The organism is Sphaerisporangium cinnabarinum (assembly GCF_055567015.1).
In genome coordinates this window covers 115344-230098 of sequence record NZ_JBVHRG010000005.1, presented here as the reverse complement: position 1 = coordinate 230098, position 114755 = coordinate 115344, and the positions used below count along the sequence as shown (strand labels likewise).

98 protein-coding genes, 1 tRNA gene and 1 pseudogene (2 of these 100 cut by a window edge) are annotated in these 114755 nt (G+C 74.4%); 64 read left to right on the top strand and 36 right to left on the bottom strand.

Annotated elements, in window-relative coordinates; all coding sequences use genetic code 11:
- The 3 genes from ACZ4MO_RS09740 to ACZ4MO_RS09730 all read right to left on the bottom strand — a co-directional run.
- On the bottom strand, positions 1-616 hold the start of the coding sequence (locus tag ACZ4MO_RS09740; protein WP_255437255.1) for an LCP family protein. 659 nt of this gene lie to the left of the window's left edge; the window shows 616 of its 1275 coding nt (coding positions 1-616); the start codon lies at positions 614-616; its stop codon lies off the left edge, out of view.
- 75 nt (positions 617-691) lie between these two features.
- Complete coding sequence (locus ACZ4MO_RS09735) at positions 692-1120, bottom strand: DUF2304 family protein (RefSeq protein ID WP_175009107.1); 429 nt, start codon at positions 1118-1120, stop codon at positions 692-694.
- A 12-nt stretch (positions 1121-1132) separates the two neighbouring features.
- A complete protein-coding gene (locus tag ACZ4MO_RS09730; RefSeq protein WP_175009108.1) occupies positions 1133-1849 on the bottom strand; it encodes a glycosyltransferase in 717 nt (238 codons plus the stop codon).
- 143 nt (positions 1850-1992) lie between these two features.
- Here ACZ4MO_RS09730 and ACZ4MO_RS09725 point away from each other — a divergent pair, with 143 nt between their 5' ends.
- The 4 genes from ACZ4MO_RS09725 (at position 1993) to ACZ4MO_RS09710 (ending at position 7568) form a co-directional block, all read left to right on the top strand.
- Positions 1993-2589 (top strand): acyltransferase, encoded by a 597-nt coding sequence (locus ACZ4MO_RS09725; RefSeq protein WP_155098530.1) that lies wholly within the window; start codon positions 1993-1995, stop codon positions 2587-2589.
- Positions 2586-3686: an aminotransferase class I/II-fold pyridoxal phosphate-dependent enzyme gene (locus ACZ4MO_RS09720; RefSeq protein WP_175009109.1), complete on the top strand. Its 1101-nt coding sequence runs from the start codon at positions 2586-2588 to the stop codon at positions 3684-3686. The genes ACZ4MO_RS09725 and ACZ4MO_RS09720 overlap by 4 nt, the downstream gene beginning before the upstream one ends.
- Positions 3686-4672, top strand: a complete 987-nt coding sequence (locus ACZ4MO_RS09715) for a Gfo/Idh/MocA family oxidoreductase (RefSeq protein ID WP_175009110.1) — start codon at positions 3686-3688, stop codon at positions 4670-4672. The genes ACZ4MO_RS09720 and ACZ4MO_RS09715 overlap by 1 nt, the downstream gene beginning before the upstream one ends.
- Positions 4673-4937: 265 nt before the next feature.
- On the top strand, positions 4938-7568 hold the full coding sequence (locus ACZ4MO_RS09710; protein ID WP_175009111.1) for an FG-GAP-like repeat-containing protein: 2631 nt from the start codon (positions 4938-4940) through the stop codon (positions 7566-7568).
- 55 nt (positions 7569-7623) lie between these two features.
- Here the strand turns inward: ACZ4MO_RS09710 and ACZ4MO_RS09705 are convergent, their stop codons facing one another.
- From ACZ4MO_RS09705 to ACZ4MO_RS09695, 3 genes are all read right to left on the bottom strand, one after another.
- Entirely contained in the window at positions 7624-9618 is a 1995-nt protein-coding gene (locus ACZ4MO_RS09705) for a SpoIID/LytB domain-containing protein (protein ID WP_175009112.1), read from the bottom strand.
- 72 nt (positions 9619-9690) lie between these two features.
- Complete coding sequence (locus ACZ4MO_RS09700) at positions 9691-10869, bottom strand: glycosyltransferase (RefSeq protein WP_175009113.1); 1179 nt, start codon at positions 10867-10869, stop codon at positions 9691-9693.
- Between the two features lie 7 nt (positions 10870-10876).
- Positions 10877-12058: an acyltransferase family protein gene (locus tag ACZ4MO_RS09695; RefSeq protein ID WP_255437258.1), complete on the bottom strand. Its 1182-nt coding sequence runs from the start codon at positions 12056-12058 to the stop codon at positions 10877-10879.
- Between the two features lie 136 nt (positions 12059-12194).
- Between ACZ4MO_RS09695 and ACZ4MO_RS09690 the strand changes: the two genes are divergently transcribed.
- The 13 genes from ACZ4MO_RS09690 (at position 12195) to ACZ4MO_RS09630 (ending at position 28839) form a co-directional block, all read left to right on the top strand.
- On the top strand, positions 12195-13406 hold the full coding sequence (locus tag ACZ4MO_RS09690; protein WP_175009114.1) for a glycosyltransferase family protein: 1212 nt from the start codon (positions 12195-12197) through the stop codon (positions 13404-13406).
- Positions 13407-13471: 65 nt separating this feature from the next.
- The gene (locus tag ACZ4MO_RS09685) at positions 13472-15253 is read left to right on the top strand and encodes an ATP-binding cassette domain-containing protein (RefSeq protein WP_175009115.1); all 1782 of its coding nucleotides are present in this window, start codon (positions 13472-13474) and stop codon (positions 15251-15253) included.
- Positions 15254-15256: 3 nt separating this feature from the next.
- The gene (locus ACZ4MO_RS09680) at positions 15257-16507 is read left to right on the top strand and encodes a glycosyltransferase family protein (RefSeq protein ID WP_175009116.1); all 1251 of its coding nucleotides are present in this window, start codon (positions 15257-15259) and stop codon (positions 16505-16507) included.
- Complete coding sequence (locus tag ACZ4MO_RS09675; protein ID WP_175009117.1) at positions 16504-17655, top strand: glycosyltransferase family protein; 1152 nt, start codon at positions 16504-16506, stop codon at positions 17653-17655. Before ACZ4MO_RS09680 ends, ACZ4MO_RS09675 begins: the two co-directional genes overlap by 4 nt.
- Before the next feature lie 30 nt (positions 17656-17685).
- Positions 17686-18771, top strand: coding sequence for a glycosyltransferase (locus tag ACZ4MO_RS09670; RefSeq protein ID WP_175009118.1), 1086 nt, complete (start codon positions 17686-17688; stop codon positions 18769-18771).
- Positions 18772-18838: 67 nt separating this feature from the next.
- Positions 18839-20137, top strand: a complete 1299-nt coding sequence (locus tag ACZ4MO_RS09665) for a nucleotide sugar dehydrogenase (RefSeq protein WP_175009119.1) — start codon at positions 18839-18841, stop codon at positions 20135-20137.
- Entirely contained in the window at positions 20134-21099 is a 966-nt protein-coding gene (locus tag ACZ4MO_RS09660) for a glycosyltransferase (protein WP_175009120.1), read from the top strand. The genes ACZ4MO_RS09665 and ACZ4MO_RS09660 overlap by 4 nt, the downstream gene beginning before the upstream one ends.
- The gene (locus ACZ4MO_RS09655; protein ID WP_175009121.1) at positions 21096-21983 is read left to right on the top strand and encodes a glycosyltransferase; all 888 of its coding nucleotides are present in this window, start codon (positions 21096-21098) and stop codon (positions 21981-21983) included. The genes ACZ4MO_RS09660 and ACZ4MO_RS09655 overlap by 4 nt, the downstream gene beginning before the upstream one ends.
- Positions 21984-21998: 15 nt before the next feature.
- Positions 21999-23972: a DUF6541 family protein gene (locus tag ACZ4MO_RS09650; protein WP_175009122.1), complete on the top strand. Its 1974-nt coding sequence runs from the start codon at positions 21999-22001 to the stop codon at positions 23970-23972.
- A 112-nt stretch (positions 23973-24084) separates the two neighbouring features.
- Entirely contained in the window at positions 24085-25272 is a 1188-nt protein-coding gene (gene glf / locus ACZ4MO_RS09645; protein ID WP_034650576.1) for a UDP-galactopyranose mutase, read from the top strand.
- Positions 25269-27266 carry a glycosyltransferase gene (locus ACZ4MO_RS09640; protein WP_255437260.1) on the top strand — a complete coding sequence of 666 codons (1998 nt, stop codon included), beginning with the start codon at positions 25269-25271 and terminating at the stop codon, positions 27264-27266. Before glf ends, ACZ4MO_RS09640 begins: the two co-directional genes overlap by 4 nt.
- Entirely contained in the window at positions 27263-28117 is an 855-nt protein-coding gene (locus ACZ4MO_RS09635; RefSeq protein ID WP_175009123.1) for an ABC transporter permease, read from the top strand. Before ACZ4MO_RS09640 ends, ACZ4MO_RS09635 begins: the two co-directional genes overlap by 4 nt.
- On the top strand, positions 28117-28839 hold the full coding sequence (locus ACZ4MO_RS09630; protein WP_175009124.1) for an ATP-binding cassette domain-containing protein: 723 nt from the start codon (positions 28117-28119) through the stop codon (positions 28837-28839). The genes ACZ4MO_RS09635 and ACZ4MO_RS09630 overlap by 1 nt, the downstream gene beginning before the upstream one ends.
- A 35-nt stretch (positions 28840-28874) precedes the next feature.
- On the opposite strand, the gene ACZ4MO_RS09625 is transcribed toward ACZ4MO_RS09630, so the two are convergent.
- A complete protein-coding gene (locus ACZ4MO_RS09625; protein ID WP_175009125.1) occupies positions 28875-29663 on the bottom strand; it encodes a TIGR03089 family protein in 789 nt (262 codons plus the stop codon).
- Between the two features lie 292 nt (positions 29664-29955).
- On the opposite strand from ACZ4MO_RS09625, the gene ACZ4MO_RS09620 reads away from it, so the two are divergent.
- The 3 genes from ACZ4MO_RS09620 (at position 29956) to ACZ4MO_RS09610 (ending at position 35427) form a co-directional block, all read left to right on the top strand.
- Positions 29956-30171 carry a WhiB family transcriptional regulator gene (locus ACZ4MO_RS09620; RefSeq protein ID WP_168210196.1) on the top strand — a complete coding sequence of 72 codons (216 nt, stop codon included), beginning with the start codon at positions 29956-29958 and terminating at the stop codon, positions 30169-30171.
- Positions 30172-30304: 133 nt separating this feature from the next.
- Positions 30305-33670, top strand: a complete 3366-nt coding sequence (locus ACZ4MO_RS09615) for a glycosyltransferase (protein WP_175009126.1) — start codon at positions 30305-30307, stop codon at positions 33668-33670.
- A 5-nt stretch (positions 33671-33675) separates the two neighbouring features.
- The gene (locus tag ACZ4MO_RS09610; RefSeq protein ID WP_175009127.1) at positions 33676-35427 is read left to right on the top strand and encodes a DUF5719 family protein; all 1752 of its coding nucleotides are present in this window, start codon (positions 33676-33678) and stop codon (positions 35425-35427) included.
- Positions 35428-35434: 7 nt separating this feature from the next.
- Here the strand turns inward: ACZ4MO_RS09610 and ACZ4MO_RS09605 are convergent, their stop codons facing one another.
- Positions 35435-36013: a metallopeptidase family protein gene (locus ACZ4MO_RS09605; RefSeq protein WP_342779587.1), complete on the bottom strand. Its 579-nt coding sequence runs from the start codon at positions 36011-36013 to the stop codon at positions 35435-35437.
- Positions 36014-36159: 146 nt separating this feature from the next.
- Here ACZ4MO_RS09605 and ACZ4MO_RS09600 point away from each other — a divergent pair, with 146 nt between their 5' ends.
- Entirely contained in the window at positions 36160-36513 is a 354-nt protein-coding gene (locus ACZ4MO_RS09600; RefSeq protein WP_009863301.1) for a DUF3499 domain-containing protein, read from the top strand.
- 1 nt (position 36514) lies between these two features.
- On the opposite strand, the gene ACZ4MO_RS09595 is transcribed toward ACZ4MO_RS09600, so the two are convergent.
- Positions 36515-37132: a dTDP-4-dehydrorhamnose 3,5-epimerase family protein gene (locus ACZ4MO_RS09595; RefSeq protein WP_085387525.1), complete on the bottom strand. Its 618-nt coding sequence runs from the start codon at positions 37130-37132 to the stop codon at positions 36515-36517.
- Between the two features lie 29 nt (positions 37133-37161).
- Here ACZ4MO_RS09595 and rfbD point away from each other — a divergent pair, with 29 nt between their 5' ends.
- On the top strand, positions 37162-38070 hold the full coding sequence (gene rfbD, locus ACZ4MO_RS09590) for a dTDP-4-dehydrorhamnose reductase (RefSeq protein ID WP_499278773.1): 909 nt from the start codon (positions 37162-37164) through the stop codon (positions 38068-38070).
- Here rfbD and rfbA read toward each other — a convergent pair.
- Positions 38043-38906 (bottom strand): glucose-1-phosphate thymidylyltransferase RfbA, encoded by an 864-nt coding sequence (gene rfbA, locus ACZ4MO_RS09585; RefSeq protein WP_175009128.1) that lies wholly within the window; start codon positions 38904-38906, stop codon positions 38043-38045. The genes rfbD and rfbA overlap by 28 nt on opposite strands.
- A gap of 121 nt (positions 38907-39027) precedes the next feature.
- Here rfbA and rfbB point away from each other — a divergent pair, with 121 nt between their 5' ends.
- The 4 genes from rfbB to ACZ4MO_RS09565 all read left to right on the top strand — a co-directional run bounded on the left by rfbB (position 39028) and on the right by ACZ4MO_RS09565 (position 43066).
- Positions 39028-40023 carry a dTDP-glucose 4,6-dehydratase gene (gene rfbB, locus ACZ4MO_RS09580; protein WP_175009129.1) on the top strand — a complete coding sequence of 332 codons (996 nt, stop codon included), beginning with the start codon at positions 39028-39030 and terminating at the stop codon, positions 40021-40023.
- Positions 40024-40089: 66 nt separating this feature from the next.
- On the top strand, positions 40090-41532 hold the full coding sequence (locus tag ACZ4MO_RS09575) for a phosphomannomutase/phosphoglucomutase (protein ID WP_175009130.1): 1443 nt from the start codon (positions 40090-40092) through the stop codon (positions 41530-41532).
- Between the two features lie 61 nt (positions 41533-41593).
- A complete protein-coding gene (locus ACZ4MO_RS09570) occupies positions 41594-42772 on the top strand; it encodes a cell wall-binding repeat-containing protein (RefSeq protein WP_175009131.1) in 1179 nt (392 codons plus the stop codon).
- A 105-nt stretch (positions 42773-42877) separates the two neighbouring features.
- The gene (locus ACZ4MO_RS09565; RefSeq protein WP_175009132.1) at positions 42878-43066 is read left to right on the top strand and encodes a hypothetical protein; all 189 of its coding nucleotides are present in this window, start codon (positions 42878-42880) and stop codon (positions 43064-43066) included.
- Positions 43067-43234: 168 nt separating this feature from the next.
- On the opposite strand, the gene ACZ4MO_RS09560 is transcribed toward ACZ4MO_RS09565, so the two are convergent.
- The 3 genes and pseudogenes from ACZ4MO_RS09560 to ACZ4MO_RS09550 all read right to left on the bottom strand — a co-directional run bounded on the left by ACZ4MO_RS09560 (position 43235) and on the right by ACZ4MO_RS09550 (position 46523).
- Complete coding sequence (locus ACZ4MO_RS09560) at positions 43235-44170, bottom strand: glycine betaine ABC transporter substrate-binding protein (protein WP_175009133.1); 936 nt, start codon at positions 44168-44170, stop codon at positions 43235-43237.
- A 125-nt stretch (positions 44171-44295) separates the two neighbouring features.
- Positions 44296-45036, bottom strand: a pseudogene (locus tag ACZ4MO_RS09555) (ABC transporter permease); the annotation flags it as partial.
- 125 nt (positions 45037-45161) lie between these two features.
- Positions 45162-46523: a betaine/proline/choline family ABC transporter ATP-binding protein gene (locus ACZ4MO_RS09550; protein WP_175009134.1), complete on the bottom strand. Its 1362-nt coding sequence runs from the start codon at positions 46521-46523 to the stop codon at positions 45162-45164.
- 584 nt (positions 46524-47107) lie between these two features.
- On the opposite strand from ACZ4MO_RS09550, the gene ahcY reads away from it, so the two are divergent.
- The 5 genes from ahcY to ACZ4MO_RS09525 all read left to right on the top strand — a co-directional run bounded on the left by ahcY (position 47108) and on the right by ACZ4MO_RS09525 (position 53176).
- Entirely contained in the window at positions 47108-48661 is a 1554-nt protein-coding gene (gene ahcY, locus ACZ4MO_RS09545) for an adenosylhomocysteinase (protein WP_021483170.1), read from the top strand.
- A 40-nt stretch (positions 48662-48701) separates the two neighbouring features.
- Entirely contained in the window at positions 48702-49310 is a 609-nt protein-coding gene (locus ACZ4MO_RS09540) for a hypothetical protein (protein WP_175009135.1), read from the top strand.
- Positions 49311-49392: 82 nt separating this feature from the next.
- Positions 49393-50892 carry a sensor domain-containing protein gene (locus ACZ4MO_RS09535; RefSeq protein ID WP_175009136.1) on the top strand — a complete coding sequence of 500 codons (1500 nt, stop codon included), beginning with the start codon at positions 49393-49395 and terminating at the stop codon, positions 50890-50892.
- A 115-nt stretch (positions 50893-51007) separates the two neighbouring features.
- Complete coding sequence (locus ACZ4MO_RS09530) at positions 51008-51667, top strand: response regulator transcription factor (RefSeq protein WP_034651737.1); 660 nt, start codon at positions 51008-51010, stop codon at positions 51665-51667.
- Positions 51668-51823: 156 nt separating this feature from the next.
- Entirely contained in the window at positions 51824-53176 is a 1353-nt protein-coding gene (locus ACZ4MO_RS09525; protein ID WP_255437263.1) for an acyltransferase family protein, read from the top strand.
- On the opposite strand, the gene ACZ4MO_RS09520 is transcribed toward ACZ4MO_RS09525, so the two are convergent.
- Entirely contained in the window at positions 53149-53967 is an 819-nt protein-coding gene (locus tag ACZ4MO_RS09520; protein ID WP_074807620.1) for an RDD family protein, read from the bottom strand. The two genes, ACZ4MO_RS09525 and ACZ4MO_RS09520, sit on opposite strands and share 28 nt — an antisense overlap.
- A gap of 86 nt (positions 53968-54053) precedes the next feature.
- Between ACZ4MO_RS09520 and ACZ4MO_RS09515 the strand changes: the two genes are divergently transcribed.
- Positions 54054-55043 (top strand): stage II sporulation protein M, encoded by a 990-nt coding sequence (locus ACZ4MO_RS09515; RefSeq protein WP_085387529.1) that lies wholly within the window; start codon positions 54054-54056, stop codon positions 55041-55043.
- Positions 55044-55059: 16 nt separating this feature from the next.
- Here ACZ4MO_RS09515 and ACZ4MO_RS09510 read toward each other — a convergent pair whose 3' ends face one another.
- The 7 genes from ACZ4MO_RS09510 to ACZ4MO_RS09480 form a co-directional block, all read right to left on the bottom strand.
- Positions 55060-56370 carry a DNA glycosylase AlkZ-like family protein gene (locus tag ACZ4MO_RS09510; protein ID WP_175009137.1) on the bottom strand — a complete coding sequence of 437 codons (1311 nt, stop codon included), beginning with the start codon at positions 56368-56370 and terminating at the stop codon, positions 55060-55062.
- A 7-nt stretch (positions 56371-56377) separates the two neighbouring features.
- Positions 56378-56500: a hypothetical protein gene (locus tag ACZ4MO_RS09505; RefSeq protein WP_255179365.1), complete on the bottom strand. Its 123-nt coding sequence runs from the start codon at positions 56498-56500 to the stop codon at positions 56378-56380.
- A 143-nt stretch (positions 56501-56643) separates the two neighbouring features.
- Positions 56644-57936: a DUF58 domain-containing protein gene (locus ACZ4MO_RS09500; RefSeq protein WP_175009138.1), complete on the bottom strand. Its 1293-nt coding sequence runs from the start codon at positions 57934-57936 to the stop codon at positions 56644-56646.
- A gap of 10 nt (positions 57937-57946) precedes the next feature.
- Positions 57947-58921 carry an AAA family ATPase gene (locus ACZ4MO_RS09495; protein WP_209829619.1) on the bottom strand — a complete coding sequence of 325 codons (975 nt, stop codon included), beginning with the start codon at positions 58919-58921 and terminating at the stop codon, positions 57947-57949.
- A gap of 203 nt (positions 58922-59124) precedes the next feature.
- Complete coding sequence (locus ACZ4MO_RS09490; protein ID WP_255437264.1) at positions 59125-60390, bottom strand: DUF4350 domain-containing protein; 1266 nt, start codon at positions 60388-60390, stop codon at positions 59125-59127.
- The gene (locus ACZ4MO_RS09485; protein WP_175009139.1) at positions 60387-61049 is read right to left on the bottom strand and encodes a DUF4129 domain-containing protein; all 663 of its coding nucleotides are present in this window, start codon (positions 61047-61049) and stop codon (positions 60387-60389) included. Before ACZ4MO_RS09485 ends, ACZ4MO_RS09490 begins: the two co-directional genes overlap by 4 nt.
- The gene (locus tag ACZ4MO_RS09480; protein WP_175009140.1) at positions 61046-62485 is read right to left on the bottom strand and encodes a DUF7847 domain-containing protein; all 1440 of its coding nucleotides are present in this window, start codon (positions 62483-62485) and stop codon (positions 61046-61048) included. The genes ACZ4MO_RS09485 and ACZ4MO_RS09480 overlap by 4 nt, the downstream gene beginning before the upstream one ends.
- Positions 62486-62688: 203 nt before the next feature.
- Between ACZ4MO_RS09480 and mtrA the strand changes: the two genes are divergently transcribed.
- The 7 genes from mtrA (at position 62689) to secA (ending at position 73818) form a co-directional block, all read left to right on the top strand.
- Positions 62689-63372 carry an MtrAB system response regulator MtrA gene (gene mtrA / locus ACZ4MO_RS09475; protein WP_034655451.1) on the top strand — a complete coding sequence of 228 codons (684 nt, stop codon included), beginning with the start codon at positions 62689-62691 and terminating at the stop codon, positions 63370-63372.
- A gap of 83 nt (positions 63373-63455) precedes the next feature.
- Positions 63456-65210: an MtrAB system histidine kinase MtrB gene (mtrB, locus tag ACZ4MO_RS09470; RefSeq protein WP_499278766.1), complete on the top strand. Its 1755-nt coding sequence runs from the start codon at positions 63456-63458 to the stop codon at positions 65208-65210.
- Complete coding sequence (locus ACZ4MO_RS09465; RefSeq protein WP_175009141.1) at positions 65207-66967, top strand: LpqB family beta-propeller domain-containing protein; 1761 nt, start codon at positions 65207-65209, stop codon at positions 66965-66967. Before mtrB ends, ACZ4MO_RS09465 begins: the two co-directional genes overlap by 4 nt.
- A gap of 146 nt (positions 66968-67113) precedes the next feature.
- Positions 67114-68031 carry a ComF family protein gene (locus ACZ4MO_RS09460; RefSeq protein WP_175009142.1) on the top strand — a complete coding sequence of 306 codons (918 nt, stop codon included), beginning with the start codon at positions 67114-67116 and terminating at the stop codon, positions 68029-68031.
- A gap of 270 nt (positions 68032-68301) precedes the next feature.
- Positions 68302-68955: a ribosome hibernation-promoting factor, HPF/YfiA family gene (gene hpf, locus ACZ4MO_RS09455; protein WP_175009143.1), complete on the top strand. Its 654-nt coding sequence runs from the start codon at positions 68302-68304 to the stop codon at positions 68953-68955.
- Between the two features lie 263 nt (positions 68956-69218).
- Positions 69219-70463, top strand: coding sequence for a DNA glycosylase AlkZ-like family protein (locus ACZ4MO_RS09450; RefSeq protein WP_175009144.1), 1245 nt, complete (start codon positions 69219-69221; stop codon positions 70461-70463).
- Between the two features lie 289 nt (positions 70464-70752).
- Positions 70753-73818 carry a preprotein translocase subunit SecA gene (gene secA, locus ACZ4MO_RS09445; RefSeq protein ID WP_175009145.1) on the top strand — a complete coding sequence of 1022 codons (3066 nt, stop codon included), beginning with the start codon at positions 70753-70755 and terminating at the stop codon, positions 73816-73818.
- 143 nt (positions 73819-73961) lie between these two features.
- On the opposite strand, the gene ACZ4MO_RS09440 is transcribed toward secA, so the two are convergent.
- Positions 73962-74552 (bottom strand): Rv3235 family protein, encoded by a 591-nt coding sequence (locus tag ACZ4MO_RS09440; protein ID WP_222592395.1) that lies wholly within the window; start codon positions 74550-74552, stop codon positions 73962-73964.
- A gap of 28 nt (positions 74553-74580) precedes the next feature.
- Complete coding sequence (locus ACZ4MO_RS09435; protein ID WP_175009146.1) at positions 74581-75720, bottom strand: LysM peptidoglycan-binding domain-containing protein; 1140 nt, start codon at positions 75718-75720, stop codon at positions 74581-74583.
- Positions 75721-75887: 167 nt separating this feature from the next.
- Between ACZ4MO_RS09435 and ACZ4MO_RS09430 the strand changes: the two genes are divergently transcribed.
- Positions 75888-76427, top strand: a complete 540-nt coding sequence (locus tag ACZ4MO_RS09430; protein WP_175009147.1) for a hypothetical protein — start codon at positions 75888-75890, stop codon at positions 76425-76427.
- Between the two features lie 92 nt (positions 76428-76519).
- Here ACZ4MO_RS09430 and ACZ4MO_RS09425 read toward each other — a convergent pair whose 3' ends face one another.
- Positions 76520-76735, bottom strand: a complete 216-nt coding sequence (locus ACZ4MO_RS09425; protein WP_175009148.1) for a helix-turn-helix domain-containing protein — start codon at positions 76733-76735, stop codon at positions 76520-76522.
- Positions 76736-76860: 125 nt separating this feature from the next.
- Here ACZ4MO_RS09425 and ACZ4MO_RS09420 point away from each other — a divergent pair, with 125 nt between their 5' ends.
- The 3 genes from ACZ4MO_RS09420 to ACZ4MO_RS09410 are packed head-to-tail and all read left to right on the top strand — an operon-like array spanning position 76861 to position 79461.
- A complete protein-coding gene (locus ACZ4MO_RS09420; protein WP_499278763.1) occupies positions 76861-77553 on the top strand; it encodes a hypothetical protein in 693 nt (230 codons plus the stop codon).
- Positions 77550-78926 (top strand): CpaE/TadZ family protein, encoded by a 1377-nt coding sequence (locus ACZ4MO_RS09415; RefSeq protein WP_175009150.1) that lies wholly within the window; start codon positions 77550-77552, stop codon positions 78924-78926. Before ACZ4MO_RS09420 ends, ACZ4MO_RS09415 begins: the two co-directional genes overlap by 4 nt.
- 4 nt (positions 78927-78930) lie before the next feature.
- Positions 78931-79461, top strand: a complete 531-nt coding sequence (locus tag ACZ4MO_RS09410; RefSeq protein WP_175009151.1) for a DUF6912 family protein — start codon at positions 78931-78933, stop codon at positions 79459-79461.
- 63 nt (positions 79462-79524) lie between these two features.
- On the opposite strand, the gene hisN is transcribed toward ACZ4MO_RS09410, so the two are convergent.
- The 4 genes from hisN to ACZ4MO_RS09390 all read right to left on the bottom strand — a co-directional run bounded on the left by hisN (position 79525) and on the right by ACZ4MO_RS09390 (position 83549).
- Positions 79525-80319, bottom strand: coding sequence for a histidinol-phosphatase (hisN, locus tag ACZ4MO_RS09405; protein WP_175009152.1), 795 nt, complete (start codon positions 80317-80319; stop codon positions 79525-79527).
- A 58-nt stretch (positions 80320-80377) separates the two neighbouring features.
- A complete protein-coding gene (rsgA, locus tag ACZ4MO_RS09400; protein WP_175009153.1) occupies positions 80378-81445 on the bottom strand; it encodes a ribosome small subunit-dependent GTPase A in 1068 nt (355 codons plus the stop codon).
- On the bottom strand, positions 81445-82839 hold the full coding sequence (gene aroA, locus ACZ4MO_RS09395) for a 3-phosphoshikimate 1-carboxyvinyltransferase (protein ID WP_175009154.1): 1395 nt from the start codon (positions 82837-82839) through the stop codon (positions 81445-81447). Before aroA ends, rsgA begins: the two co-directional genes overlap by 1 nt.
- Before the next feature lie 83 nt (positions 82840-82922).
- Entirely contained in the window at positions 82923-83549 is a 627-nt protein-coding gene (locus ACZ4MO_RS09390) for a DoxX family membrane protein (protein WP_175009155.1), read from the bottom strand.
- 313 nt (positions 83550-83862) lie between these two features.
- Here ACZ4MO_RS09390 and ACZ4MO_RS09385 point away from each other — a divergent pair, with 313 nt between their 5' ends.
- Together ACZ4MO_RS09385 and rsrA are read left to right on the top strand one after the other, a co-directional pair.
- Entirely contained in the window at positions 83863-84594 is a 732-nt protein-coding gene (locus tag ACZ4MO_RS09385) for a sigma-70 family RNA polymerase sigma factor (RefSeq protein WP_354051616.1), read from the top strand.
- Entirely contained in the window at positions 84591-84926 is a 336-nt protein-coding gene (rsrA, locus tag ACZ4MO_RS09380) for a mycothiol system anti-sigma-R factor (RefSeq protein ID WP_021483111.1), read from the top strand. Before ACZ4MO_RS09385 ends, rsrA begins: the two co-directional genes overlap by 4 nt.
- Positions 84927-85047: 121 nt before the next feature.
- Here rsrA and ACZ4MO_RS09375 read toward each other — a convergent pair whose 3' ends face one another.
- Entirely contained in the window at positions 85048-85122 is a 75-nt protein-coding gene (locus ACZ4MO_RS09375; RefSeq protein WP_099052597.1) for a 50S ribosomal protein bL37, read from the bottom strand.
- Between the two features lie 234 nt (positions 85123-85356).
- Here ACZ4MO_RS09375 and ACZ4MO_RS09370 point away from each other — a divergent pair, with 234 nt between their 5' ends.
- The 3 genes from ACZ4MO_RS09370 (at position 85357) to ACZ4MO_RS09360 (ending at position 87753) form a co-directional block, all read left to right on the top strand.
- On the top strand, positions 85357-86286 hold the full coding sequence (locus ACZ4MO_RS09370) for a DUF4097 family beta strand repeat-containing protein (RefSeq protein WP_175009157.1): 930 nt from the start codon (positions 85357-85359) through the stop codon (positions 86284-86286).
- On the top strand, positions 86286-86885 hold the full coding sequence (locus ACZ4MO_RS09365; protein WP_108051657.1) for a PadR family transcriptional regulator: 600 nt from the start codon (positions 86286-86288) through the stop codon (positions 86883-86885). The genes ACZ4MO_RS09370 and ACZ4MO_RS09365 overlap by 1 nt, the downstream gene beginning before the upstream one ends.
- Positions 86886-86949: 64 nt before the next feature.
- Entirely contained in the window at positions 86950-87753 is an 804-nt protein-coding gene (locus tag ACZ4MO_RS09360; RefSeq protein ID WP_074807571.1) for a DUF4097 family beta strand repeat-containing protein, read from the top strand.
- Between the two features lie 94 nt (positions 87754-87847).
- Here ACZ4MO_RS09360 and ACZ4MO_RS09355 read toward each other — a convergent pair whose 3' ends face one another.
- The gene (locus ACZ4MO_RS09355) at positions 87848-88462 is read right to left on the bottom strand and encodes a GDSL-type esterase/lipase family protein (protein ID WP_021483233.1); all 615 of its coding nucleotides are present in this window, start codon (positions 88460-88462) and stop codon (positions 87848-87850) included.
- A 97-nt stretch (positions 88463-88559) separates the two neighbouring features.
- Positions 88560-89474 (bottom strand): aldose epimerase family protein, encoded by a 915-nt coding sequence (locus ACZ4MO_RS09350; RefSeq protein WP_175009158.1) that lies wholly within the window; start codon positions 89472-89474, stop codon positions 88560-88562.
- A 108-nt stretch (positions 89475-89582) separates the two neighbouring features.
- Here ACZ4MO_RS09350 and ACZ4MO_RS09345 point away from each other — a divergent pair, with 108 nt between their 5' ends.
- Entirely contained in the window at positions 89583-90578 is a 996-nt protein-coding gene (locus ACZ4MO_RS09345) for an aldo/keto reductase (RefSeq protein ID WP_175009159.1), read from the top strand.
- A gap of 187 nt (positions 90579-90765) precedes the next feature.
- On the opposite strand, the gene ACZ4MO_RS09340 is transcribed toward ACZ4MO_RS09345, so the two are convergent.
- The 3 genes from ACZ4MO_RS09340 to ACZ4MO_RS09330 form a co-directional block, all read right to left on the bottom strand.
- Positions 90766-94578, bottom strand: a complete 3813-nt coding sequence (locus tag ACZ4MO_RS09340) for a multifunctional oxoglutarate decarboxylase/oxoglutarate dehydrogenase thiamine pyrophosphate-binding subunit/dihydrolipoyllysine-residue succinyltransferase subunit (RefSeq protein ID WP_255437267.1) — start codon at positions 94576-94578, stop codon at positions 90766-90768.
- Positions 94579-94973: 395 nt separating this feature from the next.
- Positions 94974-96179, bottom strand: a complete 1206-nt coding sequence (locus ACZ4MO_RS09335; RefSeq protein WP_175009161.1) for an ATP-binding protein — start codon at positions 96177-96179, stop codon at positions 94974-94976.
- Positions 96176-96982 carry a response regulator transcription factor gene (locus ACZ4MO_RS09330; RefSeq protein WP_255437268.1) on the bottom strand — a complete coding sequence of 269 codons (807 nt, stop codon included), beginning with the start codon at positions 96980-96982 and terminating at the stop codon, positions 96176-96178. The genes ACZ4MO_RS09335 and ACZ4MO_RS09330 overlap by 4 nt, the downstream gene beginning before the upstream one ends.
- A 186-nt stretch (positions 96983-97168) precedes the next feature.
- Here ACZ4MO_RS09330 and ACZ4MO_RS09325 point away from each other — a divergent pair, with 186 nt between their 5' ends.
- From ACZ4MO_RS09325 to ACZ4MO_RS09310, 4 genes are all read left to right on the top strand, one after another.
- Positions 97169-98545, top strand: a complete 1377-nt coding sequence (locus ACZ4MO_RS09325; protein WP_114553572.1) for a hemolysin family protein — start codon at positions 97169-97171, stop codon at positions 98543-98545.
- A complete protein-coding gene (locus ACZ4MO_RS09320; RefSeq protein WP_034655108.1) occupies positions 98542-99585 on the top strand; it encodes a hemolysin family protein in 1044 nt (347 codons plus the stop codon). The genes ACZ4MO_RS09325 and ACZ4MO_RS09320 overlap by 4 nt, the downstream gene beginning before the upstream one ends.
- A 155-nt stretch (positions 99586-99740) precedes the next feature.
- The gene (locus ACZ4MO_RS09315; RefSeq protein ID WP_175009162.1) at positions 99741-100547 is read left to right on the top strand and encodes a D-alanyl-D-alanine carboxypeptidase family protein; all 807 of its coding nucleotides are present in this window, start codon (positions 99741-99743) and stop codon (positions 100545-100547) included.
- Positions 100548-100602: 55 nt separating this feature from the next.
- Positions 100603-101166, top strand: coding sequence for a hypothetical protein (locus ACZ4MO_RS09310; protein WP_499278761.1), 564 nt, complete (start codon positions 100603-100605; stop codon positions 101164-101166).
- Positions 101167-101206: 40 nt separating this feature from the next.
- Here the strand turns inward: ACZ4MO_RS09310 and ACZ4MO_RS09305 are convergent, their stop codons facing one another.
- Together ACZ4MO_RS09305 and ACZ4MO_RS09300 are read right to left on the bottom strand one after the other, a co-directional pair.
- On the bottom strand, positions 101207-101839 hold the full coding sequence (locus tag ACZ4MO_RS09305; RefSeq protein ID WP_034655122.1) for a CYTH domain-containing protein: 633 nt from the start codon (positions 101837-101839) through the stop codon (positions 101207-101209).
- A gap of 110 nt (positions 101840-101949) precedes the next feature.
- A tRNA-Arg gene (locus ACZ4MO_RS09300) sits at positions 101950-102022 on the bottom strand.
- Positions 102023-102215: 193 nt separating this feature from the next.
- On the opposite strand from ACZ4MO_RS09300, the gene argS reads away from it, so the two are divergent.
- The 11 genes from argS to ACZ4MO_RS09245 form a co-directional block, all read left to right on the top strand.
- The gene (gene argS / locus ACZ4MO_RS09295) at positions 102216-103901 is read left to right on the top strand and encodes an arginine--tRNA ligase (protein WP_175009164.1); all 1686 of its coding nucleotides are present in this window, start codon (positions 102216-102218) and stop codon (positions 103899-103901) included.
- Positions 103898-105286 (top strand): diaminopimelate decarboxylase, encoded by a 1389-nt coding sequence (lysA, locus tag ACZ4MO_RS09290; protein WP_175009165.1) that lies wholly within the window; start codon positions 103898-103900, stop codon positions 105284-105286. Before argS ends, lysA begins: the two co-directional genes overlap by 4 nt.
- Before the next feature lie 163 nt (positions 105287-105449).
- Positions 105450-106790 (top strand): homoserine dehydrogenase, encoded by a 1341-nt coding sequence (locus tag ACZ4MO_RS09285; protein ID WP_157446609.1) that lies wholly within the window; start codon positions 105450-105452, stop codon positions 106788-106790.
- 11 nt (positions 106791-106801) lie between these two features.
- The gene (gene thrC / locus ACZ4MO_RS09280; RefSeq protein ID WP_175009213.1) at positions 106802-107905 is read left to right on the top strand and encodes a threonine synthase; all 1104 of its coding nucleotides are present in this window, start codon (positions 106802-106804) and stop codon (positions 107903-107905) included.
- Complete coding sequence (gene thrB / locus ACZ4MO_RS09275; RefSeq protein ID WP_175009166.1) at positions 107905-108834, top strand: homoserine kinase; 930 nt, start codon at positions 107905-107907, stop codon at positions 108832-108834. Before thrC ends, thrB begins: the two co-directional genes overlap by 1 nt.
- Before the next feature lie 249 nt (positions 108835-109083).
- On the top strand, positions 109084-111213 hold the full coding sequence (rho, locus tag ACZ4MO_RS09270; protein WP_175009167.1) for a transcription termination factor Rho: 2130 nt from the start codon (positions 109084-109086) through the stop codon (positions 111211-111213).
- A 164-nt stretch (positions 111214-111377) separates the two neighbouring features.
- On the top strand, positions 111378-111596 hold the full coding sequence (rpmE, locus tag ACZ4MO_RS09265) for a 50S ribosomal protein L31 (protein ID WP_074807541.1): 219 nt from the start codon (positions 111378-111380) through the stop codon (positions 111594-111596).
- Between the two features lie 201 nt (positions 111597-111797).
- Positions 111798-112901 (top strand): peptide chain release factor 1, encoded by a 1104-nt coding sequence (gene prfA / locus ACZ4MO_RS09260; protein ID WP_175009168.1) that lies wholly within the window; start codon positions 111798-111800, stop codon positions 112899-112901.
- 1 nt (position 112902) lies between these two features.
- Positions 112903-113973, top strand: a complete 1071-nt coding sequence (gene prmC, locus ACZ4MO_RS09255; protein WP_175009169.1) for a peptide chain release factor N(5)-glutamine methyltransferase — start codon at positions 112903-112905, stop codon at positions 113971-113973.
- Positions 113970-114737 (top strand): L-threonylcarbamoyladenylate synthase, encoded by a 768-nt coding sequence (locus ACZ4MO_RS09250; RefSeq protein WP_175009170.1) that lies wholly within the window; start codon positions 113970-113972, stop codon positions 114735-114737. Before prmC ends, ACZ4MO_RS09250 begins: the two co-directional genes overlap by 4 nt.
- Positions 114734-114755: the 5' portion of an MraY family glycosyltransferase gene (locus ACZ4MO_RS09245; protein WP_175009171.1), read on the top strand. Its footprint extends 1235 nt past the window's final position; only the first 22 of its 1257 coding nucleotides appear in the window; it begins with the start codon at positions 114734-114736; its stop codon lies off the right edge, out of view. Before ACZ4MO_RS09250 ends, ACZ4MO_RS09245 begins: the two co-directional genes overlap by 4 nt.

Here is a 114755-nt window from a genome sequence, read left to right as displayed (position 1 = left end):
GGAAGCCGGCGAAGTCGACGACGACGAAACCGTCGACGAAGACGTCGGTCAGGCTCTCGACGGTCGTGATGGTGCACGCGGCCGCCGAGTCGACGTCACCGCCGACGGTCGCGCCGTTGGCGAAGGCGGCGTTGAAGCGGGTGTTCGCCGGCGCGGTCGTCTTGCCGCTCGTGGTGTTGCACGCCGGGACGTCGACGCGCGAGTCGCGCGGGATCGAGATCATCTCCATGCGTGAGCGGTCCGACGACACGTGCACGAGGATCGTCGTGTCCGAGCGCATGCCCTCGACGCCCTCGACCTCGTGGCCGTTGTCGCCGCCCCGCTCGTCGGAGCCCATCACGAGGATGTTGAGCGGCTTGCCGGCGTTGGGGTCCGTCGGGTCGGGTCGCTCGGGGCGGTCCGTGAGGAGCCCGTCGATGTTCGACGACGAGATGTTGCCCTGGATGTTCGACAGCGCCGACGCCCCGCCGACTGCTCCGAACGCGAGGACCGCCGTGGCGACGAGACCGACCGAGCGCGCGACCCGGTGGTTGCGCAGCCGGCGTGCGTGCGCCGGACCGCGCGACGGCCGAGCGGCCGCGGCGCTGCGGTTCTGGGCGCGAGAGCGGTTGGTCACGGGGATCGAGCATAGGCGGACGCCGCGAGGCGCTGGCGCGCGCACGGGGCCCGCGGCGTGGAGGAGTTGTGGAACCTACCGCTCGGACCGGGGAGGCGTGGGCACCACCGTGTCGTCGGTCGTGGCGGTCCGCGCGGACTCGTCGTGCTCGAGCTGGCCCACCGAGTCGTCGACGCGTTCGAGCGTGGCCTCGGCCAGGCCGAGCTCGCGCGTGAGCACCGTGATCTTCCGCTCGAGCTGGTTCGTCCGTCGGTGGCTCGTCGCGATGAAGCTGACGAAGGCGATCACCAGCGCGTACAGCAGGAGGTCGGTGCCTCGCCCGACGTCGAGCAGGTTGGCGACGTACGTGAGCCATTCCGGGAAGAGGATCGCCAGCACCGCGGAGAGCACGAACCCGACGAGGAGCAGGCGACGGATCGCCTGGTGGCGGGCGTTCGCCGTCGAGCGGGTCAGGAGAACGGACGCCACGACGACCGCGACGACGAGGATGATCTGGATGAGCATGGCCGATCCCTGCTACTTGAAGACGAGGTCGACGAGGATGTTGACGGAGTTCCAGAGCGACTGGCCCTTGCCCTTGGAGTAGTCCGTGTACAGCACGTGGACTGGGTGCTCTCGCCACGGCAGCCGCGTCCGGCCGAGCTGGAAGACGATCTCGCTCGCGTGCGCCATACGATCCTGGCGCAGGTCGACCTGCCGGGCCGCGTCCACGCGGATGACCCGGAGGCCGTTGTGCGCGTCGGTCAGGCGCAGCCCGGTGCTCCGGTTCGTGAACCACACGGCCGTCCGGAGGACGAGCCGCTTGAGGAGGCCCGGCCTCGTGCGGTCGTCGAGGAATCGCGAGCCGAACACGACCGCCACGTCCTCGGCGCGCGCCAGCTCCACCATCGCGAGCGCGTCGTCGACCTGGTGCTGCCCGTCCGCGTCGAACGTCACGAGGTAGCGGGCGCCCTCCTGGGCGCGTGCGTACTCGATGCCCGTCTGGAGCGCGGCGCCCTGGCCGAGATTCACCGCGTGGCGCACCACGACGGCACCTGCCTCGCGAGCGCGTGCCGCCGACTGGTCGGTGCTGCCGTCGTCCACGCAGACGACGTTCGGGAACGTCTTCCGCGCGTGGGCGACGACGTCGCCCACCACCGCGTCCTCGTTGTAGAGCGGGATGACGAGCCACACGTCGTCGGTGACGGTGCGAGTGGGCGCGCGACCGTCCGTCGCCGCGTCCGAAAAGTCCATGCCCTCATTCTTGCAGCATCCGGAGCGAGGTCGGGACGAAGGTCAGTCGTCCCGTGCCGACCGCGTCGGTAGGCTGGCCGGTGCGGCGCCGCGGTTAGAGTGAGCCCGCCCACTGCTGTCGAGAGCGAGGAGCTCTTCCCATCATGAGTGTGCGCATCGCACCCAGCGCCGATGTCGCCGAGAATGCCGCGATCGGCGACGGCAGCCAGATCTGGCACCTCGCCCAGGTGCGTGAGGGGGTGTCGATGGGGGAGTCGTGCGTCGTAGGACGGGGCGCCTACATCGGCACCGGCGTGCAGATGGGCCGGAACTGCAAGGTGCAGAACTACGCCCTCGTGTACGAGCCGGCGACGCTCGCGGACGGCGTCTTCATCGGGCCCGCCGTGGTGCTGACCAACGACACGTACCCGCGCGCGGTCAACCCCGACGGGTCGCTGAAGAGCGCGGACGACTGGCACGCCGTCGGCGTGACGATCGGCGAGGGGGCCGCGATCGGAGCTCGCGCCGTGTGCGTCGCCCCCGTGACGATCGGCGCCTGGGCGACCGTGGCCGCCGGCGCCGTCGTCACCAAGGACGTCCCGGACCACGCCATCGTCGTCGGGGTTCCCGCGCGGCGCGTCGGCTGGGTCGGGCGAGCGGGCCGACCGCTGGAGCAGGACGGCGAGCACTGGGTCTGCCCGGTGACAGGGGTTCGCTACGAAGAGCACGACGAGACCATCAGAGAGGTTGCGGCCGAATGAGCCAGACACTGATCCCCGCGGCGAAGCCGATCGTCGGGGACGACGAGCGAGCGGCCGTGGACCGCGTGCTGCGCAGCGGGATGATCGCCCAGGGCCCGGAGGTCGCCGCCTTCGAGCAGGAGTTCGCCGACGTGCTCGTCGGCGGGCGCACGTGCGTCGCCGTCAACTCCGGGACCTCCGGGCTCCACCTGGGCCTCCTCGCCGCGGGCATCGGCCCCGGCGACGAGGTCATCGTCCCGTCGTTCACGTTCGCGGCGACCGCGAACTCGGTCGCGCTGACCGGTGCGACGCCGGTGTTCGCGGACATCGAGCCGGACCACTTCTGCCTGTCGCCCGACGCGGTGCGCGCCGCGATCACCGAGCGCACCAAGGCGATCATGCCGGTGCACCTCTACGGCCACCCCGCGGACATGGCGGCGCTGGGAGCGATCGCCGAGGAGCACGGCCTGCTGCTCTTCGAGGACGCCGCCCAGGCGCACGGTGCGACGCTCGACGGCCGCCCGGTCGGCTCGTTCGGCACGTTCGCGATGTTCAGCCTGTACCCGACGAAGAACATGACGTCGGGCGAGGGCGGCATGGTGTCGTGCGCGACCGACGAGGTCGCCCGCAACGTCCGTCTGCTGCGCAACCAGGGGATGGAGCGTCAGTACGCGAACGAGGTCGTCGGGTTCAACGCCCGCATGACCGACGTCCACGCGGCGATCGGCCGGGTCCAGCTCACGAAGGTCCAGGGCTGGACCGCGGACCGCCAGCGCAACGCGGCGTTCCTCACCGAGAACCTCGAGGGCGTCGTCACGCCGCCCGTCGCCGACGGCGCGGTGCACGTCTACCACCAGTACACGATCCGGGTCGCCGACGACCGGGACGGCGTGGTGACCGCGCTCCGCGAGGAGCACGGCGTGGGCTCGGGCGTCTACTACCCGATCCCGAACCACCGTCTCGAGAGCCTGCGGCACTTCGCGCCGGGCCTCGACCTGCCCGAGACCGAGATCGCGGCGCAGCAGGTGATCTCCCTGCCCGTGCACCCGTCGCTCACCCAGGCCGACCTCGACCGCATCGTCACCGCGGTCAACACCGTCGTGAAGGCAGGTGCGTGATGGCAGACCTTCGCGCAGGTCTCATCGGGCTCGGCGCCATGGGTCGGCACCACGCCCGGGTGCTCCGCGAGATCGACGGCGTCGACCTCGTGGCCGTCGCGGACCCGGGCGGCGACCCCTACGGGGTGTCGGGGGACCTCGACGTCCTTCCCGACGTCGAGGCGCTGATCGCCGCCGGTATCCAGATGGCGGTCGTGGCGGTCCCCACCGTCTTCCACGAGGACGTCGCGCTCGCCCTCGCCGCGGCCGGCGTCCACACGCTCGTCGAGAAGCCCATCGCCGCGACGAGCGAGGCCGGCCGGAAGGTCGCCCAGGCGTTCGCGGAGGCCGGCCTGGTCGGCGCCGTCGGGCACATCGAGCGCTTCAACCCCGCGCTCCAGGAGCTCCGCCGCCGCACGGAGGCGGGCGAGCTCGGCGAGGTGTACCAGATCGCGACCCGTCGCCAGGGGCCCTTCCCCGCGCGCATCGCCGACGTCGGGGTCGTCAAGGACCTCGGTACCCACGACATCGACCTCACGGCCTGGGTCGCCCAGAGCCCGTTCCGGTCGGTCGCGGCCCAGACGACCCACCGCAGCGGTCGCCCGCACGAGGACATGGTGACGGTGACCGGACGGCTCGAGAACGGCGTCGTGACGAACCACGTCGTCAACTGGCTCTCGCCGATGAAGGAGCGGGTCACCATCGTCACCGGCGAGCGCGGCGCGTTCGTCGCGGACACCGGGACCGCCGACCTCACCTTCTACGCCAACGGGGTCATCCCGACGGAGTGGGAGGCCGTCTCGGCCTTCCGGGGCGTCTCCGAGGGAGACGTCACGCGGTACGCCTTCGCCAAGCGCGAGCCGCTCCGCGTCGAGCACGAGGCGTTCCGCGACGCGGTGCTGGGACTGCGCCACGACGTCGTGACCATGGAGGAGGGGCTGCGCACCCTCGAGGTCGCGGAGGCCGTGCTCGATTCGTCCCGTACCGGCACGATGATCACCCTCTGAACCTGCTCGCCCGCACTGCGGACTTTCTCCCGGGAACGTACGGTGACGAGAGAGTGCCCAAGGCACACATCTCGACCACAGGGGAGGAACGATGCAGTCGCATCGGTTCGGCACGTCACTTCGATCCCTCGTGGCGGGCGCCGCGGTACTCGCGCTGCCGTTCACGGCAGCGACCGCGGCGCCCGCCACGTCGGCACCAGCCACGTCGGCACCAGCCACGTCGGCACCAGCCACGGCGGCGCCCCCTCGCGCCTCGCTCGAGGTCGTGGAGGGCGACGAGGGGATCGAGTCCGACGTCGCGGAGCTCGCCGTGGACGAGAGCCCCCAGGCGCTGGACGCGCCCGCGGACGCCGACGCCCCGTTCACGGAGGCAGGTGCTCCCGAGCAGGACGGCACGGTCGTCGCGACCTCCGGCGAGACGACCGGCCTCGCGGTGGTCGGCGTCACCTGGGAGCAAGGCACCGCACCCGACGGCTCGACCGTGGTGCTGCGGACGCGCACGGCGGACTCCTGGTCCGAGTGGGCGGTCCTCGACCAGGAGGAGGTCGTCTCGGACGACCCCACGGAGGACGAGGTCGGGTCCGACGCGACCGTGCTCCGCGACGGAACGGAGCCGGCCTTCGTCGGGGACGTCGACGAGGTCGAGGTCGCTGTGCGCGGCGCGGCCGACAGCCTTCCGCAGGACATCCGCCTCGTCGTGATCGAACCGGGAGAGGCCGACGCGGAGCCGACCGTGGCGACGACGAGCCTCGTCGAGGAGCCGGATGCCGCGCCGCCCGCGATCGTCGACGAGTCCGCGCCCGGCGGCACCTCCTCCGAACCCGACGGCTTCGCGGCGGCCGCCGTGTCCCGTCCGACGATCAACACGCGCGCGCAGTGGGGCGCCGACGAGTCGATCATGACCTGGACGCCGCAGGTCGGCCGCGTCAACGGCGCCGTGGTGCACCACACCGCCGGCTCCAACAACTACACCGCGGCGCAGGTGCCGTCGATCATCCGGGGCATCTACACCTACCACGCGCAGTCCCGCGGCTGGGGCGACATCGGCTACAACTTCCTCGTCGACAAGTTCGGTCGCATCTGGGAAGGACGCGCGGGCGGGGTGGAGCGAGCGATCGTGGGCGCACACGCGTCAGGCGTGAACTCCCACACGTTCGGCCTCTCGCTCATGGGGAACTACGACCAGGTCGCCGTGCCGGCCGCGGCCATGGACTCGATGTCGCGCCTGATCGCGTGGAAGCTCTCCCTCCACGGCGTCCGCGCGAACGGGACCGCGGCCATCGACGGTCGCACCCAGCCTGCGGTCGTCGGGCACCGCGACGTCGGGCAGACGTCCTGTCCGGGGGCGAACCTCTACCCCCGGCTCGGAGAGCTGCGCTCGCGTGCGTCGAGCCTGCAGGGCGGCGGACCCTTCCGGTCGATCACCCGTAGTCTCGTCGGCGACGCGCAGCCGGATCTCGCCGTGCAGAAGAACGGCGTCGTGTCGCTGCTCACCCAGGCCGGCTGGGCGTGGTCGTCACCCACCGCCGTCGGGAACGGCTGGAGCTCGGGGACCGTGATCGGAGCGGGCGACTGGAACCGCGACGGGCGGGGTGACCTCATCCTTCGGGACGCGGCCGGTGGACTGTTCCTCTACGGACGCACGGCCGACGGCTGGCAGCCCCGGAAGCAGATCGGCAAGGGCTGGGGCACGATGACCCTGATCACCGGTGGTTCCGACTGGGACGGCGACGGTGTTCCCGACCTCCTGGCGCGGACTCGCGACGGCGCGCTGTGGCTCTACCCGAACAACGGATCCGGCGGTTTCGGTACACCGCGCAAGATCGGTACGGGATGGGGCTCCATGTCGGCCGTCGTCATGCTGGGCAACGTCCAGGGCGGACGACCGGCGCTCGTCGCGAGGGCGTCCGACGGTCGCCTGACGACCTACTTCGGGGACGGCAAGGGCGGCTTCTCCGGCAGCGTGGCCTCCGGCTCCGGCTGGAACGCCATGACGACGATCCTCGGCGTCGGCGACGCGTCCGGCGACGGGCACGCGGACCTCATCGCCCGGGACGCGCAGGGGCAGATGTGGCGGTACCCGGGGAACGGTCAGGGCGGGTTCGGCGCGCGAACGCAGATCGGGACCGGCTGGCAGTCGTTCACCAGCGTCGTCGCGGCCCGGACCGGGAGCACGGTCGAGGTCTACGCGGTCGCCAAGGACGGGCGCCTCCACCGGTACGCGTACGCGAAGAGCGATGTGCTCGCGCGGAGCGTCCCCACCACGGTCCGCGTCGCGCAGGGCGCCGACGTGATCGTCGCCGGGGACTGGGACGGCGACTCTCGCCCCGACCTGATGGTGCGCAACCCGGGCGGCGAGCTCCTGCTCCACCGGGGGACCGGGAACGGGACGTTCGCGACCAGCGGTGTCCGCGTGGGCAGCGGGTGGAACGCGATGCGGGACGTCGTCGCCGCACCCGGCTTCGTCGGCGACGGGAAGCCCGCGCTGCTCGCGCTCGACCGGACGGGCGGGCGGATCTGGCTGTACCCGGGCGACGGGAAGGGCGGCTTCGGCGCGCGCATCCTCCTCGCGACCGACGCGGGCGCCGCCGACACCATCGTGAGCGCCGGCGCGTGGACCGGGCTCGTCCCGGACGTGATCACCCGGGAGAACGGCCGACTCTTCCTACGCCAGGGCAACGGGGCGGGGACGCTCGGCCCGTCCCGCCAGATCGGGTCCGGCTGGGGTTCGGCTGCCGCCGTCATCGGGACGGGCGACGCGACGCGGGACGGCAACCCCGACCTCGCGTTCGTCGGGAACGACGGCCGGATCACCCTCTACCCGGGCAACGGCCGAGGCGGGTTCGTGCCTGCCTGGAGCTTCGGCGCCGTGCCCTCCGGAGGCGTGGCGTCCTGACACGGCTGCGGCCGGGGCAGCACATGCCACCCCGGCCGCAGCGCGTCGACGCGTGTCACGCCAGACGGGCGACGACCCCCCAGCCGTTGCCGATCGTCGTCCGGCTGGCGAAGCCGGAGCCCGTCCAGCGGTAGAGGTACAGGAGCCCGTCGGCGCCGGTGGCGACGAGGTCAGGGAGTCCGTCGCCGTCCCAGTCCCGCACGACGGTGAGCAGCCGCATGGAGCCCCACCCTGTGCCGATCTGTGCGCGGTCGAACCCGTTCCCCGCACCGCGGTACAGGTAGAGACGTCCGGCACCGTCGCGGGCGAGGAAGTCCGCCCTCCCGTCCGAGTTCCAGTCCCCGCCGCCGACCACGACGGACATCGACTGCCACCCCGCGCCCATGCGCTCGCGTGCCGAGAACCCGCCGTTGCCCTGGCCCCGGTACCGCCACAGGACGCCCGCCGTGTCGATGGCGAGGAGGTCAGCGTTGCCGTCGCCGTCGAGGTCCCCGGGGGCGACGACCGTCCGGGCGCCTCCCCAGCCCGAACCGACGCGGACGCGCGGCGCGAACGCCCCGTCGGCCGTGGTCGGGTAGCGCCACATGACGCCCGCCGCGTCGACCGCGAGAAGGTCGGTGCGGCCGTCGCCGGTGAGGTCGTTGGCCCGGACGACGAGCCGCATCGTGGACCATCCGTTGCCGACCTGGCGAGACTCGGCGAACCCGCCCGTCCCGTTCCCCTCGTACACCCGGAGGGTCCCGTCGGACATCACGGCGGTGAGGTCCGTCCGTCCGTCCGTCGTCGTGTCGGAGTCGAGCGCCGTGCTGCCCGTGATCTTCCACCAGTCGCTCCGCAGGCCGAGCGCGCTGCGGAACCCGGAACCCGTCGTGGACGTCGACCCGCTCGACCCGGAGACCACGACCTCGACGACGCGACCACCCCACTCACCGTCGCCGGTCCGGCGCCGGATCTCGACGGAGCGGGGGGTCCCGACCTGGGGGAACGCCGAGCGCAGCGTGCTCGCCGAGACCTTCACCGACCACGCGTGCGACGGGTTGCCGATCGGGTCCCAGGGATCGCGTCGCGCCACCTGGTAGGGCAGGTTCCCCGCGGCCGTCCAGCCACCGTTGGACGCGCTGAACTGGGTGAAGGCGAGCGCCCCGCCGTAGTGGCGCACCTGGTTCGCCGTCGCCGAGATCGCGGCGTCGGTGGACGCTGCCTCGTGGACGGCGGTCACGGTGCCCGACGCGTTGAGCGTCCTGATCCCGGCGTAGACCTGGCACTGCGTGGTGTCGCAGGTCTGCCACCCCGCGTTCCCCGCGGAGGCCCGCTGGTGGGACGCGTACGTCCGGGCCGCGACGGCCTGTGCCCGCAGCGCGTCGGCGGGCCAGCTCGACGGCGACTCGGCCGGCACCACGGAGCGCAGGTACGACTCGAGCGGCACGGCGTTCACCGTCCGCAGCCGGGGAGAGTCGCCGTCGCTCACACCACGGAGCGACCCTCGGTACTCCTTCTGCCGTCCGTCCGGGAGGATCAGCCGCAGGGTGCCGTCGGGTGAGGCAAGGTCGAGGTACGTCGCGGACGCGCCCTGCGACCACCTCCGCCACGAGCCGTTCACGAGCCCTTCGAGGTACAGTCCGGGCGCCTGGCGGACGATCCGCCACTGTGTGACCTGCTGACCGCTGAATCCGATGGGGCGGGGCCCGTTGACGGTGTCAGAGGCGGTCATTCCGGCCTCCGCGACGACCCGGACCTCGTTGTCGGTGTCGGCACTGATGAGCACGCGGATCGCCTGGTTCGACTGGGTGACCGCCACGGTACCGGGATAGTAGAAGTCGAGGATGGCCGGGTAGCCGACGCCCTGAGCGGCCGCCGCTCGGGCCCCCCACTGCGACAGTCCACGACCGTGGCCGTAGCCGCGTCCCGCGATCGTCACCGTCCCCGACGGTGGGAGGACGACGCGCTCCGAGGTCACCACCGCGGCGGACGCCGCGACGGGACCGACGAGGCCGGAGACGAGCAGCCCCAGGGCGGTGAGGAGTGCGAGGGCGCGAGGACGACGTGGCATGGGGGCAGCATCCCACGCGCTCAGGGACCTGGCAGCGCGGCACGGCGCACCGCCGTCGGTGCGTGGGCTCGCCTAGCGGCGTGCGGCCAGGACGATCTCGGCGACCCGCTCGCCGACGGCGTCGAGCGAAGCGTTGGCCTGCACCCATGCCGCGCGCTCCGCGCGTCTCCCCGCGTCGCCGTCGGAGCCGCGGGCGACCGTCCGGAGTGCGTCGGCCACGGCGTCGGCGTCCCACGGGACCGCGTGCCCGAGCCCGCCCTCGGTCACGACGTCGACGGTCGGTCCCTCGCCCGCGAAGACCACGGGCGTCCCGGTCGCCGCCGCGGCGACCGCCTTCGTCGCGAGGGCGATCGTGTAGCCGCCGCCGGGTCGGACGGAGGCGAGGGCCGCCGTGGCTCCGCGCACGATCGCGGCGACGTCCGTCCCCGGCATCGCGTCCAGACCCACGAACGAGCCAGGCTCGAGGGTGGCGCCTGCGGCGGCGACGCGCTCGACCTCGCTGCCGCGGCCCACCATGACGAGCGTCGCCCCGGGGAGGTCCGGGAGCGCCCGCCGGAAGCCCTCGACGAAGACCTCGGCACCGTGCAGGTCGTTCATGGTCCCGGGATAGACGAAGAGCGGTCCCGACCGCCCGGGTGCGACGTCCCGGACCGGGCCGTCGAGGGTGAAGACCCCGGTGTCGACTCCGTTGCCGACGACGTGGACGCGCGAGGGCGCCGCTCCCAGGCGCTCCACGTGCCGGCGGAGGTCGTCGTTCACCGTCACGACGGCGGCGGCGCGACGCACCGCGAAGGCCTCGAGCGCCCGCGTCAGCGCGACGACCGGGGCCGGGAAACCGGCACCCTCGGCGGCCGCCGACACGAGGTCCGCGGCGTAGTAGACGTAGGGCGTCCGGCGGATCGTGAGCGCCAGGCGCGCGACGGTGCCCGTGGTCGGGGGCGGCTCGACGAGGACCGTGTCGTTCCGTCGGCCGAGGAGGAGCCGCCCGAGCAGGGGTGCGTCGAAAGAGGCGTACGGGAGGTAGCCCCGGACCGTGCCGTCCTTCGCGCGCAGGACCGGCCACCGTCGGACCCGTACCCCGCGCTCGCCCGCGAGACCTGCTGCTGACGTGCGGCTCGTGAGGACGGTCACGTCGGCCCCGCGTCGTGCGAGGGCAGAAGCGGCGGCCCGGAGCCGGAAGGCCGCGGCCGCGGGCTCGGGAGCATAGACCCGGGAAGCGATCGCGACGCGGGTCGGGGTGCGTGGGGGCATCGTTTCCTCAGACGGTGGTGGGCTTGGGCTGCGGCATCGTCGCACCAGGGCTCGGGACGGGCCCGGTCGGTGGCTGCCTGCGTGCACGGCGTGCGTCCCACCATCGCCGCATGCGCCGCTCCACGGGTGCCTCCACGCCGTGGTGCAGCGCGAGCGCGAGCGCCAGCGAGAGCGCGAAGGTCACCGCGTACCACCCGAGGTTCGCCCATGCTTCGCCCCGGTGACCGAGAAGGGCGAGGAGCGCGTAGAGCACCGTAGCGTGCACCAGGTAGAAGGCGTACGAGGCGTTGCCCAGGGCGACCAGGGGCCGGGTGCGGAGCAACGAGGGGCGGCCGGCGAGGTCGCGCACCGCGACGAGAACGATCATGAGGGCGCAGACGACCATGGCCAGCTCGTTCGCCGAACCGTTGACCCAACGTGCGACCGAGGCGGGCGCGGCAGGAGTCCGGCACACGATCAGCAGGCCGACGAGACCGAGCGCGGCGGCGTACCCGAACCATGGGCGCAGCCGAGGACGCCAGCCGCTCCGTACGGCCCAGGCCAGGCACATGCCGAGGAAGAACTCGCTGAGCCGGACCACGGGCCACGGGAGACCGGAGGACCACCATGAGCCCGGTGCCCCCATCGCGGCGGTGCGATACGTGAGCGCGACGACGATGGTGCCTGCGGCAAAGAGGAGCGCGCCACGCGTGCGCACGGCCAGGAGAGGTCGCTGCAGCGCCGGGTGCAGGGCGTAGAAGAAGGCCTCGCAGGTGAGCGTCCACGCGGCCGGATTGCCGGAGAAGAGGACGGACGGGTCCCGCGACCAGCCCTGCAGCAGAGGGATCGAGAGCAGGAGCACGGCGCCGAAGGGTTTGACCCACCACTGCTCGGGGTCGGGCGACACCGAGTAGAAGACGGGTATCGCGAGGGCGAGGGCGACGAGGTGCGCGGGGTAGATGCGTGCCACGCGTCGCCACCAGAACGTCGTCGCGGGCGTGGCGGACGACCATGCCCAGGTCAGCACGAACCCGGAGAGGACGAAGAAGAACGTCACCCCGAAGTTGCCGTAGTCGAACACCGCCTGGACCGGCAGGGGGGCGAAGTTCGCCATGTGGTAGCAGAAGACGCCGAACGCCGCCCACCACCGCAGACCGGTGAGAGAGTCGGCTCGCGGCATGCGCGCGACGGGGCCTGACCACGACGACATGGTCGAGAGGCTATCAATCGGGCACGCCCGGCCCGCGCAGGGCGGAGCGGCCGTTTGTCCTCGGCGCGGTGCGAACACCATGATGGGCTCCGTCCTGGGCGGAGGTCCGACGGACGACGAGACTCCAGGAGGTTCGATGGGCGCGGCGAGACGGCTCCGCGGGATCGTTCCCCCGCGGCTCGACGGGTTCCTGTACGAGGTGCAGCGGCGGCTCCCGCTCGTGGTCGGGGAGCGGCTCGACGAGCGCTACTTCGGGTACAGCGCCGCGGACCGCCCCGCGCCGGTCGCGGTGCCCGCGACCGGTCGACGGGTCTACGTCGCCCCCGCCAACTTCGCCGGCCAGGGGTATGCGTGGTCGCGCGCGCTCGAGCGGCACGTCGACGACCTCACCGCGGTGAGCATGGCGCCCGTGCGCGACGGGGGCTTCGGGTTCCGTGTCGACGACCCGGTGCCCTACCCGGTCTACGCCGCCTCGCGACGGTGGCAGCGCGCGCAGCGGAAGCAGGTGCTGCGCTTCACGCACGTCGTCCTCGAGGCGGGGCGACCGCTCTTCCCTCGTCTCGGGGCGGGGACCGCCGCGGCCGAGGTCGCCGAGCTGCGCGCGCACGGGCTGCGGGTGGCGATGCTGTTCCACGGGAGCGACATCCGGTCCCCGGACCGCCACGCGGCGTCGAGCAGGTGGTCCCCGTTCCACGAGAACGGTTGGGAGGAGGTCCCGCGGCTCCGCGAGATCGCCGCGGTGAACAAGGTCACCGCCACCGACCTGGGCGTGCCCGTGCTCGTCTCGACACCGGACCTCCTGCTCGACGTGCCGTGGGCGCGGTGGTGCCCCGTCGTCGTCGAGCCGGAGCGGTGGGCGAGCGGGACCCCGCTGCTCGAGCGGGAGCGACCGCTCGTCGTGCACGCCCCGAGCCGGGGCGTCGTCAAGGGCACGGCCCTCGTCGAGCCCGCACTGCGTGAGCTGGACGCCGCGGGGGTGATCGAGTACCGGCCTGTCTCGGGCGTGCCGAACGACGCCATGCCCGCGCTCTACGGGGAGGCCGACGTCGTCGTCGACCAGTTCCGGATCGGGAACTACGGCGTCGCGGCGTGCGAGGCGATGGCCGCGGGGCGCGTCGTCGTGTCGCACGTCGACGACCAGGTGCGGTCCGCCGCGCGGGACGCGAGCGGCCTCGACGTTCCCATCGTCGAGGCGACACCGGATACGCTGTCCGACGTGCTGCGGCGGATCGCCGGTGACCGGGAGGCATTCCGTGAGGTCGCCTCGCGCGGGCCGCGGTTCGTCGACACGTTGCACGGGGGGAGGTTCTCGGCGCGCGTGCTCGCCGAGACGCTCGACGTCCTCTGACGAACGGCGCGGTGCCCGCACACGTGCGGGCTCAACCACCCGTCCAGGTGAAAGGTCCGGTCCGCTTGAAGGTCATCTTCGGAACGCTCAGCAGCATCCTGCCCTACCTCCCCGGCGGCGCGCGCCGGTTCCTCAAGTGGTACGTCGCGCTCAGCTGCGCGCTGGGTCTGCTGGACATCGCGGCCCTCGGCGTGATCGCCGTGGCGCTGTCCAGCATGGCGACGGGGTCGTCCACGATCGACCTGCCGCTCGTGGGCTCGGTCGAGCAGTCGAGCTTCGTGTGGGTCATCCTCTTCGCCTGCCTGCTGATCATCACCAAGTCGGGGCTCTCCGTCCTGCTCCAGTGGTTCGCGACCCGCCGCTTCGCCGCGTTCGAGCTCGAGATCGGCGACAGGCTCTTCGAGGCGTACATCCGGGCGCCGTGGACCGAGCGTCTCGGGCGGAACACCGCGCAGCTGGTCCGTCTCGCGGACGTCGGTATCGCGAACGTCACCTCGGGCTTCCTGCTCCCCGTCGCGGGTCTGCCGATGCAGGTGGTCACGCTCGGAGCGGTGCTCCTGGTGCTCGCCGTGTCCCAGCCCGCGACCGCCGGCATCACGTTCGTCTACCTCGGTCTGGTGGCGGCCTTCCTCTACCTGTGGGTCGGGCGCCGTTCGTACCAGGCGGGCCGGGTGAACCGCGACTACTCGTTCCGGGTCGCGACGCTCATGACGGAGATGGTCTCCGCCCTGAAGGAGATCACGCTCCGCGACAAGGCGGGCGAGGTCGCCCAGGTCGTGCACGCGAACCGCATCCACACCACCCGGGCGCGTGCGAACATCTCGTTCCTCGGTGCCGTGCCGAAGTTCGTCATCGACTCCGCGCTGATCGGCGGGTTCGTCCTCGTCGGCGGGTTCGCCTGGCTCACCCAGGGGCAGGCGGAGGCCTTCGCCAGCGTCGCGCTCTTCGGCGTCGCAGGCTTCCGCATGGTGCCCGCGCTCGTCACCTTCCAGTCCACGATGTCGAGCGCGACGGCGAACATCCCGCACGTCCAGGCCGTGATCGGAGACATCCGCGCCGCCCAGGAGTACATCGCGCACGCCGAGCAGATCGGCAAGGCGCCCATCGTCGGCGAGCCGCGCACGCTCGAGCTGCGTGACGTCGCGTTCACCTACCCGAGGACGACGGTCGAGGCCGTGCACGGGATCACCCTGTCCGTCCCGCTGGGCAGCACGGTCGGTGTCGTCGGGCAGTCCGGCGCCGGGAAGTCGACCCTGATCGACATCTTCCTGGGTCTGCTCGTGCCCTCCCGTGGGTCGATCACCGTCGGGGACCAGCGTCTCGAGGACGTCCTGGGCGCCTGGCGCAGCCGCGTGGGGTACGTCCCGCAGGACGTGGCGCTCTTCGACGGGACCGTGGCCCAGAACGTCGCACTCTCGTGGAGCGGCGACATCGACCGCGACCGTGTCGTGGCCGTGCTCCAGCAGGCGCAGCTGTGGGACGTCGTCGCGTCGCGCGACGGAGGGATCGACGCCCGCATCGGTGAGCGGGGCATGGCATTCTCGGGCGGCCAGCGTCAGCGTCTCGGGATCGCCCGTGCGCTCTACTCCGACCCGCTCGTGCTGGTGCTCGACGAGGCGACGAGCGCGCTGGACACCAAGACGGAGGCCAGCGTGGCGGAGGCCATCAGCGGGCTGCGCGGTCGGGTGACCGTCATCAGCGTGGCGCACCGGCTCTCGACCGTCCGCAACAACGACCTGATCTGCTTCATGCGGAACGGCACGATCGTCGACCAGGGCCGGTTCGACGAGCTGGTGGAGCGGGTGCCCGAGTTCGCCGTGCAGGCGACGCTCGCAGGCCTGGTGTAGCTCATGTCGATCTCCACGCGTCTCAACCGGCTCGTCAGCGCGCTCGTCGCGCGTCGCTCGCGTCTGCCCCGCCCCGTCAACGCAGCGCTCGACCGGATCGTGGCGGGCGGCGGAGGCCCGCTGGGCCGCGTCGCCCAAGACGTCCTCGGCCGCCTGTCGGGCGGGGGAGCGCGCGCCGGATCGCGTCCACCGGTGCCGGGCACGCCGGTGCGTCTCTTCGTGGGCCCGACGAACTACGCGGGACAGGGCTACCTGTGGGCCCGCGCGGTCGAGCGCGAGATCCCCGGCGTGGGGGCCGTGAACATGGTGGCCGAGGTCGAGCACGGGTTCCGGTTCCCCGCCGACGACGCGGTACCGGTCGCGACCTACCTCCTGTCCCGGCCCTGGCAGGAGGAGCAGCGGCGGTACGTCGAGCAGTTCACGCACGTCCTCGTCGAGGCGGAGCGCCCGCTCCTGGGCCGGCTGCACGGGGGAGACGCCTTCGTGGAGGCACGGTCCTTGCAGGAGTCGGGGCTGCGCGTCGCGATGATGTGCCACGGCACCGACGTGCGCCTGCCGAGCCGGCACCGGGACACTCACCCCTGGTCGCCCTTCCACGACGACCCTGCCGCTGCCGCCACGCTCGAGGACGTCGCCCGCAAGAACATCGACGGGCTCGCCTCTCTCGGCGCGCCGGTCTTCGTCTCGACGCCCGACCTCCTGGACGACGTCCCCGACGCCACGTGGTGCCCGGTCGTCGTGGACGCGGCCCGGTGGTCTCCGTCGGCGCGCGTGCTCGAGCGGCCGCGACCGCTCGTGGTGCACGTCCCGAGCAGCTCGTCCGTGAAGGGCACGCAGCTGATCGCCCCGGTGCTCGAGAGGCTCGCCGAGCGCGGGACGATCGACTTCCGGTACGTCGAGGGCGTCGCGGCGGCCGACATGCCCGCGCTCTACGGTGAGGCCGACATCGTGCTCGACCAGTTCCGGATCGGCAGCTACGGGGTCGCGGCGTGCGAGGCCATGGCGGCCGGCCGTGTGGTCGTCGGGCACGTGTCGCCCGCGGTGCGGTCCCACGTCCTCCGGGCGACCGGCCTGGAGCTGCCGATCGTCGAGGCGACGCCCGACTCGCTCGAGGAGGTGCTGACGTCCGTGCTCGACGACCGCGAGCGCCACCGACACCGAGCGGCCCGAGGCCCCGAGTTCGTCGCGGCCGTCCACGACGGCCGGACGTCGAGCCATGCACTCCGCCCGTTCCTCCTGGAGGCCCGCACGTGACGGACCGGTCGCGCCCACGACTGCTCATCCTCTCCTTCTCGCCCATCGTCTCCGACGCCCGGCTGCTCAAGCAGGTCCGGAGGTTCCGCGACGACTACGCGGTGACGACCTGCGGGTACGGAGACGCGCCCGAGGGTGTCGACGAGCACGTGCGGATCCCCGACGATGCCCCCTACAACGACGTGAACGCCAAGCTCCTCGCGGTGCGGCAGTTCTCCGTCGCCTACTGGCGCACGAGCGCCGTGCGGGCCGCCCACCGTGCGCTCGCCGGGCGCGAGTTCGACGCGGTGCTCACGAACGACCTGGAGACCGTCCCGCTCGCGCGGCGGCACTGGCCCTCGCGGATCATCCACGCGGACCTCCACGAGTACAGCCCACGGCGGCACGAGCACGTCGCGGACTGGGTGCGGTGGCGGCAGCCGTACTACGAGTGGTTGTGCCGCGCCCACGTCTCCCGGGTGGCCTCGACCTCGACGGTCTCCGGAGGGCTGGCGCGCCAGTACGCGGAGCAGTTCGGCTTCCACCCGGAGGTGGTGACCAACGCCGCGCCCTACGCCGACCTCGCGGCCCGGCCGACGGGCGAGCCGCTGCGGCTGGTCCACAGCGGCGCGGGGATGGCGGACCGCGACCTCATGCTCATGATCGACGCCGTCGACCTCGCGCGCACCGACATCACGCTCGACCTGTTCCTCACGCCGAACAACCCCCGGTACGTCGACGACCTCCGCGCCCGCGCGAGCCAGGTCGAGGGCGTCACGGTGCACGATCCCGTCCCGTACGAGCGGTTGGTGGCGACGCTCAACGAGTACGACGTCGGCGTTTTCATCCTGCCGCCCATCAACTTCAGCTATCGGTGGGCTCTGCCCAACAAGTTCTTCGACTACGTCCAGGCCAGGCTGGGTGTCGTCGTCGGGCCTTCGGAGGAGATGGCAGGTCCCGTCCGGGCCCACGGGATCGGGGCGGTGGCGAAGGCCTTCGACGCGCCAGCGCTGGCCGAGGTGATCGACGGCCTCAGCCCGGAGCAGGTGACCGCCTGGAAGCGGGCCTCAGACGCCGCGGCGCACGAGCTGTCGGCGGAGAACGTCGCGCACGTGTGGGCACGCGCCGTCGACGCGATCGTCGCGGGACGCCCCGGCGGCGGTCGATGACGCCGACCCAGGAACGACCAGGAGGATCTCATGAGCACCGCTGACCCGACACCCGCGGTCGACCTCGTCGTCGCCGTCCACAGCGCGGGGCGGCCGGTGGAGCGCGCTGTCGCGTCGGTGCTCGACGGCACCCGGGCGGCGATCCGCGTCACGGTGGTGTGCCATAACATCGAGCGCGCCGAGATCGCCGAGAAGCTGGGTCCCCTCGCCGCCGATCCCCGGGTGCGGCTCGTCGAGCACGTCGACGGCGTGCGGTCGCCCTCCGGCCCGTTCAACCGGGGCATGGACGAGGCGACGGCGCCGTTCACGTCGATCATGGGCTCCGACGACGTGCTGGAACCGGGCGCGGTCGACTCCTGGCTGAGGAAGCAGCGTGCCGACGACGCCGACGTCGTGGTCACCCGGCTCCGGCATGCGGCCGGTCCGGTCGTGCCGACGCCACCCGTCCGCCCGGGCAGGACGCGCCGCCTGGACGGGACCCGCGACAGGCTCTCGTACCGCAGCGCTCCGCTGGGGCTCGTCCGTCGGGAGGCGTTCCCGAGGCTCCGCCTGACGGAGGGAGCGCCGGTGGGAGGGGACATCGCGTTCGTCCTCGCGCTGTGGTTCTCCGGGCGCCGCATCAGCTACGACAGGACCGGTCCGGCCTACGTGATCGGTGCCGATGCGGTAGATCGCGTGACGTTCCGCCCCAAGCCCGTCGCCGAGGAGTTCACGTACCTGCCGAGCCTCGTCGAGGCGGAGTGGTTCATGAACCTGCCTGCCCGGGCCAGGGCGTCCTACGCGGTCAAGTTCCTCCGGGTCCAGGTCTTCGGTGCTGTGCACAACCGACCCGATCCCGCGTTCTGGACGCCCGAGGAGCGCGACGACCTGCGCGACGTGACGCGGCGTGTGCTCGGGTTCGCCCCCGGTGCGGAGCGTGTGCTCTCCGTGGCCGACCGCCGTCTTCTGGACGCCGTCCTGGACGTGGGCACCCCCGTCGACCGCCTCTTCGCGCTCAGCGAGGCGCGGCGCCGCTACCGCTCGGCCGCCGCTGTGCTGACTCGGGACCCGTCACGTCTCCTGGCTCGCGAGGCGCCGCTGCGTTTCATGACCGCGTCGGTCCTGACACGACGCTGACCGCCATATCATCCTGTACGGCGCACTGCTGTCGCGTGCGCAACGTCCCCTTCCAGATGAGGAACCCATGCGCATCGCCGTCATCGCTCTCGGCAAGATCGGTCTTCCCCTTGCCGTCCAGTTCGCCGACCAGGGGCACGACGTCGTGGGCGTCGACGTGAATCCCGCCGTCGTCGAGAAGGTCAACGCCGGGGTGGAGCCGTTCCCCGGGGAGGCCCACCTCCAGGAGAAGCTCACGGAGCTCGTCCCTGCCGGCCGGCTGCGCGCGACGACCGACTACGGGGACGCGGTGCCGGGTGCGGACGCCGTCGTGCTGGTGGTGCCGCTCTTCGTCGACGAGGAGACGGCGCAGCCGGACTTCGGCTGGATGGACGCCGCGACGCGGTCGCTGGCGGAGCACCTGACCCCCGGGACCCTCGTGTCGTACGAGACGACGCTGCCCGTCGGCACGACGCGCAACCGCTGGAAGCCGCTCCTGGAGGAGGTCTCCGGCCTGCGTGAGGGAGAGGACTTCCACCTGGTCTTCTCGCCGGAGCGGGTGCTGACCGGACGGGTGTTCGCGGACCTGCGTCGCTACCCGAAGCTCGTCGGTGGGCTGTCCGAGGCCGGCGCGCAGCGGGCCCGGGAGTTCTACGAGGCGGTCCTCACGTTCGACGAGCGGGACGACCTCGCCCGTCCGAACGGGGTGTGGGACCTGGGGTCCGCCGAGGCGGCGGAGCTCGCGAAGCTCGCCGAGACCACCTACCGGGACGTCAACATCGGCCTCGCGAACCAGTTCGCCCTGTTCGCCGACGAGCACGCCATCGACGTGTACTCCGTGATCGAGGCGTGCAACTCCCAGCCGTACAGCCACATCCACCGTCCGGGCATCGCGGTCGGCGGCCACTGCATCCCGGTGTACCCGCGCCTCTACCTGTCGGTGGACCCGAAGGCGTCGATCGTCCGCGAGGCCCGCGCCGTGAACGCCGCCATGCCGGACCGCGTGGTGGAGCGCGCGGCCGAGGTCCTCGGTGACCTCACGGGGCTGCGCGCCGTGGTCCTCGGGGCCGCGTACCGCGGCGGGGTCAAGGAGACGGCGTTCTCCGGCGTGTTCGCCACCGTCCGAGCGCTCGAGGATCGTGGCGCGACCGTGGTGGTCCACGACCCGCTGTACTCCGACGACGAGCTGCGGTCGCTGGGCCTCGAGCCGTACGCCTACGGGGACACCGCCGACCTCGCGGTCGTCCAGACCGACCACGCGGAGTACGCGGAGCTGGGGCCGGACCGGCTGCCGGGTGTCCGCCTCGTCGTCGACGGGCGTCGGGTCACCGACGCGGCGCGCTGGTCCGGCACGCCGCGCATCGTGCTCGGGGGCGGGACGGCGTGATCACCTCGGGCGGCGCGCCGGCGCGGGTCGTCGCGGTCGTCGTCGCGTACGCGCGCCGGGACCTGCTCGTGGAGGCGCTCGACGCGCTCGCTGCCCAGACGCGGCCGGTCGACGCGGTGCTCGTCGTGGACAACGCGTCGCCCGACGACTCGGCGGTCGTCGCTGCGGCCCACCGCGTCGCGCCGACCGTGCTCGAGCTGGCGCGCAACACCGGCGGTGCCGGGGGCTTCGCCGTCGGCCTCGCGCACGCGGTCGAGGCGATGGACGCCGACCTGGTCTGGCTCATGGACGACGACACGATCCCGACGCCGGAGGCGCTGCAGGAGCTCCTGGCCGCCCGCGACGGCTACGGCGGGCCCGTGGCACTCCTGGGGAGCCGCGTGGTGTGGACCGACGGCCGTGACCACCCGATGAACACGCCGCGACGGCGCCCCGGTGCGGCCGGGGCGGAGGTGCGGTCCGCGGCCTCGGTCGCCGCGGTCCCGGTGCGGTCCTCCTCGTTCGTCTCGATGCTCGTCGACGCACGAGCGGTCCGGCACCACGGGCTGCCCGTGGCGGACTACTTCATCTGGAACGACGACTTCGAGTACTCCGCCCGGTTGCTGCGGTCGGGGACCGGACTGCACGTGCCGCGGAGCGTCGTCGAGCACCGGACGAAGACCTTCGGGGCGACCGATGCCGACCCGGGGCCCCGGTTCTACTACGAGGTGCGCAACAAGATCTGGATGCTGACCCGCTCGTCGTCGCTCTCGGCGTCGGAGCGGGTGCTGTACGCCGGGGCCAGCGCGCGGCGGTGGCTGCGCACCGCGGCCCGCTCGCAGGACCGGCGCACCCTGCTGACCGCCGGGGCGAAGGGGCTGCGGGACGGGGTGTTCCGCCGCCCTCGGCCGAACACCCGGGTCCTCGCGGGGCTCGGTCCGGTCAGCGCCTCGGTCGAGCGGCTCGAACGGTCCGCAGCGTGACGACGACGTCGTTCTCCGTCCTGCTCCCGTACTACCGCAGCGACGACCCGGAGCACCTGCGGAGGTCGTTCCTCTCGGTGACGGCCGACCAGACGCTCCCGCCGGACGAGGTGGTGCTGGTTCAGGACGGACCGACGGGCCCGGAGCTCGACGAGGCCGTCCGCGCACTCGTGGACGCCTCCGTCGTCCCCGTCGACCACGTCCGGCTCGAGGCGAACGTCGGCCTGGCCCGCGCGCTGGAGGCCGGCCTCGTGCGTTGCCGTCACGAGGTCGTCGCCCGGCAGGACGCCGACGACGTCTCCCGCCCCGAGCGCTTCGCCGCCCAGCTGCCGCTCCTCGAGCGGGGGTTCGACCTCGTCGGCAGCGCCATCGAGGAGCTCGACGACAGCCGGCCCGACGACGGGCTGGTCCGCGTCCCCCCGACGACACAGGCGGAGATCGTGCGACGGGCCCGGTTCGCGTCCCCGTTCAACCACCCGACGGTGGTGTTCCGCCGGAGCGCGGTCCGCGAGGCCGGTGGGTACCAGCACCTCGACCTGCTCGAGGACTACTGGCTCTTCGCGCGCATGATCGCAGGCGGCGCCCGGGTGGCGAACGTCCCCGAACCGCTCGTCCTCTACCGGGTCGACGCCGGGGCCTACCGGCGGCGCGGTGGACGCCGGCTCCTGCGGTCGGAGATCGAGCTGCAGCGACGCATGCGGGCCATCGGGTTCACGACGCTCGCGCAGTTCGTGCGCAACGTCGTCGTCCGTGGCGGATATCGTGTCCTGGGCGAACCGGTTCGGCGTGCCCTGTATCGGGTGTGGGTCCTGGTGGCGGTCCGACGGGAGCCGCTGGTGCCCGCCCGGCACGCGAACCGTCGGACGAAGACCCGTCGTGAGTGAAGAATCGAGGCCTCGGTGAGCTGGTGGTCCGTCCTGGACGAGCTCGGGTGGGCGCTGCTGTTCCTGTTCGGGCCGGGCCTCGCCGTCGGCGCGGCGCTGGGCCTGCGGCGCGTCTGGCTGTTCGCTGCCGCCCCTGCGGTGAGCATCGCCGTGCTCGGCGCCGGCGCGGTGCTCCTGGAGCTCGTCGGGATGCCGTGGGGCCGGCTCGGTGCGCTCGTCGTCACGGTGGTCGTCCTGGTGTGCGTGCTGGGACTGCGCCGCCTGCTCGGCAGGCGTTGGCCGACCGACGCCCCCTCCCCGCCCTCGGCGCTGTGGACCCTCGTGGGTCTCGTCGTGTCCGCACCTCTCGCGGCGCTCCCCGTCAAGCGCGGCATGGTCGACCCGGGGATGCCCGCGCAGACCTGGGACACGCCCTTCCACGTGAACGCGGTGCGATGGATCCTGGAGACGGGTGACGGGTCGACGCTCCACCTCGGCGCGGTGTCGAGCAACCCGCAGATCGCGCGCTTCTACCCGGCCGGGTGGCACGATCTCGTCGCCCTCGTCGTCGGTGACTCGATCCCCGCCGCGGTGAACGTCACGGCCATCGTGGTGGCCGCGGTCGTCTGGCCGCTGGGTCTGGCCTGCCTCGTCGGCGCCGTCGTGCCGACGAGCCGCCTCGCGCCCGTCGTGGCGATGTGCCTCGGCGGCGCGTTCATCGCGTTCCCCGCGCGGATCCAGTCGGTCGGGACGCTCTGGCCCAACGCGCTCGCGTTCGCGCTCGTGCCGGTCGCGCTCGCCCTGACCGTCCGTCTGACGGGGATGCGACGTGCGGCGCTGCCGGGAGCCGACCCCGGCAGCAGGCCCGCGGTGCTCGTCGGGCTCGTGGCCGTGCTCGGCGGGGTGACCGTCTGCCACCCCAACGGGCTGCTGGCCTACGTGGTGCTCGGTGCTCCGCTGTGGGCGGCGACGTGGTGGCGTGCCGCGCGCGGATACCGCGAGTCCTCCCGGGTGGTGCGCTCGGTCGTCGTCGGGATCCCCGTGGCGGTCGTCGCGCTCGCCGTCGTCCTCGCGTTCTCCCCTCTCGTCCGGTCCGTGTCGTCGTACCGGCGTGAGCAGCTCGAGGGGCGTCTCGACGCCGTCCTCAGCGTCGTCACGGACTCCCAGCAGGGCGCCATGCTCTACGGCAACACCGACCGTGCCTGGTGGCTGCTCGGGCTCGTGATCCTCGGAGTCCTCACGACGTTCCTGCTGCGCCGAGGACGGTGGCTCACCGTGAGCCTCGTGATCGTCCTGGGGATGTACACGCTGACCGTGGCGCCGCTGCCCGCGCTGCAGTGGGTCGTCGGCCCGTGGTACTCGGACCCGCTGCGCATCGGGGCGCTCTGCGTGGTGGCGATGGCGCCGTTGACCGCCATCGGGCTGGTAGGAGTGGGTGAGGCGGTCCGTCGGGTTCTCCGAGGTCGCGGGGCAGGCCGGGCCGCGGTCGCGGCCGAGGTGGTGACCGCCGTGGCGCTCGTCGCCGTGATCCTCGGCAGCGGCTGGCTGCGTGCAGACGGGCGGCAGTGGATGTACGACCTCTACTACGCCGACCCCGAGGGTCGTTGGGGCCTGGTCACGCAGGACGAGCTCGCCATGATCGACCGCCTCGACGACGAGCTGCCCGACGACGCGGTCGTGCTCGGGTCGCCCTTCACCGGGGCGCCGTTCGTCTACGGGATCACCGGTCACGACGTCGTCTTCCCGCACATCAGCGGAAGCTGGGGGGCAGACGAGCTGCTGCTCGCGACGGAGCTCGACGCGAGGAGCGAGGTCGACGACGTCTGTGCAGCCCTGGACCGGATCGGCGTGACGCATCTCTACACGGACTCCCGGCCCTACTGGCCGGAGAACGAGAACCAGGTCCGCTACGAGGCTCTGCTCGAGGACCCCGAGGACCTGCCGCTCGGCCTCGAGCTCGTCGACGAGGGCGGTTCGGCGCGGGTGTACGCGATCACGTCCTGCGGGTAGTCCTCGCGCGTGAACGTTCCGTGTTGACCGTTCCCCGCGGCTCGCTGCGGGCATTCCCGGCCGTGCCGGTCACGTAGGCTGTCCCGGCCAGCGTGCTACCTAAGGAGATTGAGTGGACGCCGACCTTGTCGTTGTCGGTTCGGGTTTCTTCGGCCTGACCGTCGCGGAGCGGATCGCCGCAGAATTCGACCGGAAGGTCCTCGTGATCGACCGCCGGTCCCACATCGGTGGCAACGCCTACAGCGAGGCCGAGGAGTCGACCGGGATCGAGGTGCACCGCTACGGCGCGCACCTGTTCCACACGTCGAACGAACGGGTGTGGGAGTACGTCAACCGTTTCACGGCGTTCACGAGCTACGTCCACCGGGTGTACACCACGCACCGTGGCGAGGTCTTCCCGATGCCGATCAACCTCGGCACGATCAACCAGTTCTTCCGTTCGGCCCACGGGCCCGACGCCGCGCGCGCGCTCGTCAAGGAGCTGTCCGCGGAGCTCGGCGGCAAGAAGCCCGAGAACCTCGACGAGCAGGGGGTCTCCCTCATCGGGCGCCCGCTGTACGAGGCGTTCATCCGCGAGTACACGGCGAAGCAGTGGCAGACGGACCCGCGCGAGCTGCCCGCGTCGATCATCTCGCGCCTGCCGGTCCGGTACACGTACGACAACCGGTACTTCAACGACACGCACGAGGGACTGCCGGTCGACGGCTACACGGCGTGGCTCGAGCGCATGGCCGACCACAAGAACATCGAGGTGCGTCTGGGCGTCGACTTCTTCGACGAGTCGCAGCCGGTGAGCAAGGGCAACGTGGTGGGGAACGTCCCCGTCGTCTACACGGGTCCGGTCGACCGGTACTTCGACTACGCCGAGGGCGACCTGTCGTGGCGCACGCTCGACTTCGAGGAGGAGGTCCTCCCGGTCGGCGACTTCCAGGGCACCCCGGTGATGAACTACGCCGACGCGGACGTGCCGTACACGCGCATCCACGAGTTCCGGCACTTCCACCCCGAGAGGGACTACCCCACGGACAAGACCGTGATCATGCGGGAGTTCTCCCGCTTCGCCGACCGCGCCGACGAGCCGTACTACCCGGTCAACACGCCGGCGGACCGTGAGCGGCTCCTCAAGTACCGCGACCTCGCGGCGGGGGAGACGGACGTGATCTTCGGTGGCCGGCTGGGGACCTACAAGTACCTCGACATGCACATGGCCATCGGAGCCGCGCTCTCCGTGGTCGACAACAAGCTCGCGCCGCACTTCGGTGGGGGTACGCGAATCGAGAGCGGAGGGGTCGACGCGTGACGGCGACCGACGAGAAGCAGACGACGACGCAGAGCGAGACGATGCGGACGGTCCAGCGGGTCATCTTCCCCGTGGAGTCCGACTCCGACAGCCTGGCGCTCTACGTCGAGGCGGGGGAGGCGCGGCCGGCGCCGTCCAAGACGGACTTCGACTCCCTCCGCGCGGGAGCAGGTGCGGGTTCGGCGCCCCGGGCCTCCGAGTCCGTCCGCGCCCAGGACATCCGCAGCCGACTGTCGATGAGCGTCCGGGCGGGGCGTCGTGTCTCCTTCGGCAGCTACTTCAACGCGTTCCCCGCCGGGTACTGGCGCCGGTGGACCGTGGTGCGCTCCGTCCGGCTGACCGCCGAGCTCGTGGGCAACGGGAACCTCACCGTCTACCGCTCGAACGCCAAGGGCGCCCAGCACCGGGTGGAGTCGTTCCACGTGGAGGGGCGCCAGACGATCTCCGTGGACCTCCCGCTCGACCGCTTCGGCGACGGCGGGTGGTACTGGTTCGACCTCATCGGCGGCACGGAGCCCCTGTTGCTCGAGAGCGCGGTGTGGGAGGTCGAGGACGACGCGGCGCGGCACGGCCGGACGTCGCTCGGCATCACGACGTTCAACCGCCCGGACTTCTGCCTCGAGACCATCCGCAGCGTGGCCGAGAACGACTCCGTGCGCGCGCTCCTCGACGAGCTGATCATCGTCGACCAGGGGTCGCAGCGCGTCGAGGACGAGGACGGGTTCGCCGACGTGGCGGCCGCCATGGGCGACCAGCTGCGCATCATCAAGCAGGCCAACATCGGCGGGTCGGGCGGCTTCTCGCGCGCGATGTACGAGACCGTCACGGCCGGCCGCAGCGACTACGTGATCCTTCTCGACGACGACATCGTCCTCGAGCCGGAGAGCATCCTGCGGCTCGTGACGTTCGCGGACTTCACGCGGGTGCCGACGCTCGTCGGTGGGCACATGTTCGACATGTACAACCGTTCCGTCCTGCACACCTTCGGCGAGATCGTCGAGCCCTGGCGGATCCAGCCCGGCGTCCCGCACCCGGACATGGAGAACGGCCACGACTTCCGCGAGAGCGGGCTCCGGGCCACCTCGTGGCTGCACCGCCGCGCGGACGTGGACTACAACGGCTGGTGGATGTGCCTCATCCCCACCGAGGTGATCCGGACGATCGGCCTGTCGCTCCCGGTCTTCATCAAGTGGGACGACGCCGAGTACGGCCTGCGTGCGCGGGCGCACGGCTTCCCGACGGTCTCGCTCCCCGGGGCGGCCGTCTGGCACGTCTCGTGGGGGGACAAGGACGACCTCGTCGGGTGGCAGTCGTACTTCCACGAGCGCAACCGGCTCATCACGGCGCTGCTCTACTCCCTGTACGAACGAGGCGGGCGTGTGCTGCGCGAGTCCACGTACATGGACGTCAAGCACCTGATCTCGATGCAGTACTACACCGAGCAGGGGCGCATCCTCGCGATGCGGGACGTCCTCGCCGGGCCGGACGGCCTGCACGGCATGATCGGGACGAAGCTCCCGGAGATCCGTCGGCTCACGCAGGACTTCACGGACGCCCAGCTCAAGCCTGATCTCGACGAGTTCCCGGCGCCCGCGGCGGCGAAGCCCCGGAACAAGGGGCGCGGCGTCCAGATGCCGAGCCGCCTGATGCTGGGGCCGTGGGCGGCGAAGACCGTCGTCCGGCAGATCGCCAAGCCGGTCCCGGAGAACAAGCGGGAGCGTCCCGAGGCCGTCGTCCCGCACCAGGACGCGCGCTGGTGGCGCCTGTCGCAGTACGACTCCGCGATCGTCTCGAACGCCGAGGGCACCGGGGTCTCCTGGCACCGGAGGGACCCGCGGGTCGTGCGCACGATGCTCACCGAGGCCGTGAAGCTCCACGCGGAGCTCTTCGCGCGCTGGGGCGACCTGCGGACCGCCTACCGTGACGCGCTCCCGCGCATCACCTCCGTCGAGGCGTGGGAGAGGACCTTCTCCGACAACCCGCCGTCCTCGTGAACGCACCGGCTCCGCTCGTCGCCCCCGGGCAGGGGCGAGGTCTCCTCGACGTCCTCGACCGACGGTTCCTGCTCCGCCTGATCGTCCGGAAGGAGCTCCGGGTCCGCTACCGCGGGTCGGTGCTGGGGATGGCGTGGTCGTACGTGAAGCCGGCGACCCAGTTCGCCGTGTTCTTCGTGGCGATGGGCCTGTTCCTCCGGCTGGGCGACCAGATCGAGGACTACGCGGTCTACCTCTTCTCGGGCATCGTCGTCATCAACTTCTTCGGCGAGGGTTTCGGCAACGCGACGCGTTCCATCGTCTGGAACGCGCCGCTCGTGCGGAAGATCTACCTGCCGCGCGAGCTGTTCCCCGTCGCGTCGATCTACGTCTCGGCGGTGCACTTCTTCCCGCAGCTCGTCGTCCTGCTGGTCGGTACGGTGATCGCAGGGTGGAGGCCGAACCCGGCGGAGGTCGCGGCGGGGCTGCTGGGCCTGGTGATCATCGCGACGCTCGCGCTGGGTCTGGGGCTCCTGGCCGGTGCGATCAACGTCTTCTACCGGGACGCCGAGAACTTCGTCGACCTCATCGTGATGGTCGCCACGTGGGCGTCGCCGATCCTGTACAGCTGGGAGATGGTCCGGGACACGCTGCCCGGCTGGCTCTTCACCGTCTACCAGCTCAATCCCATCACCGCCGCCGTGGAGCTCTTCCACTACGCCTTCTGGTTCCCTGCCACGTCGCGCACCGCCGCGATGCCTCCGAACCTGTGGATGTGGGGATTCGTCGGCCTCGCCATCTCGGTCGTGGTCGTGTTCCTCGGGCAGTCCGTCTTCCGGCGCCTCGAGGGGCGCTTCGCGCAGGAGCTGTGATGACGTCGTCCATCGAGATCTCTCACGTCCAGAAGCGGTTCACGCTGCGGCACAACCGTTCCCTCAAGGAGCTGGCCGTCGCGATGGTCCGGGGCAAGGACCTGTCCGACACCTTCCTCGCGCTCGACGACGTCTCGCTCACCGTCGAGGAGGGCGAGACGGTCGCGCTGCTGGGGTTCAACGGCTCCGGCAAGTCGACGCTGCTCAAGCTCATCTCGGGCGTGCTGCAGCCCGACGCCGGCACGATCCGTACGCGGGGGCGGGTCGCCGGTCTCATCGAGGTCGGAGCGGGCTTCCACCCCGACCTCACCGGTCGCGAGAACGTCCTGCTGAACGGTGCGATCCTCGGCATGTCCGAGAAGCAGGTGGAGCAGCGGTTCGACGAGATCGTCGCGTTCAGCGAGATCGAGAAGTTCATCGACACCGAGGTGAAGTTCTACTCCTCCGGCATGTTCCTGCGGCTCGCGTTCGCCGTCGCGGTGCACTCCGACCCGGAGGTCTTCCTCATCGACGAGATCCTCGCGGTGGGGGACGAGCCGTTCCAGCGCAAGTGCCTCGACCGTGTCCGTCAGCTGCGCGACGAGGGCCGCACCCTCGTGATCGTCAGCCACGACCTCGACATGGTGGCCGACCTGTGCGACCGCGGCGTCCTCCTCGAGAAGGGTGTGGTCGTCGCGGACGGCGAGTCGCACGCCGTCGTGGAGAAGATGCGCGGCGACTGACGTCTCCGCCCGGTCCGTCGACCCGACCGAGCGGGTCAGCGGGTGACGCGCTCGGTCGACACGAGACGCTGGAGCCGCTGCTCGTCGGCCGACAGCATCCCGGCCGTGGCAGGGGAGACCACGACCGCGGACCCGTCGGCCGCCAGGAGGGCGAGGACCTCGCGCAGCCCGGAGGCGAGCGAGCCGCCCTCCAGCCCGACGAGTGCGCGCGGGCCCGGCCCGCCGTTCCCGGAGACGCCCGCAGGGGGCGGCACGAGGCTCTCGTGGCGGACGACGAGGGGGCCGTCCACGAGCGCGTCGAGCTCCCGGTCCGGCTCCGGCGCCCAGCCGAGCTGGTCCCCGTAGCTCATCACCGCCGAGGCGGCGTCGATCGCCCCCGTGGGCAGGGCGCCGTCGAACCGGCGCGCCAGGGCCGGCAGCGCCACGGCGACGAGCTCCGCGCCGGAACCCGTCCAGGCGTCGGGGCGGTGGGTGACGACGACCTCGGCGTGCGTGGAGCCCGGGTCGGTGGCATTCTCGTCGACCAGGACCACGGTGGCTCCCACGCGCCATGCAGCCAACGCCCAGATCAGCGTGCGCCAATGCACAGGAAGATCGAGAACGACACGCGTTCCGGGACCGGCGTCGAATTCCTCGACGAGCAGGTTCGTCGTCTTGTTGACCCAGTTCTCGAGCACCGCGCCGGAGAGCTCGACCCGTTCGCTGTCGTCCCCGTACCACGTGAGCCGGGGCCGGCCGGGGTCGCGCGTGACGAGTCGGAGCAGGTCAGCGACGTGGGCAGGACGGCCGCCGCGAGGGGCGGGGGTGTGGGGAGCGGGCACCATGGACACCACCCTAGGGTGTTGATATCGACACCCGAGATGTGGTGATTTCACCCTCGGCCTCCGCGGGGCTATCACATTTCGGCTTGACGCCCGCGGATGACACGCGTGTAATTTCTTCAATGCAGTTTCCTGCCTGGTTCTCGCTCGAGGCCCGGCGAACGGCATGAAGGGGCGAGCAATGTGGAACATGCTGGACGGGACGGGCGGGGTCTTCCCCACCGACGCTGAGCGAGAGGTGGAGCGCGTGGCACCGGTGCTGCCGCTCTTCGGTGAGCCGGTCGACGACTCGCTCATGGGGTGGCAGGAGCGCGCGCTGTGCGCTCAGACGGACCCGGAGGCCTTCTTCCCGGAGAAGGGCGGGTCCACGCGCGAGGCGAAGAAGGTCTGCACGGGCTGCGAGGTCCGCGCGGAGTGCCTGGAGTACGCGCTCGAGCACGACGAACGCTTCGGCATCTGGGGCGGTCTGTCGGAGCGGGAGCGCCGCAAGCTCAAGCGCCGCGTCGTCTGACGCCCGGGGCACGTCGCGGAGTGCTCCTCGGCGCCGCCGACGGGTGCCGTCGTGACGGGTGCCCGACACCCGCCACACCGGGGCCGCGCAAATGCCGCGCCTGGAGCCGTGTCCGTCGCATGATCGACGGGACATGACTTCCTCCGACCTCACCACGTCCGCGCGCAGCGCCCGTCCCGGCGACGTCACGCCGGGGGCCGCCGCGCGCGCCGCCGCCGTGCCGGGCGTCGTCGCGGCACCCGGGATCGTCGCCGCCGTCACGGGCGCGCTGCCCGTCGTGACCACGGTCACGGCGGTGGTCGTGACCCGCGGCCGCACCCCGTTCCTCGCCCACACCCTCGCGGCGCTGCGCGCCCAGACGGCGAGCCCCCACGAGGTGGTCGTCGTCGACGCCGCGACCGGCGACGCGAGCAGCGAGCACCAGGGCCTGCAGCTCGGGGACGCGCGCTTCGTCGCCGCCCCGCGCGCCCGCTCGTTCGGTGACGCGGTCGACACGGCGCTCGCGAACGTCGAGCCGGGCACGTGGCTCTGGCTCCTGCACGACGACTCGGCACCCGCGCCCGACGCGCTCGCCGAGCTGCTGCGCGCCGTCGAGCACTCGAGCGCGGTCGCGGTGGCCGGCCCCAAGCAGGAGCGCTGGGTGCCCGGCACCGACGCCCAGCCCGCGGCGCCGTTCGAGCCGGGCACGGTCAGCCGCCTCGTCGAGGTGGGCGTGACCACGACCCCGCTGGGGCGCCGGCTGACCGGCATCGACGAGGACGAGGTCGACCAGGGGCAGCACGACGCGCGCGAGGACGTGCTCGCCGTCGGGCTGGCCGGGGCGCTCGTCCGGCGGACCGTGTGGCAGGAGCTCGGCGGGACCGACCCCGAGCTCGGCCCGTTCGGCGACGGCCTCGACCTGTGCCGACGGGCGCGCCTCGCGGGGCACCGGGTCGTCGTCGTCCCGTCGGCCGTGGTGCGGCACGCGCAGGCCTCCCTGCTCGGGCTGCGCGAGCGCCGGCGCGGGACGACGGCGCTCCCCGCGCCGGACCCCGACGCGTCGTCGGCGGCGCGCCGCCACTCCCAGCTCCACGCGCGGCTCGTCGGCGTCGCGGCACCGTGGCTCCCGTTCGTCGCGCTCGCGATGGTCGTCGGCGCACCGTTCCACGCCGCGTTCCGGCTGCTCGTCAAGCAGCCCGGGCAGGCCCGGGACGAGCTGCTCGCGCCACTGTGGGCGCTCGTGCGGGTCGGTCCGGTCGTCCGGGCGCGTCGCGTGGCACGGCGGACCCGCCGGCTCCCGCGCCGGGCGCTGCGCCCGCTGCGCGGCACGTGGCGCGAGGTGCTCGCCGAGCGGCGCGACCGGCGGCTCGCACGCGCCGAGCAGCGGCGCACCGCGTGGGCGCCCACCGACATCGAGCGGCGCGAGCTCCGCGCTCTCGCGGTGCGGCGTCGGGCGGGGCTCGCGGGGGCCGTCGTCGTGCTGGCGGGCTTCACCGCCGTCGTCTTCGGGCCGTTGGCGGGGGCTCTCCTCGCGGGCGGGCGGCTCGTCGGCGGCTCGCTGCTCCCGGCCACCGGGACGCTCGGCGACGTGTGGCGCGCGGCGACGACGGGCTGGGTCAGCACGGGGCTCGGCGCGCCCGCGCCGGCGGACCCCTTCGTGTCCGCGCTCGTCCCCGCGTCGCTGCTCGCCGGCGGCGCCACGCAGACCGCCGTGAACCTGCTCGTCCCCGCGTGCTTCCTCGCCGCGGGCCTGGGCGCGTGGTTCGCCGCGGGCGCGGTCACGCGCTCCGTGCCGCTCCGCGCCTGGGCGACCCTCGTCTGGGTGGCTGCTCCCGCGCTCCTCACGGCCGTGGGCGCCGGCCGGGTCGGCGCCGTCCTCGTGCACGCCACGCTCCCGTGGCTCGCGCTCGCGGTCGTCCGCGCGCTCGGGCTCCAGCGGCTCGACGTCGTCGCGCCCCCGACGCAGGACGTCGTCCGCCGCGCCGTACGCCGCGAGCCGGGCTCGCTCGCCGCCGCCGCCACCGCGGGCCTGCTGCTCGCGGTCGCCGTCGCGGGGGCGCCCGTGCTCCTGCCCGTCGGCGTGGTCGTGCTCGTCGTCGTGGCGCTCGGGGCCCGGGCGCACCGGCGCTACCTCGCCCTCGTCCCGGTGCCGTCCCTCGTGCTCTTCGCCCCGTTCCTCGTCCACGTGGCCCGCACGGCGGGCGACGGCGGGTGGCGGCTGCTGCTCGCCGACCCGGGGGCGCCGGTCGCGGCGACGCCGGCCGCGCCGTGGCAGCAGCTCCTGGGGCTGCCGACCGCGCCCGAGGCGTGGTTCGGGCTCGACGGGGGCGGAGCCGCCGACCTCCTGGCGCGCTGGGCCCCGTTCGCCGCCGGTGCGGTCGTCGTGGTGCTCGCCGTCCTCGCGGTGCTGCGCGGCCGTCGTCTGGCCGTGGGGGCGTGGTTCGTCGCGGCGCTCGGGCTGGCCGCGGCCGTCCTCGCCGGGTCGACCGTGGTGGCCACCGGGACGACGCCCGACGCCCCGGTCACGGGCTGGCCGGGCGCCGGCCTGTCGCTCGCTCTCCTCGCCCTCCTCGGTGCCGCGCTCGTGGGCGTCCCCCGGTGGCCCGGGGCCGGGGCCCCGGCCTGGCGCTCGGGAACCGTCGTCGCGCTCGCCCTGGTCGTCACGCTGCTCCCGCTGGGGGCGGCGGCGTCGTGGACCGTGGGCGTGCTCGACCGCGACGACGCCCGGGTCGGGGCGGTCGTGGCCACGACGGAGCCGGTGGTGCCGCCGGTCGGCCGCCAGATGCAGTCGTCGCCGCGCCAGGCGCGCGTGCTCACGCTCGAGCTCGGCCCCGGCGACGTCGTGGAGTACGCGGCGCTGCGCTCGGACGGCCCGCAGGCGGTCGACTCGTCGACCGTCGTGCACGCGTGGCAGGCGGCCGACCCCGCGGTGACCGAGGGCGAGCTGCCCCGGCTCGTCGCGGAGCTCGTCTCCGGGACGTCGGCGGACGTCGCGGGCGGCCTCGGACGACTCGGCGTCGGGGCCGTGCTCCTGCCGGCGTCCGCGCCGGAGGACCAGGCGCGGGCCGAGCTCGTCGCCCGGCTCGACATGGTTCCCGGGCTCGAGCGCATGACGGAGGGCCGCTCGGCGCTCCTCTGGCGCGTCGTCCCCGAGGGTGGGGAGCCCTCGTGGGCGCGTGTCGAGTCCGGCGCGGGCGTCGAGCCGCTGGCCGCGGACCGCGAGGCGCTGCGGCCCGTCGTCACGACGGTGCCCGAGGGGCCCGAGGACCGGCAGGTCGTCCTCGCGGAGGACGCGTCGTCCGGGTGGCGCGCGACGCTCGACGGCCGCCCGCTGGAGGCGGCCGACCCGGCGACGACGGGCGGGCTGCAGGCTTTCGCCCTCGGGGCCGACGCCGGGCGGCTCGAGGTGTACCACGCCGCGGACCACCGGTCCGGCTGGATGGCGGCGGCGGGCGTGACCCTGGTCGTGTACGTGCTGCTCGCGGTGCCGGTCCGGCGCCGTCGCGCGGGAACGAGGTAGGAACGGTGTCGACGACGAACGGGACGAGCCCCGACGAGGCTCGGGAGACGGACGCGCGCCCTGGCCGCGCCCGGGCGGTGGTGCGCCGTGTCACGACGACGGGCGCCGGGCTGGTCGGCGTCCTGGCGGTGGGCGCGGTCGTCGTGCTCGGGAGCACGGGCGCGGCGCTCCTGCCCGCGGCCCCGGCCCCGGCGGACGCGGTCGAGGAGGTCACGGTCGAGCCCGCCCAGGAGGTCTCGGTCTGCCCGGGCCCGGCGCGGCTCACCGACCCCGAGACGGTCGGTGACGCGCAGTTCGGTCCCGCCCCGGTCGGTACGTCCAGCAGGCTGCGGGCCGTCGTCGAGGGCGACGGGACCGCTGGGCTCGGCGTGCTCGACGGCGGCGAACCCGAGGAGCAGGAGCTCGCGCCCGGGCCGGGCGCCGAGGTCACCGTGGGCGACGTCGAGGACCCGGAGCACGGCAGCGTCCTGACGGTGCGCCCCGCCCAGGACGCGTCCCCCCGCGTGGCCGCGTCCGTCGGCTCCGTGACGACGGAGGGAGACCTGCGCGGTCTCGCCGCGGCGAGCTGCTCGCGGCCGGGCATCAGCCAGTGGCTCGTCGGCGGGAGCACCGAGATCGGGAGCAGCTCGCAGCTCGTGCTCCAGAACCCCGGTCTCACGCCCGCCGTCGTCCAGGTCCAGGTCTGGGGACAGGGGGGCGAGGTCGTGCTCTCCGGCGGCGGCCAGCAGCTCGTCGGGCCGGGGCAGGAGGTCGTGACCCTGGTCGAGGCCGCGGCCCCCGAGCAGCGTCGCCTGGTCGTCCACGTGGCGGCGTCGGGCGGCCTCGTGTCGGCGTACCTGCAGCACTCGACGCTCGACGGGCTCGTGCCGCTCGGCGTCGACCACGTGGTCCCGGGCGCGGAGCCGACGACGGACCTCGCGCTGGTGGGCGTCGAGAGCGTCGGCGAGGCGGTCGACGACCCGCACGCGCCGCAGCTGCGCCTGCTCGCCCCGGGCGACGAGGCGGGGACCGCGCGCGTCACCGTCTACGGCGAGGACGGCGCTGTGCCGCTGCGCGGGGCCGAGGAGGTCGAGATCACGCCCGGCGTCGTGACGGACCTCTCGCTCGGCGGTCTGCCCGCGGGCGCGTACGCGGTCTCCGTGCACGCCGACGTCCCCGTCGTCGGCGGCGCGTCCGTCGACCGGCGCGGGGAGCCGGACCCCGACCTGCTCCACGAGGAGCGGCAGTACGACCGCGCCTGGCTCGCGGCACGACCGCTGCCGCCCGTGGAGGACACGGACCCCGTCGACGAGAGCACCGGATCCACGGACGCCGCGTCCCGGGCCGGCCAGGTGGCCCTCGTGCCGGGCACGTCCTCCGCGCTCACGCTCGCGGCCGTCCCCGCGGCCCACGCCGACGAGGACGCCGACGAGCCGGCGGGCTCGCTCGAGCTCCTCGTCCGTGTCTACGACGAGAGCGGGACGGAGGCGGGCACCACGACCTTGACCCTCCGTGCGGGCACGACGCAGACGCTCGACCCGGCGACGGTCCGGGCGGAGGGGTCCGAGGCCGTCCCCGCGGCGGTGACGGTCGACGTCGTCGGCGACGGCGACGGCCTGCTCCCCGTCTGGTCGCTGACGGCGAGCGCAGGCTCGCCGAGCGGCGACGACGGCGACGGTGCGCCGAGCCTCTTCTCGGTGCTCCTGCCCGTCACGGACGCCCCGGCTGCGCACGAGGTCGCGGTCCGCGCGTCGGACACGGCCGGGCTCGGACGCTAGGCGACGGTCAGCGGTCGCCCGTGTAGCGCGGGTCGATCTCCTCGGGGGTGCGCGCCAGCAGGTGCGCGACCTGCTCGACGAGCACGTCGCGGACGAGGTCCTCGAGGTCCTCGGCGTCGAACGCGCGCGCCTCGACGGGCCGGCGGTAGACCACGATGCGTGCAGGCTGGCCCGACTCGGCGGGGAAGCACCGGCCGAGCGGCACGCCGCCGTCCTCCCACGGCGCCGGGTCCGACGGCGGCACGTCCTCCACCGCGAACTCCGTCCCGCGCAGCTGCTTCGCCCACGAGCGCTGCACGCGCTCCACGACGTCGAGCACGACGTCGTCGAACTTCTCCGCGCGCGTCCGGTTCGCGGGTGCCGTCGGCGGGAGGAGGGGGCCGCGGATGCCGCGGCCCCGGCGGTCGCGGCGTCGCGGCACCGGGCCGTGGCCGCCCGGCCCCGGGGCGCGCGGCGGGATGACGAGCTCGTCGAACGAGACCGGGGGAGGGGTGACGGCGCTGCGTCGCGACCAGCGGTCACGGGCCCGGCGCCCTGCGCCGGCCGGGTCGGGGCGCGAGCCGGGGGACGGAGAGTTGCCACGCACACCACGACTCTAGTCGGCCGTCGCCCGGCGCACCGGGGCTCGCCGGGCCCTCCCACGAACCCGGCCGGGACCAGCCACGGCCCGGCGCGGGGCGCGGACGGCGTGTGGCGTCTCCAGGACCGCTCGGGAAGGCGTAAGGTCAGGCCGTGAGATCCGTCAGGCAGTGCTCGCGCACGGCGTGCGTCCGTGCCGCCGTCGCGACCCTCACCTACGTCTACGCCGACTCCACGGCGGTCCTGGGCCCGCTCGCGCACCTCGCCGAGCCGCACAGCTACGACCTGTGTGCCGAGCACGCGGAGCGGCTCACCGCACCGCGCGGCTGGGAGGTCGTGCGCCTGTCGCCGCAGTTCGTCGAGACCGGTCCCAGCGACGACGACCTCTCCGCGCTCGCCGACGCCGTCCGCGAGGCGGGCAAGGTCCGCACCGAGCCGGAGCCGCCGGACGTCACCGAGGTCGGACGCCGAGGGCACCTGCGGGTCCTGCGCGCCGAGGCCGACTGACCTACCCCTGCAGCGTCCGGACGAACGCGGCGACCTCGTCCGCGCGGGGGAGGGATCCCGCCGCGAGCGCCTCCCGCAGGGACGGCGCCGCCGCGTCCTTCGCGGAGAACGACGGCACGAGGGCGCGCCCGTCCGGACCGGTGGTCGGCCACTCGATGGCGAGCTCGGGGTCGGTCGGGTCGACGCCGTGCTCCCGCTCGGGGGCGTACCCGCTCGAGCACAGGTAGACGACGGTCGCGCCGTCCTCGAGCGCCATGAACGCGTGCCCCACGCCCTCGGGGAGGAACACGGCGCGGCGCTCGCGGGCGTCCAGCAGGACCGCGTCCCAGCGCCCGAAGGTGGGCGACCCGACGCGGAGGTCGACCACGACGTCGAGCACGGAACCCGTGACGCAGGTCACGTACTTCGCCTGCCCGGGCGGGACGTCGGCGTAGTGGATCCCGCGCACGACGCCGGCCCTCGACACGGAGGCGTTCGCCTGGGCGAGGTCGAGGTCGCGCCCGGTCGCCTCGCGCAGGGCCGCCGCGGTGAACCACTCGAGGAAGACGCCCCGGTCGTCGGCGTGCTGGCGCGGCAGCAGCTCCCACGCGCCGGGGACGGTGAGCTCGCGGACGTTCATGGTGCTCCTCGGTAGGGTGCCGTGCGGAGGTGGTCGTGGTGCGGTGGGCGGTGACAGGGGCCGGCGGGATGCTCGGGGCCGAGGTGGTGGCGCTGCTGCGCGCCGGCGGGGAGCCCGTGCGCGCGCTCGACCGCGCGGCGCTCGACGTCACGGACGGGGACGCCGTCGCGCGCGCGCTCGCCGGCGCGGACGTCGTGGTGAGCTGCGCGGCGTACACGGCCGTCGACGCCGCCGAGACGGACGAGGCGACGGCCTTCGCCGTCAACGCCGTCGGGGCCCAGCACGTCGCGCGCGCGGCGGCTCGCCACGGGGCCCGGCTCGTGCACGTGTCGACGGACTACGTCTTCGACGGCGGGCCCGCGGTCGTCGGGGTCCCGTACGCCGAGGACGCGCCGCTGGCGCCGCGGTCCGCGTACGGCCGGACGAAGGCCGCCGGGGAGTGGGCGGTGCTGACCGAGCACCCGGACGCTCTCGTGGTCCGCACGGCGTGGCTCTACGGCGCCCACGGCGTGTGCTTCCCGCGGACGATCGCGCGGGTGGCGCGCGAGCGCGGAGCGCTCGAGGTCGTCGACGACCAGGTGGGACAGCCGACGTGGGCGCGGGACCTCGCCGACCTCGTCGTGCGGCTGGTGCGGTCCGCGGCGCCGGGCGGCGTCTACCACGGCACCTCGCAGGGGCAGGCCTCCTGGTGGGACCTGGCCCGCGAGGTCGTCGCCGCGGCCGGGCTCGACCCGGCGATCGTCCGCCCCGTCCCCAGCGTCGCGTCCGCGCGCCCTGCGCCGCGGCCCGCGTGGTCCGTGCTCGGTCACGAGGCGCTGCGCCGGGCCGGCGTCGAGCCCGTCGGCGGCTGGCGCGAGCGCTGGGTCGTCGCGGCGGCCGACGTGCTCGCCGGAGCCTCGGCCCCGGGCGCTCACGCGTCGAGCAGCGACAGCAGGTAGCCGCCGTAGCGCGACCGCCCCAGCGCGGCCGCACGCTCGCGCAGACCGTCGTCGTCGAGGAACCCGCGGCGCCACGCGACCTCTTCGGGGGCCCCGATCTTCAGGCCCTGCCGGTTCTCGATCGTGCGGACGAAGTCGCTCGCGTCGAGGAGCGAGTCGACCGTCCCGGTGTCGAGCCAGGCGGTCCCGCGCGGCAGGACCTCGACCTGGAGCCGGCCCTCGCGCAGGTAGTGCAGGTTGACGTCCGTGATCTCGTACTCGCCGCGCGCCGAGGGCCGGAGCGAGCGGGCGACGTCGACGACGTCCGCCGAGTAGAAGTACAGGCCAGGCACCGCGTAGCTGCTGCGCGGGTGCGCAGGCTTCTCCTCGATGCTGAGGGCGCGTCCCGACCCGTCGAACTCGACCACGCCGTACGCCGTCGGGTCCGAGACGCGGTACGCGAAGACGGCGCCGCCGTCGATCTCGGCGAACCGCTGGAGCCGGTCGCCGAGGCCGGGCCCGTAGAAGATGTTGTCGCCGAGGACGAGCGCGGCGGAGTCCCCGTCGAGGAAGTCTGCGCCGAGCACGAACGCCTGGGCGAGCCCGTTCGGCTCCGCCTGCACCGCGTAGGAGATCGAGATGCCGAACTGCGAGCCGTCGCCGAGCAGGCGCGTGAACGCGTCGGCGTCGTGCGGCGTCGTGATGACGAGCACGTCCCGAACCCCGGCCAGCAGCAGCGTGGAGAGCGGGTAGTACACCATCGGCTTGTCGTAGACGGGCAGGAGCTGCTTGCTCACCCCGAGCGTGATCGGGTGCAGGCGCGTGCCCGCGCCCCCTGCCAGGACGATCCCCTTCATCCCGGCAGGCTCTCACGACAGCACCATGCCGCGGCGGGTGAAATGCCGCCGCGGACCCCGGGGCCGGGGTTCTCCGTCGATAGACTCGCCGCGCCAGGAGGACGGATCGAGGAGGTCGGCTGTGCGGGTGCTCGTGACCGGCGGCGCCGGCTTCATCGGGGCGAACTTCGTGCATCGCACGGTCGAGACGCGGCCCGACGCCGCGGTGGTCGTGCTCGACGCCCTCACGTACGCGGGGGACGCACGGTCCCTCGACCCGGTGCGCGATCGTGTCGAGCTCGTCGAGGGCGACGTCGCGGACGCCGACCTGGTGGACCGGCTCGTCGGGGAGGCCGACCTCGTGGTCCACTTCGCCGCGGAGTCGCACAACGACAACTCCCTGCGGGACCCGTCCCCGTTCGTCCGGACCAACGTCCTCGGCACGTTCACCCTGCTGGAGGCCGTGCGCCGTCACGACGTGCGGCTGCACCACGTCTCGACGGACGAGGTGTACGGCGACCTCGACCTCGACGACGTCGCGCGCTTCACGGAGGCGACCCCGTACAACCCGTCGTCGCCCTACTCCTCGACGAAGGCGTCGAGCGACCTGCTGGTGCGGGCGTGGGTGCGCTCGTTCGGCGTGCGCGCGACTATCTCGAACTGCTCCAACAACTACGGGCCGTACCAGCACGTCGAGAAGTTCATCCCCCGCCAGATCACCAACCTGCTCGACGGCGGTCGTCCCAAGGTCTACGGCGCGGGGGCGAACGTGCGGGACTGGATCCACGTCGACGACCACAACGACGCGGTGTGGGCGATCGTCGAGCGGGGCGCCGTGGGCGAGACCTACCTCGTCGGGGCGGACGGCGAGCGGTCGAACCTGCAGGTCGTCCAGGACCTGCTCGAGATCTTCGGCCGCGACCGCGACGACTACGAGCTCGTCGCGGACCGTGCGGGGCACGACCTGCGCTACGCGATCGACGCCACGCGGCTGCGCACCGAGCTGGGGTGGGAGCCGGCCTTCACGTCGTTCGGCGACGGGCTCGCCCGGACGGTGGACTGGTACCGCGACCACGAGGCGTGGTGGCGCCCGGCGAAGGCGCGGACCGAGGAGCGGTACGCGGCGGCAGGGCAGTAGCCCGCGCCGTACCCCTCCGAGCAGCCCGCCGCCGCGCGCGGCGCACCCGCCGATAGGGTGGGTGGCGTGAGCACCGACCTCTCCCACCTCATCAAGGCGTACGACGTCCGTGGCACCGTCCCGGACCAGCTCAACCCGGAGGTGGCGCGGGCCGTCGGCGCGGCGTTCGCGCAGGCCGTGGTGCTGCCGGAGGCCCCGGCCGGCACGCGGGCCAGCGCCGTGCTCGGTCACGACATGCGCGACTCGGGCCCGGAGCTCGTCGACGCGTTCGCCGCGGGGCTCACGGCCGCGGGGGTGGACGTGACGCGCATCGGGCTGTGCTCGACCGACGGCCTCTACCACGCGTCCGGGGTCCTCGGCGTCCCCGGGGCGATGTTCACCGCGAGCCACAACCCCGCCGTCTACAACGGCATCAAGCTGTGCCGCGCGGGCGCGCGCCCGGTCGGCCAGGACACGGGCCTGATCGACGTGCGGACCCTGGCGGAGGGGTACCTGGACGGCGGCCTGCCGACCGCGGCCGAGGAGCCCGGCACCGTCACGGACCGCGACATGCTGGCCGAGTACGCGGCGTTCCTGCGCGGCCTCGTCGACCTGTCGGGCATCCGCCCGCTCAAGGTCGTCGTCGACGCCGGCAACGGGATGGGCGGGCACACCGTCCCGGCCGTGCTGGGCACGGGCGCGGGCCTGCCCGCCCTGCCGCTCGACGTCGTCCCGCTCTACTTCGAGCTCGACGGGACGTTCCCGAACCACGAGGCGAACCCGCTGGACCCCAAGAACCTCGTGGACCTGCAGGCGGCCGTGGTCGAGCACGGGGCCGACCTCGGGCTCGCGTTCGACGGCGACGCCGACCGCTGCTTCGTCGTGGACGAGCGCGGCGAGCCGGTCTCCCCGTCCGCCGTCACGGCGCTGGTCGGCCTGCGCGAGGTCGCGAAGGAGCTCGAGGCCGGGCGCACCCCCACGGTGATCCACAACCTCATCACCTCGCGCGCCGTCCCCGACTTCCTCGGCGCCGCCGGAGCGCGCACGGTCCGCACGCGTGTGGGCCACTCGTTCATCAAGGCGCAGATGGCGGAGCACGACGCAGTGTTCGGGGGCGAGCACAGCGCCCACTACTACTTCCGCGACTTCTTCTTCGCGGACACCGGGATGCTGGCGGCGATGCACGTCCTCGCCGCGCTCGGGTCGCAGCCGCACGCGCTGTCCGACCTCGCGGAGATGTACGAGCCCTACGTCGCGTCGGGGGAGATCAACTCGACCGTGGCGGACGTCCCGGCGGCCCGGGCGCGCGTCGTCGAGGCGTACGTGACGCAGCAGGGGGCCGGCCCCGTCGAGGTCGACGAGCTCGACGGCCTGACGGTCTCGCACTGGGGCTCCCACCCGCAGTGGTGGTTCAACCTGCGGGCGTCCAACACCGAGCCGCTCCTGCGGCTCAACGTCGAGGCCGCGGACGAGGACATCATGGAGAAGGTGCGCGACGACGTCCTGTCGCTCGTGCGCGAAACGCGTTAGGGGAACGTCTGCCCGACCGCTACTCTCAGCGCACCCTGTACAACCGCTGAGAGGACTTCTGATGGCAACAGCCCTGCGAGGAGCGGACTTCGGCCGCCGACCCCGTGCCCGTACGCGCCGCCTCACACGTGCGCTCCTCGCGTCGACGCTGGCGCTCGCGGTCGTCGCGGGCGCGAGCGCCACCGCCGGCGCGGAGACGGCGCCGCCGTCGGAGACGGCCCCGCTCGACGGCCTGGCCGGCGCGACGACGACGTTCCACGCGACGCTCTCGGCCCGCCTGACGCCCGAGCGTCGTGCCCTCCTCGAGGAGCGCACGGCGATGCTGTCCGCCGCCGGGACCGAGAGGATCGCAGGGAAGGACCGGTACGAGACCGCCGTCGGCGTGTCCTCCGTCTTCGACCCCGGCGTGCCCGTCGTCTACGTCGCGAGCGGAGCCGGCTTCGCCGACGCGCTGAGCGCTGCGCCCGCGGCCGCGGTCCAGGGTGGGCCGCTCCTCCTGGTGCAGCCGACCGGGGTCCCGGCCGTCGTCGCGACCGAGCTCCGGCGGCTGGCGCCGCAGCGCATCGTCGTCGTCGGCGGTCCGGGAGCAGTCTCCGACGGGGTCTACCGGCAGCTCGCCGGGTACACGAACGCGATCCGTCGGGACGCCGGGGCAAACCGCTACGCGACGTCCCGGCTGGTGAGCGAGCGCGCATTCGCCGGCCAGGCCGTCGAGGTCGCCTACGTAGCCACGGGGACCGACTTCCCCGACGCGCTCTCGGCCGGCGCGGTCGCCGGGGCCTATGGCGTCCCGGTCGTCCTGGTCAACGGCAGGGCGACGGCTGTCGACGCCCCGACGAAGCAGCTGTTCCAGGCCCTCGGCGTCGGTGCCGTCGGCATCGCCGGCGGTGAGGGCGCGGTGAGCGCAGCAGTCGAGGCCGACCTCCTCGACGAGCCCTACCTCAACGGGAACGTCGTGCGGTTCGCCGGCAAGAACCGCTACGAGACGTCGGTCGCGCTGAACCGCGACGTCTTCGAGTGGGCGAACGGTGCCCTCCTCGCGACGGGCGCCGGATACGCCGACGCTCTCGCCGGTGCCGCTGCGGCCGGGTACATCCCGGTGCCGCTCTGGGTGGTCCCGAGCACGTGCGTGCCCGCTGCGGTGCTGGGCGACGGTGCGGCACTCGGCGTGAGCACGTACGTCCTGCTCGGCGGACGCGGGGTCCTGGGCGACGGCGTCGCCAGCCTGCGGCAGTGCTGACGGTCGGGCACGCGTGAGCTCCGGCCCCGTCGCGGACGGGGGCCGGACCGCTCGGGCCCGTAGACTCCTCACCGTGCTGTACCCGGACGACGGAGGAGAGCGAGCATGAGCCTGCAGATCGACCCCTGGGTGCGCGAGGCGCTGCGGTGCCCGGTGACGGGCGCCCGCCTCGTGGACGGGACGGGCCCGTCCGGGGAGCCGGAGCTGCACTCGACCGACCCGGAGCGACCGCTGGCCTATCCCGTGCGCGACGGCATCCCGGTCCTGCTGGAGGACGACGCGCGCGAGCTCTGAGGGCGCCACGCCCCGCTGCACGACCGAAGGCCGGCCCCCGCGAGGGAGCCGGCCTTCGGCGTCGGGCACCGAGGTGCCCGCACGGCTGCGGCGAACCGGGACCGCAGCCCGTCCGGGGCGGGCCCTGCAGATCCCGTCGGCAGGGCCCGTCGGCACGCGGGCGGGGCGTCAGACGCCCGCGGCCTCCTTGAGGTCGTCGACGAACGTCGGGTTCTCCTCGAGCCACGCCTCGACGGCGGCCTGCTCGTCGGCGTACTCGTCGGAGTTGAACATCATGTTCTCGAGCGAGAACAGCTGCTCGTCGTCGAGGGAGAACGCGCCGAGCATCTTCGTCAGCGTCGGGTAGCGCTCCTCGAAGTCGGACGAGCCCCACATGTGGATCTTCTCCGCCTCGCCGAGCGCGCCCTCGGGGTCCTCGAGGTCGCGGACGGGGAACTCGTCGTAGGCCCAGTGCGGGCGCCACAGCGTGACCGCGATGTTCTCGCCGCTGTCGGTCGCGCCCTTGAGCTCGGCGAGCATCGCGGGGGTGGAGGAGATGGAGTAGTCCATGTCCTCGAGGCCGTAGGTGGGGATGACCTGGTCCTGGGTGATCTCGGTCAGGCCGGCGCCCGCCTCGATGCCCACGAGCTTGTTGCCGTACTCGTCGGACATGTCCGCGAGGTCCTCGAGGGACTGCGCGGGGGAGTCCTCGTTCACCGCGATGGTGAGCTTGGCGTCGTCGTACCAGTAGCCGAGGTCGGTGATCTCGCCGCCGTACTTCTTCTCGTACGACGCGTGCGTGTAGGGCAGCCAGACGTCGAGCGTGAGGTCGAAGTCCCCGCCGACGAGGCCGGTGTAGACGACGCCGACGTCGGCGGTCTGCGTCGACACGTCGTAGCCCTCGTCCTCGAGGATGGTGGTCCACAGGTGGGAGACGGCGATGCCCTCGTCCCAGCCGGACGGGATGCCGATGGAGACCGACGTCTCGTCCTCGCCGGTCGAGGAGGCGCCGTCGCCGGAGCCGCCCGAGCCGGAGTCGGACGCGCAGCCGGTGAGCGCGAGGCCGAGGACGGCGGTCGCGGCGACGGCGGCGGTGCGGGTGGTGCGCTTGCGTGCGGGGGTCATGCGTTCCTTCCGTGGGCCTGGAGGCCCGGTCGGGGTGCCCGACGGCGGGTGCGTGGGCAGGGTCCCGGCGCGCGGCCGGGGATGGTCGGTGACGTGCTCGGTGGCGAGCTCGGTGGTGCGGCCGGTCAGACGCGCGCTGCGGCGAGCGCGCGCGCCACGGGGGCGCGGTCGCCCAGCGCGGAGGTCACGCGGTCGAGGAACATCGCGAGGATGACGACGGCGAGGCCTGCCTCGAACCCGAGGGCCACGTCGACGCGCTGGAGCGCCGCGACGACGTCCTCGCCCAGGCCGCCGGCGCCGACCATGCCGGCGATGACGACCATGGAGAGCGAGAGCATGATGACCTGGTTGACGCCCGCCATGATCGTCGGCAGGGCGAGGGGGAGCTGGATCTGACGCAGGATGCGGCCGGGGGTCGAGCCGAACGCCTGGCCGGCCTCGACCACCTCCTTGTCGACCTGACGGATGCCGAGCTCGGTGAACCGGACGCCGGGCGCCATGGCGAAGACGATCGTCGCGATGATCCCGGGGACGGGCCCGGTGAGGAAGATGACGACGGTCGGGATGAGGTAGACGAACGCCGGCATCGTCTGCATGAAGTCGAGCACGGGGCGCACGACGGCGGAGACGCGGTCGTTGCGCGCGGCCCAGATGCCGAGCGGGATCGCGATCGCGATCGCGAGGACGGCGGACAGCAGGACGAGCGCGAGGGTGTCCATCGCGTTGTCCCACTGGTTCACGCCCGCGATGAGGACGAAGCCGACGAGCGTGCCGACCGCGAGCCGCCAGCCCTTGACGAAGAACGCCAGCGCGGCGAGGGCGATCGCGACGACCCAGAACGGCGGTCCGGACAGCACGGCGTCGAGCCCGTCGTAGACGCCGACGAGGACGTCCTTGATGAACCGGAAGAGCGGGCGGAACGTGGTGGTGACCCAGCCGACGAAGGCGTCGACCCACTCGCCGAGCGGGATGCGGGGGACGAGGGTGTCGTTCACGCGGCACCGCCTTCCGTCGGGGCGGCGGCGAGCGGGGCGGTGTCCTGCACCGGCGCGTCCTGGACGACGGGCGTCTGCCCGAGGTCGATCTCGCCGGTCTTCGGCTGGTCGCCGGGGACCATGGCCTCGAGGAGCGTGACGCGGGGGACGACGCCGACGAGCCTGCCCTGCTCGTCCGTGACCGCGACCGGCAGCGGCGACTCCGCGGCGGGCGCGAAGACGTCGGCGAGCGGGGTGTCGGGGGAGACGGGCGCGACGCCCTGGCGCACGAGCCCGTCGAGGCTGTCCTGGCCCTTCTTCAGGGCCGCGACCGCGTCCTCGTCGCGCACGACGCCCTGCAGGCGGCGCTGGCGGTCGACGACGTACGCGGCCGACACCTGCGCCTCGCGCATGGTGCGGCTCGCCTGGCGGGGACCGCCGGAGAGCGGGACGACGACGGCGGGGCGGACCATGACGGACGACGCCGTGAGGACGCGCGTGCGGTCCACGTCGGCGACGAACTGGGCGACGTAGTCGTTCGCGGGGTCGGACAGGATCTGCTCGGCGGTGCCGATCTGCACGATCCGGCCGTCGCGCATGACGGCGATCCGGTCGCCGAGGTGCATCGCCTCGTTGAGGTCGTGCGTGATGAAGACGATCGTCTTGCCGAGCGTCTGCTGGAGCTCGAGGAGCTGCTCCTGCATCTCGCGCCGGATGAGCGGGTCGAGCGCGGAGAACGCCTCGTCCATGAGCAGGACGTCGGTGTCGGCGGCGAGCGCGCGGGCGAGCCCGACGCGCTGGCGCATGCCGCCGGAGAGCTGCGAGGGCAGGGAGTCCTCCCACCCGCCGAGCCCGACGAGGCCGAGCGCGGTGCGGGCCTTCTCGCGGCGCTCCGCCTTGCCGACGCCCTGGATCTCCAGGGGGTACGCGGCGTTGTCGAGCACCGTGCGGTGGGGCAGGAGCGCGAAGTGCTGGAAGACCATCGACACGTGCTTGCGGCGCAGCGCGCGCATCTGCTTGGCGTCGGCCTGGGCGAGGTCCGTGCCGCCGAGCAGCACGTGCCCGGACGTCGGCTTCCACAGCCCGTTGAGCATGCGGATGAGCGTCGACTTGCCGGAGCCCGAGAGGCCCATGACGACGAAGATCTCGCCCTGCTTCACGTCGAACGACGCGTCGATCACCGCGGCGGTGCCGAGCGGCTTGACGTCGTCGCGGCTCGCGCCCTGCTCGAGGCGGCGGATCGCCTCGACGGGGCGGCGCCCGAAGACCTTGTAGACGTCGCGGACCGAGAGCGCGGTCGCGCGGTCGTCGGTGCCGACGGGCGCGGCGCCGGAGTGCGCGGCCGGGTCGGTCGGCACGGGTGTGCTGAGAGCTGTCATGCGGTGGGTGTCGCCACCTTCCGGTCGTGGACCAGCGTCACGCCCCTCCGGAGCACCCGGGTGCGGGCGCTCGACGAGAGGGCACGGCAGGAGGCCCCGGGTGCGAGGACGTCCTCCCTGGGGTGGCGCGTCCGGCCGGTTGCCCCCGCAGGGGCCGGCGCACACAGGGCCTCACGCTGATCCGATGTCAATCGGTTCGCGCCCACCCTGCCTGATTCGAGGTTCAACTTCTACCCAGGACCCCCACGATGGGGGCGATTCCAGGACGATTCTTGACCGAACATCGTTGGAATGCTGCGGCCGAGGGCAGAACCGGGATTGTTATCCCTTCGTGATCTTGAGATGGTCAAGCGTTCGTGTTACGCGCGCGCCCGGGCGCGCGCGCCGGACGAACGGTGGCGGCGAACGCCCGGACGGCCCGCGCCCCGGCCGGACGGCGTCGGCCTCGGTAGGCTGGTGCCGGGCGGGCCGCGGTCCCGTCCCGCGCGGACGGGAGCCCCCAGCGCAGCAACCGACCAGCCATCGACGCCACCCGCGGAGCCGGCACCACCGGCCCGCAGGCGCCGAGAACGCACAGGAGAACCATGTCCACCACAGCGCAGGCCCCGACCTCCGGCGCCACGCCCGGCTTCGACGAGATCCCCGGGCGGTACAAGGTCCGCGACCTGTCCCTGGCCGAGGCGGGCCGCCACCAGCTCCGCCTCGCCGAGCACGAGATGCCCGGCCTCATGGCGCTGCGCGCCGAGTACGGGGAGTCGCAGCCGCTCGCGGGCGCACGCATCGCCGGCTCCCTGCACATGACCGTGCAGACGGCCGTCCTCATCGAGACGCTCGTCGCGCTCGGCGCCCAGGTGCGCTGGGCGAGCTGCAACATCTTCTCGACGCAGGACGAGGCGGCGGCCGCCGTCGTCGTCGGGCCGCACGGGACGCCCGAGGACCCCCAGGGCGTCCCGGTGTTCGCGTGGAAGGGCGAGAGCCTCGAGGAGTACTGGGACTGCACGGAGCAGATCCTCGTGTGGCCGGGGGACGAGTCGCCCAACCTCATCCTCGACGACGGCGGCGACGCCACGATGCTCGTCCACCTCGGCCTGCAGTACGAGCGCGCCGGCGTCGTCCCCCCGGACACGCTCCCGGGCGAGCCGGACCACACCCACGAGATGAACGTCGTGCGCGGGGTGCTGCGCCGCGCGCTCGAGGCGGACCCGCTGCGCTGGACGACGATCGCGCAGGAGATCCAGGGAGTCACCGAGGAGACGACGACGGGCGTGCACCGCCTGTACCAGCTCGCCGAGTCGGGCGAGCTGCTCTTCCCGGCGATCAACGTCAACGACTCGGTCACCAAGTCGAAGTTCGACAACAAGTACGGCATCCGGCACTCGCTGCCCGACGGCATCAACCGCGCGACCGACGTCCTCATGGGCGGCAAGGTCGCGTTCGTCGCGGGCTACGGCGACGTGGGCAAGGGCGCGGCCGAGGCGTTCCGCGGCCAGGGCGCGCGTGTCATCGTGTCCGAGGTCGACCCGATCTGCGCGCTCCAGGCCGCGATGGACGGCTACCAGGTCGCCCGGATCGAGGACGTGCTCGGCGAGGCCGACTTCTTCATCACGACCACGGGCAACAAGGACGTCATCCGCGCCGAGCACCTCGTCGCGATGAAGGACAAGGCCGTCGTCGGCAACATCGGCCACTTCGACAACGAGATCGACATGGCCGGTCTCGCCGAGGTGCCCGGGGTGTCGCGGACCGAGATCAAGCCCCAGGTCCACGAGTGGACGTTCGCGGAGCCGGGCCCTGACGGGCAGCCCGCGGGCCGCTCGGTCGTCGTGCTGTCCGAGGGCCGCCTGCTCAACCTCGGGAACGCGACGGGCCACCCGTCGTTCGTCATGAGCAACTCGTTCTCGAACCAGGTGATCGGCCAGATCGAGCTCTACCAGGACGCGACGGCCGCCGCGCGCGAAGGGCGCGAGCGCGCCTACGCGCGCCAGGTCTACCGTCTGCCCAAGGTGCTCGACGAGAAGGTCGCGCGCCTGCACCTCGACGCGCTCGGCGTCCGGCTCACCGAGCTCTCGCCGTCCCAGGCGGACTACCTGGGCGTCCCCGTCGAGGGGCCGTACAAGCCGGAGCACTACCGCTACTGAGCCCTTCCCCGAGTCGTCCGGCACGCGCCGAGGAGGTCGCATGGACCCGTCGTCCGACGAGCGCACGCCGGTCGTGCCCTCGCCCCCCGCGGGCGAGGGCACGGCGGGGCCGGTCGACGAGGTGCGCGACGAGCCGCCGCCGGGTCGGGTACGGCCGCTGTGGCACCGGGTGGGCGACCGGTGGGAGCGCGAGCCCCCGCACGACCTGCTGTACGGCGCGATCGTCGCGGGCTTCGTCATGGCGGTCTCGAGCGTGCACGCCCCGACGGGCGACCGCGTCGTGCTCGCGACGTCCCTCGTGGCGGTGGGCTACTGGCTCGCGCACTGCTACGTGGACGCGGTGAGCGGGCGCTTCCACGACACCGGGCACTCGCTGTGGGGCCGCACCGTGGTCGCGCTGCGGTCGAACGTCGGGGTGCTGCTGGGGGCGGTCCCCGGGGTCGTCGTGTACCTCGTGGCGCTCGCGGTCGGGCTCGGCGTCGAGGAGTCCGCCCTGGTGGCGGTGTGGTTCACCGTGCTCCTCCTCGGCGTCGTGGGGTTCCTCGCCGCGTTTCGTGCCGGGGCGCGCGGCGGCCGGCTGGTCGGGGAGACGCTCCTCGCCGCGGCGTTCGGCGGCGTGGTCATCGCGGTCAAGTACCTGCTGCACTGACGGCGCCCACGGGGGTTGTCCCCACCTCGGCGCGGCGGACGCCACCCTGTCGCCGCCACGCGCGCGCGCCCAGACTGGCACCATGACTGCCGTGACCCCTGACCAGCCGAGCGTCGTGCCCGCGGGCGAGCCCTCGCCCGACGCGGTCGTGCCGACGCCGCACCCTGCCGCCGCGCCGTCGTCGCCCGCGGCGGCGGGTACGCCCGGGATCCCGGGCGCGTTCGCGGGCTCGCAGCCCGACCCGCGGTACGTGGACCACCGCGAGCAGGTCGGCTTCGCTCGCGCGCCGTTCGCGGGGCGCACGTGGCGCGAGTACGGCTACCTCTCGCTCGCGCTCCTGCTCGCGCCCTTCGCGTTCTCCTACGGGCTGTTCTCCGTGGTCTTCCTCGTCGCGATGATCGTGCCCGTCCTGGGTCTCGTCGTCGCGGGGTGGGTCGTGGTCGGCGGGCGCGGCTGGGGCTCGATGTACCGGTCGCTCGCGCGGTCCCTCCTCGGGGTCGACGTAGCCGCCCCTGCCCCGTACACGCGCCGCCGCGGCTTCTGGAGCACGCTGTGGAGCGGGATCGGCGACGGTACCGGGTGGCGGGCCGTGCTGTTCCTCGTCGTGACGTTCCCGCTCGCCATCCTGTCCTTCGTCGTGAGCACGGTCTTCCTCGCCGTCGGGCTCGGCGGCATGACGCACTGGATCTGGTCGCGGTGGCTCCCGCTGCAGCAGGCCGCCGACGGGTCGTGGCACCGCGGCGCGCAGTTCGGGGTCGACTGGTACGTCGACACCCCGGCGCGCCAGCTCGGCCTCGTGCTCGTCGGAGCGCTCTTCCTGTGGGTCTGGCCGCACGTCACGCGCGCGTTCGCGCACCTCTTCCGCGTGCTCACCGTCGCGCTGCTCGGTCCCACGCTGTCCAGCCTGCGCGTCGCCGACCTCGAGGAGTCGCGCGGCCGCACGGTCGAGGACGCCGACGCGAAGCTGCGTCGCATCGAGCGCGACCTGCACGACGGCACCCAGGCGCGTCTCGTCGCGGTCGCGATGCAGCTCGGCGAGGCCAAGGAGCAGCTCGCGGCGGGTGGCGACGCGGGCGACGCGCTCGAGCTCGTCGACCTCGCGCACTCGTCGACCAAGGAGGCGCTCGTCGAGCTGCGCGAGCTCGCGCGCGGCATCCACCCGCCCGCGCTCGACAACGGCCTCGCCGTCGCGCTCGAGACCCTCGCGGCGCGCTCGCCCCTGCCGGTGACGGTCGACGTCGACCCGGCCGTCGAGGCGTCCGGCCGGCTCGCCCCCGCGGTCGAGTCCATCGCGTACTTCTGCGTCGCCGAGCTCGTCACCAACGCCGTCAAGCACGCGCGCGCGACCGGGGTGTACGTGCTCGTGGAGCGCCAGGGCAGCGGCCGCGGGGCGCGCCTGCGCCTGCGGGTGCGCGACGACGGCCAGGGCGGCGCGCGCGTCGTGCAGCCGGGCTCGGACGGGCACCGCTCCGGGCTCGCGGGACTCGCCGAGCGCGTGCGCTCCGTGGACGGCTCGTTCGAGCTCACGAGCCCCGTGGGCGGCCCGACGGTCGTCACGGTCCTCCTGCCCGTCCGGGTCTGACGTGCTGCGCACGGACGGGACGGTCCTGCCCGGGCGGCGGGGCGGCGTCGGGCAGGATGTCCTCGGGGCACCACGCCCGCCCGGGCCGCCCGGCCCGTCCGACCGGAAGGACACCATGCGGCTCGTCATCGCCGAGGACTCCGCCATCCTGCGCGACGGTCTCGTCGCGCTCGTCACCCGCCGCGGTCACGAGGTCGCGGCGGCGGTCGCGGACGGCGACGAGCTCGTCGCGCAGGTCGCGCGGCTCGCGGCGCAGGACGCGCTGCCGGACGTCGCCGTCGTCGACATCCGCATGCCCCCGACGTTCACCGACGAGGGGCTGCGCGCGGCGCTCGCGCTGCGCGCGGCGCACCCCGACCTCGGGGTGCTGCTGTTCTCCCAGTACGTCGAGACGCGGTTCGCGAGCGAGCTGCTCACGGGCGGGGCGCGCGGCGTCGGCTACCTCCTCAAGGACCGCGTCGCGGACGTCGGGGAGTTCGTCGACGCGCTCACGCGCATCGCCGCGGGCCAGACCGTCCTCGACCCGGAGGTCGTGAGCCAGCTCATGGGGGCGTCGCGTTCCGACGACGGTCTCGCGCGCCTCACGCCGCGCGAGACCGAGGTGCTCGAGCTCATGGCGCAGGGCCGGTCGAACTCCGCCATCGCGGAGGCCCTGTTCCTCTCCTACGGCGCGGTCGAGAAGAACGTCACCTCGATCTTCGGCAAGCTCGGGCTGCCGCAGGACGCCGGGGACCACCGCCGCGTCCTCGCGGTGCTGCGCTACCTCAAGGTCTGAGCGGCTCGCGGTCTGAGCGGCGGGGGACAACCCCCCGGAACCTCGGTGGACGACCGCGACGCGGTCGGGGGAACGTCCCGTACCGGGACGAACAGGATGTTTCGAGACTGGTGAGCACCGGGAGACCTCCCGGGCCCGCCGACCGAGGAGCATCCCGTGGCCGTCCTGTCGCCACCCCCCGCCCGACCCCGCGCGTCGTCGCCCGTCCGCCCGGCTCCGCCCCGGCTCCGGGACACCGCCCCGCCGGCACCGCGCCGGGACCGGCCCGGTACGGCGGCCGCGGCCGGCGACGGACCCCGCCGCCCGTCGCGCGACGTCTTCGTCGACGCGGTGCGCGCCGTCGCGACCCTCAGCGTCCTCACGGTGCACTGGCTCATGGCGGACGCGACGTGGGACGGCGAGCAGCTCCGGATCGGGAACGCGCTCGCGCACGGCGGAGGGTGGGTCGTGACGTGGGTGCTCCAGGTGCTCGCCCTGCTGTTCTTCGCGGCGGGCGCGTCGGCGGCGTACGGGCTGCGGCGGGCCGACGACCGCACCGGGACCGTGGCCTGGGGCCGGGTCGTGACCCGTCCGAGCGCGGTCGCCGACCTGGCCGACGGCGTCCGCCTCGCCGGCGCCCGGCTACCCCGCCTGCTGCGTCCGGTGGCCGTCTTCGTCGGGGCGTGGGTGGTGGCCGTCGGCGTCCTGCTGGCCGTCGGGCTCCCGGCCGACGCCGTCCGCTCGCTCGCGACGCTCGCGCCGCAGCTCCTGTGGTTCCTCGCGGTCTACCTCGGCCTCGTCGTGCTCACGCCGCTCCTGCGCCGCGCGCTGCACGCCGCCGGCTGGTGGGCCGTCGCCGGGCTCGCCGCCGCCCCGCTCGCGGTCGAGGCGCTGCGCTTCGGCGCAGGCTTCGAGCGGCTCGCGCTCGTGAACGTGGTGCTCGTGTGGGCCGTGCCGTACGCCGTCGGTCTCCTCTACGCCGACGCCCGCTCCGGCCTGCGGGTCGCGCGCCGGGGCCGCCTCGTCCCCGTCGCCGTCGTGCCGCGCCCCGGGGTGCTCGTGGCCGTCGGGCTCGCCGCGGCTGCCCTCGCCGCCCTGCTCGTGGCCGTCGGGCCCTACCCGGTCTCGCTCATCGGCATGCCGGGCGACACGATGTCCAACCTGGGGCCGCCGACCGCGCCCGTCGTGCTGCACGCCGTCGCGCTCGTCGCGCTCGCGCTCGCCGCGCGGGGACCGCTCGTGCGCTGGGCCGACGGCCGGGGACGGTCCGTCGTCCGCGGTCTCGCACGGCGCTCGATGACCGTGTACCTGTGGCACCTCACCGCGATGGTGGTCGTGGTCGGGGTCGTCCTCGTGGTGCTCGGCCAGGAGCTCCCGGCCGTGGGCGGCGCGGACTGGTGGGCGAGCCGACCCGTCTGGTTCGGCGCGTTCGCCCTCGTGCTCGTCGGGATCGCACGCGTCGTCGGGCGGTTCGAGGACGCCCCGAGGAGGCGCCCCACGCGTCAGCGCGTCGGGTCGGGCACCGAGTAGGGGAGCCGGTGGAGCAGCTCGGCCTGCTCGCGCGCGGCGGCCTGCGCGCGCTGGGCCGTCGCGCGGTCCCGGTCGCGGCGCTCGGTGAGCACGGCGAGCAGGAACGTCTCGGGGTGGGTGCCGGGCGGCGGGCCGGGCGCGACGTACCGCTCGACCTGCCCCGCGAGCTCCTGGCCGAGCCGCGCGCGCGACGCCGGGTGCAGGCGGGCGGCGCGCCCGAGGAACTGCCGGGCGGCCAGCGCGAGGCCGTCCGGGAGGCGCCGCATGTCCGCGTGCGCGGCCCACGCGGCGAGGTAGGGCGGCATCGCGAGGGGGGCGAGCGTCGGTCGCCCGCCCCGCACCCGGATCGCGTACGTGCCCGCGGCCATGTCGCCGAGCCGCTTGCCCTTGTCGTTCGTCAGCGACGCGACCAGCGCGACCGAGCCGAACGTCAGCCAGATCTCCCCGACCCCGACGAGCGCCCGCAGGAACGCGTGCCGGAACCGGACCGGGCCGCCGTCGTCGCGCACGACCCGGATGCCGAGCGCGAGCTTGCCGAGCGAGCGCCCGCGCGAGAGCGTCTCGACCGTGGTCGGGATGACGACCATGACGAGGACCGAGAAGGCGATGAGGATCGCGGTGACCATGTCGAGCTCGAGCGACCCCAACGAGGCGCCGAGCACGAAGAGCGTCGCGACGAAGAACACGAGCACGACGAGGAGGTCGAGCGCGAGCGCCAGCCCGCGCGTCGCGAACGACGCCGGTCGCGCGTCCAGGACCACGCCCTCGCCGATCACGATGCCTTCGCGCACGCCCGCTCCCGTCCTCGCCGTCGCGGGTCCTGCCCGCCCGTCGGTCGGCGCACCGGTGGCACGCCCCGTGTGGCAGGGTATCGGTCGTGGACCTCGACGCCTTCACCGACGTGCACGGCGCGGAGTGGGACCGCCTCGACGCGCTCGTCCGCCGCCGCACGCTCGACGGCGCGGAGGCCGACGAGCTCGTCCGGCTCTACCAGTCCGTCGCCACGCACCTGTCGACCGTGCGCTCCGTCGCGCCGGACCCGGTGCTCATCTCGCGCCTGTCCGTGCTCCTCGGGCGCGCCCGCACGCGCATCGCGGGGGCGCACGAGCCCGCGTGGCGGGACGTCGTGCGGTTCCTCACCGTGTCCCTCCCGGCGGCGCTCTACCGGATCCGGTGGTGGTCGGTCGGCGTGACCGCGGCCTTCCTCCTCGTCGCGGTCGTCGCGGGCGTCTGGGTCGCGACGACGCCCGAGGGCCTCGCGTCCATGGGCCCGCCCAGCGTCCAGGAGGACTACGTGAACGACGCGTTCGCGTCCTACTACGACCCGGGCGTCGACTTCGCCGCCGTCGTGTGGACGAACAACGCGCGGATCGCGGCGTTCTGCGTGGGCCTGGGGATCACGGGCGTCTTCCCCGTGTGGGTGCTGTTCCAGAACGCGGTCGGCGTCGGCTCGATCGGCGGCATGATGGCCGCGCACGGCGAGCTCCCGCTCTTCCTCCAGCTCATCGCGCCCCACGGGCTGCTCGAGCTCATGTCGATCTTCGTCGCCGGCGCCGCCGGGCTGCGGATCTTCTGGGCGTGGATCGACCCCGGCCCGCTGCCGCGCTCGCGCGCCCTCGCGCAGGAGGGCCGGGCGCTCGTCACCGTCGCGATCGGCCTCGCGATCGCGCTCGCGGTCTCCGGCGTCATCGAGGGGTTCGTCACCGGGTCGGACCTGCCGTGGTGGCTCAAGATCGCGATCGGGGCCGTCGCGCTCGCGGCGTTCTGGGTCTACACGATCGTGCTCGGCCGCCGCGCGGTCCGGGCCGGGGAGACGGGCGACCTCACGGCCGACCACGCGGGCGACGCGGCCCCCGTCGCGGCCTGACCCACGACGCCGGGCGTCAGTCGTCGAGCACGACGCGCGCCCGCGCGTGCGGCCACCCGCACCGCACCCAGTCCTCGGCGCGCGCGACGACCTCGTCGCGCACCGCAGGGTCGCGCAGGCGGTCGGCGGGGCTCGGCGCGCGGTCGTCGGACGCGCCGGGGCCGCTCGGTGCGTGCAGGGGTCGTACCTCGACGTGCACGACGACGTCCGTCCCGGCGGCCGGGAGCGTGCCGCCCTCCGGGCCCGCCGCTCGGGCACCGCGCGCGGCCGGGGTCGTTGCTCGGGCGCCGCGCGCCGCCGGGGCCGCCGGGCGGGCCGTCCAGGCGCCGGCGACGCGGCCGTCGACGAGCACCGCCGCCGCGACCTGACCGTTGACGCTCACGACGCTCGTGACCGGCAGGTCCCCGAGGACGCGCGTGCGGTCGTCGTGGGACAGGAGCAGGTTGTCGAAGTCGCCCGCGAGGACCACCGGGACGGGCTCGTCGCCCGGCGGGCGCGGCGCGTCGGGCAGGTCGAGGAGCTCGGTGCCGGCCGGGCCGGTGAACGTCACGAGCTCGGGCCGCAGCACGTCGACCGCGGCGCGCAGCCGGGTCAGGCCCGCCCAGCGCTGCGCGTCGGCCACCGACGCCGGCCCGAACGCGGCGAGGTACCGGCGCACGAGCCGCACGCGCGCCGCGAGGGTCGCGTCCGGGTCCGTGCCGTGCGCGACGGCGTCGAGGACGGCGTCGGACCGCCCGAGCCAGGCCCGCGCCGTCGTCCAGGTGGTCGTCGTGCCCGTCCCGCTCGCTCCCCACAGGCCACGGGTCGGCACCTGCACGAGCGGGAGGAGGCAGCGCGCCGCGTACGCGAGGTGCTTCGGGTCGACGTCGGGCCACCGCTGCGCGAGGCGCCGCCCGAGCTCGACCGATGTCAGAGGCTCGGCGAGCAGGTCGTCAGCGACGCGCTCGAGGTCGTCGAGGTCGACGTGCGCGAGGGCCGTCCCGTGCTGGTTGCGCGACCGCAGGTAGGTCGCCAGGGCGGGCCGGGCGAGCGCCGTCAGCTCGAGCGCGTCGTCGGCGGCGACGAGGTGCACCGTGCCGCGCAGCGTCGCCACGCGCACCGCCTGGCGGTCGAGCAGGCGGTCGCCCAGGTCGTCCGGTGTGAAGCCCGTCAGGCGTGACCAGAGCGCCGGGTACGGCGACGACGGGACCTGCGACTGCAGGCCGACGAGGTGACGCACCTCGTCGACGACGGCTGCGTCGCGCGAGGGCGCGAGGTGCTGGCGCGCGAGCAGCGCACGGTTGAGGTCGTCGTGGTTCAGCCGCGGCCCGAACCGCTCGTCGACCATCGCCCCGTCAGGACAGGACGATCGCGAGGGCCGGGACGAGGAACGTCGCGAGCAGCGCCACCACGACGATGATCGCGACGCGACGGTTGCGCCGGACGCGCTGCCGGGGGTCGGTCGGCTGCCAGGCCACGGGAGTCTCCTGAGGTCGGGATGGACGTGCTGAACGACCCTACCTCCCGCCCCTGACGGTCGGGGGAGAGGGCGCCCCTACCTCGCGCGACCGTGGCTTCGTCTCGCGCGACCACCGGCTCCGGCTCGGTGACCCCGCGGGGCTCAGAGGCGGCCGGCCGCCTTGAGCGCGAGGTAGGTGTCGGCGAGCCGGGGTGCGAGGTCGTCGGGGAGGGCGTCGACGACCTCGACGCCGCGCTGGCGCAGGACGGTCGTCACGGCGGCGCGCTCGATCTCGCCGCGCGCGGCGGCCGCGGCGTCGTAGGCCTCCGCCGTCCCGGTGCGGTCCTCGCGCAGCGCGGCGACCTCGGGGTCGCCCGCCGCGGCGAGCACGACCTGGTGCTTGGCCGTGAGCTGCCCGACGACGGGCAGCAGGCCGGACTCGACGGCGGCGGCGTCGAGCGTCGACAGGAGCACGACGAGCGCGCGCTGCGACAGGCGCTCGTGGACGGTGCTGACGAGGCCCGGCCAGTCGGTCTCCAGGAGCGCGGGCTCGAGCGGTGCGAGGGCGTCCGCCATGGCGGGCATGAGGCGCGGCCCCGCAGCCCCGGCGACGCGCGAGCGCACGGTGCGGTCGTACGCGACGAGCTCGACGCGGTCCCCGGCGCGCCCCGCGAGGGCGGCGAGCAGGAGCGCTGCCTCGATGCTCGCGTCGAGGCGCGGCGCGTCGCCGACGCGCGCCGCGGACGTGCGGGACGTGTCGACGACGATCAGCACGCGGCGGTCGCGCTCGGGCCGCCACGTGCGCACGACCATGTCCCGACCCCGCGCCGACGCACGCCAGTCGATCGAGCGGACGTCGTCGCCGATGACGTACTCGCGCAGCGAGTCGAACTCCGTGCCCTCGCCGCGCACCTGCACCGCGGCCCGCCCGTCCATCTCGCGCAGGCGTGCGAGGCGGCTCGGGAGGTGGCGCCGCGACGCGAACTCGGGGAGCACGCGCAGGCGCCCGGGCACGGGGAGCGAGGCCTGGCGCGCCGCGAGCCGCAGCGGGCCGAACGAGCGGATCGTCACGCGGTCCGCGACGCGCTCGCCGCGGCGGGTCGGGACGAGCACGGTCGTCACGCGCGTCGCCTCGCCGGGCGGCAGGTCGACGTCGTGGCGGTTGACCTGCGTCCCCGCGGACGGCGGCCACGCGTCGCGCACGAGCGCACGCAGCCGCCGCGAGGCGAGGTTCGTGAGCGTGAGCCGGGACGCCGTCGCGTCGGTGAGGCGCACGGAGCCCGCGACGCGCCGCTCGATCGCGACGCGCCGCGGCGACGCCGCGAGGGCCGCGTCGAGCGCGCACAGCGCGACGACGAGCAGCGTCCACACGAGCACCGTCCCCGGCACGGGGACGAGCAGCACGGGGACGATCCCGAGCGCCGCCAGCACGACGGCGCGCCACGTCAGGGCCACGAGCGGCGCCTCAGCGGGGGACGGGGACGGACGCGAGCACGGTGTCGAGCACGCTCTCGGCCGTCACGCCCTCCAGCTCGGCCTCGGGCCGCAGCTGCACGCGGTGGCGCAGCGTGGGGTGCGCGAGCGCCTTGACGTCGTCCGGCGTCACGTACGAGCGGCCCGAGAGCCACGCCCACGCGCGCGACGTGGCGAGCAGCGCCGTCGCGCCGCGCGGGGACACGCCGAGGGACAGCGACGGGGAGTGGCGCGTCGCGCGGCACACGTCGACGGCGTAGCCGAGCACCTCGCGCGCGACCTGGACGCGCGCGACCTCCGCGCGCGCACGGTCGAGCACCTCGCGCGCGGCGACGGCGCGCACCCCGGCGCCCGCGAGGTCGCGCGGGTCGAAGCCGGCGGCGTGGCGCGCGAGCACCTCGACCTCCTGCTCGCGCTCGGGCAGGGGCAGCACGACCTTGAGGAGGAAGCGGTCGAGCTGGGCCTCGGGCAGCGGGTACGTGCCCTCGTACTCGACCGGGTTCTGCGTCGCGATGACGAGGAACGGGTCGGGCAGCGGGCGGGGCGTGCCGTCGACCGAGACCTGCCGCTCCTCCATGGCCTCCAGGAGCGACGCCTGGGTCTTGGGAGGCGTGCGGTTGATCTCGTCGGCGAGCAGCAGGTTCGTGAAGACCGGGCCTTCGCGGAACGAGAACTCGGCGGTCCGCGCGTCGTACACGAGCGAGCCCGTGACGTCGCCCGGCATGAGGTCGGGCGTGAACTGCACGCGCTTCGTGTCGAGGTCGAGCGACGCGGCGAGCGTGCGCACGAGCAGCGTCTTGGCGACGCCGGGCACGCCCTCGAGCAGCACGTGGCCCTTGCAGAGCAGCGCGATGAGCAGGCTCGTCACGGCGCCGTCCTGCCCGACGACGGCCTTGCCCACCTCGCTGCGGACGGCGGCGAGCGCCTGGCGCAGCTCGGGCGACGGCGCGGGCGGGGCGTCGTGCACGGGGGAGGGTGCCGGCGCGGGGGTCGGTGCGGGCGCAGCAGGCGCCTGGCCCTGGCCGTACGGCGCCTGCGGGGCGGGCGCCGCCGGTCCGGGCTGGTGCGCGGGCTGGCCGGCGGCCGCGCTCACGCGGTCGGCGACGCCCTGGTCCTGGGCGGGCGGCGCGTAGCGGTCGGGCTGCGGCACGGAGCCGTCGGGGTGGTGCGTCACGAGTGGTAGACCTCGCTCTCGATCCGGTCAAGGTGACGCGCGAGCTCGAGCAGCGCCGCGTCGTCGGCGGGTGGTGGTCCGTACAGGAGCTGGGCGACCTCGTCGCCCGGCCGACCCGTCGCGCGGGCGACGGCGTCGACGACGGTGGGGGCGTCGGCCGAGCGGGGCAGGCCGAGGCGGTGCGCGAGGCGGTCGGCGGCGCTCGCGCGCAGCCCCGCGGCGGCATGGCCGCGCGCGCCCGCGCGTCGGTAGAGACGGCCGCGGCCGCGCGTCGTCTCGGCGGCGCGCACGATGACCGGCAGGTCCTCCGTGACGAGGGGGCCGAGCCGGCGGCCGCGCCACAGCACGACCACGAGCAGCACGACGAGCGCCTGCAGGGCGACGACGCCGAACCACGGCGGCAGGGACAGGGCGGGTGCCTCGTCCCCGTCGTCGGTGAGCGACGTGTCGAACGGGTCGGGCACGAGCCACACGAGGCGGTCGTGCGCGCCGAGCGTCCAGAGCGCGAGGGCGGCGTTGCCGTCCTCGGTGATCGTGTCGTTGCGCAGGACGGCGGAGGTGTCCACCGCGCGCACGGTGCGCCCGTCGGCCTCGTGCACGAGGTAGGCGCCCAGGGACGGGTCGTCGAGGGAGGGGAAGCAGAGGACGGTCGCGTCGTCGAGCGCGACGAAGCCGACGCCGTCGGAGCGCAGCGAGCCCGCGGCCTGGGCGGCCGGGTCCGCGCAGCGCGCCGGGCGTGCCGACGCGCCGGACCCCCAGTCGTACGCGAGCTCCGCGCCGCCGTCGGTCGCCGCGGCGAGCAGGTGATCGGGCGGGGCGACGAGCACGAGGTCCGTGGGGGTCCCGACGAGCGCGTCCACCTGCTCGTCGAGCAGGTAGTCGCCCTGCGCGACGAGGAGCGTGCCGCCCTCGTCGGCGGCGCGCACCGCGTCGGCGACCGTGCGCACGTAGGTGACCTCGACGCCCTGGTCGCCCAGCACCTGCGCGACGGCGCGCGCCCCGGCGGGGCCCGGGTTGTCCGGCGCGAGCGGCGTGGCCGACGTCGCGGGCCGAGCGAGCGCCGTCAGCCCGGCGAGCAGCAGCAGCGCGCCGACGACGGCGACGGGCCAGCGCGCCCGGCGCCAGCGGCCGGCGGCGCGCGAGCGGGCGGTCGTGCCGTCGCCGACGACCGGCACGTAGGCCGTCGTCACGGCCCGCGGGTCGCCCGACGCGCCGGCGGAGGGTGCCGCGCCGGGGGAGACCGGGGTCGTGGGGGCGCTCATGCGCCGTCTCCCGGCACGGCCGCGGCGAGCTCCGCGCGCAGCGCGGGACGCGTCGCGAGCGTCCGCTCGTCGAGCGCGCGCAGGAAGGCGTCCGCCTCGGGGCCGACGGTCGCCGCGCCGTACGCGACGTCGTCGAACAGGTGGGCGCCGCGCTCGAGCCCGTCCGCGACGTCGGGCAGGCGCTCGCCCGCCGTCCGCGCAGCCTCCCACGCGGTGCGTCCGGGACGCGGGTCGAGGACCGCGCGCTCCTCGAGCGAGCGCACGACGCCGCGGAAGCGCTCGAGCACGGCGGTCGCCCAGTCGCCCTGGGCCGCCGCGGCGTCGGCCGCGGCCCGCATCTCGGCCGCGGTGCGCGCGTCGTCGTCGAGCACGACGGCGGAGGCCTTCGCGCGGCGCGACAGGCGCACCGGGCCGGCCACCCAGTAGGCGATCGCCGCGACGACGGCGACCGCCACGACGACGACCACCGCCGTGAGCGGGCCGCCCAGGTCGAGCGTGGGCGCGCCGTCGAACAGCCCCTGGAGCCACTCGAGGAACCGCTGCAGGAGCGACGGGTCCGTGCGGTACTCCGGCCCGGCGAGCTCTCCGACGAGCCAGCGCCGGGCCTCGTCGGCGCCCGGCTGCACGGGCACGTCGGCCGCGAGCGACCGCACGGTCATGCGGGCGGCTGCTCGCTCGCCGCCGCGGCGAGCTCGACGTCCAGGCCCTCGCGGCGCATGCGCACGTCGATGTAGAGGAGCGCGACGATGCAGCCCATGAAGACCGACGTGAGGATCATCGAGAGCGCGACGCCGATCGCCTGCACGACGTGGTAGAGGAAGGTCTGGCCCGCCATGAGCAGGAACGAGGAGGCGAGGCTCGCGGGGTACGCGACGATCCCGGAGACGAAGCTCATCGCGACGAGGGCGAGCAGGTAGATGCCGAAGAGGCGCCAGAAGCTGCCGCGGGTGAGCAGCCACGCCCGCTTGACGGTCTGCCAGAACGGCTGCCCCTCCAGCGCGAGCGCGGGTGGCACGAGCCCGGTCCGCGTCCCGACCCAGACCATGAGCACGGGCCAGGCGAGCAGGGCGACGACGATGAGGAACGCGCCGAGCCCTTCGGAGACCGCGAAGCCCGCGACGACGAGGAGCGTGGCCAGGCCGAGCGCCACGGACGCGGCCAGCCCGGTCAGCAGGGGGAAGGCGATGAGGAACCACGTGCGCCGTCCCACCTGGGACCAGACCTCGCCGACGCCGGCCTTGCGCCCGATCGCGGACTGCCCGACGGAGACGGTGAGGAGTCCCGCGATGACGGGAGCGGCGAAGAACGTCGTCACCTGGATCCCGAAGGAGCTGGCGAGCGTCGTGGCGAAGCTCTCGTCGAAGCCGGGGAACGTGGCCTCGTCGAGCACGACGTCGAAGTACTGGGCGACGTAGCCGGAGAACGCCCAGCCCAGGAAGGTCCCGAGGAGCGTCGCCACCACGACGACGAGCGCGCTCATGCCGAGCACGACCCGGGGGTTGTGGCGGATCGCGCCGAACGCGCCGTCGAAGATCTCGCCGAGCGACAGCGGGCGCAGCGGGATGATGCCGGGCTTCGCGGCGAGCGGTGCGTAGGGTGCGCCCGCGAGGCCGGGAGGCGGGCCGTAGCCCGGCGCGCCGTACTGCTGCTGCCCGTACTGGCCCTGCCCGTACTGGCCCTGCCCGTACTGCTGCTGGCCGTAGCCGGGCTGTTGTCCGTAGCCGGGCTGCTGACCGAATCCCGGCTGCTGCTGGCCGTCACCGGGCTGCTGGCCGTAACCCGGCTGCTGGCCGTAGCCGGGCTGGCCGTAGCCCGGCTGTCCCGGAGCGGCGCCCGGGGCACCCCACGCGCCGGGTGCGGGCGGCTGGTCCGGCGGGGTCTGCTGACCGGGCTCGTGGCCGGGTGCGTACTGGCCGTACCGCGGCTGGGGGGCCGGCGAGCCGGGGGCCCCGTAGCCGGGGGCGCCGTACGACGGCGCGCCCCAGCCGCTCGCGTCGCCGCCCGGACCGGGCGCGGCGGGCGGCGTGGGGCCGGGGGCCGTCGTCGGGTCGGGCGTGGCACCGTCCGGCGTGCCGGAGGTGTCGGGTGTGCTCATGTGCTCGTGGTCCCCCGCGGTCGGCTCGGGCGTCGGTCCAGGCCGCCGGGCGAGGATCGGCAACGGCGGCGAGGCCACCCTAGTACGCGGCCCTGCGCGTCGGCCGCCCGGCCCGCACCGTCGGCGGCGCCCGCCCACGGGTTCACCCTCGCCGCGGGCCCCGGCCGCCCCGAGGTCGGGCCCGTCGATGGCAAGATGTCCGCATGAAGGTTCGTGTGCTCGTGGTGGACGACGACACCGCCCTGGCCGAGATGATCGGCATCGTCCTGCGCTCCGAGGGCTTCGAACCGGTGTTCTGCGCGGACGGCGACCTCGCGCTCGAGACGTTCCGCACCACGCAGCCGGACCTCGTCCTGCTCGACCTCATGCTCCCGGGCAAGGACGGCACGGAGGTGTGCCGCCTCATCCGGGCGGAGTCCGGCGTCCCCATCATCATGCTCACGGCGAAGAGCGACACGGTCGACGTCGTGCTCGGCCTCGAGTCGGGCGCCGACGACTACATCTCGAAGCCGTTCAAGCCCAAGGAGCTCGTCGCCCGCATCCGGGCGCGCCTGCGCCGCACCGAGGAGCCCGCCCCCGAGCACCTGTCCATCGGCGACGTCGAGATCGACGTCACGGGGCACCGCGTGTCGCGCGGCGGCGAGCAGGTGTCGCTGACCCCGCTCGAGTTCGACCTCCTCGTCGCGCTCGCGCGCAAGCCGTGGCAGGTCTTCACGCGCGAGGTGCTCCTCGAGAAGGTGTGGGGCTACCGGCACGCGGCGGACACGCGGCTCGTCAACGTCCACGTGCAGCGCCTGCGCTCCAAGATCGAGCACGACCCGGAGAACCCGGAGATCGTCCTCACCGTGCGCGGCGTCGGGTACAAGGCGGGCGCGACGCGCACGTGAGCACGACGGCCGGCTCCGCCGACGGGCGCGGGCGAGGGCTCTGGCGTCGCGTGCGACGCCGGGCGCGCGCGACCGTCCGCCGCGTGGTCTGGCGCTGGCGCTCGTCGATGCAGCTGCGCGTCGTCACGTCGGCGCTCGTCGTCGGAGTGCTGACCGTCGGGGCGCTCGGCGCCTACCTCACCGACGCCATGCGCGACGGCCTCTACGAGCGGCGTGCCGCCGAGCTCGACCAGGAGAGCGCCCAGTCCACGCAGCAGGCGCGCCGCACGCTCGACGCGTCGCCCGCGTCGACGCCGACCGAGGCCCAGTCCCTCCTCTTCGACCTCTTCTCCATGCTCCAGACCACCGGGTCGTCGCGCGACGTCTTCCTGTGGCAGTCCGGCGGGTCGAGCACCGTCGGCTTCCTCGACCAGTCGACCGACCAGCAGCTCGACGGCCTCGTGTCGCCGGAGATGCGGGCGGCGACCGTCGCGGCGGACGGCGAGCAGTACCTCCAGTCCGTGGCGATCCCGGTCGACCCGGCGCACCCGGAGTCGTCGGCGGTGGTGCCGGGGATCGTCGTGGGCTCGACCGTCGAGGTGCCGGTCGCGGGCACGTACGAGCTCTACTACCTCTACGACCTCGAGGCGGACCAGGAGACGCTGCGCTTCCTCCAGTCGGTCCTGCTCGTCGGGGCGCTCGTGCTGCTCGCTCTCCTCGTCGGGATCACGGCGCTCGTGACGCGCCAGGCGGTGCTCCCGGTGCGCCAGGCCGCGAGCGTCGCGGAACGGCTCGCGGACGGCCGCCTCGACGAGCGGCTCCCGGTCAAGGGCCACGACGAGATGGCGTCCCTCGCGCACTCGTTCAACGAGATGGCCCAGAGCCTCCAGGAGCAGATCGGGCGCATGGAGGAGCTGTCCATGCTCCAGCGCCGGTTCGTCTCCGACGTGTCCCACGAGCTGCGCACGCCGCTCACCACGATCCGCATGGCCTCCGAGGTGCTGCACGCGTCGCGCGAGGACTTCGACCCGGTCTCGCGACGCTCGACCGAGCTCCTGCAGGCCCAGCTCGACCGGTTCGAGGACCTGCTCGCCGACCTCCTCGAGATCAGCCGGTTCGACGCCGGCGCCGCGGTCCTCGACGCCGAGCGGCGCGACCTGCGCGACGTCGTGAACGCCGCCGTCGACCACGCCGCCCCGCTCGCCGAGCGCAAGGGCGTGTGGCTGTCGGTCCACCTCGGGGACGAGCCCGTCACCGCCGACATCGACCCGCGGCGCGTGGAGCGCATCGTGCGCAACCTCGTCGTCAACGCGATCGAGCACGCCGAGGAGCGTCCCGTCGAGATCACGGTCGACGGCGACGGGCACGCCGTCGCGGTCACGGTGCGCGACCACGGGGTCGGGATGACGACCGACGAGGTCCAGCACGTGTTCGACCGCTTCTGGCGCGCCGACCCCGCCCGCGCCCGCACGACCGGCGGCACGGGCCTCGGGCTCGCGATCTCCCTCGAGGACGCGCACCTGCACGGCGGGTGGCTCGAGGCGTGGGGCCGCCCCGGCCGGGGCGCGAGCTTCCGGCTCACGCTCCCGCGGCGCGCCGGGATCCGGCTCCAGTCGTCCCCGCTGCCGCTGGTCTCGGAGGCGGCGACCGGCCGCGGGCTGCCCGCGGAGTGGAGCGTGCGGACGCCGGTCGTCGAGGACGTCGAGGGGACGGCGGGCCCCGCCGACCTGCCGTCGGTCACCGGCGGCATCCCCGTCGTCATCCCGCGCGACCACGCGCCCCAGCACGGCCGGGCCACGGTGCCCGGCTCCCGCGGTGGTCCGGCCGCCGGCCCCGACGACGTCCAGGAGGGGCGATGACCACGACGGGGACCCTGCGGCGTCCGACCGCGGGGCGCGCGAGCCTGCGGCGCCGGGTCGGCCGCGCGCTCGCGGTCGGCCTCGCGACCGTGGGGGTCGCCGCCCTCGGGGCGTGCGCCTCGATCCCCACCTCCGGTCCCGTCGTCGAGGGCGAGGCGACGCCGGAGGACCCGGGCCAGCCGTTCGTCAGCGCCGCGTCTCCCCGCCGCGACGCGTCGCCCGACCAGATCGTCCGCGGCTTCCTGGCCGCCCAGGCCCAGGGCGCGCGCGGCTCGTTCGACGTCGCGTCCGAGTTCCTCACGCGCGACGCGCAGGACGACTGGTCGCCCGTCTCCCAGGTCGCGATCCTCGAGGACGTGCCGCAGCTCGACGTCGACGAGGCGGCGATCGAGGGCGGCACGACGACGGTCCGCGCCACCGCCGACGTCGTGGGCACCGTGGACGCGCGCGGCGTCTACACGGAGCAGGCGCCCGGTCGGACGACCGAGGTCTCCTACGGCCTCGTCCGCGACGCCGACGACCAGTGGCGCATCGACGTGGTCGACGACGGGCTGACGATCACGGCCACGAACTTCGCGCGCACGTTCAAGCAGGCCAACCTCTACTTCCCGACCCTGGACCGGACCTACCTCGTGCCCGACGCCCGCTGGTTCCCGAGCCGGAACTGGCAGGCGCTCGCGGTCCGCGAGACGCTGCGCGGCCCGGCGGACTGGCTCGCGGGTTCCGTCGCGACGGTCGCGCCCGAGGGGACCTCGCTGAGCATCGACTCCGTCCCGCCGGGAGAGGGCAGGGTCGCGGTGCCCCTCAACGACCCGGTGACCGCGGCCTCGCCGGCCGACCGCGCGATGCTCATCGCGCAGCTCCAGGCCTCGCTCGGCGTGCCCGTCGACATCACGGTGGGCGTGGGCGGCTCGGAGCTCTCGGCCGACGACGTCCCGACCATCGGCGTGGCCACCACGCCCGACGAGCCGGTCGTGCTCTCGGGCGACCAGATCATGAGCCTGGAAGGGCGCACGACGCGGGCGGTGACGTCGGCCGCGCCGCTCGCCGGGCTCCAGCCCACCGCGCTCGCGTTCCGCGGCCGGGCCGACGACGCCACGTACGTCGTGCGGGACGGCGCCGGCCGGCTCGTCACGGCGCCGACGGCGGAGGCCGCGCCCGTCACGCTCCTCACCGGGACGAGCCTCGTCGCGCCGTCGATCGACCGGTTCCAGTACGTCTGGAGCGGCCCGCAGGTGCAGGCCGGTTCGCTGCAGGTCGTGGACCTGCGGGAGGCCGGCAGCGACGCGGCCGTCTCCGACGTGGCCGCGCCGTGGCTCGACGGGCGCACCGTGATGTCGCTGCGGGTCGCGCCGGACGGCGCCCGGGTGGCCGTCGTGAGCGACTCGGGGTCGGGGGCGCAGGTCCACGTCGCGGGCATCGTCCGCGACGAGACGGGCCGGCCGACCCAGCTCTCCGAACCGGTCCGGGTCGGGCAGCCGATCGCCGCCGCGACCCAGGCGACGTGGGTCGACCGCGCGCTCCTGGGGGTCCTCGGCCGGGCGTCCGGGGAGTCCGAGGTCGTCGTCCAACGGGTGCCCGTCGGAGGGCCGACGGTCGCCGCCTCGCCCGTGGAGGGCGCCGTCTCGCTCGCGTCGGCCACGGGCGTCGGCACGACGCTCGTCGGGACGAGCGACAGCAGCCTGTACGCCGCGGGCACGTCGAGCCTCTGGACGAAGATCGCGACCGAGGTCCGCCTGCCTACGTACCCCGGCTGAGGCGCCGCGCGCCCGGCGGTGCGGGGCGCGCCGGGCGACCACAGGCTTCCGGACGGCCCGCGTCGGGATTCGACGGGCTCGTGCGTCGTCCACAGAGGGCCGGGTCCCCGGTGCCGGACGGCCGCGTCACCGGGCACGCTGGCCCGGTGCTCCTCGCCGCTCTCGACGACGTCGCCCGCCTCGTCCTGCCCGTCGCGTGCCCCGGCTGCGACGCCCCCGACGTCCGGTGGTGCGAGTCCTGCCTCGCGCCGTTGCGCGCCCCGCTCCGGCGGCGCGAGCGCGGCGCGCCCCGTCTCGACCGGCTCGACGGCATCGCGCCCCTGCCCGTGTGGGCTCCGGCGCCCTACGCCGGGCCGGTGCGCGGCGTCGTGGTCGCCTGGAAGGACCGCGGCCGCGCGGACCTCGACCGGCCGCTCCTCGACGTCGCGCGGCGCGCGGGTACGACGCTCGGCCCGGTGCTCGGGCCGGTGCTCGGAGTGGTCCCGGGGGCGGGCGTGGCAGCGGCGGGCGAGGGCTCCCGGCGCTGCCCGGTGCTGGTCGTCCCCGCGCCCACGACGCGGGCCGCGCGTCGTGCTCGCGGGCGGGACCCCGTCGCTCTGCTCGCGCGTGCGGTCGCCGCCGGCCTCGACGCCTCGGGGACGCGCGCGCGGAGCGTCTCCCTCCTCGTGCACCGCGGGCGCGCCCGCGACCAGGTCGGGCTCGGGTCCCGGGCGCGCGGGGCCCGTCTCGGCACGGTCGCCGTCGCCCCCGGGAGGCTCCTCGGGACCGGTGCCGGAGGGCTCGTCGGACCCCTCCTCGGACCGCCCTCCGGAGCGCGTCGAGGACCGCTCCTCGGGCCGCCCTCCGCAGGGCGTCGAGGACCGCCCGGGGGGCACCCGCCGAGCGGTGCGCCGGCACCGGTCGTGGCGTGCCTCCTCGTGGACGACGTGGTCACGACGGGAGCGACCCTCGCCGCGTGCGAGAGGGCTCTGACCAGCGCGGGCGCCCTCGTGCTGGGCGCCGTCGCGCTCGCCGCGACCCCCTCGCCGGGCGAACGACGCCGGTCCGCCGGGGAGCCTCGGTGAGGTCCGCGCCGCGGGGGCCGAAGGTCCCGTCGTTCAGCTCCCGTTGGTGCTGCCGACACCCCGGACCGGGGGTTAGGCTGAGGGCCAGTCGCCGCGGACGACGGACGTGCAGGACACGTGCGCCGCCGCGCGAGCGTACCGAGCGCGCGGCCCTGCGCCGCAAGGAGGTGGTAGCCCACCGCACCCGGCAGCGGGTGCTCCTACCGAATCCGAACGAGGCGCCCGGACGCACCGGGCCGGGCGTCGCACTAGATCCTCGCGGAGGCTCACATGGAGATCGTCGTCGTCGGCAGGCACACGGAAGTGGCAGACCGCTTCCGCCGGCACGTGGAGGACAAGCTCGCCAAGGTCCAGCAGCTCGCGCCCACGGCGCAGCGCGTGGACGTCGAGGTCACCCACGAGAACAACCCGAGGCTCTCGGGGGTCCGCGAACGCGTCGAGCTCACCGTGCGGGCCAAGGGACCCGTCGTCCGCGCCGAGGCCGCGGCCGACGACCGGTTCGGCGCCCTCGACCTCGCGATGGACAAGCTCGCGGAGCGGCTGCGCCGCGCACGCGACCGTCGCAAGGACCACCGCAACCACACCGTCGTGCCGCCCGTCGACGTGCGTCCCTACGACCCGGCCACGCACGAGGCACCCCCGCCGCCGGCGCCGACCGCGCCGACCGAGCCCGGGGAGGCCGTCGAGACGACGCTCGGCGACTCGCCCGTCGTCATCCGGCAGAAGCTGCACAGGGCTGAGCCCATGACGGTGGACGACGCGCTGTACGAGATGGAGATGGTCGGCCACGACTTCTTCCTCTTCGTCGACATCGAGACGTCGCGCCCGTCCGTCGCCTACCGCCGTCGCGGCTGGACGTACGGCGTCGTCGCGCTCGACACGTCCTGCGACTGCGCCGACGCCACGGTCGAGAAGAGCGCCTGACCGCACCCGACGCGCCCGGACCCTCGAGGGTCCGGGCGCGTCGTGCTGTCCGGACCCGTCGCCCGCTGACCGACCCCGCCGCCCGCCGTGTCCGTCGCCGACCAGGCGATCCCGGTCGGCCGAGCAGGTGGTTCTGGCGCGTCCCGGTCGCCGGACGCGCCAGGACCGCCTGTTCGGCGGGGGCGGGGTGCGCGCAGGGTGGGCGTGTGGGTGGGCGCGGGCAGGATCGGAGGGTGGTCGCCACGCCGTCGAGGTCCGAGTCGATGTCCCTGTCCCAGGCGCGCCGTGTCGCGCTCGCCGCGCAAGGTCTGCACCGGGAGCGCCCGGACGACGGCGCGGGTGCCGGGTCCGCAGGCCGCGCGCCGACGATGCGCCAGGTCCAGGGGGTCATCGACCGCCTCGGGCTCCTGCAGATCGACTCGGTCAACGTGCTCGCGCGGGCGCACCTCATGCCGCTCTACGCGCGGCTCGGCCCGTACGACACGGCCCTGCTCGACCGCGCGGCGGGCCGCGCGCCCCGTCGGCTCGTGGAGACGTGGGCGCACGTCGCGTCCTACGTGCCGCCCAGCACGTGGCCGCTGCTCGAGTGGCGCCGTCGTCGGTACCGCACGGAGGCGTGGGGCACCATCAGCGCGGTCGAGATGAGCCACTCCGAGGCGGTCCAGGACGTGCGGCGCCTCGTCACGGAGCGCGGCCCGATCACGGCGAGCGAGGTGCACGAGATCCTCGAGGCCGAGGGGCGGGCGCACCCGCGCGACCGCTCGCAGTGGGGGTGGAACTGGACGGTCGCGAAGCGCGCGCTCGAGTTCCTCTTCTTCACGGGGGAGATCACGTCCGCGCGGCGCAACGGCGCGTTCGAGCGCTGCTACGACCTCACGGAGCGCGTGCTCCCGCCGGAGGTCGTCGCGGCGCCGTCGGTCGCGGACGCCGACGCCGTCCGGGCGCTGCTCGAGATCGGCGCCCGCGCGCACGGCGTCGGGACCCTGCGCTGCTTCCGCGACTACTTCCGGCTCAAGGGGCCCGCGGTCCGCACGGCGCTCGACGAGCTCGTCGAGGCCGGCACCCTGCGCCCGGTGACCGTGCGCGGCTGGGACGAGCCGACCTACCTGCACGCCGACGCCGCGATCCCGCGGCGCGCGACGGCGACGACGCTGCTCAACCCGTTCGACCCGCTCGTCTTCGAGCGCACCCGCCTCGAGCGGCTGTTCGACGTGCACTACCGGATCGAGATCTACGTGCCCGCGGCGAAACGCGTCCACGGCTACTACGTCCTGCCGTTCCTCGAGGGCGAGGTGCTCACCGCGCGCGTCGACCTCAAGGCCGACCGCCGGGCCGGGGTGCTGCGGGTGCAGTCGGCGCACCGCGAGCAGGCGGCCGGGCCGCAGACGGCGGCGCGCCTCGCCGCCGAGCTGCACGTGCTGGGCCGGTGGCTCGGGGTGCCGGAGGTCGACGTCGCGCCGGCGGGGGACCTGGCGCCCGCGCTGGCGGCCGAGGTCGCGGCGCGCTGACGCCACCCCTGTCGGTGCCTGCGACGTCGCGGCCCTCCGCCGTTGCTGCTGCCGCCGGCGGCGGTGGACGGCGCGCCCGGACGAGGTGCCTGCGCCGTAGGCTGGCGGGCGACGTCGCGGGGGAGAGGTTCGTCGTCGGCGAAACCCGGACGGGACCGGCGCGGCCCCGACTCCCCTACGATGTTGTGTGACGTTGCCGACGTCCGCTGCCGTGCGCGCCCGCGCGGCAGAGCGTCGGCTCTGCTCCCGGACCACCCGGCCCGGGCACCGATCGATACGGGAGTCCTGCGTGCCTTCGATCCTCGACAAGGTCCTTCGCATCGGCGAGGGCCGGATCCTCAAGAAGCTGTCCGGCATCGCCGACCAGGTGAACAAGCTCGAGCCCGGCTTCGAGGATCTCACCGACGAGGAGCTGCGGGAGGAGACCGACCGCTTCAAGGCGCGCCTCGAGGCGGGCGAGACCCTCGACGACCTGCTCCCCGAGGCGTTCGCCGCGGTGCGCGAGGCGTCGCGGCGCACGCTCGGCCAGCGGCACTTCGACGTCCAGCTCATGGGCGGCGCGGCGCTGCACCTCGGCAACATCGCCGAGATGAAGACCGGTGAGGGCAAGACGCTCGTCGCGACGACGGCCGCGTACCTCAACGCGCTCGAGGGCAAGGGCGTCCACGTCGTCACGGTGAACGACTACCTGGCGAAGTACCAGTCCGAGCTCATGGGCCGCGTGTACCGCTTCCTCGGGCTGTCGACCGGCGTGATCCTGTCCGGCCAGACGCCCGCGCAGCGGCGCGAGCAGTACGCCGCCGACATCACGTACGGGACGAACAACGAGTTCGGCTTCGACTACCTGCGCGACAACATGGCGTGGTCCACGGACGACCTCGTGCAGCGCGGCCACCACTTCGCGATCGTCGACGAGGTCGACTCGATCCTCATCGACGAGGCGCGTACGCCGCTCATCATCTCCGGCCCGGCCTCGGGCGACACGAACCGCTGGTTCGGCGAGTTCGCGAAGGTGGTGCGCCGTCTCAACCCCGGGACGGACTACGAGGTCGACGAGAAGAAGCGCACCGTCGGCGTGCTCGAGCCCGGCATCGAGAAGGTCGAGGACTACCTCGGCATCGACAACCTGTACGAGTCGCTCAACACGCCGCTCATCGGGTTCCTCAACAACGCCATCAAGGCGAAGGAGCTCTTCAAGCGCGACAAGGACTACGTCGTGCTCAACGGCGAGGTCATGATCGTCGACGAGCACACGGGCCGCATCCTGCCCGGCCGTCGGTACAACGAGGGCATGCACCAGGCCATCGAGGCCAAGGAGGGCGTGCAGATCAAGGCGGAGAACCAGACGCTCGCCACGATCACGCTCCAGAACTACTTCCGCCTGTACTCCAAGCTCGCGGGCATGACCGGTACCGCCGACACCGAGGCGGCCGAGTTCCAGGGCACCTACAAGCTCGGCGTCGTGCCGATCCCGACGAACCGCCCGATGCAGCGCGTCGACCAGCCCGACCTCGTCTACAAGAACGAGGAGGGCAAGTTCGACGCCGTCGTCGCGGACATCGTCGAGCGCCACGCGCAGGGCCAGCCGGTGCTCGTCGGCACGACGAGCGTCGAGAAGTCGGAGCTCCTGTCGTCCAAGCTGAAGAAGCAGGGCGTCCCGCACGAGGTCCTCAACGCGAAGCAGCACGAGCGCGAGGCGGCGATCGTCGCGCTCGCGGGCCGCAAGGGCGCCGTGACGGTCGCGACGAACATGGCCGGTCGTGGTACGGACATCATGCTCGGTGGCAACGCCGAGTTCATGGCGGTCGCCGACCTCGCGGCGCGCGGCCTGGACGCGGCGGAGAACCCGGAGGAGTACGAGGCCGCCTGGCCCGACGCGCTGGAGAAGGCGAAGGCCGCGGTCGCCGCGGAGCACGACGAGGTCCGCGAGCTCGGCGGTCTGTACGTCCTCGGCACCGAGCGGCACGAGTCGCGCCGCATCGACAACCAGCTCCGTGGTCGCTCCGGTCGTCAGGGCGACCCGGGCGAGTCCCGGTTCTACCTGTCGATGCAGGACGACCTCATGCGCCTGTTCAACTCGACCCTCGCCGAGTCGATGATGAACCGCGCCGGGTTCCCCGACGACGTGCCGCTCGAGTCGAAGATGGTCACGCGTGGCATCGCGAGCGCGCAGGGCCAGGTCGAGTCGCGCAACTTCGAGATCCGCAAGAACGTCCTCAAGTACGACGACGTCCTGTCGCGCCAGCGCACCGTCATCTACGACGAGCGTCGCCGCGTGCTCGAGGGCGAGGACCTGCAGGAGCAGGTGCAGCACTTCCTCACCGACGTGGTCACCGCGTACGTCGAGGGTGCGACGACCGAGGGCAACCCGGAGAGCTGGGACCTCGAGGGGCTGTGGACCGCGCTCAAGGCGGTGTTCCCCATCTCCATCACGGTGGACGAGGTCGTGGAGCAGGCCGGCGGCGAGACCCGCCTCACGAGCGAGATGCTGCTCGAGGAGATCCTCTCGGACGCCCGCATCGCCTACCAGAACCGTGAGGAGCAGCTCGGCGCGGCGAACATGCGCCAGCTCGAGCGCCGCGTGACGCTCTCGGTCCTCGACCGCAAGTGGCGCGAGCACCTCTACGAGATGGACTACCTCAAGGAGGGCATCGGGCTGCGCGCGATGGCGCAGCGCGACCCGCTGGTCGAGTACCAGCGCGAGGGCTTCCAGCTCTTCCAGGCGATGACCGAGGCCATCAAGGAGGAGACGGTCGGGTACCTCTTCAACCTCGAGGTCAAGGTCGCCGAGCCGGGTGCGGCCACGGGCCAGGCGCCGGCGATCTCCGTCGCGGGCGCGGCGCAGGCCGCGCAGTCGGCCGCGGGCCAGGCGCTCGGCGGCGCGGCGGGTGCCGCGTCGGCCGGTGCGGCGGCCGGTCTCGCGGCGGCGGCGCAGCGCGAGGCGGCTCCGGCGCAGCACGCGCCCGTCGACGGTGCTCCCGTCGCGGACGAGCCGGTCGAGGACGCCTCCGTCGAGGACGCGCCCGTCGAGGACGCGCCGGTCGCTCCGGAGCCGGTGGCGGCGCGTGCCGCGGCCGAGGGCCCGAGTGGCGACCGCCCCGGCACACTCATCGCGAAGGGTCTCGACGGCCCGGACCGCCAGGTCCCGCTGTCGTACACCGCCCCGAGCGAGGACGGCACCGGCCAGGCCGTGGTGTCGGGCGACGCGGGCCGACGCTCGCGCCGCGCGCTGCACGGCGAGGCGACGGCGGTCGAGAGCGACGGCCGGACCTTCCCGGGCACGCCCCGCAACGCGCAGTGCCCGTGCGGCTCGGGCAAGAAGTACAAGGTCTGCCACGGCCAGAACGAGGCCTGACCGGGCACCCGTACGCCGGGTGACCTGACGACGACGGCGAGGCGTCCACCTGCGGGTGGCGCCTCGCCGTCGTCGTGCCCAGCCAGGAAGGCCCTCGGGGATGTCGGGTCCGGGAAGGGCGTCGTGCCCGGTCCGGGGCGGGCTCAGCCGATCTCGAGCGCGACCACGCGCCAGGCCCCGCGGCGGGCCTCCAGCCGCGCCGCGGCGGCGCGGACCCGGTCCCCGTCCTGGACGACGACCGTCCCCTCGGCGACGCCGTCGCCGATCCGCAGCACCCGCGCGCGACGGACGGCGACCGGGCGGGCCGGGGTCTCGCCGGGACCGTCGGCGACGATCCGGGCGCGCCGGGCGAGCGCCTCGTAGATCTCCGGCGACACCCATCGCGCGAGCTGTCCGACCGTGCGCTCGCCCCGGACGACCTCGACCGCCGCCCGGACCACGGCGCAGCACAGCGCGGTCGGGTCCGGCAGGGGGACGGGCGTCGTGGGGCGCCCGAGGGGACGGCCCCGGACGACGTGCTGCGGCACGCGGGCAGTCGTCGGGTCGGACACGTCCACCGTGGCGACGGTCGGGTCGCCGAGGCAGCGGAGCAGTCGCGCCGGCGGGGCGGACGGGACGCTCGTCGCACGGAGCGGGCGGGCGCCGTCCCCGCTCGTCGGTGGGGCCGCCGGTGCGGTCGAGGGGGTCGTGGTGATGACCGGGGCGTGCGCGCCGGCCAGCAGGGGAGCGGTCATGGTGGGGCTCCTTCGAGGTCGGCGGTGGTCAGGCGGGCGGTGCGACGAGGACCTGGCCCGGCCGGACGAGGTCGGGGTCGGCGCCCACCACGTGGGCGTTCGTCGCGTACCAGCGCTCCACCGCCTCCGCGACCTGGCGGTCGGTGGAGCCCGCGGGCAGGTGCCGGGCGGCGATGGACCACAGCGAGTCGCCGCGCACGACGACGACCTCCGGCGCAGCCTGCGGCCCGGGGGCGCCGCGCGTCACGGCCAGGGCCGCGTCGCGCTGGAGTCCGGCGTCCGGCGAGGCCCCCTCGGCGGCGACCGTCGGTCCCGCGGCGCCAGAGGCCTCCGCCCCCTGGCCGACGTCGCCCGGCCCGGCGGCGTGCGTCCCTCCGTGGTCCACGGCGTCTATCCCGCCAGTGCTCTCGGTGCCGACCGGCGGCGTCGCGCCGGTCGGCGCGGTGGTGCCCCCGTGCGAGCGGGCGGGGCCCTGCGGCGACGTGTCGGCGCCACCCGACACCCCGGAGGGCGGCACTGGAGGCGCCGGTACGAACGACGGCGGCGCCGAGGTGACCACCGCGGGTCGGCCCGGTGCGGCGTCCGCCGGGGCGCCCGCCGGACCGCCGGACGCCGCCGTGGAGCCGTCCGCCGTGGCGGGCGAGGTGCCGGGCGTCGTCGGGGCCGTCGAAGCGGTGCCCTCCGACGCGGCGTTCCCTGGCCCGACACCCTCGTCCCCGGCGCCGGCACCGCTGGGTCGCCACCCGAGGTCGACGGCCACGACGCCCGGATCGTCCGCCGGGGTCGTCGCGGCGTGCGCCGTCCCGCCGGTGAGGAGCAGGCCCGCGCCGACGGTGACACCGACTGCGGTCCGCGCCGCGTGCCGGACGACACCTGGCGCCGCGCGGCGGAGGAGCCGTTCGCCCGTCGACCAGGACCGTCCCGCCGCGCGGGCGGCGACGCAGGCCAGCGCCACGAGCGCGCTCAGGGCCACCCAGAGTGCCGCCAGCGCGCCGATCGACACGGCGCCGAGCTCGACGAGCGGCTCGACGCGGTGCGTCGGCAGCGCGGAGGCGAGGTGCCGCGCCCGGAGCGACAGGACGGTCGTCGCGCCGCCCAGGACGAGGACGAGCGCGAGGAGGACGAGCAGACCCCCGGCTTGTCCGGGTGCGGCAGTACCCCGGTCCATCGATGCCCCCTGCCTGCCGTCGCGCACTCGACGGCCTTTGATGTCGTTTGATGTCGTTTGATGACAACAGGTCGATCTAATCGGCCGGGACGGGGACTTGTCCAGGTCCGTCCCGTGATGTGGACGACCGAGGGGGCGGGGCGGTGGCATCCCGCTACGGTGTGCCGATGCGATGGGACGCCCTGTTCGACGACCTCGCGGCGCAGCTCGCCGCGGCGCAGTCGCAGGACCGCGTCGCGGCCGTGGCCGACCTGACGCGGGCCGAGCACGCGACCGTCTCCCTCGCCGAGCGGCTGCGCGCCGCGCCGGGCGTCGTGACGCTCGACCTGCGCGACGCGTCCGCGGTGACCGGCGAGGTGCGGGAGGTCGCGCAGGAGTGGACGCTCCTCGCCGACGGCCGCCGTCAGCACCTCGTCCCGCTGGACGCCGTCGTCGCGGTGCGTGGTCTCGGACGGCACGCCGACCCGCCGCGCTCGTCCCGGTCGGCGACGCTCGGCCTCGGTCACGCGCTGCGCGCGCTCCAGCGTGACCGGAGACCGGTCCAGGTGCGGACGGCTGCCGGGTCCTGCTCCGGGTGGGTCGCCCGCGTGGGGAAGGATCATCTCGACCTCGAGCCGTCGCCCGGTAGCGCGCACGGCGCGCGGGTGGTCCCGTGGTCGGCCGTCGTGTGCGTCAGCGAGGCGGAGACGGGGTACGTGCCGAGGTGAGCACGCGGCAGGGGGTGCCGGAGGAGCGAGGACGCCGTCGCACGACGGCGCGGGGACGCGCCACGGGGAGGCGGAGGCGCGACGGCGTGCCGTCAGCCGTCGAAGTCGCCCGCCTCGATGCGCTGGCGCGTCTGCGCGTACATGCGCTGGATGTACGCCTCGAGCTCGCTGACCTCGACCCGCCACTGGCCGCGACCACCCACCTGGATCGCGGGCAGCTCTCCCGAGCGGACGAGCGCGTACGCCTGCGCCGCCGAGATGTTGAGCTCGTCCGTGACGTCGGCGAGGGTGAGGAACCGCTGGGACATGGCGTCAGTCTGGCACGCACGCGCCCCGGAGAGGTGCTCGTCCACAGGCCCTGCCACGCACCCCGCCGAGCGGGGATCATGAAGCCGCGGCACGGGCGACGTGCCGACCACCGAGGGGGAGATGGATGACGACGACCGTGGAACGACCCGTCCCGGGGGCCGCGACGCCCCCGCCCGCCGCGCGGCTGCGGCGTCCGGGCTGGAAGGACCCGCGGCTCCTCGTGGGGGTCGTCGTGGTGGCGCTGTCCGTCGCGCTGGGGTCCTGGGCCGTGAGCAGCGCGAGCCGGACGGTCGCGGTGTACGCGGCCGGGACGGCGCTCACGCCGGGCACGACCGTGGGCGCGGCCGAGCTGCGCACGGTCGAGGTCCGCCTCGGCGCGCAGGCGGACCACTACCTCCGCGTCGAGGACGGGCTCCCCGACGAGGCGGTGGTCCTGCGGACGGTCGCCGCAGGCGAGCTCGTGCCGGCGGCGGCGCTCGGTGCGGCCGCCGACCTCACGGTGCGCGCGGTCGCGGTGCCGGTCACCTCGGGTCTCTCGGAGCGGATCGTGGCCGGCGCCAACGTCGACCTCTGGCACGTCCCGGAGACCGGCGCCGAGCCGTCCTCGGGCGGTGCGCAGGACGGGCCGGACGCCGTGCCGGAGATGCTCGTCGGCGGCGTCACGGTCGCCCAGGTCGACGAGGGCGAGGGCACGCTCGTGGTCGGCGGCCCGGTGACGGTGCACCTCCTCGTCGAGGTCGACGACCTCCCCGCCGTGTTCGCCGCCGTCGCGGGGGAGGGCACCCTCGCGCTGGTCCCGGTCGGCGGTGCGGGGTGAGCGGCGCGACCACGGTCACGACGGTCCTCTGTGCCGTCCGCGGGTCGCGCGAGGCGGAGGTCGTCACGACGCTCGACGCGTCGGGGCTGCGGGTGACGCGGCGGTGCGCGGACGTCGTCGAGCTGCTCGCCGCGGCGGCCGCGGGGGCCGGGCGGGTCGCCGTCGTCTCGCACGACCTCCCGGCGCTGGACCGGCAGGCCGTGGCCGAGCTGCACGCGCACGACGTCCGGGTCGTCGCGCTCGCCCCCGGGGGCACGTGGGAGGAGGACCGGCTGCGGGCCCACGGGGTGGACACCGTGGTGGACGTGGACCGGTCCCCGGGCACCCTGTGCGACGCCGTCCGGGCGGTCGTGCCGGCGCGCACCGCGCACGCGGGCCCGCCCGGCGCGCCCGCGCGCGTCCCGGCGCCCGTGCCGGCCGACGGCGAGGGCGACCGGCGCGACGGCCGGACTGTCGCCGTCTGGGGTCCGACAGGGGCGCCGGGCCGCACGACCGTCGCGACGAACCTGGCCGTCGAGCTCGCGGGCCCGGCACCCGCGGGGCGGGCCCGGCGGCGCCGTGCCGGACGCCGCGAGGCGGAGGTCGACGTGCCTGCCACGACCACCGCGGCACCACCGGCCGAGGTGCTGCTCGTCGACGCGGACACCTACGGCGGGACGGTCGCGCAGCGTCTCGGGCTGCTCGACGAGTCCCCGGGGCTCGCGGCCGCCGCCCGCAGCGCCGGGCAGGGCGTGCTCGACACCGAGGGCCTCCGCGCGCTCGCGCCGGTGCTCGTGCCCCGGGTCCGCGTCCTCACGGGTCTCGCCCGTGCGGCGCGCTGGCCCGAGCTGCCGGGCCCGTCGCTCGACGCGGTGTGGCAGGTGGCACGGTCGGTCGCGGACTGGACCGTCGTCGACTGCGGCTTCGGCATCGAGCAGGACGAGCTGCTCAGCTACGACACCCGCGCCCCGCAGCGCCACGACGCGACGCTCAGCGCGCTGGGGGCGGCGGACGTCGTCGTCGTCGTGGGCGGCGGCGACCCGGTCGGGCTCCAGCGCCTCGTCCGCGCGCTCGACGAGCTGGGAGACTCCGGGGCGGCGGCCGCCGCGGCCCGGGTCGTCGTCGTGAACCGGGTGCGGGCGAGCGTCGTCGGGCCCCGGCCCGAGCGCGCGGTGCGCGACGCGATGGCGCGGTACGCCGGCGTCGAGGACCTGCACGTCGTCCCGGAGGACGCCGCGGTGGACGCGGCGCTCCGGGAGGGGAGGACGCTCGTCGAGACCGCGCCGACGAGCCCCGCCCGGCGCGCGCTCGCCCGCCTCGCAGAGCACGTGCGCGAGGCCGTCCCGGCCGGGCGTGGTGCGGCGCCCGGTCCGGTGCTCGAGGCGGCACACTGAACCCATGCGCATCTATCTCCCCGCGACGCTCGACGAGCTCGACGCCGTCACCGTGACCGCCGACGCCGCCCGCTGGACCGTCGCCCCGCGCGGCGCCCACGCCGTGACCGCCGCGCTGACGCGTGCGCTGCCCGACGAGGACGAGGAGGGCCTCGAGTACGCGGCGGCCCTCGAGGCGGCGGACGACTCGCTCGCGCTCGTCGCGTCGCGCCCGGACGCGCCGCGGCAGCGGCTCGTCGTCACGCTCGAGGTGCCCGACGGCGCGGTCCAGGTCGTGGGGGCCGAGGACTCCGACGACGAGGACGCGCCCGCGCCGAGCGCCGTCGAGGTGCTGCGGACGGTGCCCGACGTCGCGATCGTGTGCGTGCACGTCGACGAGCCGGAGGCGGTCGCGGACGTCGAGGCCGTGCTCGCCGCGGCGGACGACGACGGTCCCGACGCGGACACGGCGCTCGACGCGGCCATCGAGCGCGTGGGCGAGCGCGACCTGCTCTGGTACGACTGGTCCGAGCTCAAGGACGTGCCGCGCGGCTGACGGCAAAGCGACCCCGAGGCTGACCCGCGGCGGACCCGCGGCGCGGCCGGGCCACGAGCCCCGTCAGCCCAGGCGGCCCAGCACCTGGTCGTGCAGCAGGCCGTTCGTCGCGACCGCGTTCCCGCCCCACGGGCCGTCGGCGCCGTCGAGCGACGTGAACCGCCCGCCCGCCTCGGTGACGATCGGCACGAGCGCGGCCATGTCGTAGAGCTCGAGCTCGGGCTCCGCGGCCGCGTCGACCGCTCCCTCGGCGACGAGCATGTACGACCAGAAGTCGCCGTAGCCGCGCGTGCGCCACGCGCCGCGCATGAGGTCGAGGAACGGCTCGAGCTTCCCGCGCTCCTCCCAGCCGTCGAGCGACGCGTAGGCGAGCGACGCGTCGGACCACGACGAGACGCCCGAGACGTGCAGGCGCGACGCGGCGGCGAGCGACTTGCCCGTCCACGCGCCGGTGCCCTTCGAGGCCCACCAGCGGCGGCCGAGCGCGGGCGCCGACACGAGCCCGACGACGACCTCGTCGCCGTCGGCGAGCGCGATGAGCGTGGCCCACACGGGCACGCCGCGCACGAAGTTCTTCGTCCCGTCGATCGGGTCGACGATCCAGCGCCGGGCGCCGTGGCCCGTCTCGCCGTACTCCTCGCCCACGATCGCGTCGCGGCCGCGGGCCCGGCCGAGCTGGCCGCGGATGATCTCCTCGGCGGTGCGGTCGGCGTCGCTCACGGGCGTCGAGTCGGGCTTGGACTCGACGTGCAGGTCGAGCGCCTTGAAGCGCGACAGGGTGTGGGCGTCGACCTGGTCGGCGATCACGTGGGCGAGGCGCAGGTCGTCGTCGTAGCCGCGCGTCGAGGGGGGCGTCATGGCTCACACCGTAGCGGTGCGCGCGCGGGCCGGGGGAGGCGCCGCGCGGGGTGCGGGCTCAGGCGGCGCCGGTGCGCGACGTGAGCACGCGCCGGAAAGACTCCAGTCGCGCCGCGCGGGCGTCGCGGGTCGCGTCGTCGGGGGAGTCCGCCACCCAGTCGTCGAGCGCGCAGTCCGGCGCGTCGTCGAGGTGGGTGCACCCGCGCGGGCACGCGGCGGCGACGGCGTCGAGGTCCTCGAACGCGCGCAGCAGGTGGTCGACCTGCACGTGCGCGAGCCCGAACGACCGCACGCCGGGCGTGTCGATGACCCACCCGCCGCCCGGCAGGCGCAGCGCGACCGCCGACGTGGACGTGTGCCGGCCGCGCCCGGTGACGTCGTTGACGTGCCCCGTCGCGCGCCGGGCGTCGGGCACGAGCGCGTTGACGAGCGTCGACTTGCCCACGCCCGAGTGCCCGACGAACACCGACGTGCGCCCGGCCAGGGCCGCGCGCACGGCGTCGAGCGGCTCGATGGCCCAGCCGTCCGGCGCGAGACCGTCGGGCGCGCGCCGCGTGACGACGACCGAGACGCCGAGCGGCTCGTACAGCGCGCGCAGCGGCGCGGGGTCCGCGAGGTCCGCCTTGGTGAGGCACAGCAGGACGTCCATGCCGGCGTCGTACGCGGCGACGACGCACCGGTCGATCATGCGCGTGCGCGGCTCGGGCTCGGCGAGGGCGGTGACGACGACGAGCTGGTCCGCGTTGGCGACGATGACCCGCTCGTAGGGGTCGGTGTCGTCGGCGGTGCGGCGCAGCACCGACGACCGCTCCTGGATGCGGACGATCCGCGCGAGCGAGCCGTCGTCCCCGGTGACGTCGCCGACCAGGTCGACGCGGTCCCCGCACACGATCCGGGTGCGCCCGAGCTCGCGCGCCTTCATCGCGAGGACCGTGCGCTCGTCCTCGGCGCCGACGACCGTCCCGTCGTCGGTCCCCCCCACGAGCAGCGTGTACCGGCCCCGGTCCACGCCCGTGACGAACCCGGTCACCGCGTCCGCGTGCTCGGGGCGCTGCTTGGTGCGCGGGCGGCTGCCGCGCTTGCCGGGGCGCGAGCGGAAGTCGGACTCGTCCGGGACGCGGGCCATCAGCGGGCCGCCGCCCCCGAGCCGGCTGCGGGGCCCGTGCCCGAGCCGGCGCCCGGCCCGGCCGAGCCGCCGAGCATCCGCTCCCACATGCCCGCGAAGCCGGGGAGCGTCTTGGCCGTCGTCGCGACGTTCTCGACGCCGACGCCCGGCACCCGCAGCCCGATCACGGCGGCCGAGGTCGCCATGCGGTGGTCGTGGTAGGTGCGGAAGACCGCGCCGTGCAGGGGGCGCGGGGTGATGACGAGCCCGTCGCGCGTCTCCTCGGCCCGCCCGCCGAGGCGCGTGATCTCCGTCGCGAGCGCGGCCAGGCGGTCGGTCTCGTGCCCGCGCAGGTGCGCGATGCCGCGCAGGCGGCTGGGCCCGTCGGCGAGGGCCGCGAGCGCGGCGATCGTGGGGGCGAGCTCGCCGGCGGCGTGGAGGTCCACGTCGACGCCGCGCACCTCGCCCGTGCCCGTCACGGTGAGCACGTCGCCGTCGAGGGACGACGTCGCGCCCATGGTCTCGAGCAGCTCGGGGACCATCGCGCCGGGCTGCGTGGTCGTCGTCGGCCAGCCCGTGACGCGCACGGTGCCCCCGGCGACGAGCGCGGCCGCGAGGAACGGCGCGGCGTTCGACAGGTCGGGCTCGACCTGCACGTCGCGCGCCGCGATCGGCCCCGGCTCGACGCGCCAGATCGCCGGGCGCGAGTCGTCGACGACGACCCCGACCTCGCGCAGGACCTCCACCGTCATCTCGATGTGGGGCATGCTCGGGAGCGTGTGCCCGACGTGCCGGACCGTGAGGCCCTGGTCGTAGCGCGCCGCCGCGAGGAGCAGCCCGGAGACGAACTGGCTCGACGCCGACGCGTCGATGTCCACGGACCCGCCGCGGACCCGGCCGCGCCCGCGCACGGTGAACGGGAGCGTCGTGGGCAGGCTGCCGCCGTCGTCGCCCGCGACCGGGACGTCCAGCGCGCTGAGCGCCGCCACCACCGGGCCCATCGGCCGCACCCGAGCGCCCTCGTCGCCGTCGAACCGCACCGCGCCGTCTGCCAGCGCCGCGACCGGCGGCAGGAAGCGCATGACCGTCCCGGCGAGGCCGCAGTCGACGTCGACGGGTCCGCGCAGGGCGCCGGGCGTCACGTGCAGCTCGGTCGGCGACGCGCCCTCCTCGATCCCCACGCCCAGCGCGCGCAGCGCCGCGATCATGAGGTCGGCGTCGCGGCTGCGCAGCGCGCCCCGCAGCGTCCCCGGGCCGTCGGCGAGCGCGGCGAGCACGAGCAGCCGGTTCGTCAGCGACTTCGACCCCGGGACCTCGACCGTCGCGTCGAGCGGCCCGCGCGCCGTGGGCGCGACCCAGGCGTCGGCCGGGGCGGGGGACGGTGCGTCGGTGGGCGCGGGGGGCTGCGTCGTCATGGCGTCCAGGCTAGTGGAGCGTCGCGGCCCGACGGCGGCCGGTCCCGCCGGGCGGACGGCTCACCGCCGCGTGGGGCGACGCGTCAGGCGACCTTGGCGCGGACGGCGGCCCCGGCGTCGTGCACGGCACCCGCGGTGCTGCTCGCGGCGTGCTGCGCGGCGTCCTGGGCGGCCTTGGCGGCCCGTCGTGCCGAGCGCGACACGTCCTTCGCCGTGCTCTTCGCCCCGGCGACGACGGCCTCCTGCTTCGCCTGCTTGGCGAGCGCGAGGTCGTGCCGCGCGCGCTCGAGACGCCACTGGACGCCTGGCCGGCCCTCGTAGTCGGCGCCGGCGATGAGGGCGGCCCCGATCGCACCGAGGTTCGCGACGAACTTCCGCGTGCGCTCGGTCCGCGCGGCCTCGCCGCCCGTGAACGGCTGGTTGACGACGGCCAGCGGGACCGTGAGCGCGGCGAGCGTGAGCGCGGCGGTCCGGGGCGCCTTGCCGACGGCGAGGCACAGGCCGGCGACCGCCGTCGCCGCACCGTGGGCGCGGACGAGGGTCGTCACCTGCCGCTCGCTCAGCGGGGCCTCGATGCCGACGCGCTTCTCGACGAGCTCGACGCCCGCGCGCGCGGCTCGCACGTGCTCCGCGGGCTTGAGCGCGGCCTGGACCCCGTCGTAGACGAACCACGAGGCCAGCATGGGCCTCGCGAGGTGACGCAGCAGCATCGGTTCTCTCCTCATCGCTGGTGACTCGCCGGTGCCCTGGGCGGGCGTCCTCCGGTGGGTCCCAGCCTGCCGCGCCCCCCGGGACGGCGCCACCCGCGGCGGTGCCCGGGCCGGGAATGCCTGGGGACGCTCGCGGGTTGCACCCCTCGTGACCGCCCTGCTCCAGACCCCCGCACCCGCCGCCCGGGTCGCGTCGCCGACCCCGGGGTCCCCGGCGCCGGACGCCGCGTTCGCCGCCGCGTGGTCGGTGCCGAGCCGTGCGCGGGACGCCTCACAGAACACCCAGACGAACGGGGGACTAGGCTCGTTGTTGATGACAGAGCGAATCTCCGGCAGCGACGTCTCCGGCAGCCCTGCGACGACGTCGGGAACGACGTCGGACGCCGGTGCGCCCGCCGGCAGGACGCAGCCCGCCGACGCGACGGACGCCGAGGACACGAACCGCGCCCCGGAGGCCGAGAGCGACGCCGCGCGCGCCGCCCGGTTCGAGCGGGACGCCCTGCAGTACCTCGACCAGCTGTACTCCGCCGCGCTGCGCATGACGCGCAACCCCTCGGACGCCGAGGACCTGGTGCAGGAGACGTTCGCGAAGGCGTTCGCGGCGTTCCACCAGTACCGGCCGGGCACGAACCTCAAGGCGTGGCTGTACCGGATCCTCACGAACACGTTCATCAACACGTACCGCAAGAAGCAGCGCGAGCCGCAGCAGGCGCAGACGGACGACGTCGAGGACTGGCAGATCGCGCGCGCGGCGTCGCACACGTCGCAGGGGCTGCGCTCGGCCGAGGCGGAGGCGCTCGACCGCCTGCCCGACTCGGACGTCAAGCGCGCGCTGCAGGAGCTCCCCGAGGACCGGCGCATGGTCGTGTACTACGCCGACGTCGAGGGCTTCCCGTACAAGGAGATCGCGGAGATCATGGGGACACCGATCGGCACGGTCATGTCCCGCCTGCACCGAGGCAGGCGCCAGCTGCGCGAGCTGCTGGCCGACTACGCCGCGAGGCGAGGACTGGTGGGCGCGAAGAGCCCCGGAGGTGAGTCGTGAGCACGTCAGAGACCCGTGAGCCCGGACGGGGTCCGGTCGAGGAGCCGGTGACCCCGATCCCGCACTCGACCGCGGGCGAGTCCGAGTGCGAGCACGCGCTCACGCACCTGTACGAGTACCTGGACTCCGAGATGACGCCCGACGACGAGCTGCGCATGCGGCAGCACGTCGCGCACTGCTCGCCGTGCCTGGCCGAGCTGAGCGTCGAGGAGCTCGTCAAGCAGCTCGTGCGCCGCTCGTGCCACGAGAAGGCGCCGGCGGGCCTGCGGGAGCGCATCCACACGCAGCTCACCGTGATGGTCACGACGACGACGGTCGTCGAGACCCGCTGACCGCGGCACGCGGCGCGGATCCCCGGGCCGCGCGCGGGGCGAGACGCGAGAGAGGGCCCGGACCGACGATGTCGGTCCGGGCCCTCTCCACGTTGCTCCCCCTGGCGGGGGCTGCGCCGTCTCAGGCGTTGGGGCGCTTGCCGTGGTTCGCGGCGTTGCCCTTGCGGCTGCGACGCTTGCGTCCGCGCTTGCTCATGGTGTTCTCCTGACGGTCGGGGAGTGCTGCCGGTCTCGGCGGTTCTCGACGGGTGTCGACGTGGAACGACCGGTCTCGGCGTGTCCAGTCCGTCTCCCATGGTCCCACACGCGACCCCTTGTCACGGTCGAGCACGCGATATATCGTGTCTGGCAGAACGAGATATATCGCGAGTGTCCTCCGGGCCGACCCCGGCCGCCCCGGGCGCGCGCGGCGACCAGGACGGAGCGCGGGATGACGCAGGAGCTCTGGACCCTCACCGGTCCGCAGGCCATCGACCTCGCGCTCGTGCGCCGGCTCGACGCGACGATGATCGGCGGGCGCATCGACGTCGTCGCGCACGAGGACCCGGCCCGCGCCGACGCGCGCGTCGAGGTGCACTCCGTGAGCGGGCGCGCGCTCGAGGTGCGGCTCGACGGGACGACGCTCCGGGTGGGCTACGGCCCGTTCGAGGCAGGCTGGAAGGGCTTCCTCGAGCGCTTCCGCACGTACACCGGCAAGGACTCGGCGGAGGTCCACGTCGCCGTCCCGGCGGGCGCGCAGGTCGAGGTCGCGACGGTCCAGGGCGAGGCGCTCGTCGCGGGCGCCCGCGAGGGCGTGCGGCTCGCGACCGTGTCCGGGGCCGTGATGACGAGCCGGACGCGCGGCCCGCTGCGCGTCGACACCGTCTCCGGCGAGGTCGCCGCGAGCGAGCACGACGGCCCGGTCCGGATGGAGACCGTCTCGGGCGGCCTCACCGCCACGGGCGCGCTGCGCTCGCTGCGGCTCGACTCGGTCTCCGGCTCCGTGACCGTGGACACGCGCACGACCCCGGACGAGATCACGGTGAGCGCCGTCTCCGCCGACGTGCTCGTGCGCCTGCCCGACCCGGACGCGATGGACTACGCCGTGCGCTGCCTCAGCGGCCGGCTCGTGGTCGACGGCGAGGAGCAGCGCGGGTCCGCGCGCTCCTTCCACCGCGCGGCGCGGCTCGGCGCGGGGGCGCCCGTCCGCGTCTCCGCCGTCTCGGGCGACGTCACCGTCCTGCGGGGGACCACCGGGACGTCGTCCGCCCCGGCCGACGCGCCCCCGGTGCAGGACGCCGCCCCCGACGCCCCGGCGTGGGGCAGCCCCGGCGCTCCCGCCGGACGGCCGGCTCCCGCGAGCGGCCCGGTGGACCGCTGATGGCCACCGTCTTCGCCCACGGTCAGCTCCGGCTCTACCTGCTCGCGCTCCTCGCGTCGGGCCCCAAGCACGGGTACGAGCTCATCACCGAGCTCTCCGAGCGGTTCGGGGGCACCTACCGCCCGAGCGCCGGGACGATCTACCCGCGCCTCGCGCGGCTCGAGGACGAGGGCCTCGTCCACCGCAGCGCCGACGGGCGCAAGACGACGTACGAGCTGACCCCTGCGGGGCGCGCCGAGATCGAGGCGCGGCGCGCGGACGTCGCGGCGCTCGAGCACGGCATCGCCGAGACGGTGCGCCAGCGCGCCGAGGCGCTGCGCGCCGACGTGCAGGGGTCGCTGCGCGGGCTGCGCGCCGAGCTCGCGGCCGCCGCCCAGACCGCCCGCGCCCGTCCGCGCGACGGCGAGCCCGACACCCGTCGCCGCGAGTCGACCGCGCGGCGCGCCGAGGCCGAGGCCGTGCTCCAGCGGTTCCGCGACGAGCTCCGTGCGGACCTGCGCCGGGCCGACGCGACCGGCGGCGTGCCCGAGCTGACGGTCGACACCCTGCGCACCGTGCTCGACAGCGCCCGCCGGGCCGTGCGGGCGACCCTGCCCTGACGGACGATCCCAGAAGACCCGCAACGACCGACCACGCACCAGAGAACCGAACGAGGAGAAGCGCATGAGCACCGAGTCCTGGGTCATCAACGCCCCCCGGAGCGTCGACGTCGCGGACGTCCGGCGCGTCGTCGTCCAGCTCACGGACGGGTCGGTCGACGTCGTCGCCGACCCCGGCCGCGAGAGCGGGGCGCACCTCGACGTGAGCGAGGTGTCGGAGCGCCCGCTGCAGGTGAGCGTGCACGACGGCGAGCTGCGCGTCGGGTACGACTTCGCCGGCATCGAGGGCCTCGTCGACCGCGCGAAGGGCCTGCGCGACAAGGACCGCGCCGTCGTGCGGGTCACCGTGCCCGCGAACGTGCCGCTCAAGGTGACGACCGCGCGCGCCGCGGCGACCGTCGTCGGGACGCGCGCCGACGTGTCCGTCACGACCGGGACCGGCGCCGTCCGCGTCCAGGGGGTCTCCGGCACGGCGTCGGTCCGCACGGCCACCGGGTCCGTCGACGTCGGCGAGCACGTGGGCGACGTCCACGTGAGCACGGCGTCCGGCACCGTCACGCTCGGCGGGACGCTCGGGCGCGTGTCGGTCAACACCGTCACGAGCGGCGTCGAGGTCGTCGCGCGCGAGAGCACCCCGCTCGTCGACGCGCGCACGGTCTCCGGCGACGTGGCCGTGCGCCTCGGCGCCGGCTCGGCCGTGAACCTCAAGGCCCGCAGCGTCACCGGCAAGGCCGTGCTCGACGGCGTGCGCCTCGACTCCAGCGCCCAGCGCACCACGTCCGTCGACCACGTCGACCAGCACGGCGCCGGCGGCGCCTACGTGTCGGCGAGCACCGTGTCGGGCGACCTCACGGTCTCGCGCGGCTGAGCGGCGCCGCTCCGGCGGCGAGGGGGAGGCATGGTCGGCGACCGTGCCTCCCCCTCGCGCGTCCGTCCCTGCCGGCGCGGGTGCCGACCCAGGCTCAGACGGTGTCGTCGGGCAGGCCGAGCCACGCGTGCCAGCCGGTGTGCAGCACGAGCCACGCCATGAGCCCGTAGCCCGCCTGGCCGGGGAAGCCGTTCCCGCTCTGCGCGAGGTCGGCGAGCCACTGCTCGTGCGTGACGAGCGGGCTGAACGTGTCGACGTAGGGCACCCGGCGCCGGTTCGCGACGTCGGAGAACGCGTGGGACAGCTCGGCGAGGCGCTCCGCGTCCTGCGCATGCCCGGGCGGCGGCCCGACGACGAACGTGGGCAGGCGGTGGGACTCCGCGACGTCGAGCACGTTCGCGAGGTTGAGGCGCGAGCGCGCGACCGACAGCCCCGCGTCGAGGTCGTGGCGGCCGAGGCCGATGACGAGGCGGTTGTCGACGTCCGGCTCGGGGGAGAACCGCCGCGCGGTCTCCGCCTCCCAGCGCTGGCTGAGCGCCGTCGTCGTCTCGCCGGGGATGGCGAGCGGGAACACGTACGCCGGCTGGGGGAAGCGCGTGCGCGCGACGACGCGCCCCGCCCACCCCAGGGCCTTCGCGTCGCCGACGCCGGCGCTCAGCTCGTCGCCGACGACGCAGATCCGTACCTCACGACTCACCGCGTCTTCCACGAGCGCCATTCTCCCCGACGCGGGGCGCGCGGGTCGATCCGAGCCGGTGCGGACGGCGTGTCGACCCGCGCGGGGGTCGACACAGCGCTCGGACGCCTCAGAGCAGCGTCGCTCCCCAGGTCACCTCGTGCGACGCCCCGGGCTCGAGCCGGACGAGGCGGTCGCCCGTGCGGAACGCGTCCGCGATGCAGCTCATCGGCTCGGCGGCGACGCCGGTGCGGCGGAACGCGACGTCGCCCACGTGGTCGCCCGTGCAGACCTGCCACGTGTCCATCGAGCCGTCCATCCACACCGCTGCCGTGCGGTCGTCGGGTGCGGTGAGGCGGATCCAGGACAGCCCGTCCTCGTCACGCAGGGCGTCGACGTACGCGTCGTCGAGGTCGACGCCCGCGAGGAGGCGCGGCTCGCGCAGGTCGAACGTGCCGGCGGCGGGCTCGGTGCCGGTCGGCAGGAGCCGCTCGTCGGTCGTGACGCGGGTCGCCGCGTCCAGGCGCAGCGTGCACGCGTCGAGGTCCGCGCCGTCGGCCGAGAGCCACGGGTGGAACCCGACGCCGTACGGCGCGGTCGCGCTCCCGACGTTCGTCGTGCGGACGTGGACGCGCAGCCCCGCGTCGTCGAGCGAGTACGTCACGCGCGCGACGAGGTCGAACGGGTAGCCGGGGGACGGCGGCAGGTGCAGCTCGAGCGTCGCGCGCGCGGCCTCGTGCTCGACGACCGTCCAGCGCTGCCAGCACGCGAGGCCGTGCAGCGCGGTCCCGCGGTCCGGCTCCGAGATCGGGACCTGGTACGTCGTGCCGTCGACCGTGTACCGCCCGTCGCGCAGCCGGTTGGGCCAGGGGAGCAGGACGGCGCCGTTGAACGCCGGCGAGACTTCGTCCTCGCCGAAGGGCGTGAAGACCGGCCGACCCCCCACCGTGTACTCGCGGACGGCCGCTCCGACCTCGGTGATCGTCGCTGCGTGGTCGCCGTGGGCGATGCGGACCTGGGTCCCCGAGGGGGCATGGGTGTTCACGCTCACATACGGTACTCGGCGTGCGCGGGTGCGCGATGCGCCCGCGCCCGTCAGACTCGGTGCCCGGGTGTGTCTTCCGGCGCACCCGACGCAGCACGAGGAGGAACGATGGAACGACAGGTGCTCGGGCGGACGGGACGGCTCGTCTCGGTCGTCGGACTGGGAACCTGGCAGCTCGGCGCCGACTGGGGCGACGTGAGCGAGGACGACGCGCGCACCGTCCTCGACGCGTCCGCGCAGGCCGGCGTGACGTTCTTCGACACCGCGGACGTCTACGGCGACGGGCGCAGCGAGCAGATCATCGGCTCCTACCTCGCCGACAACCCCGGCCACGGGATCACGGTCGCCACGAAGATGGGCCGCCGGGAGCCGCAGGACGCCGACAACTACACGCTCGCGAAGTTCCGCGAGTGGGTCGACCGCTCGCGCCGCAACCTGCGGACCGACCGGCTCGACCTCGTGCAGCTGCACTGCCCGCCGACCGCCGTCTACTCGCGCGACGAGGTCTACGACGGCCTCGACACGCTCGTCGCCGAGGGCGCGATCGCGAGCTACGGCGTGAGCGTGGAGACGGTGGACGAGGCGCTCACCGCCATCGCGCGCCCCGGCGTCGCCACGGTCCAGATCATCCTCAACGCGTTCCGGCTCAAGCCGCTCGACGCGGTGCTGCCCGCGGCGTCCGACGCCGGCGTCGGTGTCATCGCGCGCGTCCCGCTCGCGTCCGGGCTGCTGTCCGGGAAGTACACGAAGGACACGACGTTCGCCGCGGACGACCACCGCACGTACAACCGCGACGGCAGCGCGTTCGACGTCGGCGAGACGTTCTCCGGCGTCGACTTCGAGACCGGTGTCCAGGCGGCGGCCGAGTTCACCACGCTCGTGCACGACGTCGTCGGGCAGGACCTCACCCCGGCCCAGGTGGCCATCGCGTGGGTCTGGCAGCAGCCGGGCGTGTCGACGGTCATCCCCGGCGCGCGCAACGTCGAGCAGGCGCGCTCGAACGCCGCCGCGGGCGACGCCGACGTCCTCGGCCCGCTCTTCACCTCCGGTGTGCGCGAGATCTACGACCGCTACCTGCGCGAGAAGATCCACGACCGCTGGTAGTCCCGCGAGATCGACCCGCGCGTCGCCACGTCGGCCTCCTGAGGGCCGATCTCGGGCGCTCGGGTCGATCTCACCGCTCCCCGGCCGCGGCCCGCGCGAGCTGCGGCGGCGGGCGACGGACGCACCGACGACGAAGGCCCCCTCCGTGCGGAGGGGGCCTTCGTCGTGCGCGGGTCGTGCGGGCCGGTCAGCGGGCGAAGGCCTGCTCCAGCAGCACGGCCTGCTGCGCCTGGTGCTTCTTCGCCGTGCCGGCGGCCGTGGAGGCCGACGCCGGGCGGGAGACGACGCTCACGCGCGGGAGGTCCTCGGGCAGGTTGATGTGCACGAACGACCAGGCGCCCTGGTTCTCGGGCTCGTCCTGGACCCAGACGACCTCGGCGTCCGGGTACTTCGCGAGCTCGGCCCGGATGCCGTCGACGTCGAGCGGGTACAGCTGCTCGAGGCGGACCAGCGCCACGCCCTCGTCGCCGCGCTTGGTGCGCTCGGCGAGCAGGTCGTAGTAGACGCGGCCCGTGCACAGGAGCACGCGGTCGACCTTCGCCGGGTCGGCCGACGCGTCCGGGATCACCGGGCGGAACGTGCCGGTCGTGAAGTCCTCGACGCTCGACGCGGCAGCCTTGAGGCGCAGCAGCTGCTTCGGCGTGAAGACGATGAGCGGACGGCGCGGGCGCGCGTACGCCTGCCGGCGGAGCAGGTGGAAGTACGACGCCGGCGTGGACGGCTGCGCGACCGTCATGTTGTCCTCGGCCGCGAGCTGGAGGAAGCGCTCGATGCGCGCGGACGAGTGGTCCGGCCCCTGGCCCTCGTAGCCGTGGGGGAGCAGCATGACGACCGAGGAGTACTGGCCCCACTTCTGCTCGGCGGACGAGATGAACTCGTCGATCACCGTCTGGGCGCCGTTGACGAAGTCGCCGAACTGCGCCTCCCACAGCACGAGCGCGTCGGGGCGCTCGACCGAGTAGCCGTACTCGAACCCGAGCGCGGCGTACTCCGAGAGCGAGGAGTCGTAGACCCAGAACTTCGCCTGGTCCGCCGACAGGTAGAGCAGCGGCGTCCACTCGGCGCCCGTCTCGCGGTCGTGCAGGACGGCGTGACGCTGCACGAACGTGCCGCGGCGCGAGTCCTGGCCGGCGAGGCGCACCGGGGTGCCCTCGACGAGGAGCGAGCCGAACGCGGCGAGCTCACCGAAGCCCCAGTCGATGTTGCCCTCGACGGACATCTGCCGACGCTTCTCGAGGAGCTGCGCGAGCTTGGGGTGGACGGTGAAGCCCTCCGGCGGCGCGACGTGCACCTGGCCGACGCGCTCGAGGACCGAGCGGTCGATCGCCGTCTTCCAGCCGACCATCGTGCCGGCGTCCTCGAGCTGGGACTCCGGGCGCTCGAGACCGGCGACCGGCTCGCGGTCTGCCGCGGGCGTGAACCCGCCCTCCTTGGTCTCCGTGAAGACGCGCTCGAGCTGGGCCTGGTAGTCCTGGAGGACGTGCTCGGCCTCCTCGAGCGTGATGTCCCCGCGCGCGACGAGGTTCTCGGTGTACAGCTTGCGCACCGAGCGCTTCGCCTCGATGAGGTTGTACATGAGCGGCTGCGTCATCGAGGGGTCGTCGCCCTCGTTGTGACCGCGGCGGCGGTAGCAGATCATGTCGATGATCACGTCGCGGTCGAACTGCTCGCGGAACGCGAAGGCGAGCTCGGCGACGCGCACGCACGCCTCGGGGTCGTCGCCGTTCACGTGGAAGATCGGGACCTGGTAGCCCTTGGCGACGTCGGTCGCGTACGTCGTCGAGCGTGACGACGACGGACCCGTGGTGAAGCCGACCTGGTTGTTGATGATGACGTGCACGGTGCCGCCGGTGCGGTACCCGCGCAGCTGCGCGAGGTTGAGCACCTCGGGCACCACGCCCTGGCCTGCGAAGGCCGCGTCGCCGTGGATGAGGATCGGCAGCACGGAGAACCCGTCGCCGCCCAGGTCGATGCGGTCCTGCTTGGCGCGCACGATGCCCTCGAGCACCGGGTCGACCGCCTCCAGGTGGGAGGGGTTCGCCGCGAGGTAGACCTTCGTCGTCGCGCCGGTCTCGGCGGTGAAGACGCCCTCGGTGCCGAGGTGGTACTTCACGTCGCCCGAGCCCTGGACGCTCTTCGGGTCGAGGTTGCCCTCGAACTCGGCGAAGATCTGCGCGTAGCTCTTGCCCGCGATGTTGGCGAGCACGTTGAGCCGCCCGCGGTGCGCCATGCCGATGCCGACCTCGTCGAGGCCGTTCTCCGCGGCCTTCGACAGGATCGCGTCGAGCAGCGGGATGAGCGCCTCCCCGCCCTCGAGCGAGAAGCGCTTCTGCCCGACGAACTTCGTCTGCAGGAACGTCTCGAACGCCTCGGCGGAGTTGAGGCGGCGCAGGATGCGGAGCTGGTCCTCGCGCGGCGTGCGCGCGTACCCGGACTCGAGGCGCTCCTGGAGCCACTTGCGCTGCGTGCGGTCGGCGAGGTGCATGTACTCCACGCCGACGGTGCGGCAGTAGGAGTCGCGCAGCAGGCCGAGGATGTCGCGCAGCGTCGACTTGGTGCGGCCGCCGAACCCGCCCGTGGGGAACGTGCGGTCGAGGTCCCACAGCGTCATGCCGTGGTTCTGGATGTCCAGGTCGCCGTGCTTGCGCTGGCGGTACGCGAGCGGGTCGGTGTCCGCCATGAGGTGCCCGCGCGAGCGGTAGGAGTGGACCAGCTCGGCGATCTTCGCGGGCTTGGCCGCCTCGATCTCGGCGTCCGTCGTGTTGTCGCGGACCCAGCGCACCGGCTCGTAGGGGATGCGCAGCGCGGCGAACACGCGGTCGTAGAAGCCGTCCTCGCCGAGGAGCTTCTGCGACAGGATGCGCAGGAACTCGCCGGACTGCGCCCCCTGGATGATGCGGTGGTCGTAGGTCGACGTGATCGTCAGGACCTTCGAGATGCCCAGGCGGGCGAGCCGCTCGGTCGAGGCGCCCGCGAACTCCGCGGGGTAGTCCATCGCGCCGACGCCGATGATCGTGCCCTGGCCCTGCATGAGGCGCGGCACCGAGTGCACGGTACCGATGCCGCCCGGGTTGGTGAGCGAGATCGTGGTGCCCGCAAAGTCGTCGACGCCGAGCTTGCCGCCGCGCGCACGGCGCACGAGGTCCTCGTAGGCCGCCCAGAACTGGGCGAAGTCCATCGTCTCGGCCTTCTTGATGCTCGGCACGAGGAGCTGGCGCGAGCCGTCCGGCTTCGCCAGGTCGATCGCGAGCCCGAAGTTCACGTGCGCGGGCTGGTTGACCGCGGGCTTGCCCTCGATCTGCGTGTAGCTCGCGTTCATCACCGGCATGTCGGCCAGCGCCTCGACGAGCGCGAACCCGATGAGGTGCGTGAACGAGATCTTGCCGCCACGACCGCGCGCGAGGTGGTTGTTGATGACGATGCGGTTGTCGACCATGAGCTTGGCCGGCACCGCGCGGACCGACGTCGCCGTCGGCACCTGGATGCTGGCCTCCATGTTCGTCACGACGCGCGCGGCAGGGCCGCGGAGCTTCTGCACGTCGTCCGTGGCCTCGTCCTCGGGCGCGGGGGCGCCGGCGACCTTGCGCGCGGGCACCTGGGCGTACGGCGCCGTCGCGGGCTGGGCGGTCGCGACGGGGCGCGACGCGTGGACGGCCTCGACCGCGGCGTTGACCGCCGGGTCGGCCGGGAGCTTCGGCGGCTTGACGCGCTGCGCGGCCTCGGCGGCGGCCGAGCCGTCGGTCACGGCGGTCGGCGCTGCCGGAGCCGGCGCGGCGGGGGCGGCGGGCGCCGCCGAGGCGGACGCGCCGTTCACCGGCGCCGCGGCCGGGCGGGAGCCGTTCGCGGGCGCCGCGGGGGCGTCGCTCGTGGTGTCGGCGTCCGAGCGCTCCGCAGGGCGGTAGTCCTCGAAGAAGTCCCACCACGCGGGGTCCACCGCGTTCTTGTCCTGGAGGTACTGCTCGTACAGCTCGTCGACGAGCCACTCGTTCGCTCCGAACACGGAGCTTGCGTCGCTGATCGCCTCTGACTCAGCCTTCGGGGACACGCGAGGATCGCCCACTTTCACACACAGGTCGCTGTCGGTCACAGCCCGCGACCGTGGCACGACGGCGCACCGCTCCTGCGGCGCCCCCGACGTCGGCACGGGCTCGTCCGGGTTCCGGACCACTCCAGCCTAGGCCCTCGTCGTCGGCCTCGGGGGTTGGGCGGAGCGTTCCGGCGCGGCCTGTTCGCGGGTTCTTCACGCCGTGTCTGGGCCAGGCAAACGCGACCCCACGCGCACCTCGTCGGAGGGCAAGATCGCGGAATTCCACGCCATCCCGAGGTATCTCCGCGCGACGGTGTGACGCATCTCACCCGCGAGCGCGAGCCGGTGCGCGTGCTGTCAGGACGGGGTCACCGCACGTCGGGGTGCGCCGCGTACGACGCGTCGCCGTCCTCGGGCGGGAACGGCGCGGAGCCCGCGTGCGCGGGCAGGGTGACGCGCATCGTCGCCCCGCGGCGCGAGTCCGCGACCTCGATCCGTCCGCCGTGCAGGTCGACCGCCCAGCGCACGATCGCGAGCCCGATCCCCGTCCCGCCTGTCGAGCCGCCGGTCGTCGTGTGCGCGCCCGTCGCGCTCGCCCGGGCGAACCGCTCGAAGATCCGCTCGCGGTCCTCCTTGGCGATCCCCGGTCCCTCGTCCACGACCTCGAGCACGACGTCGTCGTCCACCGGGTACGCCTCGAGCCGGATCTCCCCGCCCTGCGGCGAGTGGCGGATCGCGTTCTGCAGGAGGTTGGTCACCACCTGGTGCAGCCGCTCGCGGTCCGCCTCGAGCACGAGGTCCGGGGGCGTGACGTCGACGACGTAGCGCAGCTGCTTGCCGGCCTCGACCATCGACACCGCCTCGGCGTTCTCCTCGAGGAAGTCGCCGACGTCGATCTGGGTGATGTTGAGCGCCGCCGCGCCCGCCTCGATGCGGGACAGGTCCAGGAGGTACGCGACGAGCCGCGTGAGTCGCTCGGTCTGCGCGAGCGACATCTCCATCGTCGCGGGCGTCGGGGGTGTCACCCCGTCCACGACGTTCTCGAGCTGGGCCTGCAGCGCGGCGATCGGGGTGCGCAGCTCGTGCGAGACGTTGGCGATGAGCTCGCGGCGCACCTGGTCGCTGGTCGCGAGGTCCTCCGCCATGACGTTGAACGCCACCGCGAGCTGCCCGACCTCGTCCCGGCTCGTCGCGCGCACCCGGCGCGTGTAGTCCCCGTCGGCCATCGCGCGGGCGGCGGCGGTCATCTCCCGCAGGGGGGACGTCATGCCGCGCGCGAGGAGCTGCGTGAGCAGCAGGGACAGGACGATCGCGAGCGGGAACGTGCGCGACGGCCCGAGCTGGTTCTGCAGCCCGATCCACGTGATGAGGACGGCGAGCGTCACCGTCGCGGCGACGAGCACCCCGAGCTTGATCTTCAGCGACCGGAACGAGTCGAGCGGTCGGACGTCCGGCAGGTGCGGGCGGATCGTGTGGGCCCGGTGCGGCGCCGGCCGGGCCGGGCCGGGAGCCTGCGCCTGCCCCGGGTCCGTGCCGTCGGCGGGGTCGGTGGGGTCGGCAGCGGGGGAGGTCATCCGGCGGGCGGCTCGAACGCGTAGCCGACGCCGTGGACCGTGCGGATGAGGTCCGCACCGAGCTTGCGGCGCAGCGCCTTGATGTGGGAGTCGACGGTGCGCGTCCCGCTGGCGTCCGCCCAGTCCCACACCTCGGCGAGCAGGCGCTCGCGCGTGAGGACCGTCTTCGGCGAGCTCGCGAGCATGACGAGCAGCTCGAACTCGGTGGGCGTGAGGTGGACCTCCTCGCCCGCGCGGTAGACGCGGCGCTGGGCCTTGTCGATCGTCACGTCGCCCACCGTCATGGGCGGGTCGCTCGGGGCGGAGCTCGCGGCCTGCGTGGCGCGGTCGACGCGCCGCAGCAGCGCCTTGATGCGCGCGACGAGCTCGCGCATGGAGAACGGCTTCGTCATGTAGTCGTCCGCGCCGACGCCGAGCCCGATGAGCATGTCGGTCTCGTCGTCGCGCGCGGTGAGCATGAGGATCGGGACGGGCTGCTCCGCCTGGATGCGGCGCGTGACCTCGAGGCCGTCGATGCCGGGGAGCATGACGTCGAGGACGATCGCGTCCGGGCGCAGCCGCGTCGCGGCGTCGACGGCGGACAGACCGTCCCGCGCGACCTCGACGCGCCAGCCCTCGGCGCTCAGTCGCTGGGCGATGGCGGTCGCGATGGCCGGCTCGTCCTCGACGACGAGGACCGTGGCCGCCTGCTGCGCGGTGCCGCCACCGGCCACCGGGGCGGTCGTGGGCACGGGCCCGCGGCCGGGGACGGGACCGGCCCCCGCGCCGGTCGGTGCTGCGCTCGCTGCCCTCGGATCTGCCATGGGATACAGCGTGGCACACGTCGGCCCAGGTCGGCTGGATTTCGTCGTCGTCCCGGGGCCAGGTCGCGTGGCCCGGTCGGCCGCCCGGGCGCCGCCAGGCCCCTCCCTCCCGGGCGCCGCGCGACGGGCGAGCGCTACCATCGTCGGCACGATGAAGAGCACCTCCCGATATCGGTGGAGCACCTCGTGGTAGGCGACTGGGTCATGGTCGCGCTCGGGGTGCTCCTCACCGCAGGTACCGCCGTCTTCGTGGCCAGCGAGTTCTCCCTGGTCACCCTCGACCCCGCCGTCCTCCCCGCCGGGGACGACGCCGACCAGGAGGGCGACAGACGCGGCTCCCCGCCGTCGGGCGGGACGGGCGGCCCCGACCGCCGCGACCGCAGCGTCCGGGCCGGGCTCAAGCACCTGTCGACCGAGCTCTCCTCGGCGCAGGTCGGCATCACCCTCACCACCATCCTCCTCGGGTACACCGCGCAGCCGGCGCTCCTCTCGCTCTTCGGGGAAGCCCTGAGCTCGACGCCGCTCGGCCGCGCGGCCTCCGCGGTCCTCGCGGGCGTCCTCGCGCTGCTCGTCGTGAACTTCGTCTCGATGCTCTTCGGCGAGCTCATCCCGAAGAACTTCGCACTCAGCGCGCCCTACGCCACCGCGCGGCAGGTCGTGCCCGTGCAGCGGCAGTTCACCAAGCTGTTCCGGCCGGTCATCGCCGTGCTCAACGGCTCGGCGAACGCGATCCTGCGCCGCGTCGGGGTCGAGCCGCGCGAGGAGCTGTCGGGCGCCCGCTCGGCGTCCGAGCTCGCCGCGCTCGTACGCCGTTCGGCGCAGGAGGGCACGCTCGACGTCTCAGTCGCGACCCTCCTCACCAACTCGATCGAGCTCGACGAGCTGAGCGCCGTCGACGTCATGACCGACCGCATGCGCATGGTCGTCGTGGACCGGGACGCGACGGCCGCGGACGTCGTCGACGCCGCCCGCCGGACCGGGCACTCGCGGTTCCCCGTCATCGGCGAGGACCGCGACGACGTCGTCGGCCTCGTCCACCTGCGGCGCGCCGTCGCCGTCCCGTACGACCGGAGGCACGAGGTCCCGGCGGCGGCCCTCATGGCCGACGCCCCGCGCGTGCCCGAGACGGTGCGGCTCGGACCGCTCCTCGTCGAGCTCCGCGGCTTCGGTCTCCAGATGGCGGTCGTCGTCGACGAGTACGGCGGCACCTCGGGCGTCGTCACGCTCGAGGACGTCGTCGAGGAGCTCGTGGGCGACGTCGCGGACGAGCACGACCCCCGGCGCTCCGGCGCGGCCCGCCGCGCGGACGGCTCGTGGCTCGTGCCCGGCGTCATGCGGCCCGACGAGCTCACCGAGGTCACCGGCCTCCGTGTCCCGGAGGACGGCGCCTACGAGACGCTCGGCGGCCTCGTCATGGCCCGCCTGGGCAGGGTGCCCGAGCCGGGCGACGAGGTCGCCGCAGGCGCGGGCCGGCACCGCGTGGTGCTGCGCGTGGAGGCGATGGAGGGGCGGCGCGTCGAGCGGCTCTCGGTCCGCGCGACGCCGACGGAGGGGGACGCATGAGCTCCACCACGGCGCTCCTCGTCGCGCTCCTCCTGCTCGCCGGCAACGCGTTCTTCGTCGGCGCCGAGTTCGCGGTGATCTCCGCGCGCCGCTCGGCGATCGAGCCCCTCGCCGCGCAGGGCAACCGGCGCGCCCAGACGGTCCTGTGGGCGATGGAGCACGTGTCGCTCATGCTCGCGTGCGCCCAGCTCGGCGTGACCGTCTGCTCCACGGGTCTGGGCGTCGTCGCGGAGCCCGCCATCGCGCACCTCATCGAGGACCCGTTGCACGCGCTCGGCGTGAGCACCGCGCTCGCGCACCCGATCGCGTTCGTCGTGGCGCTCGCGATCGTCGTCTACCTGCACGTGGTGCTGGGCGAGATGGTCCCGAAGAACCTCGCGGTCTCCGGTCCGGAGACGGCCGTCATGTGGTTCGGCCCGCCGCTCGTGTGGATCGGCCGCGTGCTGCGCCCCGTCATCGTCGCGCTCAACTGGCTCGCGAACCACGCGGTGCGCGCCACGGGCGTCGAGCCGAAGGACGAGGTGGCGTCGGCGTTCACCGCCGAGGAGGTGCAGTCCATCGTCGAGCACTCCCAGGCCGAGGGCGTGCTGCGCGACGAGCAAGGGCTGCTGTCGGGAGCCATCGAGTTCTCCGAGCGCACCGCGCAGGACGTCATGGTGCCCGTCGCGGACCTCGTCACCGTGACGGAGGGCTGCACGCCCGACGAGGTCGAGCGCCTCGTCGCGAAGACCGGCTTCTCCCGGTTCGCCGTCGCGGACGTCACGGGCGACCTCGTGGGCTACCTGCACGTCAAGGACGTCCTCTACGCGGACGAGACGACGCGCGAGGCCCCCGTCCCGTCGTGGCGCGTGCGGGCGCTCGCGGCCGCCGCGCCCGACGACGAGGTGGAGGACGCGCTGCGCGCCATGCAGCGCTCGGGGGCGCACCTGGCGCGCGTCGACGGTCCGGAGGGCGGCGGCGCGCTCGGGGTCGTCTTCCTCGAGGACATCCTCGAGGAGCTCGTCGGCGAGGTGCGCGACGCGATGCAGCGTCGGCCGTAGGTCGGCGGGTCCGGCGGCGCGAGGTTCGCGGAGGACGCTCCGCCGAGGCCCTGAGCAGGGGACTTGGCATCGCCGGAGCCCTTCGTTACTGTTCCGTGATTGATCGGTCATCGGTGGCTCGGAGCCACCCCGAAGACGTGAGAGGCAGGTGGCGGGTGGAGTCGCAGAACGGCGCACCCGCCCTCGACTCACGACGGGCCCGGCGCGAGGCGGAGCAGGGCTCCCGGCGTCGCCGCCCCCAGGCACAGGTCTCCAGCCAGCACCGCTGGGTGCCGCGCGTCGCCGTCCTCGGGACGCTCGCCGCCGCGACCATCGCGATGCCGCTCTCCGCGGGCGCCGACGACGCGCTCGGCACCGGCTCTCCCTTCGAGCCGGACACCCGCCCCGTCGGCCCGAGCGCACTCGACCTCGCGACCGCCGCCCCGACGGCGCCCGCCGTGTCCCCGAGCGTCGCCGCCGCCCCCCGCGTCGAGGTGCGCCGGGAGGCGGCCTCCCGCTCCGCCGCGCGCGACCCGCTGCCGGGCTGCGACCCGACGGTGCGACCCGAGGGCACGAACGGCAACCTCGACGAGCACGCGCTGTGCGAGCTGTGGCAGGCCGACGAGCACCTGCGGCCCGACGCGGCCGTCGCCCTCTCCGCGATGAACGAGGCGTTCCGGGCGACCTTCGGCCGAGACCTCTGCCTCGTGTCGTCGTACCGCACGCTCTCGACGCAGGTCTCGCTCAAGTCCTCCCGGGGCGCCTTCGCGGCGCCCCCCGGCTGGTCCATGCACGGGTGGGGGCTCGCGATCGACCTCTGCTCCGTGGAGACCGGCTCGCGCGAGGTCTACGCGTGGATCAACCAGAACGGCGGCACGTACGGCTGGGCCAACCCCGCGTGGGCCAAGCGCGGCGGCAGCGGCGCCTACGAGCCCTGGCACTTCGAGTTCGTCCAGGGCGTCGAGGAGATCCAGAACTCCTGACGCGCCTCCGGCCGGTCGCCCCGCGCGCGGCCGCGCCGCGCCGTATCGTCGGACCGTGGCCGACCTGCTCCTCGCCGCGGTCGTCCTGCGCCGCCCCGAGCACGCGTTCGCCGCGCAGGTGCTGAGCCTCGCCGTGAGCGGCCTCGTCCGCGTGGAGCCGACGGCGCCCGGCGAGCCCCCCGTCCTCGTCCTCCTCGACGCGTCGCCCGCCTCCGAGCGCGAGCACCTCGCGCTGTCGACCCTCTTCGGCGAGACGGCGGACGAGGGCGCCCGCGTCGCGCTCGACCCCGCCGACGACGCCCTGCGCCTCCGCGTGCACGACGCCGCGCGCCGGGTCGTGCGGAGCGCGCGCCACGACGGCTACCTGGAGACGGGACGGGCACACCGGCTCACGGAGAAGGGCGACGCGGTGCGGGCCGACCTCGTCGCGCTGGAGGACGCCGTCGAGCGCGAGGTCGCGGAGGCGCGTGCGCACGACCGTGCGCGCGAGCACGTGTCGCCCGGCGCGCTGCCGTGGGCCGTCCTGTTCGGGCACGAGCCCGGGTGGGTGCCTGTCGACGGGCGCACGGTCCGGTTCGACGTCGGCGCGGTGTGCGCGGCGGCGGACGCGCTGCGCTGACCGGGGCGGGGGACCGCCGTCGGGCGTGGCCGCGCGGCGGCTACGGGCCGGAGAGCCGCTCGTTGCGGCCGAAGTCCTGGAGGAACCGCGGGCCGGACGCGGCGAGCTCGGCCTCGAACTCCTCGCGCCACGCGCCGTAGGGGCGGCCCGCGAGGGCGTCGTTCGAGAACCGGGGGTCGTCCGTGAGCTCGGTGACGCAGAACGCGGGGATCTGCAGGTCCGTGACCGGGCCGGTGCGCTCGCACTCCGCGACGACGAGCGGGTGGTTCGCCCCGCCGAACACGTCGACGACCCAGCCGTCGGCCCCGACCCACACGGAGTACCGCGTCTTGACGACGCGCGCACCGCCGCGGCGGATCATCTGGACGCCGACCGCCACGTCGACCTCGCGCTCCGCCTCGTACCGCGTGCCGCCGGCCATCGGGCCCTTGACGGTGAGCGTGCACAGGTCGACGGCGGGGGCGTAGCGGTCGAGCAGCCGGACCGGGTCGGTCGTGGCGTCCATCGTCGCGTCGACCGTGGGCACCTTGGCGCGCAGCCGCAGCGCGTAGCCCTCGTCCGCCAGGTAGTAGCTCTGCACGATGAGGGCGGGCGCGTCGCGCAGGTCCTCGGGCAGCTCGCGCACGAGGAACCGGCGCTCGAACTCGAAGTCCCCGTAGCCGCCGTCGGTCATGGCCCCACCGTAGCGGGAGCGCGGGGGTCGTGGCGGGACCTCGTGCACAGGCCGGAGACGGCGCGAGCCCGGCCGCGCGAGGCGGGCCGGGCTCGTGGGAGCGGTGCGGGTGCCCTCGATAGGATTCGAACCTACGACCTTCTGCTCCGGAGGCAGACGCTCTATCCACTGAGCTACGAGGGCGAGCGCCGACGGTGACCGCCGACGCGATGCACGAGACTACCAGCCCGCGCGGGGTGCGCCGACCTCCGGGCCCACCTCCGGCCGGACCCCTGGGCCGACTCCGCGCCAGCCCTGCGCCAGCACTGCGCCGACCCGGCGCCGACCCGGCGAGATCCCGCGACGGACGGTGCCCGCGCCTCGGTAGAATCGCCCGGTGACCCCCGACGAGCTCTCCGAAGCGCTGAGCGCTGCCCTGGCCGCCGCCGTCGCCGACGGCACCCTCGACCTGGACCCGACCGCGGTCCCCGAGCGCGTCCACGTCGAGCGACCCCGGCAGCGCGAGCACGGCGACTGGGCCACGAACGTCGCGCTGCAGCTCGCGAAGAAGGCGGGCACGACGCCGCGCGCGCTCGCCGAGGACCTCGCGGGCCGCCTCGCCGCGCACCCGGGCATCCGGGCCGTGGACGTCGCGGGCCCCGGCTTCCTCAACATCACCCTCGACGCGGCCGCCGCGGGCGAGCTCGCGCGCACCATCGTCGAGGCCGGCCCGGCGTACGGGCGCGGCGACTCCGAGGCGGGCAAGAAGGTCAACCTCGAGTTCGTCTCCGCGAACCCGACCGGGCCCATCCACATCGGCGGGGTCCGCTGGGCCGCCGTCGGCGACTCGCTCGCGCGCGTGCTCGAGGCGAGCGGCGCGACCGTGACGCGGGAGTACTACTTCAACGACCACGGCGCGCAGATCGACCGCTTCGCGCGCTCGCTCCTCGCGCGCTCGCGCGGCCAGGAGGCACCGGAGGACGGGTACGGCGGCGAGTACATCACCGAGATCGCGGACGCGGTCGTCGCGGACGCCGTCGCCGCGGGCGACCCCGACCCGCGCACGCTCCCGGACGCGGAGGCGCAGGAGGTGTTCCGCGCGCGCGGCGTCGAGCGCATGTTCGGCGAGATCAAGGCGTCGCTGCACGACTTCGGCGTCGACTTCGACGTGTACTTCCACGAGGACTCGCTGCACGAGTCGGGCGCCGTCGAGCGGGCGGTCGAGCGTCTGCGCGGGTCCGGGCACATGTTCGAGAAGGACGGCGCGACCTGGCTGCGCACGACCGACTTCGGCGACGACAAGGACCGCGTCGTCATCAAGTCCGACGGCGACGCCGCGTACATCGCGGGCGACATCGCCTACTACCTCGACAAGCGCGAGCGCGGCTTCGACGAGGTCATCATCATGCTCGGCGCCGACCACCACGGGTACGTCGGCCGCATGATGGCGGTCTGCGCGGCCTTCGGTGACACGCCGGGCAAGAACCTCCAGCTCCTCATCGGGCAGATGGTCAACCTCGTCAAGGACGGCCAGCCAGTGCGCATGTCCAAGCGCGCCGGGACGGTCGTGACGCTGGAGGACCTGGTGGACGCCGTCGGCGTCGACGCCGCGCGCTACTCGCTCGCCCGCTCCTCCGCGGACCAGAACATCGACCTCGACCTCGACCTGCTCGCGCGGGCGACGAACGAGAACCCCGTCTACTACGTGCAGTACGCGCACTCGCGCACCGCGGCGGTGGACCGCAACGCGGCCGACCGCGGCGTCTCGCGCGCCGACGGGTTCGAGCCCGCGCTGCTCGACCACCCGAGCGAGGCGGCGCTCGTCGGGCGTCTCACCGAGTTCCCGCGCATCGTCGCCCAGGCGGCCGAGCTGCGCGAGCCGCACCGCGTCGCGCGCTACCTCGAGGCCCTGGCCGGCGACTACCACACGTGGTACCAGCAGAAGTCGCAGCGCGTCCTGCCCTACCCGGACGAGGAGGTCACGGACACGCACCGCACGCGCCTGTGGCTCAACGACGCGGTGCGCCAGGTCCTCGCCAACGGCCTGGGGCTGCTCGGCGTGACCGCGCCGGAGCGCATGTGAGCACGAGCCTGCCGGGTCACCCCGGCGAGCCGTGGTCGCGCGGCGTGCGGCGCCGGGACGACGGCGTCGTCGAGGTCGCGGGCGTCGACGTCCGCACGCTCGCGGCCGAGCACGGGACGCCCGCGTACGTGCTCGACGAGGCGGACTTCCGCGCCCGGGCGCGCGCGTACCGCACGGCGTTCGAGACGGCGTTCCGCGCCGTCGGGTCGGACGTCGACGTGTACTACGCGGGCAAGGCGCTGCTCACGGTCGCCGTCGCGCGCTGGGCGCGCGAGGAGGGCCTGCGCGTCGACACCGCGAGCGGGGGAGAGCTCGCCGTCGCGCTGCGCGCCGGCGTCCCCGGTCCCGAGATCGGCCTGCACGGCAACAACAAGTCCGACGCCGAGATCGGGCGCGCGCTCGACGAGGGCGTGGGTCGGATCATCGTCGACTCGCTCGTCGAGGTCGAGAGGGTCGCACGCCTCGCGGGGGAGCGCGGCGTCGTCGCGCCCGTCATGGTCCGCGTGACGACGGGCGTCCACGCGGGCGGGCACGAGTACATCTCGACCGCGCACGAGGACCAGAAGTTCGGGCTGTCGGTCGCGTCGTCGCGCTCCGCGGACGGCAGACCGGCCGGCGACTCCCCGGCGATGACCGCGCTGCTCGACGTCGTCGCGCGCCCCGAGCTGCACCTGCTCGGGATCCACTCGCACATCGGCTCCCAGATCCTCGACCCCTCGGGCTTCGAGGTCGCGGCGCGCGCCGTGCTGGAGCTGCGGGCGCGGCTCGCGGACCGCTCGGGCGTGCTCGTCGACGAGGTCGACATCGGCGGCGGCTACGGCATCGCGTACCTCCCGGGCGACGTCGCGCTCGACCCGGAGCGCGTCGCGAAGGACGTCGCGCGCGCGGTCGAGGCGGTGGCCGCGGAGCTCGGCACTCCGCTGCCGCGGTTCTCGATCGAGCCGGGGCGCGCGATCGTCGGGCCGGCCGGTCTCACGCTCTACACGGTCGGCACCGTGAAGCCCGTGACCCTCGACGACGGGCGCGTGCGCACGTACGTGTCGGTGGACGGCGGCATGAGCGACAACATCCGCCCCGCGCTCTACGCGGCGCAGTACCACGCGGAGGTCGTCGGGCGGGCGTCCGAGGCCGGGCCCGTGCTCGCGCGCGTCGTGGGCAAGCACTGCGAGAGCGGCGACATCGTCGTGCACGAGGTGCTGCTCCCCGGCGACGTGCGGGCGGGCGACCTGCTCGCGGTGCCCGCCACGGGGGCGTACGGCCGCTCGATGGCGTCGAACTACAACCTGCTGACGCGTCCGCCCGTGGTCGCCGTGCACGACGGCGCGAGCCGCGTGCTCGTGCGGCGCGAGACCGTCGAGGACCTGCTGGCGCTCGACGAGGGCTGACGCCCACCGGGTCGTGCCCGCGGGTCGGCATCCGACCTGTGGGCACGCCCCGGGCGGGCCCCCGCGTCGCCGTATCCTGTGCCTGCGGCTCCCGAGCCACCCGGGCACGACCCGGGCCGCGCCCGGCGCCGCACCCGTCCTGACCACCCGAGGAAGGTCCGTCGTGCCGTCTGCCGCCGAGTCCCACCCGCCCCTGCGCGTCGCCCTGCTGGGGTGCGGCGTCGTCGGCACCCAGGTCGCGCGGCTGCTCACGGAGCAGGCCGACGACCTCGCGTCCCGGGTCGGGGCGCCCCTGGAGCTCGTCGGGATCGCGGTCCGGGACGCGTCCGCGCCGCGCGACGCCGCGGTGGACCGGTCGCTGCTCACGGAGGACGCGGCGGGCCTCGTCGAGCGTGCCGACATCGTCGTCGAGGTGATGGGCGGCACCGAGCCCGCGCGGTCGCTGCTGCTGCGCGCGATCGAGGCCGGCGCCGCCGTCGTGACGGCGAACAAGGCGCTGCTCGCCGAGGACGGCCCCACGCTCTACAAGGCGGCCGACGCCGCCGGGGTGGACATCTACTTCGAGGCCGCCGTCGCGGGCGCGATCCCCATCGTCCGCCCGGTGCGCGAGTCGCTCGCGGGCGACCGCGTGCGGCGCGTGCTCGGCATCGTCAACGGGACGACCAACTACGTGCTCGACCAGATGGCCTCGACGGGCAGGGGCCTCGACGAGGCCGTCCGCGAGGCGCAGGACCTCGGCTACGCGGAGGCGGACCCGACGGCGGACGTCGAGGGGTACGACGCCGCGGCCAAGGCGGCGATCCTCGCGAGCCTCGCGTTCCACACGCGCGTGTCCCTCGACGACGTCGCGCGCGAGGGCATCCTGGCCGTCACGGCCGACGACGTCGCGTGGGCCGCGCAGACGGGCCACGTCATCAAGCTCCTCGCCATCGCCGAGCGGCGCGACGGCGACGCCACCGGCGCGGAGGCGGGCGTGTCCGTGCGCGTGCACCCCGCGCTCGTGCCGACCTCGCACCCGCTCGCGAACGTGCGCGGCTCGTTCAACGCGGTGTTCGTCGAGGCGGAGTCCGCGGGCGAGCTCATGTTCTACGGGCGCGGCGCGGGCGGCGCCCCGACGGCGTCCGCCGTCCTGGGCGACGTCGTCTCCGCCGCCCGCCACCGCGTGCTCGGGGGCAAGGGGCCGCAGGAGTCCACGTACGCCGAGCTCCCGATCCTCCCGGCGAGCGCCGCGGTCACGCGCTACCAGGTGCGCCTCGACGTCGAGGACCGCCCGGGCGTGCTCGCGCAGGTCGCGCACGCGCTCGCCGAGCACGGCGTGTCCATCGAGGCGGTCCGCCAGCCGACGGCGCGCGGCGGGGCCGACGTCGCCGAGCCGGGCGTCGCGGAGCTCCTCATCACCACGCACGCGGCGCCGGAGTCGGCGCTGTCGGCCACCGTCGCGGCGGTCGCCGAGCTCGAGCCCGTCCGCACGATCACGTCCGTCCTGAGAGTCGAGGGAGCCTGATGGCCCACGAGATGGCCCACCAGTGGCAAGGCATCATCGCCGAGTACCGTGACCGGCTGCCCGCGCACGTGTCCGAGCGCATCGTCACGCTCGGCGAGGGAGGCACGCCGCTCGTCGAGGCGCCGGCCCTGTCGGCGCGCACGGGTGCCCAGGTCTTCGTCAAGGTCGAGGGCATGAACCCGACGGGGTCGTTCAAGGACCGCGGCATGACGACGGCGATCTCCGCGGCCGCCGGGCGCGGCGCGCAGGCGGTCGTGTGCGCGTCCACGGGCAACACGTCGGCGTCGGCGGCCGCCTACGCCGTGCGCGCGGGCATGACGTGCGCGGTGCTCGTCCCGGACGGCAAGATCGCGATGGGCAAGCTGAGCCAGGCGATCGCCCACGGCGCGCGCCTGCTCCAGGTCGACGGCAACTTCGACGACTGCCTCGTCGCGGCGCGCAAGCTCGCCGAGGCGTACCCGGTCGAGCTCGTGAACTCGGTCAACCCCGACCGCATCGAGGGCCAGAAGACGGGCGCCTTCGAGATCGTCGACGCGCTCGGAGACGCCCCGGACATCCACGCGCTGCCCGTCGGCAACGCGGGGAACATCACCGCGTACTGGAAGGGCTTCCGCGAGTACGCCGGCCAGGGCGTCGCGGGGCACGCGGGGGAGGGCCTGCCGGCCGTCGCGACGCGCACGCCGCAGATGTGGGGCTTCCAGGCGGCGGGCGCCGCGCCGATCGTCGCGGGCCACCCGATCACGGAGCCCGAGACCGTCGCGACCGCCATCCGCATCGGCAACCCCGCGTCGTGGGAGCTCGCCGAGGCCGCGCGCGACGAGTCGGGCGGCGTCATCGAGGCCGTCTCCGACGAGCAGATCCTCGCGGCGCACCGCGTCCTGTCGAGCGAGGTCGGCGTGTTCGTCGAGCCCGCGTCGGCCGCCGGCGTCGCCGGGATCCTCGCGCGCGCCGAGCGCGGGCTCGTGCCCGCCGGCGCGCGGATCGTCGTCACGGTCACCGGGCACGGTCTCAAGGACCCGCAGTGGGCGCTGCGCACGCTCGACGGCACCGAGGTCCAGCCGACGCGCGTGACCGCCGACGTCGTGTCCATCGCCGACGCCCTCGGGCTCGACTGATGCAGCTCGGCGCGGACCACGTACGGGTGCGCGTCCCGGCGACGAGCGCGAACCTCGGCCCCGGCTTCGACGCGCTGGGCCTCGCGCTCGCGCTCCACGACGTGCTCGAGGTGCGCGCGCTCGCGAGCGACGACGTCGTGGTCGACGTCGAGGGCGAGGGCGCGGGGGAGGTGCCCGGCGACGCGTCGCACCTGGTGGTGCGCGCACTGCGGGCCGCGCTCGACGTGGCGGGTGCGCCGCAGACGGGCCTGCACCTGACGTGCGTCAACCGCGTCCCGCACGGGCGGGGCCTCGGGTCGTCCGCCGCGGCCGTCGTCGCGGGCATCGTCGCCGCGCGCGCGCTCGTCGCCGACCCGTCGGTCCTCGACGACGACGTCGCTCTCGGCCTCGCGACCGCGATCGAGGGGCACCCCGACAACGCGGCGCCCGCGCTGCTCGGCGGCGCGACCGTCGCGTGGGAGAGCGGGACGCCCGGATCCGGGGCGCGCGCCGTCCGGCTCGACGTGCATCCCGACCTGCGGGCGACGGTGCTGGTCCCCTCGGCGCGGCTCGCGACGAGCCGCGCGCGCGGCGTGCTCCCCGCGCACGTGCCGCACGCCGACGCGGCGTTCAACGCGGGGCGGTCGGCCCTGCTGGTCGAGGCGCTCACGCGACGCCCCGACCTGCTCCTCGACGCGACCGACGACCGGCTCCACCAGGGGTACCGCGCCGGCGTCATGCCGACGACGTCGGAGCTCGTCCGCGCGCTGCGGGCGCGAGGGCTCGCGGCGACGGTGTCGGGTGCCGGTCCTACCGTCCTCGTCCTGTCCGGGGCGGACCGCCTCGACGAGGTCGCGGGCGTCGCGGACGAGCTCGTCGGGGGGAGCGCGGACTGGTCGGTCAGCCGCCTCGACGTCGACACGCGCGGGGTCGTGGCCGAACGGCTCTGAGCGCTGTCCTGCCGGTGCTAGGATGTTCCCAGCCTTCGGTCACGCTCTCGCATCAGCAGTCGAGCGTTCTCCAGCGCGGAAGTGCCGCGACAGAGCCCGTCCGAGAGAAGGCAATCCAGCCCGCGTCAGATGACGTCGTCGTACCACTGACGCGTGGTGACACCTGCGCACCGGCCGTCACGGCCGGGCGTCGACCACCCGCGGTCCGCCCTCTGAGAGACGGACGCAAACGAGGGGGAAGGGTCCTTCGTGACAGACACCATCGACACCGCCACGAGCAGCGCGACCGGTTCGGCCGCTGCCGGCGGTACCGCCCGGAACGGCGCGCTCTCCACCCTGCGCCTCCCGGAGCTGCAGGCGCTCGCCTCCCAGCTCGGGGTCAAGGGCACGTCCAAGATGCGCAAGGGCGATCTCGTGGACGTCATCCGCGCCCGCACCGGCGAGCAGGGCGCCTCCGAGCGCCCCGCCGCGTCGCGGCGCGACACGGACGCGGCGCCTGCCGCGTCGCGTGAGACGAACGAGGCGCCCGTCGCCTCGGGGCGCGGCCGCAGCCGCCGCGCCGAGCGGCCCGCGGCGAGCCCCGCGGCCGGCACCGACTCCCCGGTGGCGCGCCAGGACGCGCCGTCGGCCGCGAGCCGCGAGGAGCGCACCGCCGCTCCCGTGCTCGACCTCCCGGTGCGCGCCGACGAGCAGCGCGGTGAGCGCCGCGACGGCCGCCGCGACGCCCGCTCGGAGGCCGCGGCCGCCGTCGCCGAGGCGCTCGGCGAGGGGGTGCGCACGCGCGACACCTCGAACGAGTCGCCCGACGAGCGCGCCGCGCGCGCCGCCGCCGCCGTCGGTCTCGTCACGGGCGAGCGCGGCTCGCGCCGTGCGGGTCGGGGCACCGGCGCACCGCGCACGGGCGAGGGCGACGCCGATGCGCCGCGCGGCGACCGCCAGCGCGACCAGCAGGGCGGCGAGCGCCAGCGCGAGCAGCAGCCGGAGAAGCAGTCCGGCCAGCAGTCCGTTCAGCAGTCCGGTCAGCAGGGCCGCGGCGAGCGTCAGGGCGACCGCCGCGACGACCGCCAGCTCCTCGACGACGAGCGCGGCGGGCGCCGCCGTCGGGGCCGCGACCGGGGTCGCGACCGCGACCGCAAGCGCGGCCGCAACCGCCAGGGTCCGGACCTCTCGGGCCTCGACGACATCGAGGTCAACGAGGACGACGTCCTGCTCCCCGTCGCGGGCATCCTCGACATCCTCGACAACTACGCGTTCGTCCGGACGAGCGGCTACCTGCCGGGCAACAACGACGTCTACGTGTCGCTCGGCCAGGTGAAGAAGGCCGGGCTGCGCCGCGGCGACGCCGTGACGGGCGCCGTGCGCCAGCCGCGCGAGGGCGAGAACCAGGGCAACACCGCGCGCCAGAAGTTCAACGCGCTCGTCCGCCTCGACACGGTCAACGGCATGTCGCCCGAGGCGGCGCGCGAGCGTCCGGAGTTCAACCGGCTCACGCCGCTGTACCCGCAGGAGCGCCTGCGCCTCGAGAACTCCGAGGCCACGCGTCTCACGCCGCGCGTCATCGACATCGTCGCGCCGATCGGCAAGGGCCAGCGCGGTCTCATCGTCGCGCCGCCCAAGGCCGGCAAGACGATCATCATGCAGCAGATCGCCAACGCGATCGCCGCGAACAACCCCGAGGTCCACCTCATGGTGGTGCTCGTGGACGAGCGGCCCGAAGAGGTCACCGACATGGAGCGGACGGTCCGCGGCGAGGTCATCGCCTCGACGTTCGACCGCCCCGCGTCGGACCACACGATCGTCGCCGAGCTCGCGATCGAGCGCGCGAAGCGCCTGGTCGAGCTCGGCCAGGACGTCGTGGTGCTCCTCGACTCGCTCACCCGCCTCTCCCGCGCGTACAACCTCGCGGCACCGGCCTCGGGCCGCATCCTGTCCGGTGGTGTGGACGCGTCCGCGCTCTACCCGCCGAAGCGGTTCTTCGGCGCGGCGCGCAACATCGAGAACGGCGGCTCCCTGACGATCCTCGCCTCGGCGCTCGTCGAGACGGGCTCGAAGATGGACGAGGTCATCTTCGAGGAGTTCAAGGGGACGGGAAACATGGAGCTCCGACTGTCCCGCAACCTCGCGGACAAGCGCATCTTCCCGGCCGTGGACGTCAACGCGTCCGGCACGCGCCGCGAGGAGATCCTCATGTCGCAGGACGAGCTGAAGATCATCTACAAGCTCCGCCGCGTCATGGGTGCCCTCGACCAGCAGCAGGCGATCGAGCTGCTGCTCGGCCAGCTCAAGAAGACGCAGACGAACGTCGAGTTCCTGCTGCACGTCCAGAAGACGACGCCCGGCGGGCTGGCCGACGACGACAACGTCGGCCGCACGATCTGACGCGTCGCCCGGTCATCGACGGCGGGTGGCCCCGGGAAGTTCTCGGGGCCCCCGCGCGTTCTGGCACAATGGTTCGTCGGCCTGCGCTCGTCAGGCCGCTTGTCGCCGGTTCACAGGCGCGGTAGCCGCACCTGACCCGGAGACGTCACCCCAAGGAGAAAACCGTGAAGTCTGGTATCCACCCCGAGTACGTCGTCACCGAGGTGACGTGCACCTGCGGGAACACGTTCGTGACGCGCAGCACCGAGACGTCGGGCAAGATCAGCTCCGACGTGTGCAGCGCCTGCCACCCGTTCTACACGGGCAAGCAGAAGATCCTCGACACCGGTGGTCGCGTGGCCCGCTTCCAGGCGCGCTACGGCAAGAAGGACGCCGGCAAGTAGCAGCACCGCAGCGCCGGTGGTCCGAGCCCGACAACCTCTCCAGGGGCAGTCGGTGCGCTCGGACCACCGGCGCTGTCGCGTTGTCGGGGCCGGCCGGACCGGCCGGCCCCGCGACGCGTCCGCGTGCGACCGCACGCCCGGCGCCGCCGCCCCGGGCCGCGACCGCCGTCCCGCACCGCCGTACCGTCCGAGGAGCCGTCCGTGACCGAGTCGTTCGCCGCCGTCGAGCCGTTGCTGGCCGAGCACGCCGAGATCGAGGCGCAGCTCGCCGACCCGGCCGTCCACGCCGACGCGGGCCGCGCCCGCACGCTCGGGCGGCGCTACGCCGAGCTCAACCAGGTCGTGGGCGCCTACCGCGCGTGGCGCGAGGCGAGCGACGACGCCGAGGCCGCGGTCGAGCTCGCCGCGCTGGGCGGCGACGACGGCGACGCGTTCGCGGCGGAGCTCCCGGGCCTGCGTGCCACCGAGGAGGAGGCGCGCGAGCGCCTGCGCCGCGTGCTCGTCCCGCGCGACCCCGACGACGGCCGCGACGTCATCCTCGAGATCAAGGCGGGCGAGGGCGGCGAGGAGTCGGCGCTGTTCGCCGGCGACCTGCTGCGCATGTACCTGCGGTACGCCGAGCGCCGCGGCTGGAAGACGGAGGTCCTGGAGTCGACCGACTCCGACCTCGGCGGCTACAAGGACGTCCAGGTCGCGGTGAAGGCGCGCAGCACGCCGTCCGACCCGGCCGAGGGCGTCTGGGCCAACCTCAAGTACGAGGGCGGCGTGCACCGCGTCCAGCGCGTGCCCGTGACCGAGTCGCAGGGTCGCATCCACACGTCCGCCGCCGGTGTCCTCGTGTTCCCCGAGGTCGAGGACGCGGGCGAGGTCGAGATCGACCCGAACGACCTGCGGATCGACGTCTACCGCTCGTCGGGCCCGGGCGGGCAGTCCGTCAACACGACGGACTCCGCGGTGCGCATCACGCACCTGCCGACAGGGATCGTCGTGTCGATGCAGAACGAGAAGTCCCAGCTCCAGAACCGGGAGCAGGCGATGCGCGTGCTGCGCGCGCGCCTGCTCGCCGCGCAGCAGGAGGCGGCCGCCGCGGAGGCGGCGGACCTGCGGCGCTCCCAGGTGCGGACCGTCGACCGCTCCGAGCGCATCCGCACCTACAACTTCCCGGAGAACCGCATCGCGGACCACCGCACCGGGTACAAGGCGTACAACCTGGACCAGGTGCTCGACGGCGACCTCGACCCCGTCGTGCGCTCGGCCGTGGAGGCGGACGAGGCGGCCCGGCTCGCGGCCGCGGGCGGGGCCTGAGATGCGCGACGCGCGCTCCGGGTCGTCCGTGCCGGTCGAGCCGTCCGTGCCCGCGGCGTCGGTGACCGCCGGGACCGCGGTCCCCGCCGTGCTCACCGTGGACGACCTGCGGCGCGCCGTGCGGGCCGCCGAGGGGATCCTCGCGGAGGCCGGCGTCCCGTCCGCGCGCCACGACGCGGAGGCCCTCGCGGCCTGGAGCCTCGGCCTGCCGCGCCTCGAGTGGTACCGGCTGCCCGCGGGCGACGCCCCGCTCGCCCCGGCGCTGCCCGCGGGCGCGACCGACCGCTTCCTCGCCGACTACGCGGACGCGGTGGAGCGCCGACGGGGACGCGAGCCGCTCCAGCGCATCGTCGGGCACACGGTCTTCCGGCACGTCACGGTCGAGGTGCTCGACGACGTGTTCGTGCCCCGTCCGGAGACGGAGACGGTCGCGCAGGTCGCGATCGACGAGGCGGCACGGCTCCGCGGCGACCCGGAGCGCACGGACCGGCCGCCGCTCGTCGTGGACCTGTGCTGCGGGTCGGGCGTCATCGGGATCAGCGTCGACGTCGAGGTGCCGGGCTCGCGGGTCGTCGCGGTCGACCTCTCGCCCGACGCCGTGCGGGCCACGACGGCGAACGCCGGGCGCGTGGGGTCGGGCACCCAGCGCACGCTCGTCGGTGACGTGGGCGACCCGGCGCTGCTCGCCGAGCTCGACGGGACGGTCGACGTCGTCGTGTCGAACCCGCCGTACATCCCGCCGGACGCGGTGCCGGTCGACCCGGAGGTCCGCGACCACGACCCCGACCTGGCGCTCTACGGGCGCGGCGCCGACGGCCTGGAGGTGCCGCGCGCCGTCGTGCGCGCCGCCGCGCGCCTGCTGCGGCCCGGCGGCCTGTTCGTCATGGAGCACGCGGAGGTGCAGGCGGCCGACGTGCGGGCCGCCGCCCGCGCCGCAGGCGCGTTCGTCGAGGTGCGCACCCTGACGGACCTCACGGGCCGCGACCGCATGGTCGTGGCGCGCCGAGCCGGTGCCGTCGGTGCCGCCGATGACCCAGGGTCCCCGCACGGGCGTGGAAGGATGGACCCGTGAGCTCCGTCCACCCCGTGACCGACCCGAACACCTGGGGCGCCGGCATCGACGAGGCGGTCAACGCGATCTCCCGCGGTGGCCTCGTCGTGCTGCCCACCGACACCGTCTACGGCATCGGCGCCGACGCCTTCGACGCCGAGGCGGTGTCCGCGCTGCTCGCCGCGAAGGGCCGCGGCCGGCACATGCCGCCGCCGGTCCTCGTCCCGGACGCGCGCACGCTCGACGGCCTCGCCACCGACGTGCCCGACGACGCCCGCCGCCTCGTCGAGGCGTTCTGGCCCGGCGGGTTCACCATCATCCTGCGGGCCCAGCCGTCGCTCGCGTGGGACCTCGGCGAGACGCACGGCACGGTCGCCCTGCGCATGCCCGACCACCCGGCCGCGCTCGCGCTCCTGCGCCGCACCGGGCCCCTCGCCGTGTCGTCCGCGAACGCCACGGGCCGCCCTGCGGCGCTGCACGTCGACGACGCGCGCGAGCAGCTCGGCAGCGCCGTCGGCGTCTACCTCGACGGCGGGACGGCGCCCGGGGGAGTGGCGTCCACGATCGTCGACGCGACGTCCGGCGCACTGCGCGTCGTGCGGCAGGGCGCCGTGACGCTCGAGCAGCTGCGCGAGGTCGCGCCCGTCCTCGGACCCGACGACGAGCTGGCCGCCGAGGCCGCTCCGGAGGGGCCAGGGCCCGCGCCCACCGACGCCCTGGCCGACGCGTCTACCGAGACCCGAGGCTCCGGCGACGCCGGGGAGCCGGAGGCGAACGGCGGGTGAGGGTCTACCTGCTCGTGA

What these genes read in the sequence shown, in the direction of transcription:
- ACZ4MO_RS09550 (WP_175009134.1), bottom strand. Translation starts at nt 46,523, where the DNA reads ATGACAGCTCTCAGCACACCCGTGCCGACCGACCCGGCCGCGCACTCC.
- ACZ4MO_RS09465 (WP_175009141.1), top strand. Translation starts at nt 65,207, where the DNA reads ATGACCACGACGGGGACCCTGCGGCGTCCGACCGCGGGGCGCGCGAGC.
- ACZ4MO_RS09560 (WP_175009133.1), bottom strand. Translation starts at nt 44,170, where the DNA reads ATGACCCCCGCACGCAAGCGCACCACCCGCACCGCCGCCGTCGCCGCG.
- ACZ4MO_RS09305 (WP_034655122.1), bottom strand. Translation starts at nt 101,839, where the DNA reads ATGACCGACGGCGGCTACGGGGACTTCGAGTTCGAGCGCCGGTTCCTC.
- ACZ4MO_RS09715 (WP_175009110.1), top strand. Translation starts at nt 3,686, where the DNA reads ATGGCAGACCTTCGCGCAGGTCTCATCGGGCTCGGCGCCATGGGTCGG.
- ACZ4MO_RS09670 (WP_175009118.1), top strand. Translation starts at nt 17,686, where the DNA reads ATGAGCACCGCTGACCCGACACCCGCGGTCGACCTCGTCGTCGCCGTC.
- ACZ4MO_RS09335 (WP_175009161.1), bottom strand. Translation starts at nt 96,179, where the DNA reads ATGACCTCCCCCGCTGCCGACCCCACCGACCCCGCCGACGGCACGGAC.
- mtrA (WP_034655451.1), top strand. Translation starts at nt 62,689, where the DNA reads ATGAAGGTTCGTGTGCTCGTGGTGGACGACGACACCGCCCTGGCCGAG.
- ACZ4MO_RS09595 (WP_085387525.1), bottom strand. Translation starts at nt 37,132, where the DNA reads ATGAACGTCCGCGAGCTCACCGTCCCCGGCGCGTGGGAGCTGCTGCCG.
- ACZ4MO_RS09485 (WP_175009139.1), bottom strand. Translation starts at nt 61,049, where the DNA reads ATGACCGTGCGGTCGCTCGCGGCCGACGTGCCCGTGCAGCCGGGCGCC.
- rsgA (WP_175009153.1), bottom strand. Translation starts at nt 81,445, where the DNA reads ATGGCCCGCGTCCCGGACGAGTCCGACTTCCGCTCGCGCCCCGGCAAG.
- ACZ4MO_RS09430 (WP_175009147.1), top strand. Translation starts at nt 75,888, where the DNA reads ATGCGATGGGACGCCCTGTTCGACGACCTCGCGGCGCAGCTCGCCGCG.
- ACZ4MO_RS09450 (WP_175009144.1), top strand. Translation starts at nt 69,219, where the DNA reads ATGTCCCTGTCCCAGGCGCGCCGTGTCGCGCTCGCCGCGCAAGGTCTG.
- hisN (WP_175009152.1), bottom strand. Translation starts at nt 80,319, where the DNA reads ATGACGCCCCCCTCGACGCGCGGCTACGACGACGACCTGCGCCTCGCC.
- thrC (WP_175009213.1), top strand. Translation starts at nt 106,802, where the DNA reads ATGGCCCACCAGTGGCAAGGCATCATCGCCGAGTACCGTGACCGGCTG.
- ACZ4MO_RS09425 (WP_175009148.1), bottom strand. Translation starts at nt 76,735, where the DNA reads ATGTCCCAGCGGTTCCTCACCCTCGCCGACGTCACGGACGAGCTCAAC.
- ACZ4MO_RS09480 (WP_175009140.1), bottom strand. Translation starts at nt 62,485, where the DNA reads ATGAGCACACCCGACACCTCCGGCACGCCGGACGGTGCCACGCCCGAC.
- hpf (WP_175009143.1), top strand. Translation starts at nt 68,302, where the DNA reads ATGGAGATCGTCGTCGTCGGCAGGCACACGGAAGTGGCAGACCGCTTC.
- ACZ4MO_RS09345 (WP_175009159.1), top strand. Translation starts at nt 89,583, where the DNA reads ATGGAACGACAGGTGCTCGGGCGGACGGGACGGCTCGTCTCGGTCGTC.
- ACZ4MO_RS09735 (WP_175009107.1), bottom strand. Translation starts at nt 1,120, where the DNA reads ATGCTCATCCAGATCATCCTCGTCGTCGCGGTCGTCGTGGCGTCCGTT.
- ACZ4MO_RS09695 (WP_255437258.1), bottom strand. Translation starts at nt 12,058, where the DNA reads ATGTCGTCGTGGTCAGGCCCCGTCGCGCGCATGCCGCGAGCCGACTCT.
- ACZ4MO_RS09705 (WP_175009112.1), bottom strand. Translation starts at nt 9,618, where the DNA reads ATGCCACGTCGTCCTCGCGCCCTCGCACTCCTCACCGCCCTGGGGCTG.
- ACZ4MO_RS09410 (WP_175009151.1), top strand. Translation starts at nt 78,931, where the DNA reads ATGCGCATCTATCTCCCCGCGACGCTCGACGAGCTCGACGCCGTCACC.
- ACZ4MO_RS09570 (WP_175009131.1), top strand. Translation starts at nt 41,594, where the DNA reads ATGGCAACAGCCCTGCGAGGAGCGGACTTCGGCCGCCGACCCCGTGCC.
- ACZ4MO_RS09365 (WP_108051657.1), top strand. Translation starts at nt 86,286, where the DNA reads ATGGCCACCGTCTTCGCCCACGGTCAGCTCCGGCTCTACCTGCTCGCG.
- ACZ4MO_RS09630 (WP_175009124.1), top strand. Translation starts at nt 28,117, where the DNA reads ATGACGTCGTCCATCGAGATCTCTCACGTCCAGAAGCGGTTCACGCTG.
- ACZ4MO_RS09615 (WP_175009126.1), top strand. Translation starts at nt 30,305, where the DNA reads ATGACTTCCTCCGACCTCACCACGTCCGCGCGCAGCGCCCGTCCCGGC.
- ACZ4MO_RS09440 (WP_222592395.1), bottom strand. Translation starts at nt 74,552, where the DNA reads ATGACCGCTCCCCTGCTGGCCGGCGCGCACGCCCCGGTCATCACCACG.
- ACZ4MO_RS09725 (WP_155098530.1), top strand. Translation starts at nt 1,993, where the DNA reads ATGAGTGTGCGCATCGCACCCAGCGCCGATGTCGCCGAGAATGCCGCG.
- thrB (WP_175009166.1), top strand. Translation starts at nt 107,905, where the DNA reads ATGCAGCTCGGCGCGGACCACGTACGGGTGCGCGTCCCGGCGACGAGC.
- ACZ4MO_RS09730 (WP_175009108.1), bottom strand. Translation starts at nt 1,849, where the DNA reads ATGGACTTTTCGGACGCGGCGACGGACGGTCGCGCGCCCACTCGCACC.
- ahcY (WP_021483170.1), top strand. Translation starts at nt 47,108, where the DNA reads ATGTCCACCACAGCGCAGGCCCCGACCTCCGGCGCCACGCCCGGCTTC.
- prmC (WP_175009169.1), top strand. Translation starts at nt 112,903, where the DNA reads ATGCGCGACGCGCGCTCCGGGTCGTCCGTGCCGGTCGAGCCGTCCGTG.
- ACZ4MO_RS09565 (WP_175009132.1), top strand. Translation starts at nt 42,878, where the DNA reads ATGAGCCTGCAGATCGACCCCTGGGTGCGCGAGGCGCTGCGGTGCCCG.
- ACZ4MO_RS09390 (WP_175009155.1), bottom strand. Translation starts at nt 83,549, where the DNA reads ATGCTGCTGCGTCACCTCGCGAGGCCCATGCTGGCCTCGTGGTTCGTC.
- ACZ4MO_RS09420 (WP_499278763.1), top strand. Translation starts at nt 76,861, where the DNA reads ATGACGACGACCGTGGAACGACCCGTCCCGGGGGCCGCGACGCCCCCG.
- ACZ4MO_RS09530 (WP_034651737.1), top strand. Translation starts at nt 51,008, where the DNA reads ATGCGGCTCGTCATCGCCGAGGACTCCGCCATCCTGCGCGACGGTCTC.
- ACZ4MO_RS09690 (WP_175009114.1), top strand. Translation starts at nt 12,195, where the DNA reads ATGGGCGCGGCGAGACGGCTCCGCGGGATCGTTCCCCCGCGGCTCGAC.
- rfbA (WP_175009128.1), bottom strand. Translation starts at nt 38,906, where the DNA reads ATGAAGGGGATCGTCCTGGCAGGGGGCGCGGGCACGCGCCTGCACCCG.
- ACZ4MO_RS09320 (WP_034655108.1), top strand. Translation starts at nt 98,542, where the DNA reads ATGAGCTCCACCACGGCGCTCCTCGTCGCGCTCCTCCTGCTCGCCGGC.
- ACZ4MO_RS09370 (WP_175009157.1), top strand. Translation starts at nt 85,357, where the DNA reads ATGACGCAGGAGCTCTGGACCCTCACCGGTCCGCAGGCCATCGACCTC.
- ACZ4MO_RS09330 (WP_255437268.1), bottom strand. Translation starts at nt 96,982, where the DNA reads ATGGCAGATCCGAGGGCAGCGAGCGCAGCACCGACCGGCGCGGGGGCC.
- ACZ4MO_RS09625 (WP_175009125.1), bottom strand. Translation starts at nt 29,663, where the DNA reads ATGGTGCCCGCTCCCCACACCCCCGCCCCTCGCGGCGGCCGTCCTGCC.
- ACZ4MO_RS09435 (WP_175009146.1), bottom strand. Translation starts at nt 75,720, where the DNA reads ATGGACCGGGGTACTGCCGCACCCGGACAAGCCGGGGGTCTGCTCGTC.
- ACZ4MO_RS09680 (WP_175009116.1), top strand. Translation starts at nt 15,257, where the DNA reads ATGTCGATCTCCACGCGTCTCAACCGGCTCGTCAGCGCGCTCGTCGCG.
- ACZ4MO_RS09535 (WP_175009136.1), top strand. Translation starts at nt 49,393, where the DNA reads ATGACTGCCGTGACCCCTGACCAGCCGAGCGTCGTGCCCGCGGGCGAG.
- ACZ4MO_RS09540 (WP_175009135.1), top strand. Translation starts at nt 48,702, where the DNA reads ATGGACCCGTCGTCCGACGAGCGCACGCCGGTCGTGCCCTCGCCCCCC.
- ACZ4MO_RS09700 (WP_175009113.1), bottom strand. Translation starts at nt 10,869, where the DNA reads ATGCCCCCACGCACCCCGACCCGCGTCGCGATCGCTTCCCGGGTCTAT.
- ACZ4MO_RS09620 (WP_168210196.1), top strand. Translation starts at nt 29,956, where the DNA reads ATGGGGTGGCAGGAGCGCGCGCTGTGCGCTCAGACGGACCCGGAGGCC.
- ACZ4MO_RS09720 (WP_175009109.1), top strand. Translation starts at nt 2,586, where the DNA reads ATGAGCCAGACACTGATCCCCGCGGCGAAGCCGATCGTCGGGGACGAC.
- ACZ4MO_RS09510 (WP_175009137.1), bottom strand. Translation starts at nt 56,370, where the DNA reads ATGGTCGACGAGCGGTTCGGGCCGCGGCTGAACCACGACGACCTCAAC.
- aroA (WP_175009154.1), bottom strand. Translation starts at nt 82,839, where the DNA reads ATGACGACGCAGCCCCCCGCGCCCACCGACGCACCGTCCCCCGCCCCG.
- ACZ4MO_RS09665 (WP_175009119.1), top strand. Translation starts at nt 18,839, where the DNA reads ATGCGCATCGCCGTCATCGCTCTCGGCAAGATCGGTCTTCCCCTTGCC.
- ACZ4MO_RS09385 (WP_354051616.1), top strand. Translation starts at nt 83,863, where the DNA reads ATGACAGAGCGAATCTCCGGCAGCGACGTCTCCGGCAGCCCTGCGACG.
- ACZ4MO_RS09490 (WP_255437264.1), bottom strand. Translation starts at nt 60,390, where the DNA reads ATGAGCGCCCCCACGACCCCGGTCTCCCCCGGCGCGGCACCCTCCGCC.
- ACZ4MO_RS09360 (WP_074807571.1), top strand. Translation starts at nt 86,950, where the DNA reads ATGAGCACCGAGTCCTGGGTCATCAACGCCCCCCGGAGCGTCGACGTC.